The 115,343-nt window shown below is 72.8% G+C and carries 101 protein-coding genes and 1 pseudogene (2 of these 102 cut by a window edge); 62 read left to right on the top strand and 40 right to left on the bottom strand.

Annotated elements, in window-relative coordinates; all coding sequences use genetic code 11:
• From purM to EF879_RS02360, 3 genes are all read right to left on the bottom strand, one after another.
• Positions 1-923, bottom strand: partial view of a phosphoribosylformylglycinamidine cyclo-ligase gene (gene purM / locus EF879_RS02370; protein WP_123554168.1) — the 5' portion only. 223 nt of this gene lie to the left of the window's left edge; the window shows 923 of its 1,146 coding nt (coding positions 1-923); it begins with the start codon at positions 921-923; the stop codon falls past the left edge of the window.
• Positions 924-1,068: 145 nt separating this feature from the next.
• Entirely contained in the window at positions 1,069-2,646 is a 1,578-nt protein-coding gene (gene purF / locus EF879_RS02365) for an amidophosphoribosyltransferase (RefSeq protein WP_233604177.1), read from the bottom strand.
• A 147-nt stretch (positions 2,647-2,793) separates the two neighbouring features.
• Positions 2,794-3,147 carry a sterol carrier family protein gene (locus EF879_RS02360; RefSeq protein ID WP_370375435.1) on the bottom strand — a complete coding sequence of 118 codons (354 nt, stop codon included), beginning with the start codon at positions 3,145-3,147 and terminating at the stop codon, positions 2,794-2,796.
• A 265-nt stretch (positions 3,148-3,412) separates the two neighbouring features.
• Here EF879_RS02360 and EF879_RS02355 point away from each other — a divergent pair, with 265 nt between their 5' ends.
• Positions 3,413-5,233 (top strand): carboxypeptidase-like regulatory domain-containing protein, encoded by a 1,821-nt coding sequence (locus tag EF879_RS02355; RefSeq protein WP_233604176.1) that lies wholly within the window; start codon positions 3,413-3,415, stop codon positions 5,231-5,233.
• Between the two features lie 241 nt (positions 5,234-5,474).
• Here the strand turns inward: EF879_RS02355 and purL are convergent, their stop codons facing one another.
• Genes purL through purS form a run of 3 tightly spaced genes read right to left on the bottom strand, consistent with a single transcriptional unit; the run spans position 5,475 to position 9,015 of the window.
• Positions 5,475-8,084: a phosphoribosylformylglycinamidine synthase subunit PurL gene (gene purL / locus EF879_RS02350; protein WP_123554162.1), complete on the bottom strand. Its 2,610-nt coding sequence runs from the start codon at positions 8,082-8,084 to the stop codon at positions 5,475-5,477.
• On the bottom strand, positions 8,081-8,764 hold the full coding sequence (purQ, locus tag EF879_RS02345; RefSeq protein WP_123554160.1) for a phosphoribosylformylglycinamidine synthase subunit PurQ: 684 nt from the start codon (positions 8,762-8,764) through the stop codon (positions 8,081-8,083). Before purQ ends, purL begins: the two co-directional genes overlap by 4 nt.
• A complete protein-coding gene (purS, locus tag EF879_RS02340) occupies positions 8,761-9,015 on the bottom strand; it encodes a phosphoribosylformylglycinamidine synthase subunit PurS (RefSeq protein ID WP_123554157.1) in 255 nt (84 codons plus the stop codon). Before purS ends, purQ begins: the two co-directional genes overlap by 4 nt.
• Positions 9,016-9,359: 344 nt before the next feature.
• Between purS and EF879_RS02335 the strand changes: the two genes are divergently transcribed.
• On the top strand, positions 9,360-10,034 hold the full coding sequence (locus tag EF879_RS02335) for a trypsin-like serine protease (RefSeq protein ID WP_123554156.1): 675 nt from the start codon (positions 9,360-9,362) through the stop codon (positions 10,032-10,034).
• Positions 10,035-10,393: 359 nt separating this feature from the next.
• Entirely contained in the window at positions 10,394-10,852 is a 459-nt protein-coding gene (locus tag EF879_RS02330; protein ID WP_123554154.1) for a YbjQ family protein, read from the top strand.
• Positions 10,853-10,914: 62 nt separating this feature from the next.
• On the opposite strand, the gene purB is transcribed toward EF879_RS02330, so the two are convergent.
• Positions 10,915-12,339 (bottom strand): adenylosuccinate lyase, encoded by a 1,425-nt coding sequence (gene purB, locus EF879_RS02325; protein WP_123554152.1) that lies wholly within the window; start codon positions 12,337-12,339, stop codon positions 10,915-10,917.
• Between the two features lie 138 nt (positions 12,340-12,477).
• On the opposite strand from purB, the gene EF879_RS28465 reads away from it, so the two are divergent.
• Positions 12,478-12,609, top strand: coding sequence for a hypothetical protein (locus EF879_RS28465; RefSeq protein ID WP_255420888.1), 132 nt, complete (start codon positions 12,478-12,480; stop codon positions 12,607-12,609).
• A gap of 45 nt (positions 12,610-12,654) precedes the next feature.
• A complete protein-coding gene (locus EF879_RS02320) occupies positions 12,655-13,146 on the top strand; it encodes a hypothetical protein (RefSeq protein ID WP_123554150.1) in 492 nt (163 codons plus the stop codon).
• 51 nt (positions 13,147-13,197) lie between these two features.
• Here EF879_RS02320 and EF879_RS02315 read toward each other — a convergent pair whose 3' ends face one another.
• Entirely contained in the window at positions 13,198-14,490 is a 1,293-nt protein-coding gene (locus EF879_RS02315; RefSeq protein ID WP_123554148.1) for an acetyl-CoA C-acetyltransferase, read from the bottom strand.
• Between the two features lie 56 nt (positions 14,491-14,546).
• Between EF879_RS02315 and EF879_RS02310 the strand changes: the two genes are divergently transcribed.
• Together EF879_RS02310 and EF879_RS02305 are read left to right on the top strand one after the other, a co-directional pair.
• Complete coding sequence (locus EF879_RS02310; RefSeq protein ID WP_123554147.1) at positions 14,547-15,914, top strand: 3-oxoacyl-ACP reductase; 1,368 nt, start codon at positions 14,547-14,549, stop codon at positions 15,912-15,914.
• Positions 15,914-16,798: a MaoC/PaaZ C-terminal domain-containing protein gene (locus EF879_RS02305; protein ID WP_123555268.1), complete on the top strand. Its 885-nt coding sequence runs from the start codon at positions 15,914-15,916 to the stop codon at positions 16,796-16,798. Before EF879_RS02310 ends, EF879_RS02305 begins: the two co-directional genes overlap by 1 nt.
• Here the strand turns inward: EF879_RS02305 and EF879_RS02300 are convergent.
• Positions 16,779-18,500, bottom strand: a complete 1,722-nt coding sequence (locus EF879_RS02300) for a glycoside hydrolase family 43 protein (protein ID WP_123554145.1) — start codon at positions 18,498-18,500, stop codon at positions 16,779-16,781. The genes EF879_RS02305 and EF879_RS02300 overlap by 20 nt on opposite strands.
• Before the next feature lie 194 nt (positions 18,501-18,694).
• Between EF879_RS02300 and EF879_RS02295 the strand changes: the two genes are divergently transcribed.
• Positions 18,695-19,330 (top strand): ABATE domain-containing protein, encoded by a 636-nt coding sequence (locus EF879_RS02295; RefSeq protein ID WP_123554143.1) that lies wholly within the window; start codon positions 18,695-18,697, stop codon positions 19,328-19,330.
• Between the two features lie 220 nt (positions 19,331-19,550).
• Positions 19,551-20,531, top strand: a complete 981-nt coding sequence (locus EF879_RS02290; protein ID WP_233604175.1) for a polysaccharide lyase family 1 protein — start codon at positions 19,551-19,553, stop codon at positions 20,529-20,531.
• A gap of 79 nt (positions 20,532-20,610) precedes the next feature.
• Here EF879_RS02290 and EF879_RS02285 read toward each other — a convergent pair whose 3' ends face one another.
• The 3 genes from EF879_RS02285 to EF879_RS02275 are packed head-to-tail and all read right to left on the bottom strand — an operon-like array spanning position 20,611 to position 23,054.
• Positions 20,611-22,335: a serine hydrolase gene (locus EF879_RS02285; RefSeq protein WP_148086339.1), complete on the bottom strand. Its 1,725-nt coding sequence runs from the start codon at positions 22,333-22,335 to the stop codon at positions 20,611-20,613.
• Positions 22,336-22,346: 11 nt separating this feature from the next.
• Positions 22,347-22,703, bottom strand: coding sequence for a hypothetical protein (locus EF879_RS02280; protein ID WP_123554139.1), 357 nt, complete (start codon positions 22,701-22,703; stop codon positions 22,347-22,349).
• 6 nt (positions 22,704-22,709) lie between these two features.
• Positions 22,710-23,054 (bottom strand): winged helix-turn-helix domain-containing protein, encoded by a 345-nt coding sequence (locus tag EF879_RS02275; protein WP_123554136.1) that lies wholly within the window; start codon positions 23,052-23,054, stop codon positions 22,710-22,712.
• Positions 23,055-23,428: 374 nt separating this feature from the next.
• On the opposite strand from EF879_RS02275, the gene EF879_RS02270 reads away from it, so the two are divergent.
• Together EF879_RS02270 and EF879_RS02265 are read left to right on the top strand one after the other, a co-directional pair.
• Positions 23,429-23,881: an SCP2 sterol-binding domain-containing protein gene (locus EF879_RS02270; RefSeq protein WP_123554134.1), complete on the top strand. Its 453-nt coding sequence runs from the start codon at positions 23,429-23,431 to the stop codon at positions 23,879-23,881.
• A gap of 37 nt (positions 23,882-23,918) precedes the next feature.
• Positions 23,919-25,133 carry an acyl-CoA dehydrogenase family protein gene (locus EF879_RS02265; protein WP_123554131.1) on the top strand — a complete coding sequence of 405 codons (1,215 nt, stop codon included), beginning with the start codon at positions 23,919-23,921 and terminating at the stop codon, positions 25,131-25,133.
• Positions 25,134-25,182: 49 nt separating this feature from the next.
• Here EF879_RS02265 and purD read toward each other — a convergent pair whose 3' ends face one another.
• Together purD and EF879_RS02255 are read right to left on the bottom strand one after the other, a co-directional pair.
• Positions 25,183-26,448 (bottom strand): phosphoribosylamine--glycine ligase, encoded by a 1,266-nt coding sequence (gene purD, locus EF879_RS02260; RefSeq protein ID WP_123554129.1) that lies wholly within the window; start codon positions 26,446-26,448, stop codon positions 25,183-25,185.
• Between the two features lie 11 nt (positions 26,449-26,459).
• Positions 26,460-26,915, bottom strand: coding sequence for a MarR family winged helix-turn-helix transcriptional regulator (locus EF879_RS02255; protein WP_123554127.1), 456 nt, complete (start codon positions 26,913-26,915; stop codon positions 26,460-26,462).
• Between the two features lie 127 nt (positions 26,916-27,042).
• On the opposite strand from EF879_RS02255, the gene EF879_RS02250 reads away from it, so the two are divergent.
• Both EF879_RS02250 and EF879_RS02245 read left to right on the top strand, forming a co-directional pair.
• Complete coding sequence (locus EF879_RS02250; RefSeq protein WP_123554125.1) at positions 27,043-27,933, top strand: MBL fold metallo-hydrolase; 891 nt, start codon at positions 27,043-27,045, stop codon at positions 27,931-27,933.
• Between the two features lie 57 nt (positions 27,934-27,990).
• Complete coding sequence (locus tag EF879_RS02245; protein ID WP_158624093.1) at positions 27,991-29,211, top strand: MFS transporter; 1,221 nt, start codon at positions 27,991-27,993, stop codon at positions 29,209-29,211.
• On the opposite strand, the gene EF879_RS02240 is transcribed toward EF879_RS02245, so the two are convergent.
• Positions 29,141-30,436 carry an adenylosuccinate synthase gene (locus tag EF879_RS02240; RefSeq protein WP_123554121.1) on the bottom strand — a complete coding sequence of 432 codons (1,296 nt, stop codon included), beginning with the start codon at positions 30,434-30,436 and terminating at the stop codon, positions 29,141-29,143. The genes EF879_RS02245 and EF879_RS02240 overlap by 71 nt on opposite strands.
• A gap of 129 nt (positions 30,437-30,565) precedes the next feature.
• Here EF879_RS02240 and EF879_RS02235 point away from each other — a divergent pair, with 129 nt between their 5' ends.
• Positions 30,566-31,564, top strand: coding sequence for a hypothetical protein (locus tag EF879_RS02235; RefSeq protein ID WP_123554119.1), 999 nt, complete (start codon positions 30,566-30,568; stop codon positions 31,562-31,564).
• A 964-nt stretch (positions 31,565-32,528) separates the two neighbouring features.
• The gene (locus EF879_RS28700) at positions 32,529-34,364 is read left to right on the top strand and encodes a chromosome partitioning protein (RefSeq protein WP_370375447.1); all 1,836 of its coding nucleotides are present in this window, start codon (positions 32,529-32,531) and stop codon (positions 34,362-34,364) included.
• A gap of 218 nt (positions 34,365-34,582) precedes the next feature.
• Here the strand turns inward: EF879_RS28700 and EF879_RS02225 are convergent, their stop codons facing one another.
• Positions 34,583-35,011 (bottom strand): DUF3151 domain-containing protein, encoded by a 429-nt coding sequence (locus EF879_RS02225; protein ID WP_123554117.1) that lies wholly within the window; start codon positions 35,009-35,011, stop codon positions 34,583-34,585.
• A gap of 238 nt (positions 35,012-35,249) precedes the next feature.
• Between EF879_RS02225 and EF879_RS02220 the strand changes: the two genes are divergently transcribed.
• A complete protein-coding gene (locus EF879_RS02220) occupies positions 35,250-36,473 on the top strand; it encodes an LOG family protein (protein ID WP_158624092.1) in 1,224 nt (407 codons plus the stop codon).
• A gap of 194 nt (positions 36,474-36,667) precedes the next feature.
• On the opposite strand, the gene fbaA is transcribed toward EF879_RS02220, so the two are convergent.
• Positions 36,668-37,696: a class II fructose-bisphosphate aldolase gene (gene fbaA / locus EF879_RS02215; protein WP_123554114.1), complete on the bottom strand. Its 1,029-nt coding sequence runs from the start codon at positions 37,694-37,696 to the stop codon at positions 36,668-36,670.
• Positions 37,697-37,827: 131 nt separating this feature from the next.
• Positions 37,828-38,208: a phage holin family protein gene (locus tag EF879_RS02210; protein WP_123554112.1), complete on the bottom strand. Its 381-nt coding sequence runs from the start codon at positions 38,206-38,208 to the stop codon at positions 37,828-37,830.
• A 176-nt stretch (positions 38,209-38,384) separates the two neighbouring features.
• On the opposite strand from EF879_RS02210, the gene EF879_RS02205 reads away from it, so the two are divergent.
• The 4 genes from EF879_RS02205 (at position 38,385) to EF879_RS02190 (ending at position 44,055) form a co-directional block, all read left to right on the top strand.
• Complete coding sequence (locus tag EF879_RS02205; protein WP_370375434.1) at positions 38,385-38,618, top strand: hypothetical protein; 234 nt, start codon at positions 38,385-38,387, stop codon at positions 38,616-38,618.
• A gap of 365 nt (positions 38,619-38,983) precedes the next feature.
• Positions 38,984-40,564: a 3' terminal RNA ribose 2'-O-methyltransferase Hen1 gene (locus EF879_RS02200; protein WP_123554110.1), complete on the top strand. Its 1,581-nt coding sequence runs from the start codon at positions 38,984-38,986 to the stop codon at positions 40,562-40,564.
• Complete coding sequence (locus EF879_RS02195; protein ID WP_123554108.1) at positions 40,561-43,137, top strand: polynucleotide kinase-phosphatase; 2,577 nt, start codon at positions 40,561-40,563, stop codon at positions 43,135-43,137. Before EF879_RS02200 ends, EF879_RS02195 begins: the two co-directional genes overlap by 4 nt.
• A 204-nt stretch (positions 43,138-43,341) precedes the next feature.
• Positions 43,342-44,055, top strand: a complete 714-nt coding sequence (locus tag EF879_RS02190; protein ID WP_123554106.1) for a DedA family protein — start codon at positions 43,342-43,344, stop codon at positions 44,053-44,055.
• A 455-nt stretch (positions 44,056-44,510) separates the two neighbouring features.
• On the opposite strand, the gene EF879_RS02185 is transcribed toward EF879_RS02190, so the two are convergent.
• From EF879_RS02185 to clpB, 5 genes are all read right to left on the bottom strand, one after another.
• Positions 44,511-44,888: a helix-turn-helix transcriptional regulator gene (locus EF879_RS02185; RefSeq protein ID WP_007073957.1), complete on the bottom strand. Its 378-nt coding sequence runs from the start codon at positions 44,886-44,888 to the stop codon at positions 44,511-44,513.
• A 57-nt stretch (positions 44,889-44,945) separates the two neighbouring features.
• The gene (pyrE, locus tag EF879_RS02180) at positions 44,946-45,485 is read right to left on the bottom strand and encodes an orotate phosphoribosyltransferase (RefSeq protein WP_123554103.1); all 540 of its coding nucleotides are present in this window, start codon (positions 45,483-45,485) and stop codon (positions 44,946-44,948) included.
• 198 nt (positions 45,486-45,683) lie between these two features.
• A complete protein-coding gene (locus EF879_RS02175) occupies positions 45,684-46,460 on the bottom strand; it encodes an SDR family oxidoreductase (protein ID WP_233604232.1) in 777 nt (258 codons plus the stop codon).
• A 148-nt stretch (positions 46,461-46,608) separates the two neighbouring features.
• A complete protein-coding gene (locus EF879_RS02170; protein ID WP_123554098.1) occupies positions 46,609-47,394 on the bottom strand; it encodes a hypothetical protein in 786 nt (261 codons plus the stop codon).
• Between the two features lie 139 nt (positions 47,395-47,533).
• The gene (clpB, locus tag EF879_RS02165) at positions 47,534-50,125 is read right to left on the bottom strand and encodes an ATP-dependent chaperone ClpB (RefSeq protein ID WP_123554096.1); all 2,592 of its coding nucleotides are present in this window, start codon (positions 50,123-50,125) and stop codon (positions 47,534-47,536) included.
• Between the two features lie 298 nt (positions 50,126-50,423).
• Between clpB and EF879_RS02160 the strand changes: the two genes are divergently transcribed.
• The 3 genes from EF879_RS02160 (at position 50,424) to EF879_RS02150 (ending at position 52,862) form a co-directional block, all read left to right on the top strand.
• Positions 50,424-50,924, top strand: a complete 501-nt coding sequence (locus EF879_RS02160) for a cation:proton antiporter regulatory subunit (RefSeq protein ID WP_123554094.1) — start codon at positions 50,424-50,426, stop codon at positions 50,922-50,924.
• A 5-nt stretch (positions 50,925-50,929) separates the two neighbouring features.
• Complete coding sequence (locus EF879_RS02155) at positions 50,930-52,132, top strand: cation:proton antiporter (protein WP_123554092.1); 1,203 nt, start codon at positions 50,930-50,932, stop codon at positions 52,130-52,132.
• A gap of 301 nt (positions 52,133-52,433) precedes the next feature.
• Positions 52,434-52,862 (top strand): hypothetical protein, encoded by a 429-nt coding sequence (locus tag EF879_RS02150; protein ID WP_123554090.1) that lies wholly within the window; start codon positions 52,434-52,436, stop codon positions 52,860-52,862.
• A 285-nt stretch (positions 52,863-53,147) separates the two neighbouring features.
• Here EF879_RS02150 and EF879_RS02140 read toward each other — a convergent pair whose 3' ends face one another.
• From EF879_RS02140 to dnaK, 4 genes are all read right to left on the bottom strand, one after another.
• Positions 53,148-53,594 carry a heat shock protein transcriptional repressor HspR gene (locus EF879_RS02140; protein ID WP_370375433.1) on the bottom strand — a complete coding sequence of 149 codons (447 nt, stop codon included), beginning with the start codon at positions 53,592-53,594 and terminating at the stop codon, positions 53,148-53,150.
• A gap of 29 nt (positions 53,595-53,623) precedes the next feature.
• Positions 53,624-54,796 (bottom strand): molecular chaperone DnaJ, encoded by a 1,173-nt coding sequence (dnaJ, locus tag EF879_RS02135; RefSeq protein ID WP_123554086.1) that lies wholly within the window; start codon positions 54,794-54,796, stop codon positions 53,624-53,626.
• 156 nt (positions 54,797-54,952) lie between these two features.
• The gene (grpE, locus tag EF879_RS02130) at positions 54,953-56,032 is read right to left on the bottom strand and encodes a nucleotide exchange factor GrpE (protein WP_123554084.1); all 1,080 of its coding nucleotides are present in this window, start codon (positions 56,030-56,032) and stop codon (positions 54,953-54,955) included.
• 54 nt (positions 56,033-56,086) lie between these two features.
• Positions 56,087-57,952, bottom strand: coding sequence for a molecular chaperone DnaK (gene dnaK, locus EF879_RS02125; RefSeq protein ID WP_123554082.1), 1,866 nt, complete (start codon positions 57,950-57,952; stop codon positions 56,087-56,089).
• A 301-nt stretch (positions 57,953-58,253) separates the two neighbouring features.
• On the opposite strand from dnaK, the gene EF879_RS02120 reads away from it, so the two are divergent.
• From EF879_RS02120 to EF879_RS02060, 13 genes are all read left to right on the top strand, one after another.
• The gene (locus tag EF879_RS02120) at positions 58,254-60,134 is read left to right on the top strand and encodes a GTPase domain-containing protein (protein WP_233604173.1); all 1,881 of its coding nucleotides are present in this window, start codon (positions 58,254-58,256) and stop codon (positions 60,132-60,134) included.
• 91 nt (positions 60,135-60,225) lie between these two features.
• Positions 60,226-61,923, top strand: a complete 1,698-nt coding sequence (locus tag EF879_RS02115) for a GTPase (protein ID WP_123554079.1) — start codon at positions 60,226-60,228, stop codon at positions 61,921-61,923.
• A 180-nt stretch (positions 61,924-62,103) separates the two neighbouring features.
• Entirely contained in the window at positions 62,104-63,330 is a 1,227-nt protein-coding gene (locus EF879_RS02110; protein WP_123555261.1) for a hypothetical protein, read from the top strand.
• A 590-nt stretch (positions 63,331-63,920) separates the two neighbouring features.
• Complete coding sequence (locus tag EF879_RS02105; RefSeq protein ID WP_233604172.1) at positions 63,921-64,613, top strand: NUDIX domain-containing protein; 693 nt, start codon at positions 63,921-63,923, stop codon at positions 64,611-64,613.
• A gap of 574 nt (positions 64,614-65,187) precedes the next feature.
• Positions 65,188-65,346, top strand: coding sequence for a hypothetical protein (locus tag EF879_RS27130; RefSeq protein WP_158624091.1), 159 nt, complete (start codon positions 65,188-65,190; stop codon positions 65,344-65,346).
• A gap of 640 nt (positions 65,347-65,986) precedes the next feature.
• Positions 65,987-67,171 carry a pyruvate dehydrogenase (acetyl-transferring) E1 component subunit alpha gene (gene pdhA, locus EF879_RS02095; protein WP_123554073.1) on the top strand — a complete coding sequence of 395 codons (1,185 nt, stop codon included), beginning with the start codon at positions 65,987-65,989 and terminating at the stop codon, positions 67,169-67,171.
• Positions 67,171-68,160: an alpha-ketoacid dehydrogenase subunit beta gene (locus tag EF879_RS02090; protein ID WP_123554071.1), complete on the top strand. Its 990-nt coding sequence runs from the start codon at positions 67,171-67,173 to the stop codon at positions 68,158-68,160. Before pdhA ends, EF879_RS02090 begins: the two co-directional genes overlap by 1 nt.
• Positions 68,161-68,165: 5 nt before the next feature.
• Positions 68,166-69,608, top strand: a complete 1,443-nt coding sequence (locus EF879_RS02085) for a dihydrolipoamide acetyltransferase family protein (RefSeq protein WP_123554069.1) — start codon at positions 68,166-68,168, stop codon at positions 69,606-69,608.
• A 249-nt stretch (positions 69,609-69,857) separates the two neighbouring features.
• Positions 69,858-69,995: a hypothetical protein gene (locus EF879_RS27470; protein WP_199736099.1), complete on the top strand. Its 138-nt coding sequence runs from the start codon at positions 69,858-69,860 to the stop codon at positions 69,993-69,995.
• 496 nt (positions 69,996-70,491) lie between these two features.
• Positions 70,492-73,140 (top strand): hypothetical protein, encoded by a 2,649-nt coding sequence (locus EF879_RS26920; protein ID WP_148086338.1) that lies wholly within the window; start codon positions 70,492-70,494, stop codon positions 73,138-73,140.
• 274 nt (positions 73,141-73,414) lie between these two features.
• Positions 73,415-75,253 carry an NHL domain-containing thioredoxin family protein gene (locus EF879_RS02070; protein WP_370375432.1) on the top strand — a complete coding sequence of 613 codons (1,839 nt, stop codon included), beginning with the start codon at positions 73,415-73,417 and terminating at the stop codon, positions 75,251-75,253.
• A 101-nt stretch (positions 75,254-75,354) separates the two neighbouring features.
• A complete protein-coding gene (locus EF879_RS02065; protein ID WP_123554063.1) occupies positions 75,355-76,032 on the top strand; it encodes a hemolysin III family protein in 678 nt (225 codons plus the stop codon).
• Positions 76,033-76,221: 189 nt separating this feature from the next.
• Positions 76,222-76,818 carry a histidine phosphatase family protein gene (locus EF879_RS02060; RefSeq protein WP_123554061.1) on the top strand — a complete coding sequence of 199 codons (597 nt, stop codon included), beginning with the start codon at positions 76,222-76,224 and terminating at the stop codon, positions 76,816-76,818.
• A gap of 15 nt (positions 76,819-76,833) precedes the next feature.
• Here EF879_RS02060 and EF879_RS02055 read toward each other — a convergent pair whose 3' ends face one another.
• From EF879_RS02055 to EF879_RS02040, 4 genes are all read right to left on the bottom strand, one after another.
• The gene (locus EF879_RS02055) at positions 76,834-77,103 is read right to left on the bottom strand and encodes a DUF6458 family protein (protein WP_123554059.1); all 270 of its coding nucleotides are present in this window, start codon (positions 77,101-77,103) and stop codon (positions 76,834-76,836) included.
• A gap of 171 nt (positions 77,104-77,274) precedes the next feature.
• Positions 77,275-79,155, bottom strand: coding sequence for an acyl-CoA dehydrogenase (locus tag EF879_RS02050; protein WP_123554057.1), 1,881 nt, complete (start codon positions 79,153-79,155; stop codon positions 77,275-77,277).
• Between the two features lie 257 nt (positions 79,156-79,412).
• Complete coding sequence (locus EF879_RS02045; protein ID WP_123554055.1) at positions 79,413-80,540, bottom strand: PP2C family protein-serine/threonine phosphatase; 1,128 nt, start codon at positions 80,538-80,540, stop codon at positions 79,413-79,415.
• Between the two features lie 186 nt (positions 80,541-80,726).
• Entirely contained in the window at positions 80,727-81,374 is a 648-nt protein-coding gene (locus EF879_RS02040) for a septal ring lytic transglycosylase RlpA family protein (RefSeq protein WP_123554053.1), read from the bottom strand.
• 166 nt (positions 81,375-81,540) lie between these two features.
• On the opposite strand from EF879_RS02040, the gene EF879_RS02035 reads away from it, so the two are divergent.
• The 6 genes from EF879_RS02035 to EF879_RS02010 all read left to right on the top strand — a co-directional run bounded on the left by EF879_RS02035 (position 81,541) and on the right by EF879_RS02010 (position 86,976).
• Positions 81,541-82,107, top strand: a complete 567-nt coding sequence (locus tag EF879_RS02035) for a phosphoribosyltransferase family protein (RefSeq protein WP_123555257.1) — start codon at positions 81,541-81,543, stop codon at positions 82,105-82,107.
• 260 nt (positions 82,108-82,367) lie between these two features.
• Positions 82,368-83,054, top strand: coding sequence for a response regulator transcription factor (locus tag EF879_RS02030; RefSeq protein ID WP_123554051.1), 687 nt, complete (start codon positions 82,368-82,370; stop codon positions 83,052-83,054).
• A 29-nt stretch (positions 83,055-83,083) separates the two neighbouring features.
• Positions 83,084-84,142 (top strand): HAMP domain-containing sensor histidine kinase, encoded by a 1,059-nt coding sequence (locus EF879_RS02025; RefSeq protein WP_123555255.1) that lies wholly within the window; start codon positions 83,084-83,086, stop codon positions 84,140-84,142.
• Positions 84,143-84,173: 31 nt separating this feature from the next.
• On the top strand, positions 84,174-84,770 hold the full coding sequence (locus EF879_RS02020; protein ID WP_233604171.1) for a DUF4173 domain-containing protein: 597 nt from the start codon (positions 84,174-84,176) through the stop codon (positions 84,768-84,770).
• Between the two features lie 142 nt (positions 84,771-84,912).
• Positions 84,913-85,329 carry a DUF485 domain-containing protein gene (locus EF879_RS02015; RefSeq protein WP_123554047.1) on the top strand — a complete coding sequence of 139 codons (417 nt, stop codon included), beginning with the start codon at positions 84,913-84,915 and terminating at the stop codon, positions 85,327-85,329.
• Positions 85,330-85,332: 3 nt separating this feature from the next.
• Positions 85,333-86,976, top strand: a complete 1,644-nt coding sequence (locus EF879_RS02010) for a cation acetate symporter (RefSeq protein WP_123554045.1) — start codon at positions 85,333-85,335, stop codon at positions 86,974-86,976.
• A 69-nt stretch (positions 86,977-87,045) separates the two neighbouring features.
• On the opposite strand, the gene EF879_RS02005 is transcribed toward EF879_RS02010, so the two are convergent.
• The 3 genes from EF879_RS02005 to EF879_RS01995 are packed head-to-tail and all read right to left on the bottom strand — an operon-like array spanning position 87,046 to position 89,770.
• Positions 87,046-88,548 carry an FtsX-like permease family protein gene (locus EF879_RS02005; RefSeq protein ID WP_123554043.1) on the bottom strand — a complete coding sequence of 501 codons (1,503 nt, stop codon included), beginning with the start codon at positions 88,546-88,548 and terminating at the stop codon, positions 87,046-87,048.
• Positions 88,545-89,234, bottom strand: a complete 690-nt coding sequence (locus tag EF879_RS02000) for an ABC transporter ATP-binding protein (protein WP_123554042.1) — start codon at positions 89,232-89,234, stop codon at positions 88,545-88,547. Before EF879_RS02000 ends, EF879_RS02005 begins: the two co-directional genes overlap by 4 nt.
• Complete coding sequence (locus tag EF879_RS01995; protein WP_123554040.1) at positions 89,231-89,770, bottom strand: helix-turn-helix transcriptional regulator; 540 nt, start codon at positions 89,768-89,770, stop codon at positions 89,231-89,233. The genes EF879_RS02000 and EF879_RS01995 overlap by 4 nt, the downstream gene beginning before the upstream one ends.
• Before the next feature lie 155 nt (positions 89,771-89,925).
• Here EF879_RS01995 and EF879_RS01990 point away from each other — a divergent pair, with 155 nt between their 5' ends.
• The 10 genes and pseudogenes from EF879_RS01990 (at position 89,926) to EF879_RS01945 (ending at position 100,044) form a co-directional block, all read left to right on the top strand.
• Entirely contained in the window at positions 89,926-90,597 is a 672-nt protein-coding gene (locus tag EF879_RS01990; RefSeq protein WP_233604170.1) for a flavin reductase family protein, read from the top strand.
• Positions 90,598-90,794: 197 nt separating this feature from the next.
• Positions 90,795-91,169: a DUF485 domain-containing protein gene (locus tag EF879_RS01985; protein ID WP_123554035.1), complete on the top strand. Its 375-nt coding sequence runs from the start codon at positions 90,795-90,797 to the stop codon at positions 91,167-91,169.
• Positions 91,166-92,842, top strand: a complete 1,677-nt coding sequence (locus EF879_RS01980) for a cation acetate symporter (protein ID WP_123554034.1) — start codon at positions 91,166-91,168, stop codon at positions 92,840-92,842. Before EF879_RS01985 ends, EF879_RS01980 begins: the two co-directional genes overlap by 4 nt.
• 171 nt (positions 92,843-93,013) lie before the next feature.
• Positions 93,014-93,991 carry a UDP-glucuronic acid decarboxylase family protein gene (locus tag EF879_RS01975; protein ID WP_123554031.1) on the top strand — a complete coding sequence of 326 codons (978 nt, stop codon included), beginning with the start codon at positions 93,014-93,016 and terminating at the stop codon, positions 93,989-93,991.
• A gap of 160 nt (positions 93,992-94,151) precedes the next feature.
• Complete coding sequence (locus EF879_RS01970; protein WP_233604169.1) at positions 94,152-95,411, top strand: LCP family protein; 1,260 nt, start codon at positions 94,152-94,154, stop codon at positions 95,409-95,411.
• 358 nt (positions 95,412-95,769) lie between these two features.
• Complete coding sequence (locus EF879_RS01965; RefSeq protein WP_123555252.1) at positions 95,770-96,717, top strand: LCP family protein; 948 nt, start codon at positions 95,770-95,772, stop codon at positions 96,715-96,717.
• Between the two features lie 118 nt (positions 96,718-96,835).
• Positions 96,836-97,171 (top strand): rhodanese-like domain-containing protein, encoded by a 336-nt coding sequence (locus EF879_RS01960; protein ID WP_123554029.1) that lies wholly within the window; start codon positions 96,836-96,838, stop codon positions 97,169-97,171.
• 45 nt (positions 97,172-97,216) lie between these two features.
• A pseudogene (locus EF879_RS27905) lies at positions 97,217-97,324 on the top strand (glycerophosphodiester phosphodiesterase family protein); the annotation flags it as partial.
• Between the two features lie 74 nt (positions 97,325-97,398).
• Positions 97,399-98,859 (top strand): PAS domain-containing sensor histidine kinase, encoded by a 1,461-nt coding sequence (locus tag EF879_RS01955; RefSeq protein WP_123554027.1) that lies wholly within the window; start codon positions 97,399-97,401, stop codon positions 98,857-98,859.
• 267 nt (positions 98,860-99,126) lie between these two features.
• A complete protein-coding gene (locus EF879_RS01945) occupies positions 99,127-100,044 on the top strand; it encodes a DUF5926 family protein (protein WP_123554025.1) in 918 nt (305 codons plus the stop codon).
• Here the strand turns inward: EF879_RS01945 and EF879_RS01940 are convergent.
• A complete protein-coding gene (locus EF879_RS01940) occupies positions 100,031-101,284 on the bottom strand; it encodes an arginine deiminase (protein ID WP_123554023.1) in 1,254 nt (417 codons plus the stop codon). The two genes, EF879_RS01945 and EF879_RS01940, sit on opposite strands and share 14 nt — an antisense overlap.
• Positions 101,285-101,449: 165 nt before the next feature.
• On the opposite strand from EF879_RS01940, the gene EF879_RS01935 reads away from it, so the two are divergent.
• The 4 genes from EF879_RS01935 to pheA all read left to right on the top strand — a co-directional run bounded on the left by EF879_RS01935 (position 101,450) and on the right by pheA (position 104,589).
• Positions 101,450-102,184 carry a hypothetical protein gene (locus EF879_RS01935; protein WP_123555250.1) on the top strand — a complete coding sequence of 245 codons (735 nt, stop codon included), beginning with the start codon at positions 101,450-101,452 and terminating at the stop codon, positions 102,182-102,184.
• Positions 102,185-102,378: 194 nt separating this feature from the next.
• Positions 102,379-102,873, top strand: coding sequence for a hypothetical protein (locus EF879_RS01930; RefSeq protein ID WP_123555248.1), 495 nt, complete (start codon positions 102,379-102,381; stop codon positions 102,871-102,873).
• 180 nt (positions 102,874-103,053) lie between these two features.
• Positions 103,054-103,578: a hypothetical protein gene (locus EF879_RS01925; RefSeq protein WP_233604168.1), complete on the top strand. Its 525-nt coding sequence runs from the start codon at positions 103,054-103,056 to the stop codon at positions 103,576-103,578.
• Positions 103,579-103,632: 54 nt separating this feature from the next.
• Complete coding sequence (pheA, locus tag EF879_RS01920) at positions 103,633-104,589, top strand: prephenate dehydratase (RefSeq protein ID WP_123554021.1); 957 nt, start codon at positions 103,633-103,635, stop codon at positions 104,587-104,589.
• 69 nt (positions 104,590-104,658) lie between these two features.
• On the opposite strand, the gene EF879_RS01915 is transcribed toward pheA, so the two are convergent.
• From EF879_RS01915 to EF879_RS01905, 3 genes are all read right to left on the bottom strand, one after another.
• Positions 104,659-105,387 carry an AIM24 family protein gene (locus EF879_RS01915; RefSeq protein WP_123554019.1) on the bottom strand — a complete coding sequence of 243 codons (729 nt, stop codon included), beginning with the start codon at positions 105,385-105,387 and terminating at the stop codon, positions 104,659-104,661.
• A gap of 96 nt (positions 105,388-105,483) precedes the next feature.
• Entirely contained in the window at positions 105,484-105,825 is a 342-nt protein-coding gene (locus EF879_RS01910) for a metallopeptidase family protein (RefSeq protein WP_123555244.1), read from the bottom strand.
• Between the two features lie 185 nt (positions 105,826-106,010).
• The gene (locus EF879_RS01905) at positions 106,011-106,442 is read right to left on the bottom strand and encodes an OsmC family protein (RefSeq protein ID WP_123555242.1); all 432 of its coding nucleotides are present in this window, start codon (positions 106,440-106,442) and stop codon (positions 106,011-106,013) included.
• A gap of 121 nt (positions 106,443-106,563) precedes the next feature.
• On the opposite strand from EF879_RS01905, the gene EF879_RS01900 reads away from it, so the two are divergent.
• From EF879_RS01900 to EF879_RS01890, 3 genes are all read left to right on the top strand, one after another.
• Complete coding sequence (locus tag EF879_RS01900; protein WP_123554017.1) at positions 106,564-107,385, top strand: hypothetical protein; 822 nt, start codon at positions 106,564-106,566, stop codon at positions 107,383-107,385.
• A 96-nt stretch (positions 107,386-107,481) separates the two neighbouring features.
• Complete coding sequence (gene serS / locus EF879_RS01895; protein ID WP_123554015.1) at positions 107,482-108,738, top strand: serine--tRNA ligase; 1,257 nt, start codon at positions 107,482-107,484, stop codon at positions 108,736-108,738.
• 153 nt (positions 108,739-108,891) lie between these two features.
• Positions 108,892-109,713: an HAD family hydrolase gene (locus tag EF879_RS01890; RefSeq protein ID WP_123554013.1), complete on the top strand. Its 822-nt coding sequence runs from the start codon at positions 108,892-108,894 to the stop codon at positions 109,711-109,713.
• Between the two features lie 98 nt (positions 109,714-109,811).
• Here the strand turns inward: EF879_RS01890 and EF879_RS26915 are convergent, their stop codons facing one another.
• Positions 109,812-110,870, bottom strand: coding sequence for an Lrp/AsnC family transcriptional regulator (locus tag EF879_RS26915; RefSeq protein WP_158624090.1), 1,059 nt, complete (start codon positions 110,868-110,870; stop codon positions 109,812-109,814).
• Between the two features lie 130 nt (positions 110,871-111,000).
• Between EF879_RS26915 and EF879_RS01875 the strand changes: the two genes are divergently transcribed.
• Entirely contained in the window at positions 111,001-112,527 is a 1,527-nt protein-coding gene (locus EF879_RS01875; protein WP_123554009.1) for an MFS transporter, read from the top strand.
• 101 nt (positions 112,528-112,628) lie between these two features.
• Here EF879_RS01875 and EF879_RS01870 read toward each other — a convergent pair whose 3' ends face one another.
• The gene (locus tag EF879_RS01870; RefSeq protein ID WP_123554007.1) at positions 112,629-113,225 is read right to left on the bottom strand and encodes a bacterial proteasome activator family protein; all 597 of its coding nucleotides are present in this window, start codon (positions 113,223-113,225) and stop codon (positions 112,629-112,631) included.
• Between the two features lie 137 nt (positions 113,226-113,362).
• Here EF879_RS01870 and EF879_RS01865 point away from each other — a divergent pair, with 137 nt between their 5' ends.
• Positions 113,363-114,196, top strand: a complete 834-nt coding sequence (locus tag EF879_RS01865) for a S9 family peptidase (RefSeq protein WP_123555240.1) — start codon at positions 113,363-113,365, stop codon at positions 114,194-114,196.
• Between the two features lie 81 nt (positions 114,197-114,277).
• Positions 114,278-115,343: the 5' portion of an ABC transporter substrate-binding protein gene (locus EF879_RS01860; RefSeq protein WP_123554005.1), read on the top strand. The gene runs 137 nt beyond the window's last position; only the first 1,066 of its 1,203 coding nucleotides appear in the window; its start codon is at positions 114,278-114,280; the stop codon falls past the right edge of the window.

The raw sequence follows: 115,343 nt of genomic DNA, 5'->3' as shown, positions 1-115,343 counted from the left end.
GGCCGCCAGGTGGCCCGGTTGACCACCGCGTCGACGTGGTCGGGCAGGACCCGCACCAGGTTGCCGGGAATCCCGCCACCGGTGATGTGCGCCAACGCCCGCACGTCGGCCTCGGCGATCAGCTTGAGGCAGTCCTGTGCGTAGATCTTGGTCGGGGTCAGCAGCTCCTCGCCCAGGGTGCGCTGCCGGCCGAAGTCCTCGATCACCGTGTCCAGCCGCATCCGACCGGCGCCGAGCAGGACGTGCCGGACCAGCGAGTAGCCGTTCGAGTGCAGTCCGGACGAGCCCATCGCGATGAGCACGTCGCCGACCTCGACCCGCTCCGGACGCAGGATCTCGCTCTCCTCGACCACGCCGACCCCGGTGGCCGAGATGTCGTACTCGTCGGGCCGCAGCACGCCCGGGTGCTCCGCGGTCTCGCCGCCGAGCAACGCGCAACCGGCGTACCGGCAGCCGTCGGCGATGCCGGCACCGATCTCGGCGACCTTCTCCGGCACCACCTCCCCGGTGGCGATGTAGTCGAGCAGGAAGAGGGGCTCCGCGCCGCAGGCGACGAGGTCGTCGACGACCATGGCGACCAGGTCGATGCCGACCGTGTCGTGGATGTCCATCTGCTGCGCGATGACCAGCTTGGTTCCGACCCCGTCGGTGGAGGAGGCCAGGATCGGGTTGCGGTACTTCCGGGTGTCGAGCCGGAACAGCCCGGCGAACCCACCGATGTCGCCGATCACCTCGGGGCGCCGGGTGCCCTGCACCTTCGGTCGCAGCAGTTCGACCGCGCGTTCGCCCGCCTCGATCGAGACACCGGCGTCCGCGTACGACAGCGTGCGTTTGCGGCCGGCGCGCCCCATCCCCGCCGTCCAGGGCTGATGGGTGCCAGCCGGCCCGCTTCCTGCACCACTGCGCTCGGTCACGTGCGTCACGGTTCTCCCCTTGTGGTTGTCGCGGCTGGCCGCGTCGGTCGCGGTCGAGGATCGCTCGACTTGGTGTTGCTGCCCGGTCTGGATCTCCTCGGCCGGGCCGGTCTGCGCGCCGGTCGGACCTCGTCAGTCGCGACCGACGTGGTGCTCACGCATGTGACGGCACATCGCCGCCACCCGTACTGTGCACGAACGGATGACCGGTCGCGCCGCGGGCGGCGGACGAGACCGGACGCTCACGCTCCGCCTCCTCCGAACCCACGGCGGAGACCCGACGGTCGACTCCTTCGAGTACGTGCTTGCCGATCAGGTTCCCGGCGGGGAGCTCGATCGGGTACTCACCGTCGAAACAGGCCCGACAGAGCCGGGACTTTGGTTGTTCGGTCGCCGCGACGAGGCCCTCCAGCGAGACGTACCCGAGGGTGTCGGCGCCGATCGAGCGCCGGATGCCCTCGTTGTCCAGCCCGCTGGCCAGCAGCTCGGCACGGGTCGCGAAGTCGATGCCGTAGAAGCACGGCCAGCTCACCGGCGGCGAGGAGATGCGGACGTGTACCTCCAGCGCGCCGGCCTCCCGCAACATCCGGACGATCGCCCGTTGGGTGTTGCCCCGCACGATCGAGTCGTCCACGACGACCAGCCGCTTGCCCCGGACGTTCTCCCGTACCGGGTTGAGCTTGAGTCGGATGCCGAGCTGGCGAAGGGTCTGCGACGGCTGGATGAAGGTACGGCCGACGTAGGGGTTCTTCATCAGGCCGGCGCCGTACGTGATGCCGGACTCCGCGGCGTACCCGATCGCCGCCGGGGTGCCCGACTCGGGGACCGGGATCACGAGGTCGGCGTCGACCGGGTGTTCCCGGGCGAGCTGCCGACCGATGGCGACCCGGGCGGCGTGGATGGTACGGCCGGCGATGGTGGTGTCCGGCCGGGCGATGTAGACGTACTCGAAGAGGCAGCCCTTCGGGTCCGGCGCCGCGAACCGGGCCGAACGGAGCCCGTGCTCGTCGATGGCGATCAGCTCGCCCGGCTCGATCTCCCGGACGACGCCGGCGCCGACGATGTCCAACGCGGCCGTCTCGCTCGCCACCACCCAGCCCCGCTCGAGCCGGCCGAGGACCAGTGGCCGTACGCCGTACGCGTCCCGGGCGGCGTAGAGGGTGGTCTCGTCCATGAAGACGAGGCTGAACGCGCCCCGGAGGGTGGGAAGGACCTCGAGCGCGGCCGCCTCGACCGAGAGGTCCGGCCGGCTGGCCAGGAGCATGGTCACCAGGGCGGTGTCGGAGGTCGACCCGTCCGGGTCCACGCCGCGCTCGGCGACCTGCCGGGCCAGTTCGGCGGTGTTGACGAGGTTGCCGTTGTGGGCCAGGGCGATGGTGGTGCCGGCGCTGGTGGCCCGGATGGTCGGCTGGGCGTTCTCCCAGGTGGAGCCACCGGTGGTGGAGTAGCGGGTGTGCCCGATCGCGAGGTGACCGCGGAGGCTGGCGAGGGTCGGCTCGTCGAAGACCTGGGCGACCAACCCGAGGTCCTTGTAGACCACCACGCCCGAGCCATCGCTGACGGCGATTCCGGCCGCTTCCTGGCCGCGGTGCTGAAGTGCGTAGAGACCGAAATACGTGAGCTTCGCCACCTCCTCCCCCGGTGCCCAGACACCGAAGACACCGCACGCGTCCTGGGGGCCGGGTCGTTGGGGGTCGAGGTCATGGCTCAACCGGCCGTCGCCTCGGGGCACCTGCTGCTCCCTTTGCTGATTTCGCTCGGACTCGCCTGTCGCCCGGGTGATCGGAGTTTCGTCGCCAACAGTGTACGCGACCCGCCTTCAATACAGAGAGCCACGTATCGACTCTCCTCAGTAACGGTTAATACTGAGCGAATAGTGCTAAATCGGCAGAAAACCAGAGATATCCGCACGAATACCGCTGGTCGTCACCCGACCATCCGCCACCGCTGCCGCCCAGCTCAGCCGGCCGGTGGCCAGGAGAATCCAGGTCGTCGGCGCCATCTCGACCACGTTCGGCGGCGTACCCCGGGTGTGTCGCGGACCGGCGCAGCACTGGATCGCACCATAGGGTGGCACGCGTACCTCGACCGCCCGGCCAGGCGCACGTTTCGCCAGGTCGGACAGGAGAAGACGGACGGCGTCCCGTAGGGTGACGCGGTCCGGCGTCCGCCCGGCCTCCAGGTCCGCCAGTACGGTCGAGACGGCCGGGGACATATTGTGTTCGGAGGACACACCGGGACGATACGGCCCGACTTCGCGGCATTTCCCGGCGCCCCTGGGTCGCGCTCGTCCCATTGGACAAGGCATAGTTGCCGACGGTGTAGTCGTATGGGTTAATCCTCAGCCGGCGACGGGTCGGCGACAGGTGAACCGGAAGGCGGTGGACGTGACAGCACACCGACGAGCCTGGATACCGCGAGCCGGTGTGGTCGTGGCGCTGGCAGCCAGCGCAATCTTCGCTACCCCCGCCACACCAGCTTTGGCCGAAGACCCCACGGTGACCATCACCAGCGTCAACGCCAGTCTGAACTCCGGCCAGACCACGACACTGACGTTCTCCGTCAGGAACAACAACGGTCTCTTGTCTGGCACCCCCTCCGCCAACATCCGGGTCAGCTCCTCGTTCGGCGAGCTGCGGTGCACGAACAACTGCGACTTCACCGACACGATCCCGGCGGGCGACACGAAGAGCTACAGCGCCACCCTGAAGGCCGGGAACGTCGCGGCGGGGCAGGAGCGGTCCGGCTCGATCCAGATCACCGTGCAGATCGGCGACGACAGCGGCAGCGCGAGCCGGAGCATCACCGTCAGGGGCCCGGAGATACCGGAGGTCCAGACGGTCGCCGAGGTCTCGGGGAAGGTCGTCAACGGGACGACCGGCGAGGCGGTCAGTGGTGCCTCGGTCCGGCTGCGCGACTCCCAGGGCCACACGTACACCAAGAGCACGAGCAGCAGCGGCACCTTCCGGTTCACCGGTTCGGAGAGCAACCCCATCACACCCGGCTCGCTCGAACTCCGGGCCACCAAGGATGGTGTGACCGAGACCCTGACGGTGAACGGCGCCAACGGCCAGCGGGTCACCGGCCGCAACATCAGCCTCGCGCTCGCCGCCGCCGAACCGAGCGCCTCGGCCACGCCGGCCGAGGAGGCGACCGAGGACCCGGACGCCGAAGAGGAGGAGGCGACCGAGGATGAGCCGACGGAGGCGGCCGCCGACGGCGACCAGAACCCCGCGAGCAACGAGTCTGACGGCGGGGGCACCGGTTCCCTGCTGTTGATCCTCGCCGGCGGTCTGCTGGTCGCCCTCGGCGTCGGTGCCATCGTGCTGCTGCTGATGCGGCGCAAGGAAGAGGGTGACGAGGACGGGCCCGACGGCCCGCGGGCCGGGTCGGCGGCGGCCGGCCGGGGCTACTCCGACGAGCCGACCCGGGTCACCAACCGGGCCGCGGGCGGCGCCTCGGACGCCACCATGGTCACCGGGCCGTCCCTGGCGGACGCCCCGACGATGATGCACAACGCCCCGCTGGTCGATGACGAGTTTCCGGACCCGTACGGCGCGCCGCTGCCGAACCCGCAGTCGGGTCCGCCCGGCTACGGCGGTGGCGGGCCGCAGCGGGGCTGGGACGAGGACGGCGGCTACGGCGGCCGGCCCGGCTCCGGTGCCGGGGCGTACGGGGCGGCTCCCGGATCGGGCGCGGGCGGCTACGGTGCCGCCCCGGCCTCCGGCCCCGGGTACGGCAACGCGCCCGGTTCCGGTGCGGGTGCCGGCTACGGCGCTCCGGTCTCGGGTGGGGGCTACCGGTCGGGCGGGGACGGCTACGACGACCGGTACGACGAGCCGACCGGGCGCTACACCGGCCGCGACGACGACTACGGGCCGCCGGCCGACCCGTACGACTCCGGTGGCTACGGTCCCACCTCGGGCGCGGGTGGCTACGACGCGACCCAGCGCTACGACCAGGGCGGCGGCTACGACGACGGTACGACCCACGGCGGCGGTCGCGGCGGCTACGACGACCAGGGCGGCTACGGCCGGGGCGACGACGGCTACGGTGACGACTACCAGACCCGGGCCGGCGGATACGGCCAGCAGGGTTACGACGACCGCGGCGGGTACGACCAGCCGACCACCGGCGCCGGTTACGACCAGCGGGGCCGGGGCGGCTACGACGACCAGGGCGGTTACGACGACCGCGGCTACGACCAGCAGGGCGGCTACTACGACGACTCGTCCCGGGCCGGCGGGCACAGCCGTTCCGGTGTGCCGCACCAGGGTGGCCGTGGGGAGCGCCGTTCCCTGGACTGGCTGGACGACTGAGCAGCACAGCCGTGTCGACGGCGTGAAAAGGGGCCGGATCCGCGTTGCCGGATCCGGCCCCTTCCGTTCGTTCGCGCCCCGCCCGTCGGCTGGACCTCTGCCGCGTGCTCGTCGGACCCGCCGGTCGGCTGCGTCGGGACGACGAAGCTTTCGCCCGCCGCCTCCGGCGTGCCGGTCCTGTCCCCCGCCGCCGCCGGATCCGGGCCGGTCGGGCCTCCGACCGGCGCCGACCCGGCCGCGGTCACCGTGGGGTGGGATCCGACCCGGGCTCGGTCGCCGCCGGCTCGGCGGTACCCGGCTCAGGCCCGGCCGCCGCGGGCACCGCCTCGACCACCGGCACGGGGGTGCTCACCGGGTCCGCCGCCGGCTCGACCACCGGCACGGCAGCCTCCGCCTCGGCCGTCGGGGCGGCAGCCGCCGGACCGGTCGGCAGCGGCTCGGCGGAGGGTTGCTCCGGCGCCGGCGGCGGGGTCGGCGGGGCAGGGGCGTCGAAGAGGGCCGGCAGGGTGCCGGAATACGCGGCCCGCAGCTCGTCGAGACCGATGGTGAACTGGCCGCGTACCTCCAGTTCGCCGCCGGCGGCGTCGGTCACCCCGATCAGGGTCCACGGCACGCCCCGCTCGGCGCAGAGCGCGGTGAACGCCTTCTCGTGCCCGAGCGGCACCGCGACCATCGCCCGGCCGGCCGACTCGCTGAACAGGAAGACGAACGGCATCGACCCGGTGGTGAAGCCCTCCGGCACCGCGATCCGCGCCCCGACGTTGTACCGCAGCATCGACTCGACGAGCGCCTGGGCCAGCCCGCCGTCGGAGAGGTCGTGCGCCGACCGCAGGTGCCCGACCCGGGCCGCCTCGGCGATGAGTTCGGCGAGGGCACGCTCGGCCGCCAGGTCCACCCGAGGCGGCACCCCACCGAGGTGGCCGTGGGTCACCCAGGCCCACTCGGAGCCGGACAGTTCCAGCCGGGTCTCGCCAAGCAGGAAGATCAGGTCGTGGTCCGTGCCCGTGGTCCGGGCGAAGCCCATCGGCACCCGCTGGCTGACGTCCTCGAGCACGCCGAGCACGCCGACGACCGGGGTGGGATGGATCGCCGCCGCGCCGGTCTGGTTGTAGAAGCTGACGTTGCCGCCGGTGACCGGGATGCCCAGCTCGGCGCAGCCGTCCGCCAGCCCGCGCACGGCCTCGGCGAACTGCCACATCACCGCCGGGTCCTCGGGCGAGCCGAAGTTGAGGCAGTCGGTCACCGCGACCGGCTTCGCGCCGGTCACCGCCACGTTCCGGTACGCCTCGGCGAGCGCCAGCTTGGCACCGTGGTACGGGTCGAGCCGGGTGTACCGGCCGTTGCCGTCGACCGAGATCGCCACGCCGAGTCCGGTCTCCTCGTCGATCCGGATCACCCCGGCGTCCTCGGGCTGCGCCAGCACGGTGTTGCCGAGGACGTAGCGGTCGTACTGCTCGGTGATCCAGGTCTTGTCGCAGAGGTTGGGCGACGCGATCATCCGCAGCACGGTCTCGCGGAGCGCCTCCGGGGTCGACGGGCGGGGCAGGGTCTCGGCCCGGTCCGCCTGGAGCAGGATCAGGTCGGCGGGCTCACGCATCGGACGGGCGTACACCGGGCCGTCGTCCACAAGCGACGCCGGCGGTACGTCGACCACGGTGTGGCCGTACCAGGTGATGACCAGCCGACCCGCCGCGGCGCCCGCCTCGGGGCCGGTGACCTCGCCGATCGCGCTGGCCGGCACGCCCCACTTCTCGGCGATCCGCAGCACCGCGTCGAGGTTGTCCGGGGCGACGATCAGCAGCATCCGCTCCTGCGACTCGCTGGCGAGGATCTCGTGCGGCTCCATCGACGCCTCGCGCAGCGGCACGCGCTCCAGCCAGACCCGCATGCCGGTGCCGGCCGCGGCGGCCGTCTCGGTCAGGGCACAGGTCAGGCCGGCGCCGCCGAGATCCTGGATGCCGACGACGAGCCCGGCGTCGTACAGCTCCAGGCACGCCTCGATGAGAAGCTTCTCCATGAACGGGTCGCCGACCTGCACGGACGGGCGACGCTGCGCGCTGGCGTCGTCGAACGTGGCGCTGGCGAGGACGGAGACGCCGCCGATGCCGTCCCGCCCGGTCTTGGCGCCGAGCAGGACGACGACGTTGCCGGGCCCGGCCGCGGCCTTGTTCTGCAACCGCTCCACCGGCAGGACGCCCACGCAGAGCGCGTTCACCAGCGGGTTGCCCTGGTAGCAGGGGTCGAAGACCACCTCGCCGCCGATGTTCGGCAGGCCGAGGCAATTGCCGTACGTGCCGATCCCGGCGACGACGCCGGGGAGCACCCGGGCGGTGTCGGGGTGGTCGGCGGCGCCGAAGCGCAGCGGATCCATCACCGCGACGGGTCGGGCGCCCATCGCCAGGATGTCCCGGACGATGCCGCCGACCCCGGTCGCCGCGCCCTGGTGCGGCTCGACGAAGCTCGGGTGGTTGTGGGACTCGACCTTGAAGGTCACCGCGAGCCGGTCGGAGACCCGGACCACGCCCGCGTTCTCGCCGATCCCGGCCAGCAGTCGGTCGCTGCGCGGCGCCTTCTCGGCGAACTGTCGCAAATGGACCTTGCTGGACTTGTAGGAGCAGTGCTCGCTCCACATGATCGAGTACATCGCCAGCTCGGACTGGGTCGGTCGCCGGCCCAGGATCTGGCGGATCCGGTCGTACTCGTCGTCGCGGAGGCCCAGCTCGGTGTAGGGCTGGAGGTCTCCGGGGGTCGCCGCGGCCTGGGCGACGGTGTCCGGGACGTTCACCGGCGGCGAGGGGGGTACGGCGAGGGCGGGTCCGGACTGTCCCGGGACCCCACTCCGGTCGATCATGCCGGCGCTCCCAGCAGGTGCTTGAGGATCGAGGTGAAGAAGCCGAGCCCGTCGAGGGAGGGGCCGGTCAACGCCTCCACGGCGTGCTCCGGGTGCGGCATCAGCCCCACCACGTTACCGGCCTCGTTGGTGATGCCGGCGATGTCCCGCTGCGACCCGTTCGGGTTGCCGTACACGTACCGGACGACGACCCGACCGGTCGCCTCCAGTTCGTCGAGGGTGCGCTGGTCGGCGACGTAGCGTCCCTCGCCGTTCTTCACCGGGACGAGGATCTCCTGTCCCGGCTGGAACGCGTTGGTCCAGGCGGTGCCGGCGGACTCGACGCGCAGCCACTGGTCGCGGTTGCGGAAGTGCAGGTGCTGGTTGCGGGTCAACGCCCCGGGCAACAGGTGCGCCTCGCAGAGGATCTGGAACCCGTTGCAGATGCCGAGCACCGGCAGGCCGTCCCGGGCCCCGGCTGCGATCGTCTCCATCACGGGGGCGAACCGGGCGATGGCGCCGCATCGCAGGTAGTCGCCGTAGGAGAAGCCGCCGGGCAGCACGACGGCGTCGACACCGTGCAGGTTCGGGTCGTCGTGCCAGAGCGGCACCGCCTCGGCGCCGGCGATCCGCACCGCGCGCGCGGCGTCCCGGTCGTCGAGGGAGCCGGGGAACGTCACCACACCGATCCGGGCGGTCATGGAGTGCTCTCCTCCGCGTCCGCGAGGCGGACCGTGTAGTCCTCGATCACCGGGTTGGCCAGCAGCTTGTCCGCGATCTCCCGGGCGCGATCCAGGTCCGGCTGCCCGGAGAACTCGATCTCGATCCGCCGGCCGATGCGCACGGAGGACACGTCCGTGACTCCGAGCCTCGGCAGCGCGTTCGCGACGGCCTGGCCCTGAGGATCGAGAATCTCCGGCTTGAGCATGACGTCGACGACGACGCGAGGCACTGGGCACTCCTGACTGTGTACGCAGTTGGGTGCCGGCCCACGATGGGGCGAGCGCAGCCAGCGTACCCGGCAGACCAGGCAGTTGACGCACGGGCCGGCCGGTGGGAGGGCCGAGACGGGCTCGCGTGGCCGTGCGATCCGGGCATCGGGGCGGTGCGGTCCGAAATCGACCCCAGAGGTTCACCCTTGTGAATAGGTGACGAACGGCCTAGCGTGTGGCGTCAAACGTCCGGTCTCCCGAGCCGAACGTTGACGGTCCAGATCCGTACGGCGGACATCCCCCCGCCGGCGGCGGCTCAACCGACCCGGTGAACCCGGGTGTACCCCCCGGAAGGAGCCCAACCATGCGTCTTCGTCGTACTGTGGTGATGCTCGCCACCGCCCTGGTCGGCGTGCTCGTCGCACCGACCGCCGCCTCCGCCGCGCCCGCACCGATCATCGGCGGCGGCACGGTCTCCTCGGCCCCCTGGGCGGCGGCCGTCTTCAGCAACGGCTCGTTCACCTGCTCCGGCACGATCATCGCGCCGCGCTGGGTCCTCACCGCCCGGCACTGTGTCAGCGGCACGATGTCGGTGCGGGTGGGGAGCGTCTACCGATCCTCCGGCGGCGTCACCAGCGGCGTGTCAGCCAGCTACGCCCGGTACGACCTCGCCCTGCTCTACCTCTCCACGTCGATCAACACCACGTACGTCACCCTCTCCAGCAGCTACCCGCCGGTCGGTTCGACCAACTCGATCTACGGCTGGGGCATGACCTGCTACAGCGGCTGCTCGGCGTCCAGCCAGCTCAAGACGGCCACCGTACAGGTGACCAGCACCACCGTCACCGACGCGTACGGCGGGCGGGCGATCCGGAGCACCCGGATCAGCGGCAACGCCTGGCGGGGTGACTCCGGCGGGCCGCAGTTCTACAACGGCGCCCAGGTCGGGGTGGCCTCCACCGCTGACGGCGTGAGCATCCAGAACTACGGCAGCGTCGCCTACAACCGGTCCTGGATCGCCTCGGTGGCCGGGGTCTAGCCAACGGCCTCCTCCGCACCCTCCTCAGGGGTACGGCGCGGACGTTCCCGGCCCTCCGGCCGGGGGCGTCCGCGCCACGCCGTTCGTCGCCCTGCGGTCCGTTCCCGCCCCGGTCGTTCCGGCCGGTCCGGCCGCTCGTCGCCGCGTCTGCGCGCTTTACCCGGGAACCCGTGGGCTACGGCCAGACTGGGCGGGTTACCGGTCGACGGGACCGTTACCGCAGGTCCGTGCCGTTCCAGGCGGCCGGGACACTCCCGGCCGCGACCGGTGCCTTTCGGTGCCGCCGGCCCGTTTCGCAGAGTGCGGCGATGTGAACCAGCTTCGCAAACCGCTCTGGCCCGCTCTGCCAGCATCAGGCTGTGCTGATCGTGACGACGGATCACCTACCGGGGTACGAGATCCGCGCAGTACTCGGCGAAGTCGTTTCGTGTCAGGCCCGCACCCGCAACCCGTACCGCGAGGGAGTGAAGAGCCTCCGGGGTGGCGCCTACGACCCCAAAGCCCCCGAAAACCTGACCCGTTGGCGGACCGACGCCGTACAGCAGTTGGGCGAGGAGGCGACCCGGCTCGGCGCCAACGCCGTGATCGGGATGCGGTTCGACCACCGTGACGTCGGCGAGCTGTGGATGGAACTCTGCGCGTACGGCACCGCGGTGGTCGCCGTCCGACAGCCGGTGGAGAACCCGCCGACCGACCAGCCGAAGGTGGCCGCGGAGACCGCCCACCGGGCCGAGCCGCTCGACTCCGGCGCCATCGCGGAGCCGCCGAGCGCGCCGGACCTCGGCAGCGCCGCCGGCACCCCGACCCCGCGCGACTGAGCCGGCCCGGGCCGACGCCGCCGCCGTGCCCGTCCCGGGGTGTACCGGGTGTCAGAGGAGCGTCAGAGGATCGGTGCCGGGTCGTAGGCGGCCGCCTCGGGGTGCGCCGCCACCACCGCGGCGACCCGGTCGGCGACGGCCCGGACCTGCGCCGCGGCCGCCCCGGTGAAGGCGGCCCGGTCGGCGACCAGTTCGTCGATCTCGACCCGGCTGAGCCCCAGTCGGCCGTCGGCGGCGAGCCGGTCGAAGAGGTCGTTCTCGGCGATCCCCTTCTCCCGCATGGCCAGCGCCACCGCGACCGCGTGCTCCTTGATCACTTCGTGCGCGGTCTCCCGGCCGACCCCGCGGCGCACCGCCGCGACGAGGATCTTGGTGGTGGCCAGGAACGGCAGGTAGCGGTCGAGTTCCCGGGCGATCACCGCCGGGTACGCGCCGAACTCGTCCAGCACGGTGAGGAAGGTCTGGAAGAGCCCGTCGGCGGCGAAGAACGCGTCCGGCAGCGCCACCCGGCGAACCACCGAACAGGAGACGTCCCCCTCGTTCCACTGGTCGCCGGCGAGTTCGCCGACCATCGAGAGGTAACCCCGGATGATCACCGCGAAGCCGTTGATCCGCTCGCTGGAGCGGGTGTTCATCTTGTGCGGCATCGCACTGGAGCCGACCTGTCCGGGACGGAACCCCTCGGTGGCCAGTTCCTGGCCGACCATCAGCCGGATCGTCGTCGCCAGCGAGGACGGCGCCGCCGCGGTCTGGACCAGGGCGGAGAGGACGTCGAAGTCCAGCGAGCGCGGGTAGACCTGTCCAACGCTGTCCCACACCCGGGTGAAGCCGAGGTGCTCGGCGACCCGGCGCTCCAGCTCCGCCACCTTCCCGGCGTCGCCGTCGAAGAGGTCGAGCTGGTCGGCGGCGGTGCCGACCGGCCCCTTGATGCCGCGCAGCGGATACCGCCCGATCAGGTCGTCCAGCCGCTCGTACGCGACCAGCAGCTCCTCGGCCGCCGACGCGAACCGCTTGCCGAGCGTGGTGGCCTGCGCGGCGACGTTGTGCGACCGGCCGGTCAGCACGAGGTCGGAGTGTTCGACCGCGAGCCGGGCCAGCCGGGCCAGGGCGGCGACCACCCGGTCCCGGATCAGCTCCAGCGACCGGCGTATCTGGAGCTGCTCGACGTTCTCGGTGAGGTCGCGGGAGGTCATCCCCTTGTGCACGTGCTCGTGCCCGGCCAGCGCGCAGAACTCCTCGATCCGGGCCTTGACGTCGTGCCGGGTGATCCGCTCGCGGGCTGCGATCGAGGCGAGGTCGACCTGGTCCAGCACCCGCTCGTACGCCTCGACCACGCCGTCCGGCACCGGCACGCCGAGATCCCGCTGCGCCCGGAGTACGGCCAGCCAGAGCCGCCGCTCCATCCGGATCTTCTCCTCCGGAGACCAGAGGGCGACGAGTTCCGCCGAGGCGTACCGGTGGGCGAGGACGTTCGAAATGCTGGTCACCCCGCTATTCTCGACCACCCGCCGGCCGCGTCCCCACCGGACCGCCCGCGGACGGATCGGGCCCGGCGGACGATGCTGTCGGAGTTGGTCTCCGTGTCGTCTTCCCCACCGACCCCGACGGCACGCTACGGTGCCGCGATGAGACTCCGCCAGGGCTGGGTGGGCACCCGTCTCGGGCCCTACCGCCCGTGTGACGGCACCTACTCGACCTACCCCGTCGACAGCCTGCCGCCGCTGCCGACCCACCGGTTCGACGGCACCTTCGGCTGACTCTCCGAGCCGCGCGCGGTCGGCCCGGCCGGCAACGAGGTCGGCATGTCGATGGAGTTCATGCGGCCGATCGACGCGGCCGGCACGCTGGCCCGGCTCGGCCCCGACCTGCCGGCGTCGTTCACCACGTTCCTGAGCCGACCGGAGCTGCTGGCTGCCGTACCCACGTGTACCGCCTGTTGGTGGGACCTGGCGCAGACCGCCGTGCCGAGTCCGCTGGGCGACGGCGCCCGGCTGCTCCGCTTCCTGAACGACCAACAGGGCTGCTGCTACTGGTACCTTCTCCTGCTTGCCGACGGCGGACACCGGGTGGTCTGCGGCGAATACCGGTACGACCGGTACGAGGTCAGCGCCGACGAGGCCGCCGACGACCTGCTCGTCGTCGCGCCCGACTTCGAGTCGTTCGTCTACCGGTTCTGGGTGGAGAATCTCGCCTGGTACGAGGTGGCCCACGCCAAGCGCGCCTGGCACGACCTGTCCGAGCCGGTACGGGAATACCTCGCGGCCTACCGGGCGTCCGGGGCCTTCGCGCCCTGACAGCTGGTGGCCGGCGCCAGGACCCGCCCGGGGCCGGCCGGTCACGCGGATTCAGCGCTCCAGGATCGCCACCACGCCCTGACCGCCGGCCGTACAGATCGAGATCAGGCCGCGCCCCGAACCGCGCTCGGCGAGCAGCTTCGCCAGCGTCGCCACGATCCGGCTGCCGGTCGCCGCGAACGGGTGACCGGCGGCCAGCGACGAGCCGGTGACGTTCAGCTTCGCCGGGTCGATCGAACCGAGCGGGGCGTCCAGGCCGAGCCGGTCCCGACAGAACTCCGGTGACTCCCAGGCCGCCAGGGTGGCCAGCACCTGCGAGGCGAACGCCTCGTGGATCTCGAAGAAGTCGAAGTCGGCGAGGGTGAGGCCGGTCCGGGCCAGCAGCCGGGGCACGGCGTACGCCGGAGCCATCAGCAGCCCCTCGTCGCCGTGCACGAAGTCGACGGCGGCGGTCTCGACGGCACCGAACCAGGCCAGCACCGGCAGGTGGTGCGCCGCCGCCCACTCCTCGGAGGCGAGCAGCACCGTCGCGGCACCGTCGGTCAGCGGCGACGAGTTCCCGGCGGTCATGGTCGCCTGGTCGGCCTCCGGACCCCGGGTGCCGAAGACCGGGGGCAGCATCGCCAGCTTCTCCACGCTGGTGTCCGGGCGGAGGTTCTGGTCGCGGGTCAGTCCGAGGTACGGCGTGATGAGGTCGTCGAAGAACCCCCGCTCGTACGCGGCGGCGAGCCGGTGGTGCGAGCGGACCGCCAGCTCGTCCTGGGCCCGCCGGTCGATCTTCCAGCGTCGGGCGGTGATCGCGGCGTGCTCGCCCATCGAGAGCCCGGTTCGGGGCTCGGCGTTGCGTGGGATCTCCGGCCGGAACGGCTGGGTCGGGCGCAGGCGCGTGGCGGCCCGCAGCCGGCCGCCGAGGGTGCGGGCGGCGTTGATCTCCAGCAGCGTCCGCCGCAGCTCCTCGTTCACCGCCAGCGGCGCGTCGGAGGTGGTGTCCACCCCGCCGGCGATCCCGACCTCGATCTGCCCGAGGGCGATCTTGTTGGCGACCAGGATCGCCGCCTCCAGGCCGGTGCCGCAGGCCTGTTGCAGGTCGTACGCCGGAGTGCGCGGGTCGAGCCGGGAGCCGAGCACCACCTCCCGGGTCAGGTTGAAGTCCCGGGAGTGCTTCAGCACCGCGCCGGCGACCACCTCGCCGAGCCGCTCGCCGGCCAGCCCGAACCGGGCGACCAGCCCGTTCAGGGCGGCGGAGAGCAGATCCTGGTTGGATGCCTTCGCATACGGTCCGTTGGAGCGGGCGAACGGAATGCGATTGCCGCCGAGGATCGCCACACGACGCACAGTGGACACGGCATCGCCTCTCGACAATGGGTTGCCACTACCTTACTCGTGAGTAGGCTACCCGCATGAGCGACAGGTACGCGAGCTTCGCCCACACCGGACCCGGCCGGGCGCTGGTCAGGCGTCTCGGCCTGCCCGACCCGCCCCGGCTGCGTCGCCACCGGCCCGGCGACCCCCTGATCCACGGTCCGGTCCGGCTCGACGCCGCCCGCGGCGGTCGCCTGGCGCAACCGGTCCACGCGCTCCTGGCCGCCGCCGGTGTCGAGGTCTCCGACCCGTCCGTCGCGACGACCGACCCGAACGACGGCGCGCCCGGGCAGGTCGGGACGTACGGGGCGCTCGTCTACGACGCCACCGGCATCACCGACTCGACCGGACTGCGCGCGCTCTTCGACTTCTTCCACCCGCTGGCCCGGGCACTGCGCCCGTCCGGGCGGGTGATCGTCCTCGGCACCGCGCCGGAGTCGTGCGGCGGCCCCCGGGAGGCGACCGCCCAGCGGGCCTTGGAAGGGCTGGTCCGCAGCATCGGCAAGGAGTTCGGCCGGGGCAGCACCGCCCAGCTCGTCTACGTCGCCCCGGGTGCCGAGCACGCCATCGAGTCGACGCTGCGCTTCCTCCTCTCCGGCCGTTCCGCGTACGTCTCCGGGCAGGTCATCCGGATCACCCCGGCCGAGGTGCCGGAGGTCGACTGGGACCGGCCGCTCGCCGGCCGCGTCGCCCTGGTCACCGGCGCCGCACGGGGAATCGGGGCGACGATCGCCGAGGTGCTGGCCGCCGAGGGCGCCCGGGTGGTGGCGCTGGACGTGCCGGCCGCCGGGGACGCGCTCGCCGAGGTGGCGAACGCGGCCGGCGGCACGGCGCTCCAGCTCGACCTGACCGCGCCGGACGCGCCCACCCGGCTCGCCGACCACCTCGCCGAGCGGCACGGCAGGGTCGACGTGGTGGTGCACAACGCCGGTATCACCCGGGACCGCACGATCGGCCGGATGAACCCGGATTGGTGGGACTCGGTGCTGGAGGTCAACCTCTCCAGTCAGGAGCGGATCAACGACGTCCTGCTGGAGCGGGAGCTGGTTCCGGCCGGTGGCCGCCTGATCGGGGTCTCCTCGATCGCCGGGATCGCCGGCAACCGCGGCCAGACCAACTACGCCACCTCCAAGGCGGGGGTGATCGGGCTGGTGCAGGCGCTGGCGCCGCAGCTCGCCCCGCGCGGCATCACCGTGAACGCGGTCGCCCCGGGCTTCGTCGAGACCCGGATGACCGCGCGGATGCCGGTGCTGCTGCGCGAGGCGGGGCGCCGGATGAACAGCATGGCCCAGGGGGGCCTGCCGGTCGACGTGGCGCAGACGGTCGCCTGGTTCGCCTCGCCGGGGTCGGCCGGGATCACCGGCAACGTGATCCGGGTCTGCGGTCAGAGTCTGCTGGGGGCGTGATGACCGAGCCTGTCGAGGCCGTACGGGACGTCGAGCTGCCCGGGGTCCCGCCCACCGGGCCGTCGTACCGGCAGGCGGCGATCGGGCTGGCCCCCGGGATCGGGTCGGCCCGCCGCGCCGGGCGGCTCCCCGACGTCCGGCTGGTGGTCCGGGGGGTCACCGTCGGCCGGGACCACCTGGCGGCGTACGACCGGGTCTGCGGGTTCGGGCTGGCCGACGTCCTGCCGCCGACCTATCCGCACGTGCTGGCCTTCCCGCTCGCACTACGGCTGATGAGCGCGCCGGAGTTCCCGGTGCCGCTGGTCGGGCTGGTGCACGTGGCGAACCGGATCACCGTGCACCGCCCGCTCGACGCGGCCGAACCCCTGGACCTCTCGGTCCACGCCGTCGCGCTGCGACCGCACGACCGGGGGCGCCAGTTCGACGTGGTCTGCACCGCCTCGGTCGGGACCGAGGTGGTCTGGCAGGGCGTCTCGACGTACCTGCGGCGGGAGCGTCCGGCGCCGGAGCGTGCCCGGCGCGAGCCGGCCGACCGCCCCGAGACGCCGGCCCCGACCGCCCGCTGGCGGGTCGGCACCGAGGTCGGCCGCGGCTACGCCCGGGTGTCGGGGGACCACAATCCGATCCACACCTCGCGGCTCGCAGCCCGGCTGTTCGGCTTCCCGCGCCCGATCGCGCACGGCATGTGGAGCAAGGCCCGGTGCCTGGCCGCGCTGGAGAACCGGCTCCCCGAGGCGTACGTCGTAAACGTGGTCTTCCGGCGACCGCTGCCGCTGCCCGCCACGGTGGCGTTCCGCGCCACGCCGGCCTGGAGCTTCGGGCTCCATGATCCGCGGAGTGACCAGCCACACCTCCTCGGCACGGTCACGCCGATCCACGGTTGACCGCCAGCCGCTGGTCGGGCTGACCGGCCCCCGGCTCGGTCACCGTGTACGTCGCCGAGTCGAAGTCGGCGAAGCCGCCGTCGCCGCCCAGGTCCTGCACCCAGAGCCCGACGAAGGCACCGGTGAACCCCCATGCCGTCGGTTCCCCATCCACCGTCTCCGCGGCATGCTCGTCGGAGAGGATCGTCGCATCCAGTTCGAGGGGCAGGTCTCGCCAGTCGTCGGCGGACGGTGTCGGCCGCCCCGTCGGGCAGAACGCGTAGCCGAAGCGCACGATCGGCCCGTCGAACTCCACGCGCAGTCGGATCCGGTCGGCCGCCGTGGCATCGACCCGGCAGGCGGTGTGCTGGACCCGTCGGCCGCGGTCGGACGACATCACCTCGAGCACCCGACGGCCCTCGTCGTCGAGGGTGAGGTACGCGTAGTGCCAGTTGCGGGTGTTGTAGTACGCGGTGACGCCGGCGAGCTGCCGGAACGTTCGCGGGTGGAACTCCATCGTCGCCTCGAGCCGACAGTGCCGGGCCGTCACCCGTCGGGCCACCAGGCTGGGGCGCTGCCGTCCGACCGGCGACTGACCGCCGTAGATGCGCGCATACGACGGTCTGACCGACAGCCGTACCCAGTCGGGCGTGGCGGGGCGGCGCAGCGTCGACCACTCGGGACCGAGCGTGGCGCCGTCGAAGTCGTCGTGGTCGCTCGCGGGCTCGACCGGGCCGGAGCCGGTCGGGGCCTCGGGTGCCGGTACGGTCTCGGCCGGGATCCCACCGTCGATCCGCGGCCAGCCGGCCGAGTCCCAGGTCACCCGCTGGATCGCCGTCTCCCGGCCGAGCACGCACGGCCCGAGTGGGGAGTACGGGCGCGCCACCAGGTGCGCCAGATACCACCGCCCTTCCGGCGTACAGACGAGGCTGCCGTGACCGGCCTTCTGAAGCGCCAGGTCGGGGCGGCCGGCCGAGGTGAGCAGCGGCCCGCCCGGCGCCACCTGGTAGGGGCCGAGCAGCGTCCGTGACCGGGCGACGGTGACCTGGTGCGGCCAGCTCGTGCCGCCCTCGGCGGTGAACAGGTAATACCAGCCGTCCCGGCGGTAGAGACGCGGCCCTTCGGTCATCCCGGCCGGGGTGCCCTCGAAGATCAGTCGCTCCGGGCCGACCAGGGTACGGGTTGCCCGGTCGTACTCCTGGATCAGGATGCCGGCGAACCGGTTCCGTCCGGTCCGCCAGTCGGCGTTCATGGACAGCAGCCAGCTCCTGCCGTCCTCGTCATGGAACAGCGACGGATCGAAGCCGCGGGCGTGCAACGGCACCGGGTCGGACCACGGGCCCGCCAGGTCGCGAGCCGTCACCAGGTAGTTCTGTGAGTCCCAGTAGCCGCTGCCGAAGCTGGCCACGTCGGTGTAGACGAGGTGGAACTCGCCGTCTACATAGGACAGATCGGGGGCCCAGACGCCACCGGAGTCCACGACGCCCCGCAGGTCGAGCAGTCGGCACTCGGTGAGGATGCCGCCGAGCGGATGCCAACGGACCAGGTCCGTGGAGTGGTGCAGGCGTACGCCCGGATACCACTCGAAGGTCGAGGTGGCGATGTAGTAGTCGGTGCCGACGCGCAGGATGCAGGGATCGGGATGGAAGCCCGGTAGCACCGGGTTGTGGATGAACCCGCCCGCGCGCAGCGCCCGTTCCTCCTCACCTGCCGTGAATGCCATGACAACCCTTCCGGTGCTCGACGTCGTCGCCGCGTCGGGCGGACGCCGCGCGGAGACGCGGGTGCGGGCGCGGTGCCAGCGGCCAGGATCGCCCTGGTTCTCCGCCCCCCGATCCCGTGTTACCAGTGAAATACGCTGTGGGGGAAACACTAGCCGGACCGGACGTGCCCGCGCAACGAGTAAAATGCGTTTTGATGGAAACAGCAGGTGACGTCACGCGAATGCGGATCGTCGGCGGCAACCTCGCGCTCGACTTCGTCAACACGCGCAGCGGTCCCCCGGACGGTCCGCCAGACGACGACATCCTGCACCGGTACGACGACGTGATCGCGTGGGCGCGGTGGATCGGCCTGCTCACCGACACCGCCGCGGCCCAGCTGCGCCGACAGGGGCAGGCCGACGCCATCGCCGCACAGGCCGCCTACCGCCGCGCCCTGGACGTCCGGGACCGCCTCGACGAGCTCTTCCGGTCGGTGGCCACCGGCCACACGCCCACCGGCCGGCTCCTGGCAGCCTTCCGCGACGATGCCGCGGAGGCACTGGCCCACGCCGAGATCCGCGCCGACGACGGCGGCTTCCGGTGGCACTGGGCCGACCACCGGGACCTCAGGCAACCGCTCTGGCCGATCGTGCACACCGCCGCGACGCTGTTGACCACCGGCCCGTTGGACCGGCTCAAGGGGTGCGCCGGATGCCGTTTCCTGTTCCTCGACGAGAGCAAGAACCGCAGCCGGCGCTGGTGCAGCATGGAGGACTGCGGAACGGCTGCCAAGATCCACCGGTACGTCGCCCGGCGAGCCTCCGCCCGCGCCCGTACCGCCGCGTCCTGATCGGCCGGAACCGCACCGGGCGAACCTCACCCAGACATCGCTGCTCGTTGACAGCCGACAGTTACATCGATAGTCTTCGACTTCATAGGAAAGCGCTTTCCAACATCAATCCACACCGGCCGGTCCTCCGGCCGTACCCGTCCCGCCACCGCTGGCGGCGTCCGCGTCCCACCCGCGACTCGGCCGCCGGGGTGCACAACTTCCGCTCGGAGGTTCCCCCGTGACCAGCACCGACACCACCACAGGCACCCGTGTCCGCCGGCTGGGCCGGATGCCGCTGTTCGCGGCGACGACCGCCGCCGTCCTCGCCGCGACCTCACTCGCGGGCATGCCCGCCGCCTCGGCCGCCTCGTTCAACCTGGAGGGTTGGGCGACCCAGTGCGGCGGCACCACCGGCGGCGGCAACGCCTCGCCGGTGACCGTCACCGACGCGGCCGGGCTGATCAGCAACATGCAGGCCAGCGGCGCCCGGGTGATCCGCGTCTCCGGCACCATCACGCTCAGCGGCATGCAGAAGGTCGCGTCAAACAAGACCATCATCGGCGTCGGCAGCGGCGCCACCATCACCGGCGGCGGACTCAACGTCGCCAACGCCAGCAACGTCATCATCCGGAACATCAACTTCCGGGACTGGAGCGACGACGCGATCAACGTCCAGTACTCGACCCGGGTCTGGATCGACCACAACAACTTCAGCAACGGCAACGACGGCGCGGTCGACATCAAGCGCAGCTCCGACTGCGCCACGGTTTCGTGGAACCGGGTCTTCAACCACGACAAGTCGTTCCTGCTCGGCCACTCCGACAGCAACGCCAGCGAGGATGTCGGGCGGCTGCGGGTGTCGTACCACCACAACTGGTTCGACGGCTCGAACCAGCGCCACCCCCGGGTCCGGTTCGGCAACCCGGTGCACGTCTACAACAACTACTACCGCAACGTCGACGGCTACGGCGTCGCCTCGACCTGCAACGCGGGTGTCCTGGTGGAGGGGAACTACTTCGAGAACGTCGAGGACCCGTACCACCGGGGCGAGGGCAGCTCGCCCGACGGCAACCTGGTCGCCCGGAACAACCATTTCGTCAACTCGGGCTCCGGTGAGACCGGCGGCAGCGTCGCCAGCATCCCGTACGGCTACACGCTCGACCCCGCCACCAACGTCAAGTCCATCGTGACCAGCGGCGCCGGTACCGGCCGGATCTAGTCCGGCCCCGGGGACCCCTCCGGTGGCGGAGGGGTCCCCGACTGCCGCCCGGCCGGCACGCGGCGCGGCCGGGTACGGCTCACCCCGACACGGCGCCACCCGCCTTCGGACGGGTCGCGACCATGAGGTAGCCGCCGAGGCCGAGCCGGACCAGCCCGAGGAGGGCCGCGCCGAGGACCACGGCGATGGCCGCGTGGCCGAGGTCCGGCGCGAAGAGCAGTACCTGGGCCAGCCCGGCGCCGTCCCAGAGGGCGGGGAGTCCCCATCCCGTACCGAGGGCGAGCGCCGCACAGCCGGCCACCCAGGCCAGCGTGCCGGTGGCGGTACGGCCCCGGGGCGGCGCCGCCCCGGCGCGCCGGCCCCAGACCACCGCGACCAGGCGGACCGCCCGGACCAGCGACCAGGCCACCAGCGCCAGCAGCAGGGCGAGCACGGCGAGCAGCCCGCCGAGAACCCAGGTGAACGTCGGGTCGGCCTCCGCCGCCACCGGGGACCCGCCGCGCAAAATCCGGGCCACGTTGAACCCCGCCGCGACCAGCGGCCCGTCCAGGGCCAGGCTGTAGCTGTTGGCGAGCACCACCACGGCCAGCTCCGAGTCGGGCAGCACCAGCAGGTGGCCGAAGAAGTTGGCGGTCGCCCCGGCGTGCCAGACGACGCGGTCGCCGAGCCCGGAGAGGACGTCGTCCCGCCACCCCAGCGCGTACCGGCCGGTGCCACCGGTGGCGACCTGGCCGGCGTGGAGCTGGGCGACACCCGCCGCCGAGAGGACCTGACGGTCGCCGTACCGGCCGCCGTTGAGCTGGGCGATCAGGTAGTGCGTCAGGTCGGCGGGACTCGCCGCGAGGAAGCCGTCCGAGATCCCGGAGCCGTCGAACGGTGGGTCGAACCGGCGCGGGCGGCCGAGGTAGTAGCGGTGACCGGCGGGGATGCCGCCGATCGCCCTCGCCTCGGCCTCGGTGGCGGCGGACCGGGTCATCCGCAGCGGATCCAGCACGTTCCGGCGCAGGTACTCCGCGTACGTCTGGCCGGTCACCTCCTCGACGAGCACGCCGAGAATCTGGTAGTTGGCGTCGCTGTACTGGTGTGTCGCGCCCGGTTCGGCGGTCGGACGGACCGCCGCGAGGTCCCGGACCGAGCGGGCCAGCGCGCCGGGCGTGTTGTCGTAGCGGTCGGTGAGGCCGAGCGCCGCGACCTGGGGCAGCCCGCTGGTCTGGATCAGCAGCTGACGGACGGTGATGCGGGCGGCGGCCGACTCGTCGGCCAGCCGGAACCAGGGCACGTACCGGCGGACCGGGGCGTCGAGCTCGACCTGGCCCGCCTCGACGAGCTGCATCACCGCGAGCGCGGTGAACGACTTGCTCACCGAGCCGAGCACGAACGGCGTCTCGACGGTGAGCGGCGCCCCGTCACCGTCGACCCCCCAGGCGCCCTGGTCGACGACCCGGTCGCCGTGCACGACCGCGTACGCCAACCCGGGGATCCGCAGCGCGGACATGTGCCGCCGCAGATAGTCCCGGGCCCGGCCGACCCGGTCACCGAGCTGCCCACCGGCGAGATCACCCTCGGCCGGCACGGCCCTGGACGAGGCCGCCGGGCCAGGGCCGGGGATGGCCGGCGTGGCGGAGGGAGGCGCGCCGGTCGACGGCGTGGAGGGTGCGGCCGACGGCGCGGCCAGAGCCGGGCCGGGCAGGGTCGAGACCGCCAGGACGAGGGCGGCGACGGCGGCGGACGCGGCGAGCCCGAGCGGGCCGCGTCGGACCCGTCCAGCCGCTCCCCGCCCCCGCGGCATGTGCCGAACGGGCATGTCCACCGCCCTCACCCGATCTGGCTGAGCAGGCGTTCCAGACCGGCGAGGCGTTCCTTGACCTCCGCGAGCTCCTCTCGGACCGCCTGAACGTCCACGCGCAGGCCCTTGAGCTCGGTCAGGGTCGCCTCGGTACCCTGCGCGATCCGCGCCTCGGTCTCCGTGGTCCGCGCCAGCAGCTCGTGGTACCGCGTCTGGCCGTCGGAGGAGCGTCGGGTCCGATAGAAGCCGAGCGCGACGAACGCCACGACGGCGGTCAGCACGACCACCATCACCGTCCAGGCGATCACCGAGGTCTGCGCGATCTCGGGCTGCGCGATCGGTGTGTGCGGTACGGCCGCGACGGGCGTACCGGATGCTCCGCTCACCTGTCTTCAGTCCTTTCCCGAGCCGTCCGGGCCCGATCCGTCCCACGCCAGCGTCTGGGCCGCCGTCCGGATCACCTCCGGAGTGAGGCCGAGCGCGAACGGCACGACCTCGAAGTACTTCACCGAGCTGCCGTCCTGGGCGGTCTCGAGAGTCCCGACCACGAGGCCGGCCGCCTCCAGACGCTGGAGGTGCATGTAGAGCAGCGGCCGGTTCATCCGCAGTCGCCGCGCCAGTTGGCTGACGTACGCGCGTCCCTCCACGAGGGCCGCGATGATCCGCAGCCGGTGCGGGCTCGCCAGCGCGGTGAGCACCCGCAGCAGCTCGTCGCCCGAGGACGGGCCCTGGTCCATGCGCCACGTTCCCTTCCTGGGTGTCAGCTTTGACTGATACCCCCTGTCAGATGAGACTGACATCCCTCGCCCCGACTCGTCAAGCCGCCGAGTGGTGGGGAGCGGACGAGGGGTCGCGGCGCCGGAGGAAGCGGGAGGGATCGCGGCGCCAGAGGGAGCGGACGAGGGATCGCGGCGCCGGAGGGAGGAACGGCAGAAGCGGAGCCAGGACGAGCGACGGAACCGGCAGCGGGCAACCGCGTCGCGCATGCCGCCCCCGTACGGCCCCAGAGCAGCCGCGTGACGGCACAGGTGGTGGCTCCCTTGCGGGCCTACCTACTCGCGCGTAAGGTTACGCACCGGTAACCAAATGTCCTGTCTGGAAGGCCACCTCCATGACTGACTTCGATCCGGCGACCTTCGCCTCGGTCGAGCCCAAGCAATTCGCCCAGATCGTCAAGTCCACCCCGGACGCCAAGCTCGCCGAGGTGATGCAGGGCGAGCTGCGCGGCAGCGTCCTCGACGCGGTCTTCTCCCGGATGCCGTCGCTGTTCCGCGCCGACCGCGCCGGCTCGACCAACGCGGTCGTCCACTGGACCGTCACCGGGGGGCCGGACGGGGCCAGCGACACCTACGAGGTGGTCATCGAGAACGGGACCTGCCAGGTCTCCGAGACGCCGGGCCGCGATCCGAAGCTCTCGCTCACCATGGGTCCGGTCGAGTTCCTCAGGATCGTCTCCGGCGGGGCCAACCCGGTGATGATGTTCATGACCGGCAAGCTGAAGGCCAAGGGCGACCTGGGGCTGGCGGCCAACATCGCCAACCTTTTCGACATCCCCAAGGCCTGATCCGCTCCCGCACTCCAGGCCCGCCGAGGAGCTGGCGATGGTGGAGTTCTCGCTCGACCTGAACGAGGACCAACGAGAGCTGCGCGACTGGGTGCACGGCTTCGCCGCCGAGGTCGTACGCCCGGCCGCGGCCGAGTGGGACGCCCGGGAGGAGACACCCTGGCCGGTGATCCAGGAGGCGGCGAAGGTCGGCCTGTACGGGTTCGAGCTTCTCGCCACCTGCTGGGCCGACCCGACCGGGCTCTCCCTGCCGATCGCCAACGAAGAGCTCTTCTGGGGCGACGCCGGGATCGGCCTGTCGATCTTCGGCACCTCGCTGGCGGTCGCCGCGATCTACGGCTCCGGTACGCCGGAGCAGCTCCTGGAGTGGGTGCCGCAGTGCTACGGCACCGTCGACGAGCCAGCACTCGGCGCCTTCTGCAGCACCGAGCCGGAGGCGGGCTCCGACGTGGCGGCGATGCGCACCCGGGCCCGGTACGACGAGACGACCGACGAGTGGGTGCTGACCGGGCAGAAGGCGTACGCCACCAACGGCGGAATCGCCGCCGTGCACGTGGTGACCGCCTCGGTGGAGCCCGAACTCGGCGCCCGCGGCCAGGCCGCCTTCGTCGTACCGCCCGGCACCCCGGGCCTGACCGCCACCAGGAAGCTGAGGAAGCTGGGGCTGCGTGCCTCGCACACCGCCGACGTCTTCCTGGACGAGGTACGGGTCCCGGGGCGCTGCCTGCTGGGCGGGCGGGAGGCGCTTCTCGAACGGCTGGACCGGGCCCGCGCGGGGCGGCGCGGCACGAGCCAGGCGGCGATGCGGACCTTCGAACTGTCCCGACCGACGGTGGGGGCCCAGGCGATCGGGGTGGCCCGGGCGGCGTACGAGTACGCCCTGGCGTACGCGCAGGAGCGGGTGCAGTTCGGCCGCCCGATCATCGAGAACCAGGCGGTGGCGTTCGCCCTCGCGGACATGCGGATGGAGATCGACGCCGCCCGCCTGCTGGTCTGGCGGGCTGCCTGGATGGGCCGGAACAACCGCCCGTTCGAGGCCGGCGAGGGCTCGATGGCGAAGCTGAAGGCCGGCGAGGTGGCGGTGGCGGTGACCGAGAAGGCGGTGCAGATCCTCGGCGGTGCGGGCTACCTGCGCGAGCATCCGGTGGAGCGCTGGTACCGGGACGCCAAGATCTACACGATCTTCGAGGGAACCTCGGAGATCCAGCGCCTGGTGATCTCCCGCGCCATCTCCGGCCGGCAGCTCCGCTGACGCGCGGCGGGCGGGACGGGGCCCGGCGCCCGGGACGGCGGTCGGTGGCTCAGCGGGGCAGCGCGATCCGGCCCGCGGCGGCCGCCTCGGCGATGTCCCGCCGATGGTGCGAACCGGCCAGCCCGACGCCGGAGACCAGGGCGTACGCGGCGTCGCGGGCAGCGGCGAGGTCGACGCCGAGCCCGGTACCGGAGAGGACCCGGCCGCCCGCGGAGAGTAGAGCACCGTCGGCCCGGCGTGTGGTGCCGGCGTGGATGATCCCCGGGCGATCCGCCCCCGTGATCACGTCGCCGGTCCGGGCCGTACCCGGGTAGCCGGCGGCGGCAACGACCACGGTGACCGCCGCTCCGGGCCGCCAGCGCAGCGGCGGATGCGCGGCCAGCGTCCCGGTCGCGGCCGCGTGCAGCAGTCCGCCGAGCGGCGTCTCCAGCAGCGCGAGGACGACCTGGGTCTCCGGATCGCCGAACCGCGCGTTGAACTCGATCACCCGGGGACCGTGCCGGGTGATCGCGAGCCCGACGTAGAGCAGCCCGCTGAACGGGGTGCCGCGCCGACGCAGCTCGGCCAGGGTCGGCTCGACCACGCGCGCCATCACCTCGTCGACGGTCCCGTCGGGCAGCCACGGCAGCGGCGCGTACGCCCCCATGCCGCCGGTGTTCGGCCCGGTGTCCCCGTCCCCGACCCGCTTGAAGTCCTGGGCGGGCAGGAGCGGCACCGCGGTCTCGCCGTCGGTGACGACGAAGAGCGAGACCTCGGGACCGTCGAGATACTCCTCGACGACGACCCGACCGCAGGCGGCGGCGTGCGCCAGCGCCGCGTCCCGGTCGTCGGTGACCACCACGCCCTTGCCGGCGGCCAGCCCGTCGTTCTTCACCACGTACGGCGCACCGAACTCGTCGAGCGCCTGGGCGACGAGCGCGGTGCCGATCGGGGTGCCGGTGCCGTCGACCACCCGGGACCGGGCGGTCGGGACCCCGGCCGCCGACATCACGTCCTTGGCGAACGCCTTCGACCCCTCGATCCGCGCCGCGGCGGCGGAGGGTCCGAAACAGGGAATGCCCTTGGCCCGTACCGCGTCGGCGACCCCGGCGACCAGCGGCGCCTCCGGGCCGATCACGACCAGATCGGCCGCGGTCTCCACGGCGAGCGCGGCGACCGCCGCGGAGTCGGTGATCTCCACGGGCCGCAGTTCCGCGACGGCCGCGATGCCGGGGTTACCCGGCGCGGCGACCAGGTGGTCGACGGCGGGGTCGGCGGCCAGCCCGAGCGCGAGTGCGTGCTCCCGCCCGCCGCCACCGATCAGAAGGACGCGCACGACGAGGCATCCTACCCACCGCCGTCCGCGCGGCCTCGGTCCGTCGGGGCGATGGCCTGCTCGAGCAGGTCCTGGAGGAGACGCTGCCGCTGTGGGGTGAGGCCGCCCAGCGGTGAGTCCTGGGCGAGGAGGGCGAGGAGCCGCTCCCGGAGGGCGGTGCCCTGCGGGGTGAGGACGAGATGCCGGGCGCGACGGTCGGTGGGATGGGCCCGCCGTTCGATCAGCCCCTGCTTCTCGAGCCTGTCGACCACGAAGGTGGCGTTGGAGGGCTCGCAGCTCATCCGGTCGGCGAGTTCCCGCATGGTCATCGGCCCGCTCAGCTCCCGCAGGGCGGTCGCCTGTGCCGCGGTGAGGCCGAGGGTCGCGGCGCGTTCACGCAAATGGTCGGAGATCTTCTGGGCCAGCCCGCTCACCAGTCCGCACAGCTGTCGCTCCGCGCTGGCCGGCGGCTCCGGTGACGTCGTCATGCCGCCATCCTAGCGAATCCATCAATCCATAACATTTCAGTCTTTAACAATTAAAGCTTGATGCTTATGCTCGCGACGTCGCCGCCCGTTGGCGGTGGCACCCGACGCACCCAGAAGGCGAGGAGCTATGGCAGACGACGTTGCGGAGCAGAGCGAACGACTGCGGCGGCCGCCGGGCATCCGCGCGATACGGCTCGGCGACACCCGGGTGTCCTTCGTGCCGGACGGGGTGGTTCCCCTCGCACCGCGCGGATGGCTCCCTGACACCACCGAGGAGTTCTGGGCCGCCCACCCGGAGTATCTGGACGAGTCCGGCAACCTCGTGGCGAGCATCGGCGGACTCCTGGTGGAACACGGTGAGCGGGCCCTTCTCATCGACGCGGGGTTCGGCCCGCGCACGCAACCAGCCGAACCGGGCGAGGCGCACGGCGACATCCACGGCGGCGCGTTGCTGAAGAACCTGGCCGATCTCGGTCGGAGCCCCGAGGACATCGAGGCGGTCGCCTTCACCCACCTGCACGTCGACCACATCGGCTGGGCCTGGCACCCGGCTCCCGGCGGCGACCAGCCGGTGTTCCCGCACGCCGACTATCTGGTGGCCGCGCCGGAGTGGGCCCAGCGCGAGCTGCTGGAGTCGGAGGGCACGACCAAGGAGATCGCCGCCGCGCTGGCACCGCGCGTCCGTACCGTCGACGACGGTCAGGAGATCTTCCCCGGCGTACGCGTGCAGACCACCGGCGGCCACACCGCCGGACACGCACAGTACGTGATCACGGCAGGTGGCACCCGCCTGATCGCCTTCGGCGACGCCCTGCACTCGCCGATCCAGGTCGACCACCCCGAATGGTCCGCCGGCAACGACCACGACCGGGCCTGGTCGGCCGAACACCGTCGCCGCCTCGTCGCCGAGCTCGCGAAGCCCGACACCATCGGCTTCGGCATCCACTTCGCCGACGTGGTGTTCGGGCGGGTCCGACCCGGTGGTGACGGCCCCGCCTGGCGTCCCCTGGACGCCTGACCTCGTCGGCGGCCAACCATGCGCGCGACGAGCAGCCACGCTCCCACCCGCCGGCCCGTGCGGTACTGGCCCGGGGTGGTCGCGGTGGCGCTGACCGCGACGGTCACGGTGATGCCCGGCTTCGCCGTGGGCGCCCTCGCTCCGGCCATCGAGGCGGAGCTGGGCATCTCCCGAACCACCGTGGGGTTGATGATCAGTGGCTTCTACGCCGCCACGGCGCTGGGCTCGCCCCTCGCCAAGCGGGTGGCCGTACGGCTGCCCGCCCCCCTGTCGTTCGCCGTCGCGGCGGTGGCCGCCAGCGTCGTGCTGCTCGCCACCTCCCAGGCCGACCGCCCGATCACGATGGCGGCGGCGCTGCTGCCCGGCGGGCTGAGCAACGGGCTCGTCCAGCCCGTGGCGGGCCGGCTGATCGCCGTACGCGTCCCGGAACACCGACGGTCGCTGGCCGCCGGTGTCGTCGGCGCCGCACTGGGCGCGGCCACGTTTCTCCCCGGGCTGCTCGTCTCCCTGGTCCTTCCGGCTCACGGCTGGCGCACGGCCCTACTGGCCGCCGGTGTCATCACCCTCGTTCCGGTCGCCGTCGCCCCGCTGGCCCGGGTCCCGCCCGGTCCGACTCCCACTCGGACCGGGCGGGACCCGGCCACGTACGGCGTCACCGGCGTGCTGGTGCTGTGGGCACTGGCCGCCGCGCTGTCGGCGACCGGCAACAACGCCGTTGCCACGTACTTCGTCCCGCTCGGCACGCACGCCGGCCTGTCGGCCACCGTCACCGGCAACCTGCTGTCGCTCAGCGCCCTGCTCGCCATCGCCGTCCGGCTCGCCGCCGGCGCCCTCACGGACCGCGCCCCGCACCGCAACCCCGCCGTGATCACCGGGATGATGCTCGCCGGAGGACTCGGGCTCGCGCTCGTCGCGATCAGCACGCCGGTGACGTTCGTGCTCGGCGCCGTGCTGGCCTTCACCGCCGGCTGGGGCTGGACGGGACTGCTGCTCGCCACCGCGCTCCGACTGGTCGCGGGACGGGCCGAGAACGCCGGCCACACCGTACAGACCGGCATCTACACCGGCGCCAGCATCGCCCCGTACGCCTTCGCCATGCTCTCCCACACGGTCGGGCTCTCCGGTGCCGCGCTCGTCGCGGCCGCCGCGGCCCTCGGCGCCGCGACGGCGATGGCCGCCGGAGCGCGGGCCGCAGCGAGTCGGACCGTCAGCGGGGCGGCAGCAGCTCGTGCCGGACGATGTTCTCGTCCCGCCCCGGGCCCACACCGACGACGCTGATCCGGGCCCGGCACAGCTCCTCCAGCCGGGCCAGGTAGCGGCGGGCGTTGATCGGCAGCTCCTCCTCGGAACGGGCCTTGGAGATGTCCTCCGACCAGCCGTCGAGCTCCTCGTAGATCGGCGTGGCGTGGTGGATCGCGGTCTGGGTCATCGGCATGGCCTCGTACCGCTTACCGTCGATCTCGTAGCCGACGCAGATCCGTACCTTCTCCAGTCCGGAGAGGACGTCGAGCTTGGTCACCACCAGGTCGGTGATGCCGTTGAGCCGGACGGCGTACCGCACCACGACCGCGTCGAACCAGCCGCACCGGCGCTCCCGGCCGGTCGTGGTGCCGTACTCCGCGCCGACCTTGCGCAGGTGGGCGCCGTCGTCGTCGAAGAGCTCGGTCGGGAACGGGCCGGAGCCCACCCGGGTGGTGTACGCCTTCGTCACGCCGATCACCTGCGTGATCGCGGTCGGCGGGATGCCGGAGCCGACACAGGCCCCGCCGACCGTCGGGTTGGACGAGGTGACGAACGGGTAGGTGCCGTGGTCCAGGTCGAGCATGGTCGCCTGGGCACCCTCCAGCAGGACGGTCTCGCCCCGGTCCAACGCGTCCCAGAGGATCGCCCGGGTCTCCGCGATGTACGGCCGCAGCCGCTCCGCGTAGCGGAGGTACTCCTCGGTCACCGCGTCGACGTCCAGCGCCTTGCGGTTGTAGACCTTGACCAGGATCTGGTTCTTCTCCCGCAGGACGAGTTCCAGCTTCTTGCGCAGGATGCCCGGGTCGAGCAGGTCCTGCACCCGGATGCCGGTCCGGGCCACCTTGTCGCCGTACGTCGGGCCGATGCCGCGTCCCGTGGTGCCGATCCGGGCGGAGCCGAGGTAGCGCTCGACGACCCGGTCCAGCGCCCGGTGGTGCGGCATGATCAGGTGCGCGTCGCCGGAGATGCGCAGCCGGGAGACGTCGACCCCGCGCTCGGCGAGCCCGTCGATCTCGGTCAGCAGCACCTTCGGGTCGACCACGACGCCGTTGCCGATCACGATGACCGCGTTCGGGGAGAGCGCGCCCGACGGCATCAGGTGCAGCGCGTACTTCTGCCCGTCCGGGGTGACCACCGTGTGTCCGGCGTTGTTACCGCCGGAGTACCGGACGACGTAGTCGACCCGGTCACCCAGCAGGTCGGTAACCTTGCCCTTACCCTCGTCGCCCCACTGCGCCCCGATGAGCACGATCGCCGGCATCTCTGTAACCCGCCTCCAGGGGGGCTCGGGCGCCAGGTGGCGACCGCGTGGCGAGCCCGAGGTGTCAGGCTAACAAAAAGTGACGACCCGGCCAGCAGAGGCCAGGGCTGACGGCGGGAGGCGACTCCGGTGTACGACGTGGTACTGCTCACCCTGGCCCCGGGTGAGGACGACGCGGCGGGCTGCGGCGCGGGCGGGGAATGCTGCTCCGTCGGCGGGGCCACCGGCCGGACCGGCTGCGGCGACAGTCCCCGCGTACCGGTGTTGAGCTGTGCCGACGCCCTCACCGCCCGCGGTGCCCGGGTCGAGACGGTGACCGCCCGATCGAACGCGGAGATCGACGAGGTGCTGGCCCGGCTCGACGGCCCGCCCCGCCCGGACGGGCTCGACTGGCCGGACGCCGACGGCAAGACCCGACTCATCGTCGCTACGGCCAGTGACGCTCAGTTACGCGCCGTCATCCGCCGGATGGTCCGCCGGTACGCCCCGCCACCCAGCCGGCGCCCCGCCGATCTGGCCGACAACCGGACCCTGCCGGACCTGCCGCCGGTCGGAATACTCCCGCTGGAGCCGACCCGCCCTGCCCCGGCGCCGGACCGCCCGCGCGACCTGGCCGGACAGCTCGGGTTGCCGCGGGAGCCGGAGGCGGTCGCGGCGGCGGTCCTCGACGGTCGGGTCCGCCGCCTCGACCTGCTCCGCACCGACGGCGGATCGGTGACGCTGGACGGCGCGCTGCTCGGTGCCGCCAACGAGGCCGGCCAGCCGTTGGCCTGGCGCGGCCGGGTGGAGGTTGACGACACCGTTCTCTCCACCGGTGACGAACCCCTGCTCGCCTGTGTCATCGGCAACGCGGGTGGGTACGCCGAGCTGCCCGACCTGCGACTGCTGTCCACGCCGGACCCGACCGACGGCCGGGTCGAGGTCGCCGTCGCGGTACCCGTGGTGGTCCGATCCCGCTGGGGCCGGCGGAAGGCCCGGCTGGAGGTGCGACGGACCCGCGGCCGCGCCGTCGCGGTCAACCCCCGGGACCCCGAGGTCCCGTTCCTGGACGACGGCGTCACCGCGACCCTCACCCGCAAACGATCATGGTGGATCGAGCCGGGGGCATGGGCGGTGTACGACGGCTGATCCCCTGTGGAAGGCTATAGGTGGGGACCTCCGTGTCCAGCCGGTAACGACCGATCGGACATATCCTCGGGCAAACCGACGTGCCCTGAACCAACGTGCCTCCGGGCGGCCGGGACCGCGGCGGCGCACGGAGACAGCCTCGGGCAGGCGGACCCGCCACCGGCAGGCGGAGGGAGGTAGGCAGACAGTGGTGGACAACCACGCGGACGGGGCGTACGCGCCGGGCCAGGTGCCTGTGGCACCTCGGGCCGACGAGCCGCTGTGGCCGCCAGACGAGATCGTCGCCGAGCCGCGCGACGAGGGCAACCCCGTCTCGAGCTGGACGCCTCCGCCACTCACGGACATCGCCCCCGCGCCGGACGGACTGGCCGGGGTGCCGCAGCCCGTCTCCAACCAGCCCTTCCCGTCGCCGGTGGTGCCTCCGACGGCGGCCACCCCGCCGGGGCCCGCCGGTGGACCCGCGGTACCCCCGCCACCGGTGCCCCCGGCGCCGGCGACGTACCCCGCGCCGCCCGGGCCAGCTGCCCCGCCCGGAACGGTTCCGCCGGTCCCCGCCGTCGCACCACCGGTCCCCGCCGTCGCGCCGCCGGGGCCGCACGGTGCCGGGGCGGCGGCACCGGCGCCCCACGGTCCGCTGGCCCCCGCCTCGTCGATTGATCCGCCGACCCACGTCTGGCCGACCGTCCGTCCTGGGCAGGGCCGCGCGACCGTCAACACGGGCGACGGTCGCCAGCCCACGGTGCCCGAGCAGCGCCCGGCGTCGGAGCCGGCCGACCAGTCGCCCGACCGCGGGGCGGCCGCTGTGGCGAGTGCCCCCCGGCCCGCCGAGCCACGGGCTGCCGGCAAGGCCAGCGTCGTCCCCAGCGCCGGCACGTCCGCGGGCACCCCGGCCGCCGGCAAGGCGGCCGTCGCTCCGGCGACCGGCAAGGCCAGCGTCACCAACACCGGCTCGCCCGGTGCCACCGTGACCGCGCCCGGCGCCACCGTCACCGCGCCCGGCACCGACGGGGCCCCGGCCGCGCCGCCCGGCGAGTCGGCCCCGGTCTCCGCAGCACCGACCTCTGCGGCGCCGGTGTCCGCGGCGCCAACCTCCGGCGCGGCGTCGGGCGCGGCCGCACCTACCGGAGTGACGACCGAGCCACCACAGCCCGGTACGGCGGCGCCGGAGGCCGCCGGACGGGCCGCCCCGGTACGCGGGCGCGCCACCCTGCCCGGGTCCACCCGGCCGGGCGGGCCGGAGACCGGTGCGCCGCCCCGGCCGGGTGAGTCGCCGTGGGCACAACCACCGCAGCGACCGACCTCCGCACCGGCCGCCCCGGCCCAGCCGGATCCCTCCCCGCAGGGCGGTCCGGCGCAGCCGGATGGTCCGGCACCACCGCCGGGTGCTCCCGCTCCACCCGCCGCCGGCGCGGCCACTCCGGGCGCCAGAGACGCCGAGCCTCCGACGGCGCCGGTCGGGCCGTACCCGCCGACCATGGGAGGCACCACGTACCCGGCGGCCGCCCGCCCGGTGTCGGGGTACCCGGCACCGGGTGGACCGCCGGTGCCCCCGCCGCCGACGGCACCGGGCACCCCGGCGACCTATCCGGCGCCCGGGACCCCCACGACGTACCCGGCCGCCCCGGGGTACGCCCCGCCGCCCGGCTACCCGACGTATCCGCCGGCTCCGCCGGTGCCCGCGCCCCCGGTGGCGGCCACCCCGTCGGGGTGGCCGCCACCGGGGGCGCCCGGACCGGTCCCCCCTCCGCCGCACCATCCCGGGGTCACCCCGGTGCCGACGCAGCCGTACCCGGAGGCACCCGGCGTGCACCGGGTGCCGCCGCCCCCGGCACCCAGCTACTCCGATCCGCTCTGGACGCCGGACAGCGGGACGCCGACCGCGGAGGAGTTCGCCCAGCGACGGGCCGTCCGCCCGCCCGAACCGGTCGCCCAGATGGGGGTCCGGGCCGCGCTGAACAAGACCACTCTGGGCCTGGTCAAGCTTCCTCCCGGTCGCCACGAACAGGAGCTGAAGCAGGACATCGAGACGATCCGCCGCAACTTCGGCGGGCTGCGGCAGGTGACCGTGGTCAACCCGAAGGGCGGTGCCGGCAAGACGGTGGCCATCCTGCTGCTGGCGATGACGTTCGGGCAGAAGCGCGGCGGCTACGTCCTGGCCTGGGACAACAACGAGACCCAGGGCACCCTTGGCATGCGGGCGCAGCAGGACTTCCACTCCCGTACGGTCCGGGACCTGCTCCGCGACCTCCACCAGTTCAAGGGCGCGCACGGCCGGGTCGGCGACCTCTCCCAGTACGTCCGATCCCAGGGCGAGGGGATGTTCGACGTCCTCGCCTCGGACGAGTCGGCGACCGGTGGCGAGATGCTGACCGCGGCCGCGTTCGCGGAGATTCGTGAGGTGGTGAGCCGGTTCTACAAGTTGATCTTCGTGGACACCGGCAACAACGTCCGGGCACAGAACTGGCAGGCGGCGATCGACGCCACCGACCAGCTCGTGGTCACGATGTCCGCCCGTAACGACTCCGCCGAGACGGCGGCCCGGATGCTGGACCACCTGGAGCAGAGCGGCCGGCAGCGGCTCGTCCGGCAGGCGGTGACGGTGGTCTCCATGCCGCCGTCCCGCAAGGAGATCGACCTGCCCCCGATCCAGCGGCACTTCGCGGCCCGGACCCGGGCGGTGCTGCTGGCCCCGTACGAACGGCTGATCGACACCGGCGAACCCATCCGGTACGCCCAGCTCTCGTCCGCGACCCGGGAGGCCTGGCTGAAGATCGCCGCCGCGGTCGCCGAGGGACTCTAGGCGCGTCCGACGGGTCCCCGAGCGGCCACCGGCCCACCCGAACGGGCAGAGGTCACCGGCCCGGCGGGGACCGCACCGGGCGGCCCGGGGCGCGGACCCGGCCGCGCGTCAGCCACGTGGTGGCGAGCGGGTCGCGCGGCGGGCGGCGCGAGGCCGGGCGGCGGCGCGCCGGCCGCCGCGCGGGACACCACGGGTCCGCCCGCCCACCGAGCGTCCGCTCAGCTGCCGGCGAGGGCGTCCCCGGCCGCCGGGTCGCAGTCCCGGAGGAACTGGGCGCACCGGGCCGCCTCGTCGGCCTCGCCGATCTCGCCGGCCGCCCGCGAAAGCAGGTGCAGGGAGCGCAGGAATCCCCGGTTCGGCAGGTGCGACCAGGGCACGGGGCCGTGTCCCTTCCAGCCGTTGCGGCGGAGCTGGTCCAGCCCCCGGTGGTAACCGGTCCGGGCGTAGGCGTACGCGGCGACCACCTGGCCGGAGTCCAGGGCACGCGCCGCCAGCGCCGCCCAGGCCGCGCTGTACGCCGGGTGCTGTGCGGCGGCCGACGCGTACGCCTCGTCGGTGTCCGCCTGCTGAGCGGCCACGACCGCCGCCTCGGCGTCGTCGTCCCCGGGCAGCAGCGTCGCCGGCGGTTCGGGCAAGAGGTTCTGCATCGGTCTATTCAACCCGGCCAGGGCGGGTGCTGGCGAGGCGACCTCTGTCACGTCGTTGGCTGAACGGCTGAGGGTTTCGTCACGCGTGCGGCCGGTGCGGACGGCAGCGCCCTCGACTACAAATGGAGGTCCGGAGCCTCCCCAGGACCCGGTAACCGAGAGCCCGGTGGCCCACGTCACCGGGCTCTCGCCGTGCCGCACCGCTCGGCCGGTTGTCCGGCGGCGGCAAGATTGCGGTGTGCCCACACCACCCCCCGCCGACATCCTCGAACCACACGACGACACCGCGGACGAGATCGAGTCCCGCGCCGAACTCGACCGTCACCTCCGGCGCGGCAGCCTCGCCGGCCTGACCATCCAGGGGCTCCGGCTCGATCTCGACCCCGTCCCGGACCTGACCACCGTCGACCTGACCGACACCCTCTTCGTCGGCTGCCGCTTCGTCTCCCGGGACGTCGAGGCGGAGGTGGTGCGCCGGGGGGCGCACGTCGTACCCGCGTTCGCCGCGCTGCCGTACCCGATCCACCCGCCCCGGCTCTACACCCCGGACGACCTGGCAGCCGGCTTCGCCGAGCACGGGTTCGCCGGGATGTACGACACCGTGGTCTACGAGCACTTCCGGGCGCACGGCGGCGCCGTGCCCGACCTCCGGGAGGCACTCGCCCAGCGGCTGCACGACCACGCCATCGACAACGCGCTCACCGACGCCACCCGGTCCTGGCTGGCCCGGCACGGGCCGGGCTCGGTGGTCGGGGTGATGGGCGGACACGCGGTGCCGCGCGGCACCTCGGCGTACCGGCTCGCCGCCACGCTCGGCTGGGAACTGGCCCGGGCCGGCCGCCTGGTGGTGACCGGCGGAGGTCCGGGGGTGATGGAGGCGGCGAATCTCGGCGCCCTCCTCGCCGACCGGTCGGCGGAGGAGCTCACCGCGGCGATCGACCTCCTCGCGACCGCCCCGGACTTCACCGACCACGAGCCCTACACGGCGGCCGCGCTCCAGGTCCGGGCGCGGTTCGCACCGGCGGTGCCCCGGGCCCGGACGGCGGCCGCCGACGGCGCCGAGCCCGTTGGCTGGGCTCGACAGGGCGGCCTGGCGATCCCGACCTGGCTCTACGGGCACGAGCCGGCGAACCTCTTCGCGGGCCGGATCGCCAAGTACTTCTCGAACGCGATCCGCGAGGACACGATCCTGCGGCTGGCCCGGGGCGGGATCGTCTTCGCCGCCGGCCGGGCCGGCACCGTTCAGGAGGTGTTCCAGGCGGCGACCAAGACCTTCTACGGCACCGACGGCGCCAGCGGCCCGTACGTCTTTCTGGACCGCGCCTTCTGGACCGAGACCCTGCCGGTGGAGGCGCTGCTGCGCCCGCTGCTGAGCCTCTCCCCGGCCGGCGATCTCGCCAGGCTGATCCACGTCACCGACGACGTGCACGAGGCGGTGCGGCTGCTCACCGGCGCCGCCTGAGCGCCCGCCCGCCGACGGCCCGACCCGCTGGCCGGCTCCCGGATCCGTCCGGGAAGCCGGCCCGTCGAGGGTCGTCCGGGCGCTGGCCGGTGCCGGCGCTGCCGACCGCGCCGGCACCGGCCGGGTGCGTCTCCGGGACGGGTACGCCCGTCACCCACGTGCCGATCGCCGCCCGGCGAGGCGATCGGCGTCGCCTACTTGGCGAGGGTGGTGCCGGTGGAGCGCAGGTGCTCGCACGCCTCGACGACGCGCTGGGCCATCCCGGCCTCGGCCTGCTTGCCCCAGACCCGCGGGTCGTACATCTTCTTGTTGCCGACCTCGCCGTCGACCTTCAGCACCCCGTCGTAGTTGCGGAACATGTGGTCCGCCACCGGCCGGGTGAAGCAGTACTGCGTGTCGGTGTCGATGTTCATCTTCACCACGCCGTAGTCGAGCGCCTCCCGGATCTCCGACAGCAGCGAGCCGGAGCCGCCGTGGAAGACCAGGCTGAGCGGCTTGTCACCCTTGCCGTACTTGGCGCCGACGGCCTGCTGGATCTCGTTGAGGATCTCCGGCCGGAGCTTGACGTTGCCCGGCTTGTAGACGCCGTGCACGTTGCCGAAGGTCAGCGCCGCCATGTAGCGGCCCTTCTCGCCGAGGCCGAGTGCGTCGACCATCGCGATGCCGTCCTCGACCGTGGTGTAGAGCTTCTCGTTGATCGCGTTCTCGACGCCGTCCTCCTCGCCGCCGACGACGCCGACCTCGATCTCCAGGACGACGTGCGCGAGCGCCGCCTCGTCGAGCAGCTGGGCGGCGATCTCCAGGTTCTCCGCCACCGGCACCGCCGAGCCGTCCCACATGTGGGACTGGAACAGCGGCTCCTCGCCCCGGGCCACCCGCTCCTTCGACATCGCCATCAGCGGCCGGACGAACTTGTCGAGCTTTTCCTTCGGGCAGTGGTCGGTGTGCAGCGCGATGTTCACCGGGTAGTTCTTGGCCACCTCGCGGGCGTACGCCGCGAAGGCCACCGCGCCGGTCACCATGTCCTTGATCGTGGGGCCGGAGAGGTACTCGGCGCCACCGGTGGAGATCTGGATGATCCCGTCGCTCTCCGCGTCGGCGAAGCCGCGCAGCGCCGCGTTCAGGGTCTGCGAGGACGTGACGTTGATCGCGGGGTACGCGTAGCGGCCCGCTTTCGCGCGGTCCAGCATCTCCGCATAGACCTCTGGGGAAGCGATGGGCATGTCACACGCTCCTTTGGTAACGCTTTCGGCCTCGATGGCCGCTGTCTGCATGGCTGCGCCGGACCGCGCTGTCCTCCGCCGGAAGTATCCCGCAGGCCGATCGCCGCACCACAACCCACCCTTCCCGCGGCTCAGCGCTCGGACCGGTCCGGTACGACGACGCCGAGCAGCCAGCCCACAACCGCCATCACGATGGCGCCCCAGAACGCCGGCCAGAAGCCGTCGATGGAGAACGGCAGGTCGAAGAGTCCGGCGATCCAGTCGGTGAGGAGGAAGAGCAGCGCGTTGACCACCAGCGCGAAGAGTCCCAGGGTCAGCACGTAGAAGACGCAGCCGACGACGTGGATGATCGGTTTCAGCACCGCGTTGACGACGCCGAAGATGAACGCCACGACCAGCACCGTCACCGCGTTCTCCCAGCCAGACCGGCCGGTCAGCTCGATTCCGGGCACCACCAGACTGGTGACCCACAGCGCGACCGCGCTGATCACCAATCTGAGCAGGAAACCCACGCGCCCATCCTGGCACGGGTCCCTGATTCGGGGGGCGATTACGCGACCCGGACGACACCGGTTTATCCCGGTCCCGGACCGGGCACTCCTCTCGGCTCCGGACGGGCACCGTCTCGGCAGACGGGCGGCGGAAGAGCCCGTACGGTGGGAGAGTAGTGCCAGTGGCAGGAGACGAGATGACCCAGCCCGACGAGATGGCCCAACCCGACGAGGACTTCGCTCCCGGCGCTCGTCTCACCCCGGACGAGCGCGACCTGGAGGCGCCCGACGCCGACGCCGCCGAGCAGGCGACCGTCGCGGACCCGACGGTCGAGGACCAGGTGGAGATCCGGCCCGGCCTGGAGGTCGACGAGTACGACGCGTTCGAACAGTCCCGGATCGTCGGCTACGAGGACGACGACTACCGGTGACCGTGGGCGTCGCCCCGACGCCGGTCATGCCCAGAGAACCCGGCCGGGCGGGCCGGCCCACATGACCCGTCGCCAGGTGAACGGGACCCCACCATCGTCTCCCGGACGAGATCCCGGCCCAGGTGCGATCGCCGCTGCTCGCGCCCGGCGTGGCCGGCTTCGTACTCGCCCGACGTCGTCGGACCCGCTTCGTGGCCCGAGTCGGGCCAGCCGGCCGCCGCGAGGCGCACCGGCTGACGGCACCCCGCCGCTGGCACCGCCGGCGGCGGGGTGCCGTCGTCTGGGGTGCCGCCGGCCAGGGTGCCGCCGTTACCGCCCCGGAAATCGGGGCGGCGATAACGGGGCCCGGCTGTCAGCATGGTCACGTGCTCATCACCGTGACCACCACCCACCGGCCCGCCACCGACCTGGGTTACCTCCTCGTCAAGCATCCGGACCGGGTTCAGTCGTTCCGGGTGCCCACCGGTACGGCGTACGTGCTGTACCCGGAGGCCACCACAGAACGGTGCACCGCGGCGCTGGTGCTCGACATGGATCCACCGGCCGTCGGCGGCAGCCGGGGCGGGGGCGGCACACCCGAGGACTTCACCCTCGGCCAGTACGTCAACGACCGCCCGTACGCGGCCTCCAGCCTGCTCGCCTCGGCGCTCGGTACGGTCTTCCGATCGGCGCTGCGCGGGGTCTCGAAGGACCGGCCGGAACTGGCCGCGACCCCGATCCCGCTGGAGCTGCGGGTGCCGGCGCTGCGCTGCCGCGGCGGGGCGGAGCTGGCCGGTCGCCTCTTCGCGCCTCTGGGCTGGACGGTGCAGGCGGTTCCGGTCCCGCTCGACCCGGCGTTTCCCGACTGGGGCGACAGCCGGTACGTCGACCTGACGCTGACCGGCACGCTCCGACTCGCCGACGCCCTCAACCACCTCTACGTCCTGATGCCCGTGCTCGACGACGCCAAGCACTACTGGGTGGCGCCCGACGAGATCGACAAGCTGCTCCGGGCCGGCGAGGGCTGGCTGGCCCGGCATCCCGAACGGGGCCTGATCACCCGGCGATACCTGGCCCACCGGCGGGCGCTGGCCGAGACCGCGCTCATCCGGCTCGCCGAACTCCGGCTGGCGGACGACCCGGGTGATCCCGACACCATCGTCGAGGTCGCCGAACCCGGTACCGACGAGGAGGCGCAGCTCCCCGCCACGGTCGACCGGAAGCCGCTCGCGGCGCAACGCCGGGCGGCCGTCGTCGCGGCGTTGCGCTCCTCCGGCGCGACCCGGGTGCTGGACCTCGGCTGCGGCGACGGGGCGCTCCTGGCTGAGCTGATCAAGGATCGCCGCTACACCGAGATCGTCGGTACCGACGTCTCGTCCCGGGCGCTGACGCTGGCCGAGCGACGTTTGCGCCTGGACCGGCTGCCGCCCCGGCAGCGCGACCGGATCAAACTCTGGCAGTCGGCGCTGACCTACCGTGACGACCGGCTCCGGGGCTTCGACGCCGCCGTGCTGATGGAGGTGGTCGAGCACCTCGACCCGCCCCGACTGCCCGCGCTGGAGGCCGCGGTGTTCGGGCACGCACAACCGGGGACGGTCGTGGTCACCACCCCGAACGTCGAGTACAACGTGCGCTACGCCGGGCTCGCCGCCGGCGCCCTGCGGCACACCGACCACCGCTTCGAGTGGAGCCGTGCGGAGTTCGCCGACTGGGCGGCCCGGGTCGGCAAGACGTACGGCTACACGGTCTCGATCAGCGGCGTCGGTGACGAGGACCCCGAGGTCGGCGCCCCCACCCAACTCGCCGTCTTCACCCGGACCACCCCGCCGACCGGCTCGGGCGACGCCGAACCGGCGACCGGCACCGGACGGCCGACCGCCGGACCGCCCACCACCGCCCCACCGGCCACCGACGCATCCCCGACCGTCGACCGGGCCACGACCACCGCCCCGAAGGAGGCCCCGTGACCACGCTGGACATCCCCGAGCTGGCCCTGGTGGTCCTGGTCGGCATCTCCGGCTCGGGCAAGTCGACCTTCGCCCGCCGTCACTTCGCGCCGACCCAGATCCTTTCCTCCGACGCGTTCCGGGCGATGGTCGCCGACGACGAGAACGACCAGTCAGCCTCGTCGGACGCCTTCGACGTGCTGCACTACGTCGCCGGGAAGCGGCTGCGGGCGGGTCGGCTGACGGTGGTCGACGCGACGAACCTCCAGCAGCACGCCCGGGCGGGGCTGGTCGCGGTCGCCCGCGAGCACGACGTACTCCCGGTGGCGATCGTCCTCGACGTACCCGAACCGCTCTGCTGGGAGCGGACGCAGGCCCGGCCGGACCGCGCCTTCGGGCGCCAGGTGCTCACCCGGATGCAGCGCGACCTCCGGCGCAGTCTCGGACGGCTGGAGCGCGAGGGGTTCCGCAAGGTGCACGTGCTCCGCGGCGTCGAGGAGATCGAGAACGCCGAGATCCGCTACGAGAAGCTCTTCAACGACCGGAAGGAGCTGACCGGGCCGTTCGACATCATCGGCGACGTCCACGGCTGCCGGGCCGAGTTGGAGACGCTCCTCGAGCGGCTCGGCTGGACCCTGCACCGGGACGCCGACGGCCGCCCGGTGAACGCCACCCACCCGGAGGGCCGGACCGCCATCTTCCTCGGCGACCTGGTGGACCGGGGACCGGACTCGCCCGGCGTGCTCCGGCTGGTGATGGGGATGGTCGCCGCCGGCACCGCGCTCTGCGTCCCCGGCAACCACGAGCAGAAGCTGCTCCGTAAGCTGCGGGGCCGCAACGTCACGGTCTCGCACGGCCTGGCCGAGACGCTGGCGCAGCTCGACGGCGAGGACGAGGTGTTCGTCGCCCAGGTGTCGGCGTTCCTCGACGGCCTGGTCAGCCACTATGTCCTGGATGGGGGCCGACTCGTGGTCGCACACGCCGGGCTGAAGGAGGAGTACCAGGGCCGCGCCTCCGGCCGGGTCCGCGCCTTCGCGCTCTTCGGCGAGACCACCGGCGAGACGGACGAGTACGGCCTTCCGGTCCGCTACCCGTGGGCCCGCGACTACCGGGGCGCGGCGACCGTTGTCTACGGCCACACCCCGACGCCGACACCCGAGTGGATCAACAACACCATCTGCATCGACACCGGCTGTGTCTTCGGCGGGGCGCTGACGGCGCTCCGCTACCCGTCTCGGGAACTGGTCTCGGTCGCCGCGGCGAAGGAGTACTACCCCCCGGTCCGGCCGCTGCACGCCGGAACCGTCGCGCCGGGGACGAGCGGCGGTCCCGAGGAGCGGGCCGCGGACGACCTCGGCCTCGACCTACGCGACGTCACCGGGCGCCGGCACATCGACTACGGCTTCGGCAGCGTCACCGTCTCGGCCGAGAACGCCGCGGCCGCGCTGGAGGTGATGAGCCGCTTCGCGGTCGACCCGCGCTGGTTGCCCTGGCTGCCGCCGACGATGGCGCCCTGCTCGACCTCCCCGCTCGACGGCTTCCTGGAGCACCCCGCGCAGGCGTTCGCCGACTACCGGGCCGCCGGGGTGGACCGGGTCGTCTGCGAGGAGAAGCACATGGGCTCCCGGGCCGTGGTGCTGGTCTGTCGCGAGGACGGCACGCGGACCTCCGGCCCGACCCGCTTCGGCCCCGGGGCCGGGGTGGTCTACACCCGGACCGGACGGCCGTTCTTCGGGGACCCACTCGACCGGGCGCTGCTGGAGCGGGTACGCGCCGCCGTCACCGCCGCCGGGCTCTGGGCCGAGCTGAAAACCGACTGGCTGCTGCTCGACTGCGAACTGCTGCCCTGGTCGGCGAAGGCGGACGGCCTGATCCGGGAGCAGTACGCCGCCGTCGGGGCGGCGGGCCGGGCCGCGCTGCCAGCCGTCCTGGAGACGCTGGACCGGGCGGCCGGCCGCGGCCTGCCGGTCGCCGAACTCCGGGACCGGATGGCCCGACGCGCGGCCGACCTGGCCCGCTACACCGCCGCCTACCGGGCGTACGTCCGGCCGACCGACGGGCTCGCCGGGGTGACCCTCGCACCCTTCGCGGTGCTCGCCAGCGAGGGACGGTCGCACGGCGATCGCGACCACGGGTGGCACCTGGCGCTCGCCGACCGGCTGCACGACGCCGACCCCGAGTTCTTCACCCCGACCCGACGCCGGGTCGTCGACCTCGCCGACGAGGCGGCCGTGGCCGAGGCGACGGACTGGTGGCTGGAGCTGACCGCGGCGGGCGGCGAGGGGATGGTGGTCAAGCCGTACGCCGGGCTGGCCGCCCGGGACCGACGGGGACGTCTGCTACAGCCGGGCATCAAGTGCCGCGGCCGGGACTACCTGCGGATCATCTACGGCCCGGAGTACGCCGAACCGGAGCGCCTCGCCGCGCTACGGCAGCGTTCGCTCGGGCGGAAGCGGAGCCTCGCCCTGCGCGAGCACGGGCTCGGCCTCGCGGCGTTGGAGCTGCTGGCCGAGGGCGCCCCGCTGTGGCGTCGGCACGAGTTGGTCTTCGCCATCCTCGCCAGCGAGTCGGAACCGGTCGACCCCCGCCTGTGACCGGCGTCCCCAGCCCGACCCGTAACCGCACCGACGGCAGGGACCATCGTCCACGACCCATCCGAGGCCCCGATCCCGCGTCGGCCGGCCCCCTGGCATCGCTCGGCGGCGCCATATCGGCTCCGCCTAGACTGCTGGGGGTAGCCGCCGTCACAATCGCGGACCCCTCGTCACGCCCCGCAGACACCTTCCGGAGGTCTCCTCGTGCCGACGCCCACCACCACGCTGGCCCTGGGGCCGGACTTCCTGGATCCGGAATGGCTGATCTCCACGTTCGGACTGCTCGGCATCCTCGCCATCGTCTTCGCCGAGTCGGGCCTACTGATCGGCTTCTTTCTTCCCGGCGACTCGCTGCTCTTCACCGCCGGCCTGCTCACCGCCGACGGGGAGTACATCACCTATCCGCTCTGGCTGGTCTGCCTGCTGGTCACGATCGCGGCGATCGCCGGTGACCAGGTCGGGTACGCGTTCGGTAAGAAGGTCGGCCCGGCACTGTTCCGCCGCCCGAACTCCCGGCTGTTCAAGCAGGAGAACCTGGTCAAGGCGCACGAGTTCTTCGAGAAGTACGGCGCCCGGTCGGTGGTCCTGGCGCGGTTCGTGCCGATCGTTCGTACCTTCACCCCGATCGTCGCCGGGGTCAGCGCCATGCGCTACCGCACCTTCGTGGTCTACAACATCATCGGCGGATTCCTCTGGGGCACCGGGGTCACCGTGCTCGGCTACTTCCTCGGCCAGATCCCCATCGTGAAGGACCACATCGAGCTGATCCTGGTCGGCATCGTCGCGCTCTCGGTGATCCCGATCGTCATCGAGCTGCTTCGGAACCGGAGCGCCGCCAAGCGGGGCACGACGCCGGAGACGGCGACCGCCCTGGAGCACGCCGCCCAGGAGGTCCAGCAGCACCGGCACCACTACTGAACGCCGACACCCCTGATGACCGTCAGGCGCTCACCGGCGAGGTTCGCCCGGACGTCGCCGGTGAGCGCCTGACGATCGCGATGCCGCCCGCGGGTTCGCCCACGACAGGCGCGACAGCCGCCGGTGAGCCGTACGAGGACAGCACGACATGGGGCGGGGTACCCGCCCCGAACCCCGTACCGTCCGGAATCCGCACCCGCCCGACGGGGTACGGGTCGAGCCGGTCCGGCCAGGTGCCGCGGTCACCCGTTCGGCGACGGGACGAGAGCCCGCCTCCCCGCCACGCCACCGGACCGGCCCGGCGACGTCCCGCCCGGCGTAACCGAACCGTGCGCGCGGGTCGCCGCGGGGGCAGGCCGCGACGCCGCCCGCGGCAGGCCCCGCCGCGTCGCCAACGGTCGGGCCGTCTGGCGCCGTCCCGGCAAGGGCGGCCGCCAGACGGACCAGACCCTGGCTCAGCGGGCCTTCTTGGTGGCCCGCTTGCGCGGCGGGGTCAGCAGGTCGGCGATCGTCGCGATCGCGGTCGGCACCAGGCGGTAGTACGCCCACACGCCCCGCTTCTCCCGCTCCAGCAAGCCGGCCTCGGTGAGGATGCGGAGGTGGTGGCTCACCGTCGGCTGGGAGAGGCCGAGCGGCGCGGTGAGGTCACACACGCACGCTTCACCCTCCGGCGCCGACTGGATCAGGCTGAGCAGCCGCAGCCGGGCGGGGTCGGCGAGGGCCTTGAGAACCCCCGCGAGCCGCTCGGCGTCGGCGCGCTCGATCGGCTCGCCGGCTAGCGGCGAGATCTGAGGCATAGTCATTTCGGCCAACGCAGTTCCCACGTATTCCATCCTTCCACCAGCAGCATCGACCCGCCTGCATATCAGCAGATCCGAATCGGCAAACTTTTAGGCCACAAGGCCGAGGTCAGCCAACGTATAGGCTGCCCGGTATGGCAATCCGGCGGCTCGTACGGCGTCGCCCGCACCTCGATCAACAATAACCGCAACGCCCACGACCACTGCCCCGGCCTCCTGCAATGCCTCCACCGCAGTCAGCACGCTACTGCCCGTGGTAGAGGTGTCCTCCACAGCCACCACCCGACGACCCCTGACGTCCGGCCCCTCGATCCGGCGCTGCAGACCATGCGTCTTCTCGGCCTTGCGCACCACGAACGCGTCCAGCCGACGCTGCCGCGCCGCGGCGGCGTACAGCATCGAGAGGGCGACCGGGTCCGCGCCCAACGTCAGGCCGCCGACCGCGTCGAAGTCCCAGTCCGCGGTGAGGTCGAGCATGATCCGACCGACCAACGGTGCCGCCGCGTGATGGAGCGTCACGCGCCGCAAGTCGACGTACCAGTCCGCCTCGCGACCCGAGGACAGCACCACGCGTCCATGGACGACGGCGAGGTCAGTGATGAATTTACGCAGGTCGTCGTGGTCCCCCATGGCCGGTAAGGGTACTGCGCCCAGGTGGGAGCCGAACGGCCGACCCAGCGCGGGGGCCGGTCGTACGGCGAGAACAGGTGGTCGGAGAGGCCGAGAATCCGCTACTCTCCGCACTGAATCTTGCCCGCTTCCGGGTCGCTGTCGGTCAGCCCGCCCGACATCACCGTGCCCGCGTCGCCGGCTCAGCCCGTCGCCGGCTCAGCCCTCCGTGCGGCCGATCCGCCCCCGGCTGTCCCGGGCCAGCGCGCGCCACAGCCGGGACGGGGCGTGCCGCAGCACGAGGACGGCCACCTTGTAGCGCCAGTCCGGCACGCTCACCATTCGGCCCCGCCGCAGGTCACGGAGGGCGTCCCGAACCACGTCGTCGGCCCGCAGCCAGACCCAGGACGGCGTCCTCGACATGTCGATGCCGGCCCGCTCGTGAAACTCCGTCCGGGTGTAGCCGGGGCAGAGCGCCATCACCCGTACGCCGTACCGGCGCACCGACTGCGCCACCGACTGGCTGAAGTTCGTCACCCAGGCCTTGCTCGCCGAGTACGTCGAGCCCGGCATCACCGGTCCGAAGCCGGCGACGGAAGAGACATTTATCACTGCGCCGTGGCCGCGTTCGGTCATCCCGGGCAGCGCGGCGAGGGTCAGCCGTAGGACCGCGTGCACGTTCAGCCGGAGCAGCCGGGTCTCGTCGGCGACCGTCGAGCGGAGGAACGACCGGTTGAGGCTGATCCCGGCGTTGTTGACGAGCAGGTCGACCGGCTCGACCGGATCTCGGAGCCGTTCCTCGACGGTGCCGCAACCCTCGTCGGTGCTCAGGTCCGCGACCAGCACCTCGACCCGGCCGCCGTGGCGGCCGGTCAGCTCGGCCGCGAGGTCGGCGAGCCGCTGCCCGTCCCGCGCGACCAGCACCAGGTCGTGGCCCTCGGCGGCGAGCCGTCGCGCGAAGGCGGCCCCGATCCCGGCGGTGGCGCCGGTGACCAGCGCCCGGGGCGGCCGGCCCCGATCCGGGCCCGCCGGCGGTCGGCCGGCGGAGGGACGTCCACGAGGGGAGGAGGCTGCGACCACGGACGATTCCTCGATCGGCGGCGGTACGGGTGCCGCGGCCCGCCCGGGGCCCCGGGCGGAGCGCTCAGCTCGACGGCGGCTGGTACGGCGGCTGACCGGGCTGACCAGGACCGGGCTGACCGGGCTGCGGCGGCTGGCCGGGCTGACCCTGACCCGGCTGCCACGGCTGGCCGGGCTGACCGGCCTGCGGCGTGCTCGGATACGGCGGGTACGCCGGCTCACCGCCCGGGTACGGCTGCCCCGGGTACGGCGTGCCGGGCACCGGCGGCTCCCAGGCCGCCTGCCGAGGCCGGAAGTACGCGTTGGAGGCGGGGAGGACGAGCAGCACGACCACGGCCAGCAGCGCCAGCAGCGCCACGATCGCACTCACCAGGTTGACCGGCTCGGTCCACGACGGCACGGCGGCCTCGACCCTCCGCTGGACCTCCTGCGGGTCCGGGATGTTGGCGCCGCCGGACGGGGCGCCGGCGCCCATGCCGCTGAAGGCGCTGCCACCGAGGCCGAGGCCGGCACAGCAGACGCCGAGACCGCCGACCACCCAGGTGATGATCCGCGAGACGTTGTTGCCGCGGTTGTTGAGCAGGCCCAGCACCACCAGACCAGCGGCGATCAGGAGGTACACCACCGCAGTCGCCACCAGGACGGCAACGGCGACCGTCTCGGCTCCCTCGACGTCGGTGCCGGCGTACACGTCCTTGAGCGCGTCGGAGACGGCTCCGATGGTGGCCAGCCCGGCAACCGCCTGGACGACGAACATCAATGCCGCGAGAAACAGCAGGTAGCCGGCGACCGTGACGATGGCCGGGCGGGGCCGGGCGGCTGGCGCCGCCGGTTGCGCGGGTACCGACACGACTCTCCTTCCCCGGATCGGGCTCCGCTGATCGGACGGTCCAGATCAGAACCCCACCGTATCGGTCAGCTGAACGATGCGCTACCGGTCACCGGCGGGCCCCGCGAGCCCTCGGCTCGGGGTGCCCGCCGGACCGTGCTCAGGCTCGGGTGACCGTCAGGCTCTCCGTGCCGTCGGCCACGTCGACCCGGACCGTGTCGCCGTCGCGGACCTCGCCGGCCAGCAGCGCCTTCGCCAGCCGGTCGCCGATCGCCGACTGGACCAGACGGCGCAGCGGCCGGGCGCCGTAGATCGGGTCGTATCCGTGCTCGGCCAGCCAGCCCCGGGCCTCCTCGGTGACCACGAGGTCCAGCCGCCGCTCCGCCAGCCGGCGCCGCAGCCGGTCGAGCTGGATGTCGACGATCCCGCGCAGGTCCTGACCGGTGAGCCCGGCGAAGATCACGATGTCGTCCAGCCGGTTGAGGAACTCCGGCTTGAAGTGCGACCGGACCACCGCCAGCACCGCCTCCCGGCGCTCCTCCGCACCGCGGGTCAGGTCGGAGACGACCGCCGAGCCCAGGTTCGAGGTGAGGATCAGGATCGCGTTGCGGAAGTCGACCGTACGCCCCTGGCCGTCGGTGAGCCGGCCGTCGTCGAGCACCTGGAGCAGGATGTCGAAGACGTCGGGGTGCGCCTTCTCCACCTCGTCCAGCAGGATCACCGAGTACGGCCGGCGGCGCACCGCCTCGGTGAGCTGCCCGCCCTCCTCGTAACCGACGTAGCCGGGCGGGGCACCCACCAGGCGGGCGACGGAGTGCTTCTCGCCGTACTCGCTCATGTCGATCCGGACCATGGCCCGCTCGTCGTCGAAGAGGAACTCGGCGAGCGCCTTGGCGAGCTCGGTCTTGCCGACACCCGTCGGGCCCAGGAAGAGGAAGCTGCCGGTGGGGCGGTCGGGGTCCGCGACGCCGGCACGGGCCCGGCGGACCGCGTCGGAGACCGCCGTGACGGCCTCGCTCTGGCCGACCACCCGGGCGGCGAGCGACTCCTCCATCCGCAGCAGCTTGGTCGTCTCGCCCTCCAGCAGCCGGCCGGCCGGGATGCCGGTCCAGGAGGCGACCACCGCGGCGATGTCGTCGGCGCCGACCTCTTCCTTGAGCATCGCGCCGTCGGCCTGGAGCTTGGCGAGTTCCGCCTCGGCCCTCGCCAGTTCGGCCTTGAGCGCCGGGATCCGGCCGTAGCGCAGCTCGGCGGCGCGCTCCAGCTCGCCGTCCCGCTCGGCCCGCTCGGCCTCGCCGCCGAGCCGTTCCAGCTCCTCCTTGGCGGTGGAGATCCGGGTGATGTGCTCCTTCTCGAGCTTCCACCGGTCGCTGAGCGCGGTGAGCTGCTCGCGCTTGTCCGCCAACTCCCTACGGAGCCGTTCGAGGCGCTCGGCGGAGGCCGGGTCGGGCTCCTTGGCCAGCGCCATCTCCTCGATCTCCAGCCGGCGTACCGCCCGCTCGATCTCGTCGACCTCGACCGGCCGAGAGTCGATCTCCATCCGGAGCCGGGAGGCGGACTCGTCGACCAGGTCGATCGCCTTGTCCGGCAGGAACCGATCGGTGATGTAGCGGTCGGAGAGCGTCGCGGCGGCGACGAGCGCGGCGTCGGTGATCCGTACGCCGTGGTGCACCTCGTAGCGCTCCTTGAGGCCGCGCAGGATGCCGATGGTGTCCTCGACGGTCGGCTCACCGACCAGCACCGGCTGGAACCGCCGCTCCAGCGCCGGGTCCTTCTCGATGTGCTCGCGGTACTCGTCGAGGGTTGTCGCGCCGACCATCCGCAGCTCGCCCCGGGCCAGCATGGGCTTGAGCATGTTGCCGGCGTCCATCGAGCCCTCGCCCTTGCCGGCACCGACCACGGTGTGCAGCTCGTCGAGGAAGGTGATGACCTGGCCGTCGGAGTTCTTGATCTCCTCCAGCACCGACTTCAGCCGTTCCTCGAACTGGCCACGGTACTGCGCGCCGGCGACCATCGCGCCGAGGTCGAGCGAGACGAGCTTCTTGTCCCGCAGCGACTCGGGGACGTCCCCGGCGACGATCCGCTGCGCCAGCCCCTCGACGATCGCGGTCTTGCCGACGCCGGGCTCGCCGATCAGCACCGGGTTGTTCTTGGTACGCCGGGACAACACCTGGACGACCCGGCGGATCTCGGCGTCCCGGCCGATCACCGGGTCGATCTTGCCCTCGCGGGCGCGCTCGGTCAGGTCGACGCCGTACTTCTGGAGCGCCTGGTACGTCTGCTCCGGATCGGCGGTGGTGACCCGCCGGTTTCCACCGCGCACCGCCGGGAAGGCGGCGACCAGGTTCTCCTCGGTGGCACCGGCGTCCTTCAGCAGCCGGGACACCGCACCGCCGACCCGGGCCAGCCCGGCCAGCAGGTGCTCGGTGGAGGTGTACTCGTCGCCGAGCGGGCGGGCGATCTGCTCGGCCGCGCCGATCGCGTTGACGAACTCGCGGGACAGGCTCGGCTCGGCGACGCTGGACCCCCGGGCCGCCGGTTGGGTCTCCACGGCCCGGACGGCGGCCCGCCGGATGTCGGCCGGGTTGGCCCCGACCGCGCGCAACAGCCCGGCCGCGGTTGACCCGCCGGTGTCCAGCAGGGACAGCAGCAGGTGCCACGGTTCGACGGTGGCGTGGCCGCGCTGGTTCGCCGTCGCGACCGCGCCGGTGATGACTTCACGGCTCTTCGTGGTGAGACGTTCGGCGTTCATGAGCTCCCAATCACGGACCCGCCGGCCGTGGGCACGGGCCGGCACGACAGCGTGGCCGTACGCCGCCGGAGCGGGCGGGGGACGACCGTCACTACTGACGACACAACCAGAGTTGAGTGTATTCCGCTCAACTCTGGTCTGGTGATGTCGATCACCGGGCTGTTGCCCCTCGGGTCCACCGGCCGCGGGGTGTCGCATCCCCGGCGGCGCCGACGTCCGCGCCCTGGCCTGTGGCTTCCCATCTCTCGCGCCGGTACGGGCCCCAGCCGCCGAAGGCCGGCGCGGTACCGTTGCCCGCGTGCGAGTACGTGTGGAACAGACGGCGCTACCCGGGATTGGCGTACGCCACGACGTGGTGACCGCCTCCGGACGCCGGCTCGGCGTGGTCACACACCGCAACGGCCGGCGCGACCTGGTGCTCTACGATCCGGACGATCCGGATTCGTGTACGGCCGACATCCCCCTGACGGACGACGAGGCGGAGGCGCTCGCCGACATCCTCGGCGCCTCGCTGATGCTGGGCCAGCTCTCCGGGCTGCGCCAGCAGGCCGCCGGGCTGCTCACCGAGCAGATCGCGATCCCGGCCGGTTCACGGTACGTCGGCCGCCGCCTCGGCGACACGCAGGCCCGCACCCGTACCGGGGCGTCCATCGTCGCGGTACTCCGGGAGCGCGAGGTCATCGCCTCCCCGGGCCCGAGCTTCCGGTTCGAGGCCGGCGACGTGGTGGTCGTGGTCGGTACCCGTGAAGGGCTCGATGGCGTCACCGCGATCCTCGCCGAAGCCGATCCGGACGGCTGACGCGTATGCACGACACCACGGTCCTGCTCATCGAAGTCGGCGCGCTGCTCCTCGTTCTCGGGTTACTCGGCCGGCTCAGCCGGCGGATCGGGCTCTCCCCGATCCCCCTCTACCTCCTCGCCGGGCTCGCCTTCGGGCACGGCGGGGTGCTGCCACTCTCCGCCAGTGAGGAGTTCTTCCAGGTCGGTGCCGAGATCGGCGTGATCCTGCTGCTGGTCATGCTCGGCCTGGAGTACTCGGCCAACGAACTGGTCGGGAACCTCCGGGCCGCCGCCCCGGCCGGTCTGGTCGACGGCCTGCTCAACGCCCTGCCGGGGCTCGCCTTCGGCTTCCTGCTCGGCTGGGGCTGGGTCGGCGCCGTCGTCCTGGCCGGCGTCACCTGGGTCTCCTCCTCCGGGGTCATCGCCAAGGTCCTGGCCGACCTGGGCCGGCTCGGTAACCGGGAAACCCCGGTCGTGCTCTCGGTTCTCGTGATCGAGGACCTTGCCATGGCGCTCTACCTGCCACTGGTGACGGCCATTCTCAGCGGACAGGGCCTGCTCGGCGCCGCCATCGCGCTCGCCATCGCGGTCGCCACCGTCGTCGTGGTCCTGGTGGTGGCGATCCGGTTCGGCAACGTCATCTCCCGGATCGTCTCCGCCCAGGATCCGGAGGCGCTGCTGCTCGGCGTCCTCGGGCTCACCCTGCTGGTCGCCGGCGTCGCCGCCAGGCTACAGGTCTCGGCCGCGGTAGGGGCGTTCCTGGTCGGGATCGCGCTCTCCGGGCCGGTGGCGCACCACGCCACCGAACTGCTCTCCCCGCTCCGGGATCTGTTCGCCGCCGTCTTCTTCGTCTTCTTCGGACTCCACACCGACCCGCGGGACATCCCGCCGGTGCTGCTGCCGGCGATCGGGCTCGCCGTGGTCACGATGGCGACGAAGGTGCTCACCGGGTACATCGCGGCGAAGCGGGTGGGGATCGCCCTGCCGGGTCGATGGCGGGCCGGGCTCGCCCTGGTGCCCCGGGGCGAGTTCTCGATCGTCATCGCCGGACTGGCCGTCGGCGCCGCCGTGGTCAACCCGGAGATCGGGCCGCTCGCCACGGCGTACGTGCTGGTCACCGTCGTGACCGGACCGATGCTGGCCCGGCTGCCCGACTTCGGCTGGTTCAAACGGTGGCTACGGCGGGAGGCGGCCAGCGGACGGCCGGCGGTACCGGCAACGGAGTAGTCCGCCACCTCCACGGCGTCGCGGCGGCGCCAGGACCGGGGTCCGGCCGGCCCTGCCGGCCGTGCCCCGTCCCGAGGGACCGGCGCCGCCAAGACCCGGCCGTCCGCGGGCCATTACGCCGAGGCCGTCCGACAGCGGATCGCGGTTCGGTACGGGATCCGGACAGGTAACGGGTTGGTGAAATCGCACGTGACCGGCCTTACGGAGCGCCGCGACAGCGCGTTACCGTGTCGCCGCGGTAGCTGCTCGGCGTGCTGACGCCGGTCAGCGGCCGGCGGTTGCGCGAACGAAAGGCGACCCGTTGAGCGTGCAGGACCCGACGTTCCGAGGCTTCGCCAATCCGGTGGACCCGTCGCCCGCCGAGTTGCGGGCCTGGGCGTACGAGCCGGACTCCGTGCCGCTGGAGACCATGCCCCCGGACTGGGACCTGCTCGTCTCCGGAGATCACCTGATCACGACCCTCTTCGACCTGGCGATGGACCCGTCCTGCCCGGCCCGCCGGTTCGCGCTGCACTGCCTCTACATCTACGCCGCGGACGGCATCCGGACGAAGTTCCGGGCCCACTCGAGGCGGCGGCTGCGCAAGCTGGTCGAGCAGGCCGAACGGAACGGCGACGAGCCGATGCTGATCTGGGCGCACAACACCCGTGTGCTCCAGTCGCGTCCGGAACTGTTCGACTACCACGACTGGTGCGAAGGCGGCCTGGTCCGGCAGAGCCGGCGTCTCTAGACGGGCGCCTTCGCGGCTGACCCCGGGTCAGCGAGCGCGCCGAGCGCGCGGCCGGTCATCCGGTGCCGCGACGCGGCGTGGGCCGGGACCCCCCGTGAGTCCCGGCCCATCAGCGACGTGTCGACGTCGAGGCCCGTGACGATCTGCGGCGAGACGTGCCGCGGAAGACCGACGTGCAGCGCCGGCACCATCGGTCAGGTTACTCACCGGGCACGGGAGCCGCAGGCGAATAAGCCGGTACCGATCTCGCGCGGCGGCGGCCGACAGCCGGGGAGGTGAGACCGGTCAGGCCTCGGAACCGGCGGACCGCCGCGGACGCCAGACGACCAGGGCGGTCGAGATCTGGCTGGTCGGGACCAGGTCACGCCGGGCCAACCCGCCGAGTGACTCCAGCTCCGCCACCCGCCGGTACGCGGCCTCGAGTTCCGCCTCCAGCTGCGCCATCCGCTGCTGGAGCTCCTCGACCAGCTGCTCCAGGGCGATGATCCGCTTGATGCCGGCGAGGTTGACGCCGTCCTCCTGGCTGAGCCGCTGCACCTCGCGCAGCAGCGCCACGTCGCGCACGCTGTACCGGCGTCCACCACCGGGCGCCCGGCCGGGCTGGACCAGACCGAGCCGGTCGTACTGGCGGAGGGTCTGGGGGTGCATGCCGGCCATCCGGGCCGCCACCGAGATCATCAACACCTTGGCGTCGGACGCCTGCTCGATGGGGGCCACGAACTCCTCAGCCACCGTCGTTCACCTCCGCGCTGCGAAACCGGTCAGTTGGATCGACGCAACCGAGCGTCGAGATGTTCCCGTGCCGCCGGCGGGGTCTGGGCGGCGAACTCCTTCAACGCCTTTCGGGCCTCGGCGGAGAGCTTCTCCGGCACCGTGATCTCCAGGGTGACCAGCAGGTCGCCGGCCTGGCCGTCGCGACGGACCACGCCACGGCCCCGGGCCCGTAGCTTACGGCCGCTCGGCGTCCCGGGCGGCACCCGCAGGGTCACCGCGCCATCCAGGGTCGGCACCCGCAGGTCCGTACCGAGGACCGCCTCCGCGATGGTGATCGGCACGGTCAGGGTCAGGTCGTCGCCGTCGCGCCCGAAGAGCTCATCGGGGCGGACCCTGACCAGAACGTACAGGTCACCCGCCGAACCGCCCCGCTCGCCCGGCTCGCCGCGACCGGACAGCCGGATCCGCTGCCCGTCGGCGACCCCGGGCGGGAAGCGGACGTTGATGGTCCGGGACTTGGTCACCCCGCCGGTCCCCCGGCACTCCGGGCACCGCTCGTCGACGACCGTGCCGACCCCCTGGCACTCCCGGCACGGCTCCGAGAAGCTAAACGCCCCCTGGTTGCGGGTCACCATGCCGGTCCCGCGGCACCGCGGGCAGGTCCGGGGCAGGGTGCCCGGCTTCGCGCCGCTGCCCCGACAGGTGTCGCAGACTCCGGGCGAGCGGACCGTCAGCGGCATGGTGACGCCCCGGACCGCCTCCTCGAAGTCCAGCACCACCTCGGCCTCGACGTCCCGGCCCCGGGCCGGTCCGCGCGGGCGGGTCGGCCCACCGGAGAAGATCGAGCTGAACAGGTCGGAGAAGCCCGGACCGCCGAACCGGCGGTCGCCCGGCTGGCCCATCCCGCCGAACAGGTCCGAGATGTCGAACGGGTACCCGCCGCCCGGCCCGCCGGCCCGCGCACTCCGGCGGAACGCGCCCGAGCCGAAGAGTGAGCGCATCTCGTCGTACTCCTGGCGCTTGCGCGGGTCGGAGAGGACGTCGTACGCCTCGGAGACCGCCTTGAACCGCTCCTCGGCCTGCCCGTCGCCGGGATTCCGGTCAGGGTGCAGCTCCCGGGCCAGCCTGCGGTAGGACTTCTTGATCTCGTCCACGGAGGCGGACTTGTCCACCCCCAGTACGGCGTAGAAGTCCTTCTCCAGCCAGTCCTTGGAACTCATCGGTCGTCCACCCCCGTCCTCCGCCGCGTGGTCGAGGTCCCACCCAGGCGCCTCCGTTCGGGAGGCGTCCGGGCGGCACCCCGACCACGACGCGCCGGACTACTCAACGTCTGACCCTGGCCGTTTACTTCCGGGTCCGCGGCAGCGCCCCTCGGACTACTCCGGGTCGGCCACCGCCACCAGGGCGGCCCGGAGCACCTTGTCGCCGAACTGGTAGCCGCGACGCATCACGTCCACGCAGGTCGGCTTGGTGACCTCGGCCGAGGTCTGGTGGGCGACCGCCTCGTGCCGGTTCGGGTCGAACGGGTCCCCCTTCTCGCCGAACGGGGTGAGCCCCAGCTTCGTGAGCGTGGTGATCAGCTGCTCCGCCACCGCGCCGAAGGGCCCGACCAGGTCGCCGTGCTCCCGGGCCCGGTCCAGGTCGTCCAGGACCGGCAGCAGCGCGGTCAGCACCGCGCCGGTGGTCTCCTTCGCCACCCGGCCCCGGTCCCGCTCGACCCGCTTGCGGTAGTTGGCGTACTCCGCCGTCACCCGCTGTAGGTCCCGGGTCCGCTCGTCCAGCTCGGCCCGGAGCGCCTCCAGCTCGGCACCGAGCGCCGTTGGCTGCTCCTCCGCCAGGGTGGCGCCGGGGCTGACCGGCTCGGCCGGGGCGTCCACCACCGGCCCCTCGGTCCCGGAGGGCTCCAGGGCCTCGGCGACCTCGGCGTCGTCGATCGCCGACGTGGCCGGCTCGCTCGTCGCCTCGGTCGGCTCGGTGGTCGCCCCGTCCGCCGGCTCGGTGGTCGCCCCGTCCGCCGGCTCGCTCGTCGCCTCGGTCGGCTCGGTGACCGCCTCCGCATCGGTCGCCGGCTCGGCGCCGCCGTCGGTGGTCACCGAGTCGGCCACCTCCGGACCGCTGTCAGCCGACTTCGCGTCGTCGACCGCCGCGGCCGCCGCCGTCGACTCGGTGTCGTCGACCTCGCCGGTGGCGACGACCGGCTCCGCGTCGACCGCCGACGGCTCCGGGTCCGGGTTCGGGTCCTTGACGACCGGCTTTCCGCCATTGGCGGCGTCGGTCCCGGTCTCGGTCGCACCCGTCACGTCACCCGCTCCGGCCTCGCCGGCCGGGTTCCCGGCAAGATTGATCTTCCGATTGTCCCGGATGACGATGCGCTCGCCGGCCGCACCGGCGGGCGCGGAGCCACCCGGCGCCGCCCCGGTGGTATCCGGGTCGGCGGCTCGTGGCTGGTCCGTCATGCGACTACCTCGATCCGTCGTGCGTAGGGCCAACGCGCGTGCGGTGGTGCCGCGTCACTTCTTGTCGTCCTCGACGATCTCCGCGTCCACCACGTCGTCGGCACCGCCCTTCGCCCCGCCGGTCGCTCCAGCAGCGCCCGCGCCCGCCTGCTGCCCCTGCTCGGCCTGCTGCGCGTAGAGCAGCGAGCCGGCCTGCTGAGAGACCTGGGCCAGCTTCTCGTGCGCCGACCTGACCTTCTCCAGGTCGGTCCCGCCGAGCGCGGCGCGCAGCTCGCCCAGGGCCTCGTTGAGCTTGTCCCGGGACTCGCTCGGCAGCTTGTCACCGCTCTCGGCGAGGAACTTCTCAGTCTGCCACTGGAGTTGCTCGGCCTGGTTGCGGGTCTCCGCCTCCTCGCGCCGCCGCTTGTCCTCCTCGGCGTGCTCCTGGGCGTCCCGCATCATCCGCTCGATGTCCTCCTTCGGCAGCGCCGAGCCGCCGGTGATGGTCATCGACTGTTCCTTGCCGGTGCCGAGGTCCTTCGCGCTGACGTGCACGATGCCGTTCGCGTCGATGTCGAAGGTGACCTCGATCTGCGGCACGCCGCGCGGCGCCGGCGGCAGGCCGGTCAGCTCGAAGGTGCCGAGCTTCTTGTTGTACGCGGCGATGTCGCGCTCGCCCTGGAAGACCTGGATCAGCACCGAGGGCTGGTTGTCGTCGGCGGTGGTGAAGACCTCCGACCGCTTGGTCGGGATGGTGGTGTTCCGCTCGATCAGCTTGGTGAAGATGCCGCCCTTGGTCTCGATGCCCAGGCTGAGCGGGGTCACGTCGAGCAGCAGGACGTCCTTGACCTCGCCCTTGAGCACACCGGCCTGGAGCGCGGCGCCGACCGCGACGACCTCGTCCGGGTTGACGCCCTTGTTCGGCTCCTTGCCGGTGAGCTGCTTGACCAGCTCCGAGACGGCCGGCATCCGGGTCGAGCCGCCGACCAGGATCACGTGGTCGACGTCCGAGACCTTGATCCCGGCGTCCTTGATCGCCTGCTCGAACGGGCCCTTGCAGCGGTCCAGCAGGTCCTGCGTCATCCGCTGGAACTCGGCCCGGGTCAGCGTCACGTCGAGGTGCAGCGGCGCGGACGGGGTGCCGTCCGGGCCCGCCGGCCCGGCCGTGATGTACGGCAGGTTGATGTTGGTGGTGGTGGCGGCGGAGAGCTCGACCTTGGCCTTCTCGGCCGCCTCGCGGAGCCGCTGCATCGCCATCTTGTCCTGGGACAGGTCGACGCCGTGCTGGCCGCGGAAGGTCTTGATCAGGTGGTCGATGATCCGCTGGTCCCAGTCGTCGCCACCGAGGTGGTTGTCACCGCTGGTGGCCTTCACCTCGATGACGCCCTCGCCGATCTCCAGCAGGGACACGTCGAAGGTGCCACCACCCAGGTCGAAGACCAGGACGGTCTGCTCCTTGGAGCCCTTGTCCAGCCCGTACGCCAGTGCCGCCGCGGTCGGCTCGTTCACGATCCGCAGCACGTTGAAGCCGGCGATCTCCCCGGCCTCCTTGGTGGCCTGCCGCTGGGCGTCGTTGAAGTACGCCGGAACGGTGATCACGGCGTCGGTGATCCGCTCGCCCAGGTACGCCTCGGCGTCCCGCTTGAGCTTCATCAGGGTGCGAGCGGAGATCTCCTGGGGCGTGTACTTCTTACCGTCGATGTCGATCGTCCAGTTGGTGCCGATCTCCCGCTTGACCGACCGGATGGTCCGGTCCGGGTTGGTCACCGCCTGACGCTTGGCGACCTCACCGACGAGCACCTCGCCGTTGCGGGCAAACGCGACGATCGACGGAGTCGTCCGCGAGCCCTCGGCGTTCGCGATGACGGTGGGCTCACCACCCTCGAGAACGCTGACGCAGGAGTTCGTCGTGCCGAGGTCGATTCCGACCGCACGTGCCATCTTCGCTTCCTCGCTTCGTTACACGGCAGGTGACGGGCACCGCCCGCAACGCACCCACCACAAGTTGAGTGGACCGGACTCAATAGTGCCACGCCCACGGACACCGTCAAAGTCAGACTTGAGTCACATCGACGCAACCGCATCCGGGATCCGTACCCGGGTGACGAAGCGGGCGAGACCCGGCATCGACCACGGTCAGGGCAGGCCGGCGGAGCCGATCCTGACCGCCCGGGATGTGGCGCTGATCCGCCGGCAAAGCGCGCCGGTTGTCTGTGTTGCAGCGATCGGGCAGTCTTTACGCGTGACGACCCATGGCGATTCGGCCACCGGCCTCAACATGCCCATGGTCGGCACAGCGGGGTACGGACGTGACGCCGGCCCCGGACCGGACGGGTACGCGCCGCCGGACCTCACGGGTCACGGAACGGACGCCCCCGGGGGCCTGTCCGACCTGCACCGGGCCCTGGTCCACCTGCGGGCCGCCATCGCCGCCACGACGTATCCGCTGGCCCTGCCCGGCGTGGACGAGGCCCGCCAGGTCGGTGCCGCGCTCGTCAGCCAGCTCGACGACTACCTGTTGCCCCGGCTCGCCCGGCTCGACGCGCCGTTGCTGGTGGTCGTCGGCGGCTCCACCGGCGCCGGGAAGTCGACGCTGGTCAACAGCCTCGTCCAGGCCCGGGTCAGCAGCGTCGGGGTGCTCCGGCCCACCACCAGGGCCCCGGTCCTGGTCTGCAGCCCGCTCGACTCGGCGTGGTTCCGGCAGGGCGAGCTGCTGCCCGGGCTGACCCGGACCACCGGGCCGACCGACCGCCCCGACACCCTGCAGCTGGTCTCCGCCCCCGCGCTGCCGGCCGGGGTGGCCTTCCTGGACGCACCGGACATCGACTCCGTGGTCGATGCCAACCGCGCCCTCGCCGCCCAACTGCTCGCCGCGGCCGACCTCTGGCTCTTCGTCACCACCGCCGCCCGGTACGCCGACGCCGTCCCCTGGGAGCTGCTGCACACGGCGCGGCTGCGTGGGACCGTGATCGCGCTGGTCCTCGATCGGGTCCCGCCGGCGGCCGCCGCCGAGGTGTCCGCGCACCTGATGGAGATGCTGGCCAGCCACGGGCTCGCCGACGCGCCGCTGTTCGTGGTCCCGGAGACGGTCGTCGACGGGCAGGGGCTGCTGCCGGACCGGCTCACCGAGCCGCTGCGGACCTGGTTCAACCGGCTCGCCGCGGACGCGGGCGCCCGGTCCGCGGTGATCCGGCAGACCCTCGACGGCGCGGTCGCCGCGCTCGTCCCCGCGGTGGAGGGCCTGGCCGCCGCCGCCGACCAGCAGGTCACCGCCGCACAGGCCCTCGACGAGCATGTCCGGGCGGCGTATCGGAGCGCCCGGCGCTCGATCGAGCAGAGCCTCCATGACGGTCGGCTGCTCCGCGGCGAGGTACTGGCCCGCTGGCAGGAGTTCGTCGGCACCGGCGAGTTGTTCCGCAGCCTCGAGGCGCGGGTCGGCCGGATCCGGGACCGGCTCGTCGCGGCGGCGACCGGACGTCCGGTCTCGAACGCCCAGCTCCGGACCGCGATCGAGTCCCAGCTCGTCACGCTGCTACGGGAGGCGGCCGCCACCGCGGCCGAGCAGAGCCACGCGGCCTGGCAGACGCACCCGGCGGGGAAGGCGCTGCTCAGCTCCGACCTCGCCCAGCCCGGAGCCGACCTGACCGAGCGGGCGGAACGCCTGGTCCGCGACTGGCAGCGGGAGGTGGTCGAGCTGGTCCGGAGCCAGGGCGGAGGCAAGCGGTTCGTGGCGCGCGGTGCGGCGTACGCGGTCAACGCCACCGGGCTCGCCGTCATGATCGCGGTCTTCGCCTCCACCGCGTTCATCCCGACCGGGCTGGAGGTGGCGACGGCCGGCGGCACCACGGTGGCGGCGCAGAAGGTGCTCGAAGCGATCTTCGGCGACCAGGCGATCCGTACCCTGGCGACCCGGGCCCGGACCCGGCTGCTGGCCATGGTCGACAATCTCCTCGCCGAGGAGGCCGCGCGCTACCTGGCCCGGACGGCGGCGGTCGGCATCGAGACCGGCCCTGGCGAGCGGCTCCGGACGGCGGCCCGGATCGTCGGTGCCGCCCGCGCCCGGACCGGACTGACGACCGCCGCCGGGCCGACGAGTCCGCCCGGCGTGAGGACAGGCCCATGACCCCGTCACCACCGCAGACCGAGCCGATGACCCCGTACGACGGCCAGGCCGAACAGATGCCGATCAACCCGTACGCTCCGGAGGCCGGCCGATGACGGAGATGCTCGGCAAAGTTCACGACGACCTCCGCTCCGACCGGCGGGCCGACGTCGACCGGCTGGTCGAGCGGCTGTCGGCGGTGCAGCGCTTCCTCGCCGCCGTCGACGGTCACCTGCCCGACGACCAGCTCGTCGCGGCGCACACCCTGGTCGAACGGGCCGGCGCCCGGCTCTCCCTCTCCCGGTACCACACCGTGGTCGCGCTGGCCGGCGCCACCGGAAGCGGCAAGTCCAGCCTCTTCAACTCGCTGGCCCGGTTCGAGATGTCGCCGGTTGGGGTCCGGCGGCCGACGACCGGGGTGACCCACGCCTGTGTCTGGGGGCCGCTGGACGGCGCCATGCAGCTCCTCGACTGGGTCGGCGTGCTGCCCCGGCACCGGTTCGTCCGGGAGAGCCCGCTCGACGGCGCCGACGAGGCCGCCCTGCACGGGCTGGTCCTGCTCGACCTCCCCGACTTCGACTCGGTGGAACGGTCCCACCGGCTGGAGGTGGACCGGCTGCTCGGCCTGGTCGACCTCGTGGTCTGGGTGGTCGACCCGCAGAAGTACGCCGACCGCGTGCTGCATCGCAGCTACCTGCGGGAGTTCCACCGGCACCGGGACGTCACGGTGGTGGCCCTCAACCAGGCGGACAGGCTGTCGTCCGCCGAGGTGTCCCGGGTCGTGGATGACCTACGCCGGCTCCTCGACGCCGACGACCTCGCCGGGGTTCCGGTCCTCGCCACCTCGGCGCTCACCGACGCGGGCACCGCGCCGCTGCGGGAGATCCTGGAACGGACCGTGGGCGAACGCCAGGCGGCGCTGCACCGGCTCGCCGGCGACCTGGACGCGGTCGTCGAGGGGCTCACCGGACTGGTCGGGTCCGATCCGGTCAGTGATGACGTCGACCGGCCCACGATGCGGCGGCTGATCGACGCGCTCGCCGCCGCGGCCGGCGTACCGGCGGTGGCCGAGGCGACCGAGCAGGCGTACCGGCACCGGGCCGTCGCGGCGACCAGCTGGCCGCTGGCCCGCGCCTGGCGACGGCTGCGACCGGATCCGCTGCGCCGGTTGCACCTGGCCGGGTCGGACGGCGACGCGGGCCGGAGACACGAGGACGAGGACGGGCGGCCGCCGGTCCCGGCGACCTCGGCGCCGGAGCCGACCGCGGCGCACCTCGCCGCCGTCGGCCTGGCCGTCCGGGCGGTCGCCGAACGGGCCGGTTCCGCCCTCCCCGCCACCTGGTCGGCGGCGGTGAGCGCGGCGGCGCGGTCCCGGCTCGCCGACCTGCCCGACGCCCTGGATCGGGCCGTCGCCGTCACCGACACCGGTCCGACCCGCCGGCCCACCTGGTGGCGGGCGGTCAACGCGGTGCAGTGGCTGGTCACGGTCGCCGCGCTGGTGGGGCTGGGCTGGCTGCTCTTCGGGTCCGTGGTACGCGCACTCGGCTTCCCGCCCCTGGAGTACCCGAGCCTCGGCATCGCGTCGCTCCCCACCGTGCTGCTCCTCGGCGGGCTGCTGCTCGGGGTGCTCGTCGGGCTGCTGGTGAAGCCCGTCATCGGCTGGGCGGCACGCCGGGCACGGTGGCGAGCCGAGGGGCGGATGCACGACGCGGTGGCCGAGGCCGCCCAGGGGTACGTCATCGTGCCGGTCCGCGCGGTGCTGCGGGCGTACGCCGAGGCGCGGTCCGCCCTCGCCGCCGCCTCCCGGTGACGCCCCGACGGCGATCGACCCGGGCCGCCGCGGCGCCCGCCTCGGGAGCGCCCACGTCGCCTGCGTCGGGAGGTCGATCGGCGTCGACCTCTGGCCGGCGGGACGGCGTCTCCGTCCGATGTGCTGCTCGCGGCGTGCTGCTGGTGCTGGACCAGCGGCTCCGGGCGTAGGGTCGGCCTCATGGCCCCGCCACAGAACCCCTTCGATGCCGTTCTGCACGCCGCCCGTGACGTCGCCAAGCTCGACTGCGCGCTGGACGCGGAGATGCTCGGCACCGCGCTGCTGGGCAGTGTCTACGCGATCGCCGACGAGGACCGGCGGAACGCGGTCCGCGCCTTCGTCGGCGACTTTCTCTCGGCGACCGCCCGCCGGCGTACCGCCGCCGCGACCACGATCCGGTCCGTCTTCGCCACCCTGGTGCCGGACGCCGCCGGCGCCGACGCGGTCCGACCCGGGGCCCAGGCGCCGTCCTGGTCGAACCAGCTCGGGAAGGTACGCCTCACCGGCAGCTACGCCTACGGCGACGTGTACGGCGACCAGACCTCGTATCTCGCCACCTTCGCCTATGAGGACAGTGTCGCGGGCGGCCCGGAACACGCGGTGGTCGCGCTCGTCGACCACAACATCGGCATCACCAAGGACGTCTTCGTCGGCGGCCCGGCGCACCGGATCCTGGAGCAGGTCCGGCAGATGTGCGCCGACGACGCGCTGACCTGGTTCCGGGAGGAGGACCCGTCCCGGCTGCGCCACGAGGTCGTCCGGCACCTGGACGTCACCGACGAGCTCGGCGCGCTGCCCCAGGAGGGTTCGCTCGCCACCGACCGGACGCTGGTCGGGGCCCGGTTGGCGCTGCTGCCCGCGCCCGCCCACGCCGTCGACACCCCCGCGCCCGCGCCGCCCTCCACCGCCGAACGGAACCGGTTGGTCCGCGCCTTCCTCGGCTCTCCGGAGGCGGCCCGGCTCGGTCTGGACCGGCTGCCGGAGTCGGATCTCGCCTCGCTGTACTTCTGCCTGAGCCTGGTACTGGACCACTCCGCGTCCCTTCCGGACGCCGACCCGCTGCGCTGGAGCCCGGCGGTGGCCGGCCTCTTCCTGCTCGACTGGGTGCACCGGCGGGCGGTGCTGGACATGGACGACGCGGCGCTGCTGCCCCGGGTGGTCCGGGGCTGGGCCGGGTACGCCGCCCGGCTGCGGGGCCTGCCGACGGAGGCCGCGGTCCAGACGGACGAGGCGATCGAGGAGATGGTGCCGGAGTTCGTCCGGCTCTACACCACGGGGGAGCGGCGTAGCCCGGCCACCGCCGCGGTGGCGCAGCTCATCGCCGACGGGATCGACCCGGACGACCCGGTGGCACTGGACGCCTGGATCGAGGCGAACCGCCAGCACCTCGACGACGATCCGGCGTAGCCCCGAGACGGTGGACCGGGGTCGGCACCCGGACCGGATTCGACCGCCTCCGGACGCGTACGCGAACGGGAGGCGGCTCCACCGACCCTCGCCCGCCCACACCGCCTCCCGTCGGATCCCGGGCTTGCCGGGCGCCGTCGAGGGAGGTCAGGATAGCCAGACGTCACTGCCGAACGGTCCGCCCCGCCGAGCGGGCCTCCTGGACGGTGGGGGGTGCCCACCCCGCCGGGGCCGCGGTGGCCGTTCCTGGTGCGGGTCGGCGATCCCGGGTCCGTCGTGCGCCGCCTCGCCGGGCCGCCCGAGGTGGGGCGGATGCCATGCCCCGCCGGATGCCGCGCCCCGGCGGGTGGCGGAGCCGGCGGCCGCGGCCCGGGGGAGCGGGCCGGGCGCGCCGGAGCCGCGACGAACCGGACTGGCCCCCCGCCAGCCGATCCGGGTGGCGGCGCCGGCCCTTGCGGACCGACGCCGCCGAGAAGGCCGCCGTTGCCGGTCGACGGCCCACTCCGAGTGCCGGGGTCGGCACACCCCGTTTCTCGTCTTATTGACGATAACCGCTGTGATAGCTTCTCGTCAAGATGGTGATAAATCCGATGGCCGAGTACCCGCCGTTCGCCGTGACCGTGGACCTGGTGGTCCTCACCGTGCGTGCGGACGAACTCTGCGCCCTGCTGGTCCGGCGCGGCGTGCCGCCGTACCAGGACCGCTGGGCGTTGCCGGGCGGGTTCGTCGGCATCCACGAGGATCTGTCGGACGCCGCCGCCCGGGAACTGACCGAGGAGACCGGGATTCCCGAGCCGGTGGGGCACCTGGAACAGCTCGGCACGTACGGCGACCCGGAGCGCGACCCGCGCGGGCGGGTGGTGACCGTCGCGTACCTGGCCCTGCTGCCGGACCTGCCGGCCCCGGTGGCCGGCACCGACGCGGCTGCCGCGGACTGGATCCCGGTCTCCCGGGTCGCCGACGCACACCTCGCGTTCGACCACGACGTGATCCTGGCGGACGGGCTGGAGCGGGCCCGCGCCAAGCTCGAGTACACCCCGCTGGCCACCGCGTTCTGCCCACCGGAATTCACCATCGCCCGACTCCGGACGGTCTACGAGACGGTGTGGGGGACCCGACTCGATCCCCGCAACTTCCACCGCAAGGTCACCACCACGCCCGGCTTCGTCGAGCCGGTCGGCCGGGTCACCGCGGGGGACCGGGGCCGGCCCGCCCGGCTCTACCGCCGCGGCTCGGCCGAGCTGCTGCATCCGCCGATGCTCCGCCCGTCGGCCGGCGCCTGACCTCCAGCCGTACCGCTACCGGGTCGGCGACGACGACCCTCTCGGCTCCGGCTCAGGAGCCGGCTCAGGCTCGGGCGACGGTGAGGGTGAGGGTGAGGGTGAGGGTGAGGGTTCCCCGGTCGCCCCGGGCGAGGTGGAGGGCTCCCCGGTCGGCGAGGGCGAGGGGGGCGGCTCCGGCGCGGGTGAGGGTGAGGGTGAGAGCGAGGCGGACGGCGACGGGTCCGGTGTCGCCGACGGCGATCCCGGGTCGGTCGGCTCGGGCGTCGGTTCGGGCGTCGGTTCGGGTGTCGGGCCGGTGGGACCGGTCGTCGGATCGGTCGGCTCCGGCCCGGGGTCGCTCGGTCCGGGGGTCGGCTCGGTGGGCGACGGTCCCGGTGTCGACGGTCCCGGTGCGGGCGGGGTGGCCGGCTCCTGCGACGCCGGCCGGGTTGGCGCCGGATGCGGCGCCTCCGGAAGTGTCGGGCGGTACGGCGGTGTCGCGTTCTCCGGATCGGGTCCATCCGACCGCGCTCCCGGGTCAAGGAGTCGGCGCCAACCGGCCGGACCGGTGGAGGTCGGGCCGTCCTGCGGCGGCGTGGGCAGCGGTACGACCAGCCCGCCGGTCGCCGGCGGGACGAACGGCGCGCTGCCCGCGGGCGGCGTCCCGTCGTTGACCGTCGCCGACCCGCTGCCGATGGCGGCGAGGATCGGCAGCGACGACGTGCCGGCGAGCATCGCGACGGTGAAGAGGTAACGCCGGGTGGGGCCGGCGAGGCCCTCGGCCCGGTGTACCCCGGTCACCCGGCGGTACCGCACGTGGGCGCCTCCGGACCGGCGATGGCGGGCCAGCAGTCGGGGCGCGGGGTCGTCGTGGCCGTTCTTCGGCACGGGAACACTCCTCGTCGTCGGCGGCGGTCGGCCAGCGGCGGCCGGGCGCCAAAACGCCGCTACGCTGTGAAAACTCGCGGCGCTCCCGGCGGTGTCGCCGTTCCTCACCATGGCGTAGTAACGCAGAGTTGGCCATCCTTACGGAGCGTGTCTAACGCTGTCTTTTGGACAGATTCGAGCGACGTACACGAACAAATCGCCACATGTGTGGCGAAGCCGGCGGCCATCCAAGATCCGCGCGAGGCTGATCTGTAACTCTGCGGGTCTGCTCTGCAAATATGGACCCGACGGCAACGCGGCCTCGACCTTCGTGCACCCCGCGACCGGCAGGACGCGGCGCCGACGCTCGGTGGATCAGGCTCGGCCAGAATCTGGTCCACGCCGCGCGGCAACCCCCACCGGGGCAAGGCGCGGCAGCCATCACCGGTCCGGCACCGCCAGACCGGCGTACGAGTTGCGCGGTCGGGACACCCCCGCTGCCGACGCACAAACGACAGGAGATAGGGATGGCGAAGGGCGATACCGCGGGCAAGGCCCGCGGCAAGCGGGCCACACCCCGGTCTGGGAAGCCTGCCGGGAAGACCCCGAACACGGGGGACCTCGTACAACTGCTCACCCCGGACGGCGACCGGATCGACAAGGTCACCTGGATCGACGGTACGGAGTACCGCGTCGACTTCACCGACGAGGAGTATCGCGGCCTCTACCGGGACCTCGTCCTGGTACGGCGGTTGGACGCCGAGGCGACCGCACTGCAACGGCAGGGCGAGCTCGGCATCTGGGCCAGCCTGCTCGGTCAGGAGGCGGCGCAGGTCGGTTCCGGTCGGGCGCTGCGACCGCAGGACATGGCCTTCCCGACATACCGGGAGCACGGCGTGCTCTACTGCCGGGGCATCGACCCGATCATGCCGTTCGGGCTCTTCCGCGGCGTGGATCTCGGCGGCTGGGACCCGAACGAGTTCAAGTTCAACATGTACACGATCGTCATCGGGGCCCAGACACTGCACGCCACCGGCTACGCCATGGGCGTCGCCATGGACGGCCGGACCGGCGGCGACGACGGCGAGGCGGTGATCGCGTACTTCGGCGACGGCGCCTCCGCCCAGGGCGACGTGAACGAGGCGTTCATCTGGTCGGCCGTCTTCAACGCCCCGATCGTCTTCTTCTGCCAGAACAACCAGTACGCCATCTCCGAACCCCTGGAGCGGCAGACCCGCATCCCGCTCTACCAGCGGGCCGCCGGCTTCGGCTTCCCGGGCGTACGGGTGGACGGCAACGACGTGCTGGCCACCTACGCGGTGACCCGGGCGGCCCTCGACAACGCCCGCCACGGTCAGGGCCCCACCCTGGTCGAGGCGTTCACGTACCGGATGGGCGCGCACACCACCACCGACGACCCGACCCGCTACCGCATCGCCAGCGAGGTCGAGGCGTGGCAGGCCAAGGACCCGATCGCCCGGGTCAAGGCGTTCCTCACCAAGCAGCGGATCGCCGACGACGCCTTCTTCGCCGAGGTGGACGAGCAGGCGAAGCAGGAGGCGCTGCGACTGCGCGAGCGGGTCCTGGAGATGCCGGACCCGAAGCCGTTGAGCCTCTTCGACCACGTGTATCCGCACGGCTCCCCCGAGATCGACGCCCAGCGCGACTTCATGGCCCGGTACCTGGACTCGTTCGAGGGGAGCGTGCACTGATGGCCACCGAGACCCTCACCCTGGGCAAGGCAATCAACCGTGGCCTGCGCCGCGCCCTGGAGCACGACCCCAAGGTCGTCATCATGGGCGAGGACGTCGGCAAGCTCGGCGGCGTCTTCCGGATCACCGACGGCCTGCAGAAGGACTTCGGCGAGAACCGGGTGATCGACACCCCGCTCGCCGAGTCCGGCATCATCGGGACCGCGGTCGGCCTCGCGATCCGCGGCTACCGACCGATCTGCGAGATCCAGTTCGACGGCTTCGTCTACCCGGCCTACGACCAGATCGTGTCGCAGGTGGCGAAGATGCACTTCCGCTCGCAGGGCAAGGTCACCGTCCCGATCGTCATCCGGATCCCCTTCGGCGGCGGCATCGGCGCGGTCGAGCACCACTCGGAGTCTCCGGAGGCGTACTTCGCGCACACCGCCGGGCTCAAGGTGGTCTCCTGCTCGAACCCGCAGGACGCGTACACCATGATCCAGCAGGCGGTCATCTCGGACGACCCGGTGATCTTCTTCGAGCCGAAGCGGCGGTACCACGAGAAGGGCACCGTGGAGGTGGACGCACCGCTGGACGAGGCGTACCCGCTGCACGCCTCCCGGGTGGTCCGACCCGGCCGGGACGCCACCCTGCTGGCGTACGGACCGATGGTGCGGACCGCGCTCGACGCGGCGACCGCGGCCGAGGAGGACGGGCGCGACCTCGAGGTGATCGACCTGCGCACCCTCTCCCCGCTGGACCTCGCCCCGGTGTACGAGTCGGTGCGGCGGACCGGCCGGTGCGTGGTGGTGCACGAGGCACCGGGCAACGTCGGGCTCGGCGCCGAGATCGCCGCGCGGATCACCGAGAACTGCTTCTACTCCCTGGAGTCCCCGGTCCTGCGGGTCACCGGCTTTGACACGCCGTACCCGGCGGCGCGGCTGGAGGAGGATTACCTGCCCAACCTCGACCGGGTGCTCGAGGCCGTCGACCGTACCTTCGGGTGGTGAGGCCGATGTCGCGCGTCCGGGAATTCCCCCTGCCCGACCTCGGTGAGGGACTGACCGAGGGCGAGATTCTCAGGTGGTTGGTGCAGGTCGGCGACGTCGTCGAGCTGAACCAGCCGGTCGTCGAGGTCGAGACCGCCAAGGCGGCGGTCGAGATCCCGGCGAAGTGGGCCGGTCGCATCACCGCGATCTTCCATCCGGAGGGCACGGTGGTCGACGTCGGTACCCCGATCTTCGCGGTCGACACCGACCCCGACGCCGGTGACCTGCCGGAGCCCTCGGCGGCCTCGCTCGCCGCGGTCGAGCGGGCACCCGAGGAGGGCGCCGTCGAGCCCGGGCTGATCGGCGGGCCCGCGCCGGGTGGCCGGACGGCCGTCCTGGTCGGGTACGGCCCGAAGACCGGCGCCGCGAAGCGACGGCCGCGGAAGGCCACGTCGGTGCCGCCCGCCCCGGCGGCCCCGCCCTCCGCGCCGGTACGTCCCGCGGCCCCCGCCGCGTCGCCGGCCCCCGCCCCGGTCACGTCCGCCACGCCGGCGGTCGCCGCGCCGACCGCGCCGGCCGGCGGTCGCAACGCGCTCGTCCTGGCGAAGCCGCCGGTTCGCAAGCTCGCCAAGGATCTCGGGGTGGACCTGAGCACCGTCACCGGGACCGGGCCGCTCGGATCGATCACCCGGGACGACGTACAGCGGGCGGCGACGGCGGCCCATCCGGCGCCCGCGGCGGCGACCAGCGCCGGGCCGGTCTTCGGACCGGACCGGGAGCAGCGCATCCCGGTCAAGGGCGTCCGGAAGCTGACCGCGCAGAACATGGTGGCCTCGGCGTTCACCGCGCCGCACGTCACCGAGTTCCTGACGGTCGACATGACCCGCTCGATGAAGGCGCTCGACCGGTTGCGCCAACGGCGGGAGTGGCAGGACGTCCGGCTCTCGCCGCTGCTGCTGGTGGCGAAGGCGGTGCTCCTGGCGATCCGTCGGCACCCGATGATCAACTCGACCTGGGCCGGCGACGAGATCGTGGTCAAGGAGTACGTCAACCTCGGCATCGCCGCCGCCACCGAGCGGGGCCTCATCGTGCCGAACATTCCCGACGCCGGTCGGCTCACCCTGCGCGAGCTGGCCGACGCGCTGGCCGAGCTGGTCCAGACCGCGAAGGCGGGCCGGACGACCCCGGCGCAGATGTCCGGGGGGACGTTCACCATCACCAACGTCGGCGTCTTCGGCGTCGACACCGGTACGCCGATCCTGCCGCCGGGCGAGTCGGCGATCCTGGCCTTCGGTGCGGTCCGGAAGATGCCCTGGGTGCACAAGGGCAAGGTCCGGCCCCGGCAGGTGACCACCCTCGGTCTCTCCTTCGACCACCGGATCATCGACGGCGAGCTGGGCTCGAAGTTCCTGCGCGACGTCGGTGACTTCCTCACCGATCCGGAGGCGGCGCTGCTCGACTGGACCTGACGCGCCGTCCCCGCCGGACGGTACGCCGTCCGGCCCGCTCACCGGACAGCCGGTGTGCTCCGGGCAACCCGGACGCACACCGGCTGTTTCCATTCGACCACGAAGAAACATCGCCGTGACCGGGCTTACACCTTTGATTCTTCGGCCAGTGTCCAAGCTCACCGAATAATCATTGGCAGCCGCCCCTGTGACGCGGTTGAATGGACTCGTCAGACGCGAGGACAACCGAATAGCAGGGGGCACATCACCATGAGCATGATCAAGCGACTCCGCGAGCGCCGGAACAACGCGCGCCGGGCGCGGGCGATCGAGCGTGCGCTGCGGGCCACCGACTCGCCCGCCGTGCGCGACGAGATCCTGATCGCCGCGCAGCGGTTCTACAGCTGATCGCGCCAGACTCCTCTCATCTCCTCACCAGGTCGACGGCCCGTCCGGCTCCATCCCGGGCGGGCCATCGGTGTTCAACGGCCGGCGACACCCTGGCCACCACCCGCCCCGACCAGTGGTCGATGGTGTCACCCGCCGACCGCCGGCCGGTCCATTTCCGAGCCAACTCCCCGGGTTTTCTAACCCAGAGTCAGCGAATGACGACCATGAGTGGCACTCGACGGGCGACCGGGATTCCGTCCCCGACACGCCGCCCGGTACGGTGGGGCCTGGTCGTCGCCCGACCGGCCGCCCGGGGCGCTCGGGCGGACCGTGACAGCTTGATGCGCTCGTTCGACCGGCGCCGGCGGCCGGCGCTGCTCGATCGGCACCGGTCTCGACCGGCTACGGTGCGAGAAGCTTGCCCAGCCGGTTCGCGCCGGTCCTCTCCGGCCACGGGCCGGAGAGACGGCGCGCGAGACCGGTGCGGCCGACATGTGATTGAGGAGGCGCGCGCATGACGTCCGAGGATCCGCAGCACCCCGGCCGCTGGCCGGACGAGGCTGCGCCGGGCGCCGCAGGCCCAGCCCCGTACGACAGCAACGCACCACATGACGACCGGTTCCCGCCCCAGGGCGCCGGCTCCCCGTCGCCCGACTTCGGTTGGGCACCCCCACCACCCTCGGCCGGCACCGCCGGCGGTCCGGCCCCCTGGGACAATCCCGCCGCTGGTCAGCCCGGCACGCCCGGGTGGGGCGCCCCCGGCGCCGCACCCAGTGACCCCCAACCCGAGAACGCCGTGGGAACGGGTCCCGGTGCCCCGACCCGCCCCGACGGCGACGCGGGGTTCCCGCCCGAGTGGGGCACCCCGGCTCCCGGCGGTTCCCCCGGCCCGACCGGGTGGGCGGGATCGGCCGCGCCGCAGGCCGGCCCGGCCGGTCCCACACCCGGCTCTCCGTCGTACCCGCCACCGGCCGGCACCGCCGGTGACCCTTCGAACCAGCCGCTGCCGCAGCGGTCCGCCACGAGCCCGGAGCCGTGGCCGGCGAGCGAGGTGTGGGGCCCGGCCGCGTCCTCGCCCGAGCCGGCCGACCCGCCGGCGTCGTCCACGCCCCGGACCGCCGAGGCGGACCCGTCGGTCGGAGGCTTCCCGCCGCCCTCCGCCTGGGCGCCGCAGCCGCCGGCCTGGTCACCACCGCCCCCGGCCGCGGGCGGTGCCCCGGCCGGCGGTCTCGGACCATCCGCCTTCGAGCCGTCCCGCCCCGAGTCCGACCGGAACACGCCGGGGGACCAGGGCGGCTCGCCCGGCGGATACCAGCCCGGACCGGCACCGGGGATCAACCCGGCGAACGTCGTACCGCTTCCGCCGCAGGAGACCCGGATTCCGGGGGCGAGTCTGGCCGCCGACCCCCCGGCCGACTTCGCACCGCCGGCCGACCCCGCCGGGCCTCGTGGGCCGGGCGGGTGGGCGCCGGGCGGCTTCCCGCCGGGCGCGGCCGAGGCAGCTCCTCCGGCACCCGCACCGCACGTACCCCAGCCCCGCCCGCCGGCCGAGTCGGTCGCCGCCCGGGTCGCCGTACCCGGGTTGGAGCGTCCGGAGCCGGAGCCGGCCCGCACCGCCTCCGGCAGCGCGGCCGCACCCCCCGGCAGCCGCATCGCACCGCCGGCCGACCCCGCCGCCGCGGCGATGGTGCCGGCTCCGCAGTCCCGGGTGTACGGCCGCCCCATCAACCCGGACGAGGCTGAGCAAGCCGACGAGGCCGAGCGGGGCTGGGAACCGGGGCGTCCCGCGGGAGCGGAACCTGGGCTCCCGCCCGGCGGCGGCATCTACGGCACGCCGCCCGCGCAGCCTGGCCCGGAAGCCGCGCCCGCCCCCTTCCCCGGCCCGGCCACCGGATCGGCCCGGGCGGCGGTGCCGGGCGCCGGGGCCCCGGCGCCGGACGTGCCGCATCAGCGTCCCGGTGACGGCGGGCCGAGCGCCTTCGCCGGCCCTGGTGACGCCTTTGGCGGCGGCCCCGGGGTGCGGCCTCCCGCGCAGGACGACCCCTACGGTCTGGGACCGGGCAACCGGCCCGGCACCGAGGGCGGCTTCGGGGCGGACGGCGGGTTCGGCCCGAGCCACGGGGCGGACCCGGGTTTCGGTGATCGTCCCCGGCCCGGTGGTCCCTTCGACGCCGGCGACCCCGCCGGAGCCGGTGGCCCCTTCGGGCCGGGCAACCCGCCGGGACCGGGCAGCCCACCCGGATCAGGCAGCCCCTTCGGCGGACCCGGTAACAACCCTCCCGGACCGGGCAGTCCCTTCGGCGGACCGGGCAACCCTCCCGGATCGGACAGCCCCTTCGGCGGACCGGGCAACCCGCCGGGAGCAGGTGACCCCTTCGGGGGACCGGGCGACCCCTTCGGCCCCGACCGTGGCCGTGGATTCGGTCCCGACGGCGGGTCCGGCCCCGACGGTGGCTTCGGCTCCGGCGGCCGAGACCCCTTCGCGGTGGGCAGCGATCCTCGAGGTGGACCGTCCGGGCCGGGCGGACCCTCCTTCGGAGACCTGGCCCATCCCGGCGGGCCGGCTGGCCCGTCCCCGAACGGCGCCGCCGGGCCGCACGGCGGGGTGGACATCACCGACCGATTCGGCCCGCCACCGCCCTTCGGGTCGGCTCCCGGGGCACCGACGCCGGCGTTCGCGCCTCCTCCGGCGCCGGGCGGGGCGTACGGACCGGGGGCCCCGGCCGGCGCGGGCTGGGGCGCCCCGGACGACGCCGAGCAGGCCAGGTTCGACTCCTTCAAGGCAGCGGAGCCGACGTCGGAACCCACGTCGGAGTCGACGCCCGAGCCGCCGACACCGCAGGTACGCAACGGCAGGGTACTGCTCATGGTGCTGACCGCCGCGGTGTTGCTGCTCGCCATCCCGCTCGGCACGCTCTGGGCACTGGGCAAGATGGGCGGCTCGGACCCGTCGTCCGGGTTCACCCCCGCGGTCGGCGCCTGCGTGAAGAACTCGGACAACAAGCCGATCCCCGCCGACTGCGGCGAGGAGGAGGCCTTCAAGGTCGTCTCCAAGGTCGACAACGCGCAGAAGTGCGAGGATCCGACCCAGCCGACGATCACGCTGCCCGACAAGAAGGAGGTGCTCTGCCTCAAGCCGGCCAAGTCGGACGCCGCCGGCTGACCGGAGTATCTACCCGGCGCGCCCCCGCCGCCCGGCCTCGGTCGGGTGGCGGGGGCGCCGTCATGTCGACCGGGGGCGGGCGCCGTCATGTCGACCGGGAGCGGGGACCGGAACGGGCCTCTGGCCGGAGGACCCGTCCGCGGCTCGCTCCGAGCCCCGGCTCCGGCCCGAGCCCAGCTCCCGGCGTCCGTGCCACCACCGGGCCGGATCCGCAGGCCACCCCCGGCGCCGCGCCCGGCCCGCGGGCTGGGTCAACCGGCAGGTCAGGCAGGATATGGGCATGACTGCACGGGTACGGGCACCGGAGTTCCGCGGCCGGGGCTGGCTCAACACGGGCGGCCGGACACTGACCCTCGCCGACGTACGCGGCAAGATCGTCATCCTGGACTTCTGGACGTTCTGCTGCATCAACTGCCTGCACGTGTTGGACGAGCTGCGCCCGCTCGAGGAGAAGTACGGCGACGTCCTGGTGGTGATCGGGGTCCACTCGCCGAAGTTCGAACACGAGCGCGACCCGGACGCGTTGGCCGCCGCCGTCGAACGCTACGGTGTGCACCACCCGGTGCTCGACGACCCCGAGCTGATCACCTGGCAGCAGTACGCCGCGAAGGCGTGGCCGACGCTGAGCGTCATCGATCCTGAGGGGTACGTCGTCGCCTCGATGGCCGGGGAGGGGCACGCCGAGGGGCTCTCCCGGCTCATCGACGAGCTGATCGCCACCCACGAGGCGAAGGGCACCCTGCGCCGGGGTGACGGCCCGTACGTCCCACCCGCCGAACCCACCACCGCACTGCGCTTTCCCGGCAAGGCCCTGCCGCTGGGGGGTGGCACGGTGCTCGTCTCCGACTCGGCGCGGCACTCCCTGGTCGAGCTGGCCGCCGACGGCGAGACGGTGGTGCGCCGGATCGGCAGCGGCGAGCGGGGCCGGGCCGACGGTTCGGCCGCGACGGCCCGGTTCTCCGAGCCGCAGGGGCTCTGCCGCCTCCCGACGCACGTCGCGGAGATCGCCGGGTACGACGTCGTGGTCGCCGACACCGTCAACCACCTGCTTCGGGGCGTACGGCTGGCGACCGGCGAGGTGACGACCGTGGCCGGCTCCGGTCGGCAGTGGCGCTCGACGGTCGACGACCGTCCACACGACGCCCTCGCCGTCGACCTCTCCTCCCCCTGGGACCTGGCCTGGTACGACGACCGGGTGATCGTCGCGATGGCCGGCATCCACCAGCTCTGGTGGTTCGACCCGGTGAAGCGGACCGCCGGGGTCTACGCCGGCACCACGGTCGAGGCGCTGCGAGACGGGCCGCTGCCGGACGTCTGGCTGGCCCAGCCCTCCGGCCTGTCGGTCTCGACCGACGGCCGCCGGCTCTGGGTCGCGGACAGCGAGACCAGCGCCCTGCGGTACGTCGAGGACCACGTGCTGCACACCGCCGTCGGGCAGGGGCTCTTTGACTTCGGCCACGTGGACGGGCCGGCCGACCAGGCGCTCTTCCAGCATCCGCTGGGGGTGTGCGCGCTGCCGGACGGCTCGGTGCTGGTCGCCGACACGTACAACGGTGCGGTCCGGCGGTACGACCCGGCAACGGCGCTGGTCTCCACGGTGGTCGACGGGCTGGCGGAGCCGAGCGACGTGGTCCGCACCGACGACGGCGGGGTGCTGGTGGTCGAGTCGGCGGCGCACCGGGTGACCCGGCTGGCTCCGGGGGCGCTGTCGGCGGCCGGGGCGAGCACCGTCAACGGAACCCGGCACCGGACCGAACGGCCACCAACCGACCTCGCCGCCGGCGAGCTGACCCTCGATGTGATCTTCGAGCCGCCGCCCGGGCAGAAGCTCGACTCCTCGTTCGGCCCGCCCACCCGGCTGGAGGTCTCGGCGTCCCCGCCGGAGCTGCTCCTCGACGGGGCGGGCGTCGGCCCGGAGCTCTCCCGACGACTGGTGCTGAGCGACCAGGTGACCACGGGGGTGCTCCAGGTCGTCGCGCAGGCGGCCACCTGCGACGCGGAGGCCGAACACCCCGCCTGCCACCTGACCCGGCAGGACTGGGGGGTGCCGGTCCGGATCACCCCGAACGGGGTACGCCGGCTGCCGCTGGTGCTACGCGGCCTGGACCGCTGAGCCCGACCCGGACCGCTGGCCGCGTGACCGCTCGCGTCCGAATCGCGGGGTGACCGACAGCACTACTGTCAAGTAACCTACGGTGCCGTAGCATATCGGGTGTGACTACCTCCACCCAGGTCCGGCTGCGCCCCACCGATCTCGGCAAGCCGCGGATGCGCGGCTGGCTGCACGCGTACGCGTTCCTCGTCGCGCTCGTCGCCGGGGCGGTCCTCTGCGCGGTCGCCACCACCCGTCCCGGGTGGACACCGCTGCTCAGCTGTGCCCTCTACAGCGTCACGGTCTGCGGCCTCTTCGGCACCAGCGCCCTGTACCACCGCCGGGTCTGGTCCGAGCGGGGCTACCGGCTGATGCGGCGGTTGGACCACTCGATGATCTTCGTCTTCATCGCCGGCACCTACACGCCGTTCTGCCTGCTGGTGCTCACGGCGCCGAAGGCGACGACCCTGCTGCTGACCGTGTGGGCCGGTGCGGTGGCCGGGGTGGCGGTCACGCTGGTCTGGCCGGGTGCGCCCCGCTGGGTCTCCGCGCCGCTCTACCTCGCGCTGGGCTGGGTCGCGGTGGCGGTCCTACCGGACCTCCTCCACCGCGGCGGCCTCACGGTGCTGGTACTGCTGATCGCGGGCGGCGTGGCGTACAGCGTCGGCGCGGTCTGCTACGCCCTACGCCGGCCCAACCCGTGGCCCACCGTCTTCGGCCACCACGAGTTCTTCCATGCCTGCACCCTGGTCGCGGCGATCTGTCATCACGTGGCGGTGTACGTCGCGCTCTTCGGCTGAAGACCCCTCGCCCGAACCCCACACGCCCGTACCGGACGGGTCGGAGCGAGACGGCCGGAACACGACGTACCCCAGCGACCCGCCGCCACATCAGGCAAGCTGGGGACAGCCGGGCGAGCCGGCCGGGACGTCGCCCCGCGCCGTTGGGCCGCCGCCGGCGCCGCCCGTACGACCGAAAGGTGTGAGCCCGTGACAGACGACCAACCGTCCGAGGCGCGGGTCAGCGGCGGTGCGGGGGCGGTACCGGTACGCCACCTCGTGCTGCTCCGGCACGCGAAGGCCGAGCCGGCGGCCGGCACGGCAGACGCCGACCGACCGCTGACCACCCGGGGTCACGCCGACGCGGCGGCGGCCGGGGCCTGGCTGCGGTACGAGGGTTACGTGCCGACGACGGTCATCTGCTCACCCGCGAAGCGCACCCGGCAGACCTGGCACGATGCCGCGCTCGGCATGGCGGCACCGCCCACGACGCCGTTGCCGGCCGAACCGGGCGGCCGGACGTCCGGGATGAACGCCCCGACCATCCGGTACGAGCCCCGGGTCTACCGCGGTCGCGCCGAGGACCTGCTCGACCTCGTCCGCGCCACCGACCCGACCGCACAGACGGTGCTGCTGGTCGGACACAACCCCAGCATCTCGGATCTGTCCACTCTGCTCGATCCCGTACACGCCGAACCGGACGGGCTCCGTACCTGCGGCATCGTGATTCACCGGATCGACGGCGGATGGCCGGACGTACGGGAGCGGTCCGCCCCAATCGTCAAGTGGCACACCGCGCGGGGCTGAGTCCGGCGCCGACCGTCAGGTCGGTGGCGCACTCGGCGGCGGTGGATCGGGCGGCGGCGGCATCATCGCGGTCGGGTGCGACAGCCGGTTCTCCTCGACGATCAGCGTGCGGGCCCTCTTTCTCCGGTCCTGCCAGTACCAGAGGGTGGTGAACAGGACGGCGACGCCGGCCGTGATGAGGACCCAACCGACGGCACGCAGGTCCAGCCACCAGATGTTCGCCCGTACCGCGAACGTCAGGATGGCGCCCAGTGCGATGAGGAAAATTCCCGTACCGATGCCCATGTCCGCTGCACTCCCCCGTGCGATGGGTCGTGGGCTTTCATAACGAATCCGGCTTTTGTGACAAGTCCGGGCAAAGTTCTCTGGCTCCGCCTCCACCATAGCGCGGCGGCCGGCGAGCAGTCCGCTCGCCGGCCGCCGGGGTGTACCGCTGTGCAGTAGGTGCCCAGCCGGTCAGAAGGCCTCCTCGGGGAGGTCCATCAGCTCGAGGTCGGCGGCCTGCACGATCCGCCGGTCGGCGCCGATCCGGGGCAGCACCTCGCGGGCGAAGAACCGCGCCGCGGCCACCTTTCCGGTGTAGAACGCCTTGTCCGAGTCGGAGACCTCGCCGCTGAGCGCCCGCAGCGCGACCTCCGCCTGCCGCTGCAACAGCCAGCCGACCACCAGGTCGCCCGCCGCGAGCAGGAACCGCCGGGTGCTCAGCCCGACCTTGTAGAGCGCCCGCGGGTCCCCGCCCTGCGCCTCGCCGAGCCACCCGGTCATCGCGCCCACCATGGCCTGGACCTCGCTCAGCGCCCGACCCAGCGCCTGACGCTCCTCCTTCAACCGGCCGTCGCCCTTGTCGGCGGAAGCCGCCGAGTCCGCTCCGGACTCCACAAACGCCTGAATCTCCCCGGCCACCGCCAACAGGCTCTGACCGTTGTCCCGAACGATCTTCCGGAAGAAGAAGTCGAGACTCTGGATCGCGGTGGTTCCCTCGTAGAGGGTGTCGATCTTCGCGTCCCGGACGTACTGCTCCAGCGGGTAGTCCTGGAGGAAACCGGAGCCACCGAGCGTCTGCAGCGACTCGTGCCCGAGCAGCTCGTACGCCCGCTCCGAGCCGACCCCCTTGACCAGCGGCAGCAACAGGTCGTTGATGCCCTTGGCGCGCTTCGCCGCCGACTCGTCGCCGGCCGCCTCGGCGAGGATGATCCGGTCCTGCCAGGTGGCCGTGTAGCAGACCAGGGCGCGCAGCCCCTCGGCGTACGCCTTCTGCAGCATCAGCGAACGGCGGACGTCCGGGTGGCGGGTGATCGTCACCCGCGGCGCGGTCTTGTCGGTCATCTGGAGCAGATCGGCGCCCTGCACCCGGTTCTTCGCGTACTCGAGGGCGTTGAGGTAGCCGGTGGAGAGGGTCGCGATCGCCTTGGTGCCGACCATCATCCGGGCGTACTCGATGATCAGGAACATCTGCCGGATGCCGTCGTGGATGTCGCCGAGCAGCCATCCCTTGGCCGGTATGCCATGCTCGCCGAAGGTCAGCTCGCAGGTGTTCGAGACCTTCAACCCCATCTTGTGCTCGACGTTCGTGGCGAAGACGCCGTTGCGCTCGCGCAGCTCGCCGGTCTCCTCGTCGAAGTGGAACTTCGGCACGATGAAGAGCGACAGCCCCTTGGTGCCCGGGCCGCCGGCGCCCTCGACACCCACCGGCCGGGCCAGGACGTAGTGGATGATGTTGTCGGTCAGGTCGTGCTCACCGCTGGTGATGAAGCGCTTGACGCCCTCGATGTGCCAGGAACCGTCGGGCTGCGGGATGGCCCGGGTCCGACCGGCGCCCACGTCGGAACCGGCGTCCGGCTCGGTGAGCACCATGGTGGCACCCCACCGCTTCTCGACGAAGAGCTTGGCCCACTTCTTCTGCCGTTCGGTCCCCTCGCGGTAGAGGGTGTGCGCGAACGAGGGGCCGCCCGCGTACATCCACAGTGGTGCGTTGGCGCCGAGGATCAGCTCGGCCGCCGACCACCAGAGGGCGCGGGGAGCCGGGGTGCCGTCCAGCTCGGCGGGAAGATCCATCCGCCAGAACTCCGACTCCATCAACGCCCGATACGACCTCTTGAACTCCTCCGGCAGCGGGGCGGTGTGCGTCGCCGGATCGAAGACCGGTGGGTTGCGGTCGCTGGAGGCGTAGCTCGCCGCCAGCTCCTCCCGAGCCAACCGGTCCACCTCGGCGAGGACCGTGCGGGCGGTGTCGGCGTCCAGTTCGGAGTACGGGCCCTGGCCGAACGCCTGATCCGGACCGAAGACCTCGAAGAGGTTGAATTCAAGATCGCGCAGGTTGCTCTTGTAGTGGGTCATGACGCTTGGCCCCCCGGCTTCCGAACACGTGTTACCCGACAGTAACCGGAGTTATATTACTCGCGGGTAAAGATTCTCGGTTCGCCCGTTCGGGTGACGGCCGCCACACCACCGGCTGCCCGCGGCGGAATCGCCCCCGCGGCCGGCACGGCTCGCCGCCCCCGGCCGCTCGGCACCTCGGCAGCCGGCCCGCGACGCTCGGCACCTCGGCAGCCGGCCCGCGGCGCTCGGCGCCTCGGCGGCCGGCCCGGGGACGGTCAGCCGTCCGCGGCGCCGACCTCCCAGCTTGGGACGGCGACGGTGGTCGCCGGGCGGGGTCCCGGATACTCCAGCAGCACCAACGCGATGTCGTCGTCGAGCCGGCCCCGCACCCACTCGATCAACGCGCTCTCGAGCGACACCAACCCGTCGGCGACCGTCCCATGGCCGAGCAGCTGCCAGGCCCGGTCGACGGTGGGAAAGAACTCCCCGTCCCGCCGCGCCTCGCCCAGTCCGTCGGTGAAGAGCAACAGCCGGTCGCCCGGCTCGAGGCGCTCGACCCGAGGTCGGACCACCGGCATGAAGCCCAGCGGCGGCGCCGGAGCCGGCGGATCCATCGGGATGACCTGGCCGCGGCGCAGCAGCAACGGCGGCGGATGGCCGCAGTTCACGATCGTCAACGTGCCACCCCGCTCCTCGACCAACGCGGCGGTCACGAAGTCCTCGTCCCCGACGTTACGGGCCACCGCACGGTCGAGGTCCGTGACGATGGCCCGCAGGTCCGCCCGCTCGTAGGCGACATGCCGATAGGAACCGAGGACGATGCTGGCCAGCCGTACCGCGTCCAGCCCCTTGCCTCGGACGTCGCCGATGAGAATGCGGACGCCGTACGGGGTGTCGACCGCCTCGTACAGGTCGCCGCCGATGTCCGCCGCCGCGGTGGCCGAGATGTAGTGGCCGGCGACCGCCAGACTGCCGACCCGCGGGCCGATCGGACGGAGCACGGCCTGCTGGGCCACGGAGGCGAGCTTGGACAGCTCCGCGATCCGGTCGGCCTGTCGTTGCCGGATCACCGAGAACAGCACGGCGGTCGCGGTCGCCACGACGACGCCAACGGTGTCGACCGCGGTCCCGAGCGGCGGGACCACCCCGCAGACGGCCAACGAGACCGCGAGTGCGACCGCGGCCACCCCGACCGCGAGTACGATCTGCCAGGACGCGAACACGGCGGCGAGGAAGGGCGCCGCCACCCCCAGCCCGACATAGCTGATCGTGGATTCGTCCGAGAGCTCGACGACGGCGATGAGCACAAGCAGCACGAGGGCCGCGCCGAGACCGGCGCGGGAACCAGGGCTCAGGGGGCACGCGCCCGAGGGCATCAGTCGCATGGGTACGCGGAACAGCATGCCTGATCGACGCGGGCGATTGTATGGACTTGGCTCCTCGTCCGATCGGGTTCTGACCACTGGCGCATCCAACCGTCGCGGTTTCGCCGGACTTTGTCGGGCGGTCAGCCAACGGGTGCGATTCACCGGAACATTCCGTTCCGCGGCGACCGGAGCGGGTCGCCCACCCGCACCGGGAGGGAGGCCTCAGCCGAGGATCTCGTACCGCACGGTGAGCGCGCCGACGCTCAGCGGAGCGATCGCCTCGAACGCCGCTCGGGAGAGGTCGAGGCACCGGCCCTCGACGAAGGGCCCACGATCGTTGATCCGTACCACCACGGACCGGTTGTTCTCGGGGTTGGTGACCCGGACCCTGGTGTTGAACGGCAGGGTCTTGTGCGCCGCGGTGAGGGCGTTCGGGTCGAACGCCTCACCGTTCGCGGTGACCTGCCCCTGGTCGTAGTAGGAGGCACCGCAGGAGCCGGACCCGACGACCTGCTCACCCTTCGGGCTCGCCGTCGGCTTCGTCGTCGCCCTCTTCGCCGCGCTCGAGCGGGCCCCGGCGAGAGAGTGGGACGGGGTCGGCCGCGGGCTCGACCGCGAGGCCCGCTCCGGCGACCGGGACGGTGTGGCGGTGGCCGGGGCCGGGGTGGCCGTGGTTGCGGTCGGGGTCGGGAGGCTCGACGCGGCCGGGGTGGCCGCATCGACCATGGGCGGGACGGCCGGAGGATCCTCTCCGACGCCGAACTGCACCGCGCCGGCCGCACCCGCCCCCAGCAGGGCCAGCGCGACCGCGCCGGATGCCACCAGGCCGGTCCGTGACCTGAACCGAACTCGCGCGTGCCTTCCCGCCACCGGCTCGTCCTCTCGTACGACGGCAGAGATCGGGTCGGACCGTAACGAGAGGGGTACGTCGGAAGTCAATGTGATCACGGTGCTATGCCCGGTAATGAGGTGAAACGTGTGGCCGATCATCCGACCCCGACTGGGCCGGACGGGTCGGGGCGGGACAATGGCCGGGATGGGGACCGAACTCAGGAGACGCCTGATCGAGACGTTCCGCTGGACCGATCCGGGACCGGAGAGCGATCTCCTGGTCAGCGACGTCTCCGGCTGGTGGCGGGACCCGGCGGTCCTCGGTGCCCTCGGCCCGGCGCTGGCCCAGCCGTACCGGGCGGCCCGGCCCACCGTCGTGATCGCTCCCGAGGTCACCGGTTACCTGCTCGGCCCGCTGGTGGCCGGCGCGCTCGGCGTCGGGTTCGTACCGGCCCACAAGCACAGCGGCGACCGGCGCATCGCCGAGCCCACCACGTGGGCCTGGACCGGGATCGACTCCCGGGGGCGGCGGCTGGCGCTCGGCGTACGCGACCGGCACCTCGGACCGGGCGACCGGGTGCTGGTGGTCGACGACTGGGTGGCCAGCGGCGCCCAGCTCCGCGCCCTCTACGAGGTCGTCGCGGCGCGCGGCGGCACCGTGCTCGGGGCGAGCGCCATCGTCGCGGACTGTCCGCCGGAGACGGCCCGCGAGCTTCGGCTCGTCAGCCTGCTCACCGCCGACGACCTCGGCGACCAGCCCTCGCCGGCCTGACCCGCCGGCTCGCTACGCCGGTCGCCGACCCCGACGGGGCGCAACGCCGCGGTGACCACGGTGACCGGCGGCGTTGGCCCCGGTGGCCCGCGCCGCCGCGCCGACCCCGCCGACAAGGGGAAGCCGACCCCGCCGACAAAGGGAACCGGCGCACCGGCCGGCCCTCGCCACCGCGGCCGTGTACGTGAGCGTCCACGTTCTCCACAGATTGTTCACAACGCCAGCCACGATTACTCACGCCCGCTTCCTACAGTCGGGGCATGCAGCAACGCCGGATCCTGGTCGTGGAGGACGAACGCACCATCGCTGAGTCGGTCGCGGCTCGGCTCCGCGCCGAGGGCTTCCTGGTGGAGATCGCCCGAGACGGGCCGAGCGCGGTCGAGACGGTCCGGAGCTACCGGCCCGAGCTGGTCGTCCTCGACGTGATGCTGCCCGGCTTCGACGGGCTGGAGGTGTGCCGTCGGATCCAGGCCGACCGGCCGATTCCGGTCCTGATGCTGACCGCCCGGGACGACGAGACCGACCTGCTGATCGGGCTCGCGGTCGGCGCGGACGACTACCTGACCAAGCCGTTCTCGCTCCGGGAGCTGGCCGCCCGGGTGCACGCGCTGCTGCGCCGCGTCGACCGGGCGGCCGACGCCGTCCGGCATGGGCGGGAGGTTCTCCGGGTCGGCGACCTGGAGATCAACCAGGCGGAGCGCCGGGTCCGGCGGGACGGGGTCAAGGCGCACCTGACCCCGACCGAGTTCGACCTGTTGGTCCACTTCGCCAGCCGGCCCCGCACCGTACTGCCCCGGGAACGGCTCCTGGCCGAGGTCTGGGGCTGGGCGGACGGTTCCGGCACCCGGACCGTCGACAGCCACGTCAAGGCACTGCGCCGCAAGCTCGGCGCGGACCTGATCCGCACCGTGCACGGCGTCGGGTACGCCCTGGAGGTGCCGGCGTGAAGGCGCTGCTGGCCGGCTTCAACCGGGCGATGGACGTCCTGCCCCGGCCGTTGGACCCGATCCGGTCGATCAAACTGAAGCTCGGCATCCTGCTGGTCGGTTCGGGCGCCGCCGGGCTCTGCGTGTTTCGGATCGGCATCGGCTGGCTGCCGAAGTGGACGACGATCACGGCGATCGGCGTCGCCCTGTTGACCTCGCAGATCCTGGCCCACGGGGTGACCTCTCCCCTGCGGGAGATGACGGCGGCGGCCCGTGCGATGGCCCGCGGTGACTACACCCGACGGGTCCGCGCCACGTCGCGGGACGAGGTCGGCGAGTTGGCCGCGGCGTTCAACCAGATGGCCAGCGACCTGGCCGAGGCCGACCGGCGCCGCCGGGAGCTCATCGCGAACGTGTCGCACGAGCTGCGTACCCCGATCACCGCCCTCCAGGGCGTCCTGGAGAACATCGTCGACGGGGTCGCGACGCCGGACCAGGCCACGCTGCGGGGCGCACTCGCCCAGACCGAGCGCCTCGGCCTGCTCGTCGCCGACCTGCTCGACCTGTCCCGGCTCGACGCCGGGGTGCTGCCGCTGCAGCGGGAAGAGATCGACGTCGCGGAGTTCCTGGCCGACGTCGTCCAGCAGGCGTCGATGACCGCGGTCGGCTCGGGCCGCGACGTCCGGATCGAGGTACGCCTGCAGTCGTCCCCGCTGCGCATCGAGGCCGATCCCCGTCGTCTGCACCAGGTCTTCGCCAACCTGCTCGACAACGCGGCCCGGCACAGCCCGCCCGGCGGGACCGTGCTGGTGAGCGCCGAGCGGGTGGGCGACCAGTTGTGCTTCGAGGTCGTCGACGAGGGGGAGGGGATTCCGGAGCAGCTTCGCTCGGCGGTCTTCGAGCGTTTCACCCGGGGCGAGCGCCCGAGCGGCGGCGGAACCGGCCTGGGCCTGGCCATCGCGCGCTGGGTCGTGGAGCTGCACGGCGGCAGCATCGGCGTCGTCGACCCGCCCGCCGCGCCGGACCGCCCGACCGGCTGCCGGATCCGGGTGAGTCTCCCCCTCGTCGCCAGCCCCGACCTCCCCCAGCCAACCCTGGAGCCACGATGAGCAGCACAGACCCGACCAGCTGACTCTGCTGGTGGTCGGTGCCGCCAGCTGGTGGGCGCCCCGGGACGCGCGGGCCGACCGGGTGCTGATCCGGGTACTGCTCGGCACGCTGACGCTGCTCAGCGTGGTGATCGTCGCCTCCGCGCTGTACCGGATGGACGTCTACGCCGACGCGTACGGCGCCACCCGGCTGCGCCTGTTGGTCGCGGTCTGCGAGCTCTGGATCGGGCTGCTCTTCGTACTCGTCGCGGTCGCCGGGATACGACTCTCCGGCGCCTGGCTGCCCCGGGTCGCCCTCGGTACGGCGGTGCTCGCCCTGCTCGGCCTCGCCGTCGCCAACCCGGACCGGCTGATCGCGGAGCACAACGTCGCCCGGTACGACCGGACCGGCCGGATCGACGTGTGGTACCTGTCCCGGCTCTCCGCCGACGCGGTGCCGGCGCTGGACCGGCTACCCGACCCGCTGCGCCGCTGCGCGCTGGCCTGGATCGCCTACGAGCTGCCCGCGACGGACGACTGGCGGGAGACCAACCTCGGCCGGATCGCCGCCCGGCGCATCCTCGCCGAGCGTCCGGTGTCGGCGTCGACACCGCCCTTCGACGAGCACGCCTCGGCGAGCTGCGACTGACCGCGGCACGGGTCACCCCGGGGCGCCCCGGGGTGACCGGTCGGGCCGCCCGGCCCGGGCGAATCCGCTCGACCTACCGGACGAACGTCCGGCCCTGGCCGCGCACCCTTGACATTCGTGGCGAGCGGGCGAAACTGCCGGAATGGCCACCCCCGTCGACCCACCACGGGATCCCGGTCCGTCGGAGGCGCCGCCCCGCCGGACCCGGGTGGTGCTGGCCGAGGTGGCACGACGGCGGACCGGGGCGGAGCGGACCCGGGCGGAGCTGGCCCAACAGACCCAGGTGGGCGAGGCACTGGTCCGCGGGCTGGTCCGGGCACAGCTCGCCCTCGCGCTGCGGCTGTCGCTGGTGGTGGGGATCGGGCTCGGCGGGCTGCCGCTGCTCTTCGCCATCGCCCCCGAGGTGGGCACGGCGAAGCTCTTCGGGATCAACCTGCCCTGGCTGCTGCTCGGGGTTGCCGCCTTCCCGTTCCTGGTCGCGGTCGGCTGGGCGTACGTGCACCTGGCCGAACGCAACGAGCAGGACTTCACGGACGTGGTCCAGCGACCGGAGCGCTGAGCCGTGGACAACCCGTACACCGTTCCGGCGATGATCGCGGTCACCCTGGCCACGGTGGTGATCGGCTTCTACGGGCTGACCCTGGCCCGGACCACCTCCGACTTCCTGGTCGCCTCCCGGATGGTCAGCCCGACCTGGAACGCGGCGGCGATCGGCGGGGAGTACCTCTCCGCCGCCTCCTTCCTCGGCGTCGCCGGCCTGATCCTCAAGTACGGCGTCGACGTGCTCTGGTACCCGGTCGGCTTCGCCGCCGGCTACCTGGCGCTGCTGCTCTTCGTGGCCGCGCCGCTGCGCCGCTCCGGCGCGTTCACCCTGCCCGACTTCTGCGAGCTGCGGCTCGGTTCCCGCCGGCTGCGCACGCTCGCCACCGTCTTCGTCGCCTTCATCGGGTGGCTCTACCTCGTCCCGCAGTTGCAGGGGGCCGGACTCACCCTGAGCACGGTCACCGGCAGCCCGTACCCGCTCGGCGCGCTGCTGGTCGGGGCGGTGGTGACCGGGAACGTGGCGCTGGGCGGGATGCGGGCGGTCACCTTCGTGCAGGCGTTCCAGTACTGGCTGAAGCTGACCGCGCTCGCCGTACCGGCGATCTTTCTCGTGTTGCAGTGGCAGTCGGACGGGCGGCCGGCGGTGACCCCGGAGGCCGGAGCCGTCTTCCCGGCCGCGACCACCGTCGTGGTCGAGCAGGCGGCGACGCTCACCCTGGCCGACGGCACGACCCGGGAGGTACGCCCCGGCGAGGAGCTCAGCTTCGCCGCCGGTGAACCCGTACCGGAGATCTCCAGCACCGACACGGTCAACGGAGCCGACTGGCTGTTGCCGAGTACGGCCGGCGACGACGACCGGGGGCTCTTCGCCACGTACTCGCTGATCCTGGCGACGTTCCTCGGCACCATGGGACTGCCCCACGTCCTCGTCCGCTTCTACACCAACCCCGACGGCGCCGCCGCCCGCCGGACCACGCTGGTCGTGCTGGCCCTGGTCGGCACCTTCTACCTCTTTCCCACCCTGTACGGCGTCCTCGGCCGGATCTACACCCCGCAGCTGCTCCTGACCGGACGGAGCGACGCGGTGGTGGTGCTGCTCCCCAGCGCGGCCCTCGGCAACGGCCTGACCGGGCAACTCCTGGCCGCGCTGGTCGCCGCCGGGGCGTTCGCCGCCTTCCTCTCCACCTCCTCCGGCCTGCTCACCAGCGTGGCCGGGGTGCTCTCCACCGACCTGCTCGGCCACGGCTCGGTACGCGACTTCCGGTTCGCCACGGTCGTCGCCGGGCTGGTCCCGACGGTGCTCGCGCTGTACGTCTCCGGACTGGACGTCTCCCAGGTCGTCGGGCTGGCGTTCGCGGTCGCCGCCTCCAGCTTCTGCCCCCTGCTGGTGCTCGGCATCTGGTGGCGGGGCCTCACCGACGCCGGGGCGGCGGCCGGGATCCTGGTCGGCGGCGGGGCGGCGGTCGGGGCGGTGCTCTTCACCGTCGTCGGGCCGGAGCTGACCGGGTGGCCGGCCGTCCTGATCGCCCAGCCGGCGGCCTGGACCGTCCCGCTCGCCTTCACCGTCATGGTCGCCGCGTCCTGGGTCACCCGACGCCGGACGCCGCCCGACGTCGCCGCGACGATGCTCCGGCTGCACGCCCCCGACGCCCTCCGGCTGTAAGGAAGGGCCCCTTCCTATCGTTTTTTGTATAAGAAGGGGCCCTTCCTCACACCTCTCAAGCGGGGTGGATCAGGCTGTCCGGAGTTCCTCCACCGCGGTGCTGGTCCGCAGCAGGAGCAGGCTGACCAGCAGCAGGGTGAGTACGACCGCCAGGGCGACGCCGACGAACCCGGCAAGATCGCCGAGGGGCAGTGGCGCGGTGCGTACTATGGGCGGCAGTACGACGCAGTCGGTCGTCGAAGCCCCACACACGGTGCCCCAGTTGCTGCGGACCTCCCCACCGTAGAGGCTGCGTTGCAGGGTGATGCCGGTGACAGCCGCCAGCACGATGCCGGCCACCGCCGGGGTCAGGGTCTGCCAGGCCAGCGCCCGGCCCAGGACGGCGCGGGGCACGCCGGTGGCGACCAGTGCGGCCAGCTCCCGGCGCCGGCTCACGATCGACTCGGCCAACGCGACCAGCAGACCACCGGCGGCGATCACCAGGGCGACGGTGAGCGCGAGGTAGACCAGGTCGTGCGCTCCCTCGTAGAACGTGGTGTCCTGGGGTATGTACGGCTCACCCGTCCGTTCGGCGTCCCGCCGCCAGTACTCGGCATCCGCCGCGAACTCGGTGCTCATCCTGATCCGTACCCCGGAGGCGATCGCAGCGAAGAGTACGGCCGCCAGCAGCGCGGCGAGGGTACGGCTGCCGGTCCACGGATCGGCCATCAGCCGGCGCGCGGCGAGCAGCCCGGCGGGCCGGCGGGCGAACCGGTGCAGCAGTCGCCCGGTGACGTGGGCGATCCAGCCGGTGCCGGTGATAGTTCCGACGGTGACCGCCAGCGCCGCGACGAGGACGGCAAGTCCGAACAGGTCGTACGGCAGGCTGCGCCCGCTGCGGAGCAGGTACCTGGTCAGCGGTGCGAGCAGTGCGGCCGTCCCGAGCCCGCCGAGGATCAGCAGACCCGCCCAGGGACGTGGCGGCCGGGTCCGTACCCGGCGCACCACCCCGTACGGGGTCAGCACGACCCGGCGCAGCAGCAGCATCGCGATCAGCCCGGCCAGTACCGGAATGCCGGCCACCACGACGGCGAGTTGCCAGACAGGTGGCAGTACGTCGGTTGGCAGCGCGAGTTTGCCGTCCGGTCCCGGTGAGCCGAGGACCTGGCGACCGACCAGGTAGATCCCGAGCCCGGCGAGCGCGCCGAGGCCGCTGGCCAGGGCCGCCTCGGTGGCGGCGATCACGACCGCCTGCCGGGGCCCGGCGCCGGCCATCCGGAACGCCGCGAGTCGGCGGTCCCGGGCCGGTGCCCCGAATCGGGCGCACTGGCCGGCCAGGACCAGGACCGGAATGGTCAGCAGGACCAGCGTGGCCGCCACCCCGACCCGCAGTCCGGCCTCGGCGATCAGCGGGTTGCGGTACTGCGGCGAGACGTTTCTGCCGCCGTCGAGGACGGTCGGGATCGCGAGCACGGTCAGCGCGGCGAGGACCGCCAGGGTGGCGAGCGCGGCGCTCAGCCCGGTCAGCACCACCCGGATGGTGTCGGTTCGGCTACCGGCCAGGGCGAACCGGAGCAGCACGCCTGGCCTCACCGCCGTACCGCCGCGATGCCCAGGCCGGTCGGATCGACGACGCCGTCGCGCAGCGTCACCTCGCGGTCGGCGTACCCGGCGACCCGCGCGTCGTGGGTGACCAGTACGACGGTGGTCCGCTGCTCGCGGGCGAGCCGGACCAGCTGGCCAAGGACCTGCTCTCCGGCGAGGGTGTCGAGCGCACCGGTCGGTTCGTCGGCGAAGAGCACCCGGGGTTCGGTGACCAGGGCCCGGGCCAGCGCGCAGCGCTGCTGCTGGCCGCCGGACATCGTGCCGGGCCGCTGGTCGGCGAGGTCGGCGACGCCGAGCCGGTCCAACCAGGCCAGCGCCGCGGTCCGGGCGTCTCGGCGCCGGGCACCGGCGAGCAGCAGCGGCAGTGCCACGTTCTCGGCGGCGGTCAGCTCGGCGACGAGTTGACCGAACTGGAACAGCACCCCGAATTCGGTACGCCGCAGTCGGGCGCGTTCCTCCTCGGAGGTGGTGTCGATCCGCCGGCCCCGGTAGAACACCTCGCCGGCGTCGACCGGCATGATTCCGGCCAGGCAGTGCAGCAGGGTGGACTTGCCGCAACCGGACGGGCCGGTCACGGCGAGGATCTCGCCCTCGGCGACGTCGACGGTGACGCCGCGCAGGGCCGGGGTCGGGCCGTACGACTTCACCGCCGCCCGGGTGCCCAGGAAACTCATCGGGCCGTCACCTCCCGGTGCAGGTCGACGACCCGGTCCAGGGTGGTACGCAGCCACCGCAGGTCGGCGTCGAGATGGTTGATGCCGTAGTCGGCGGCGATCACGTCGGCGACCGACGCGGTCGGGTCGGTCTTGACGGCGGTGAGTTCCCGCAGTCGGGCGGCGTGCGCCTGCCGCTGTCGACTCAGGTAGTCGCGGGCCCGGCTGAGGTCAGCGACCAGCAGCGTGATGATCACCTTGGCCAGCAGCACGCTGTTCAGGTGTGGGAGTGGGGGTTCGACCGCACTGAGCCAGGTGTCCAGGGCGGCCTGTCCGGACGGGGTGATCGCGTACGACGTCCGGTCGGGTCCGGCCTCGCGGTCCTGGCCGGCCCGGACCACCAGGCCGTCCCGTTCCAGTCGGCCGAGGGTGGCGTAGACCTGCCCGTACGGCAGCGGTTTGGCCTTGGGCAGCCGCAGGTCGTAGTCGCGTTTGAGGTCGTAGCCGTGTTTCGGCCCGATCGCGAGCAGCCCGAGCAGTACGTGCGGAGTGGACATGCGGGCCACTATTCACTCAGTGAATAGTGGCCGTCAAGACCGGCCGGTGCCGGATGACGCGGTCGCGCGCCGTACCGGACCGGTGGGCGGCGCGGCGTGCCGGATTGGTGGGCCGCGCGGCCCGTCGGGCCGGGCCGGGCGGCACAATGGACAGCGTGCACCGAGCCGAGCCGCCGGGTGGGCAGATCCACCACACCGATCCGTTCGCCACTCCGGAGGGGCAACGGTCACCGATCCGGCGGTTCCGGGGCAGGCTGGCCGCACCGGTGACCCTGTGGACGGCGTACGCCCGACCGGCGGCCGGGGAGACCGCCCCGCCGGCGGCTACGCAGACCGCCCGAGCGGCCGGGCAGACCGCCCTGTTGACGGCTGGGCAGGCCGCCTCAGCGGCCGGGGAGACCGCCTCGCCGGCGGCCGGGGAACCGGCGGACCCGGCCGGGCTGACCGTCTCGTCGACGCTGGTCGCCGACGGGGATCCGCCCCGGCTGCTCGGCCTCGTCGACGAGGAGTCGGACCTGTGGGCGGCCGCCTCGGCCAGCGGCCGTTTCGCCGTCGCCCTGCTCGGGCCGGCGCACCGGCGGCTCGCGGACCGCTTCGCCGGGCTCTTCCCGGCCCCCGGTGGCCTCTTCGCCACCGGCGAGTGGACCCGGACACCGTACGGCCCGGTGCCGGCCGACGCCGGGGGCTGGGCCGGCTGCCGACTCGACGGGTTCCGGGCGTACGGCTGGGCGCTGCTGGTCGAGGCGACGATCGAGACGGTCGAGCTGACCGGGGATGCGGTCCCCCTGCTGCACCACCGGGGGCGCTACCGCGAACTCGCCGGCTGACGCCGCCGGAGGGCACCGCACCATCCGCGGTACGGCGACACCGGCGTCGCCCAGCGGCGTGACCGGCGTCACTGGGCGCAGCGACAGGTCCATTCGGCGCAGCCGCCGACCGGCCTGGCCGATCACCGTTCTCCGATGTCCGGAGCGCTTCATACCGTGCGCGAAACTCCGGACCCCTGTGAAGGTGGTGAGCCAGGATGTCCACGGACACGCCCGCGCCGGCGAGCGCCCCGCCCGACCGGTACGTCGCCATACAGCGATCGGACGAGTTCTCCGACCTGCGTAGGGCACTGCGCCGGTTCGTCTTTCCGATGACCGCGGCGTTCTTCCTCTGGTACGCCCTCTACGTGATCCTCTCCGCGTACGCGCGGGACTTCATGGGCACCAAGATCGTCGGTGCCATCAACGTCGCCCTCGTCTTCGGCCTGCTCCAGTTCGTCTCCACCTTCCTCATCGCGTGGCTGTACTCCCGCTACGCGGACCGGAAGCTGGATCCGCTCGCCAACCGGATCCGCGAGGACCTGGACGGCCCGGCGCAGCGGGACGGCGCGGAGAGCGAGGTGACCCGATGAGCGACCTGTTCCTGGCGGCGGAGGCGAGCGACACCACCGCCCGTACCCTGACCATCACGCTCTTCCTGGTCTTCGTCGCGGTGACCCTGGGGATCACCATCTGGGCCAGCCGGCAGACCAGGACGGCCACCGACTTCTACGCCGGCGGCCGGTCGTTCTCCGGTTTCCAGAACGGCATGGCGATCGGCGGCGACTACATGTCGGCGGCCTCCTTCCTCGGCATCGCCGGCCTCATCGCGCTCTACGGGTACGACGGCTTCCTCTACTCGATCGGCTTCCTGGTCGCCTGGCTGGTGGCGCTGCTCCTCGTCGCCGAGCTGCTGCGCAACTCGGGCCGGTACACGATGGCGGACGTCCTCGCGTTCCGGATGCGGCAGAAGCCGGTCCGGACGGCGGCGGCCGTCTCCACGATCACCGTCTCGATCTTCTACCTGCTCGCCCAGATGGTCGGGGCGGGCGCGCTGGTCGCGCTGCTGCTCGGTATCCGGCCCGGCACGACGTTCCTCGGCATGGACGCGGACGCGGCAAAGATCGCGACCATCATCCTGGTCGGCGCCCTGATGATCATCTACGTCACCGTGGGCGGGATGAAGGGCACCACCTACGTACAGATCGTCAAGGCGTTCCTGCTGATGAGCGGTGCGCTGGTCATGACGATCCTGGTGCTGGCGCACTACAGGTTCAACCTCTCCACCCTGCTCGGGGACGCCGCGGACGCCTCGGGCAAGGGCAGCGCCTTCCTCGAGCCGGGGCTACGGTACGGCGTGGAGGTCGCCGGTGACTCGGCGAAGACCTTCTACAACAAGATGGACCTGCTCTCGCTCGGCATCGCGCTCGTCCTCGGCACGGCCGGGCTGCCGCACATCCTGATCCGCTTCTACACCGTGCCGTCCGCCAGGGCCGCCCGGAAGAGCGTGCTCTGGGCGATCGGGATCATCGGCACCTTCTACCTGTTCACCCTGGCGCTGGGCTTCGGCGCGGCGGCCCTGGTCGGGCAGGAGGCGATCCGGGCCCAGGACACGACCGGCAACACGGCCGCACCGCAGCTCGCCCAGGCGCTCGGCGTCGACTTCCTCGGCGGCGACGTCGGTGGGGCGGCGCTGCTCGCGATCATCGCCGCGGTCGCCTTCGCCACCATCCTCGCGGTGGTCGCCGGGCTCACCCTCGCCTCGTCGTCCAGCCTCGCGCACGACTTCTACGCGAACGTGGTCAAGGACGGGCAGGCGTCCGAGCGGCAGGAGGTCAACGTCGCCCGGATCGCGGCGCTGGTGATCGGTGCGATCTCGATCGCGCTGTCGATCTTCGCGCAGGACCTGAACGTGGCCTTCCTGGTCGCCCTCGCCTTCGCGGTGGCGGCCTCCGGGAACCTGCCGGCAATCCTCTACACCCTCTTCTGGCGGCGGTTCAACACCTCTGGCGCGGTGTGGGCGATCTACGGCGGTCTGGTCAGCGCGGTCGGGTTGGTCTTCTTCTCCCCGGTGGTCTCCGGGGCGCCGAGCGCGATGTTCCCGAACCACGACTGGCAGTGGTTCCCGCTGTCGAACCCGGGCATCATCTCGATCCCGGTCGGCTTCCTCTGCGGCTGGCTCGGCACCCTCCTCTCGAAGGAATCGGACACCGAGAAGTACGCCGAACTCGAGGTCCGGGCCCTCACCGGCTCGGGATCGCACTGACCGTACGTCATTGTCTGGTAACGGGTGGTGTCGGGTGCGGCGATCACCCGGCACCACCCGCCACGCCCGGTCGCGCCGGCGTTTCCACGCCCGTCGAACCGGATCGCCGGGCTCCGCCGGAGGCGCTCCCTCGCCCCTGTCAGAGATCAGCATGGTGGGTAGGCTGGCGCCATGGTGGTAGCCCAGCGCTTCGGAGCAGAACACCGGATCCTCGTCACCGGCGGCGCCGGATTCGTTCCATCGCACCTGGTCGACGCCCTGATCGCGCGTGGCTGCACGGTGGTGGCGGTGGACAACTTCGTCACCGGGTCGAAGGAGAACGTCGCCCACCTGGTCGACCACCCACGCTTCACCCTCATCGAGGCCGATGTCTCGGACGGGCTGCCCGGCCATCATCCGGCGATCGCCGAGCGGTTCGACGCGATCATGCACCTCGCCTCGCCGGCGAGTCCCACCGACTTCACCACGCTGCCGATCGAGATCCTCCGGGTCGGCTCACTCGCCACCCTGCACCTGCTCGACCGGGCCGTCGCCGACCGGGCCCGGTTCATCCTCGCCTCCACCTCCGAGGCGTACGGCGACCCGCAGGTGCACCCGCAGCCCGAGACGTACTGGGGCAACGTCAACCCGGTCGGCATCCGCAGCGTGTACGACGAGGCCAAGCGCTTCGCCGAGGCCGCCACCATGGCGTACCACCGCTACCACGGGCTCGACGTCGGCATCGTCCGGATCTTCAACACGTACGGCCCCCGGATGCGCCCCGACGACGGCCGGGCGATCCCCACCTTCATCACCCAGGCGCTGCGCGGCGAGCCGCTGACCGTGCACGGCACCGGGGCCCAGACCCGCTCGATCTGCTACGTCGACGATCTGGTCCGGGGCATCCTGCTGCTCCTCGACTCGACCGAGACCGGTCCGATCAACTGCGGCACCGAGCACGAGGTGTCGATGCGGGAGCTGGCCGAGACGATCGTGGCCCTCACCGGAAGTGAGTCGAGGATCACGTACGTCGCCCGGACCGCGGACGACCCGGAGATGCGCCGGCCGGATCTGACCCTGGCCCGGACCCGGCTCGGCTACGAGCCCACGGTCTCGCCGCGGGAAGGGCTGCGTCGCACCATCGCGCATTTCGCCCAACGGCTGAGCTGACGGACAGCACGGTCACCGGCCGAACCGACCAGACCGCGACATCCGCGGGGTCGATCCGCACCGCGGGCGACTGGAAAGGGGCGCGGGATCGTACCAGATTCGCGCCATCCCCGGACGTGGCGCCCAGGGAATTCTTGGTTTCGCTCCGTACCCTGGGCTCATGTTCGCGAGCCATCCCCCGAACGGGTCCGCCTCCGGCTACCGGATGACGGCCGCCGGATCCGCCGGCCGGGCGTCGGTGCCCGGCTCCGGCACGGCCAACCCGAGCCGGATCTCGGGCCGTGCCCCGGTCGGGATACCGGACCAGGCCCGTCCCGGGTACGACAGCCCCGGCGGCCCGATCGGTCCCGGCGGTCCCGGCGGTCCCGGTGGCCCCGGCGGCCCGGGAATGCCCGGCGGTCCCGCCCGGCGTGGCCCCCGGCCCCACTGGAAGCGGATCGCCCTCGTCGCCGGCATCGCGGTGCTGGTGCTGGGCCTGCTCGCCGGTGGCGGCCTCTGGGCGTACGTCAGGGGCCTCGACAACGACCTGAAGCGGACCGACCCCTTCGCCGAGCTGGCCGGCGGCCGCCCCAAGTCGGTCAGCGGCGCGCTGAACATCCTGTTGGTCGGAAGCGACTCGCGGGACCCGGACGCCCCGGTCGACCGGGCCAGCAAGTGGCGGGCCGACACGATCATCGTGATGCACATCCCCGCCAGCCACGACAAGGCGTACCTGGTCTCGATCCCGCGTGACCTCTACGTACCCATCCCGGAGAGCGCCGGGGCCGACTGCGGCAGCGGCGAGCGCCACAAGATCAACGCCGCCTTCGCGTTCGGTGGTCTTCCGCTGGCGGTCCGCACCGTGGAGTGCTTCACCGACGTCCGGATCGACCACGTCGTGGCGATCGACTTCGCCGGCTTCAAGGAGGTGACCGACGCGCTCGGCGGGGTCGAGCTGACCGTCGAACGCGACATCACCTCGATCCACAAGCCGTACCGGAAGTTCAAGAAGGGCGTCAACCACATGAACGGGGCCGAGGCGCTGGACTGGATCCGGCAGCGCAAGCAGTTCCCGGACGGTGACTTCGCCCGGATGCGGCACCAGCAGGAGTTCCTGCGTGCCCTGATGGACAAGGCGGTCAGCACGGGCACGCTGACCAACCCGGCCAAGCTGAACGCGTTCCTGAGGTCGGTGACGAACGCGGTGACCGTGGACGAGGACTTCTCCCTGGTTGACATGGCGATCCAGTTCCGGGGCCTGCGCAGCGAGAACCTGCACTTCCTCACCAGCCCGCACCTCGGCAGCCAGATGGTCAACGGCGAGTCGGTGGTGGTCTCCGACCGGGAGAAGGCGCTCGCCATGTACCAGGCGATGGCGAACGACACCATGGACGCGTGGGTCCAGGCGAACCCGACCAAGGGCCCGGCCAACGGCGGGTAGCGCGCGCCGGACGAAACGGGACGCTCGGTCCGGCGGCGCCCGAATTTGGCGCGGCGGTGTCGGCGGGTCCGCCGGCCGGTCGTCTCCGGCGGGTGCCGCCGACCGCACACCACCGTCGAAAACCGCAAAAGCCACGAGACAACCAAACCGGGCCTTTAGCCTGAGGTGAGAAAGCTTCACCGAGCCGGTCCGGGGAGGGGTCACGTTCAGGTTCAGACGGTCGACTCCGGGTGAGCCCGAGTGGCCACGACGCGATGCCACCGCCGGCTCCGGCCCCCGGGAGGAGGACGCCGAGCCGGCCCGACCGCGCCGTACACCGGCCTGGGCCAAGCTGGCGCTCGGATGCGGAGTGGTCCTGGTGCTGATCTCCGGCATCGGCGGCGTGGGCCTGCGGGTGCTGGCCAGCCGCTACGACAACGCGGTGATCAAGGAGTTGCTCCTCGATCCGACCGCCCGGCAGGAACGCGGAGACATCTCCGGGCCGCTCAACTACCTGCTGGTCGGCTCGGACGAGCGGGTGAACGCCGCGCCGGGGACGGACCAACGCTCCGACACGATCATGATCGCCCACCTGCCGGCCGGGCTGGACCGGGCGTACCTGATCTCCGTACCCCGGGATCTGCTGGTCGACATCCCACCGGCACCGGCCGGCGGCTGGCCCGGCGGCGCAGACAAGATCAACGCGGCGTTCCAGTACGGCGGCGGCGGGCAGGGCGGCACGCGGCTGCTCTCGGCAACCCTGAGCCGGCTCACCGGGATCCGGTTCGACGGCGCCGCCCTGGTCAACTTCGCCGGCTTCCAGCGCGCGATCGACCTCCTCGGCGGGGTCCGGATCTGCGTCGACACCGAGGTCCGCTCGATCCACACCCGGGCTGTCTTCACCCCCGGCTGCCACGAGATGACCGGCGCCCAGGCACTCGACTTCGCGCGTCAGCGCTACGACCTGCCCAACGGCGACTTCGACCGGCAGCGACACCAGCAGCAGGTACTCCGGGCGATGATGGAGAAGGCGACCACGACCGACATGCTGCGCAATCCGCTCCGCCTGGATCAGGTGATCCGGGCGATCGGCTCCTCCTTCACCGTCGACACCAACGGCATGGCGCTGGATGATCTGGTCTTCGGGATGCGCCGGATGCGCGCCGATCAGCTGCGCGGAATCCAGTTGCCGTCACACGCCGACACGATCGACGAGGTCTCGTACGTGCTGATGGACGAGTCGGCGAACAGTCTCTTCGCCTCGGTCCGCAACGCCGACCTGGACGACTGGGCCCGCGCCAACCCGAGGTGGGTCAATCGGCTCTAGACCGGCAACCGGCTCCAGACCCCGGCGGCCGGCGCGGCGAGCGTCGTCGACACCCCACCGTCGGACGCGACAGCCGGCGGCGGTGGGTGCCAACCACGGGCGTCTACGCTTGGTAACCGTGTTCGCAGCCAACATTCCCGCGGTGGCTCCGGCCGAGGTGCCCGCCGACGCCTACCTGCTCGACGTCCGGGAGCCGGACGAGTGGGCGGCCGGGCATGCCCCCGGTGCCCATCACCTGCCGATGATGGAGATTCCCGCACGGCTGTCCGAGATCCCCACCGAGGGCGAGGTCGTGGTGGTCTGCCGCTCCGGCGGCCGCTCCGCCCAGGTGGTGGGCTACCTGATGAGCAACGGATGGGACAACGTCCGCAATCTCGACGGTGGAATGCGCGGGTGGGCCGCGGCCGGCCACCCGTTGCAGAGCGAGGACGGCCGGCCCGCGCGGGTCATCTGAGCGCGGCACCCCGGCGAGCGCGAGGAGCACGCCGGGCCCGCGTCGGCGCTGAACGCGGCGGGTAACCGGGTCTACGTGTGGACCGTCAACGACGAGACGGCGGTCGACCCCGCGGTGGCCCGCGGGGTCGACGGGATCATCACCGGCCGGCCATGGTCCTCGGCCGGCTGGGGCGCCGACGCACCCGGTACTGCCCAACGTTCGACGGACCGGGCAGACTTCGGGGCATGCCGGAACACCCCGACTACCCCGCCCTCGTCGCCGGCTGCACCGCCGTCCTGGAGGCGATCAACTCTGGCGAGCAGGGCCTCTCCATCCTCGACCGCCTGCTCCGGTCCGCGGCACAGACGCTCGACACTCCGGGTCTCGCCTTCGTCGAGTACGGCCCCAGTGGTGGACGGGTCGTCGCCGCCATCGGCGCCGCCGGCTGGGCGATCGGTCATCCCCTACCACCCGCCGACCAGGTCGCCGCCCCGCTGCTCACCGGGCCGCCGGTGCAGGCGCTGGAGGTCGAGGTGCTTCCCGCGGAGCTGGCCCACCAGTTGGACGGGGCCGGCCTGCGGCACGTTCTCGCCGCCCGGGTGGAGATCTCCGGCCTGACCATCGGCGCGCTCTACGCGTTCTACCCGGACGCGACGCGGCTGGACTGCGCCGAGCACCGGGCCGTACTGGGCTTCCTGGCCGCCGGCGCCGCGCACCTCTACCGCGACCAGGCCGGGCTGCCGGTGCACGGCGACGGCAGCGTGGTGGCCGCGCTCGCCGACGGCCTGGCGATCGTCAACCGGGACGGCATCGTCCAGCTCTGGAATCCGGCGGCGGAGCGGGTGACCGGGCTGCGCGCCGCCGAGGTGCTCGACCAGCCGCTGCCGATCCCGGTGCCGCCGCCCGGCCAGGTCCTCGACCATCGGCTCCCCGACGGACGCTGGTTGACAATCACGGCGGGCGACCTGCCCGGCGCGACCGGCGCCCGGGTCGTCACCTTCTCCGACAGCAGCGACCAGCAGCTCCGCGACCACGACCGGGACCTCTTCGTCGCGGTGACCAGCCACGAACTCCGTACCCCGGTCACCGTGATCAAGGGGTACGCCGACACCCTGACCACCCACTGGGACTCGCTGTCGGAGTCGGACCGCCGCCAGGCGGCCGGGGTGATCGGCCAGCGTGCCGGCGAGCTGGCCCGACTGGTGGACCGGCTCCTGGCCAGCACCAACGACGCCGGCAGGGTCGGCGGATCACCGCCGATGCCCTTCGACCTGGTGGAGGCGCTGCGCGCGGCCGCCGACAACCTCCCGACGGAGCTGCGTCACCGGCTGGTCGTCCGCCTCCCGGAACAGTTGCCGAAGGCGCTCGGCGACCGGGCCAGCCTCGACACGGTGCTGACCGAGCTGGTCACCAACGCCGGCAAGTACTCGCCGGAGGGCACGCCGGTGGAGTTGACCGCCGAGGCGGACCGACGGACCGTGGCGTTCCGGGTGAGCGACCGGGGCATCGGGGTCCGTCCAGACCACGTGGAGCGGGCGTTCGAACGGTTCTGGCAGGCCGACTCGGGGGACCGGCGCCGCTACCCGGGCGCCGGGCTCGGGCTCTACCTCGTCCGCCGGATCGTCGAACGGCAGAACGGATGGGTTTCGCTGCGGCCCCGCGACGGGGGCGGTACCGTCGCGGAGGTGCGGCTGCCCCGAGGGTGACCCGCGTCGCCTGACCCGCGCCACGGAGGAGGGTCCGCCGGGTCGTCGATCCGGTCCGGTGGCGCGGTCCCCGACCGTCTCGCCGCGTTCCGACCGACCGTCCGGACCCGGACACCGCCGCACCACGCCCGGCGGCGGACCGCCCGACACCGGTTCCACGCCGCGCTCCGGTCGCCCCGGGGATCCGGGGCGACCCATGGGCAGGTCGGGCGCGGGATGCGCCGCCGGGTACGCGAGCCCGTCCGGATACGCCTAGGCTGTCTCGCCGTGGGCAAGCGTCGAAAGAGTCACCGGTCCGCCGCCGCGGACGCCACGGCCACCGGAAACCAGGCGAGCAGGTCCGAGAAGCGGCAGAAGATCCGGGATGTCTTCGTACCCCGACCCTTCGAGGGGCTGACCGACGAGGTGGAGTGGATCGCCCTCCGGGAGCTGGTCCCGGCCGCCTCCGCTCCGCTCACCCTCCGCCCGGAGCTGGTCGAGGAGTACGGCGACCGCCCGGTCACCCTCGCCACCGTCCTGCCGATGGCGATGCCGGCGATCGCCAAGCCGGACGGGCGGATCTTCCTCGGGTTGCAGCGGCACGTGCAGTCCGGCGACGTCTCCCGGGACCTGGCCGAGGCGCTGCTCTGCGCACTGCGTACCGAGCCCGGCGGGACGGTCTCGGTGCCGGCGCTCCCCGGTGAGGGGCCCCGGCTGCAGGACGTCCTGGTCGACGGGCCGCTCGACATCACCATGCACGACGGCTTCGAGTTCTGGCTCGATCCGGGTGCCGACGAGGACCCGAACGTGAAGGCGTCGCTGGAGCGGGCGAACGCCTCGATCTACCCGACCGCCCGGCTCACCGCCGCACCCGCCGCCTACTGGTGTCAGGTCAGCGACAAGAGCCACGTCCGCTGGGTGCTGCCGGACGACGAGGACGCGGCGCTCGCCGCGCTGTCCCGGCTCTCCGCCGCCGGCGAGCTGACGCTGGGCGACCAGACGAGGTTCGCCGGGATGTTCCGGGCACACGGCCGGCTCGTACCGGTCTGGGATCTTCCCCGCGATCCGGGCCCGGAGCGGTGGGAGGAACCGGTGGCGGAGTTCGCCAAACGGTACGCGGCCGCGCTCGCCGACCCGTCCGAACTCGACGCCGCCGCGCGCCGGGCACGGCAGGGACTGCTCGGACGGCAGCTCACACTCCGGTGAGCTGACCGACCCGGTCGACCCGGCTGAACGTCACCGGACGCAGCGGATCCCGGACCAGCGGGCAGGACATGCAGCGTGGTCCGCCCCGTCCCGACCCGAGCTCGGAGCCGGCGATCCGGATCACCTCGATGCCGGCCCGCTCCAGTTGCGCGTTGGTCTCGACGTTCCGCTCGTACGCCACGCAGAGCCGGGGTGCGATCGCCAGGGTGTTGTTGCCGTCGTCCCACTGCTCCCGTTCCGCGGTGACCGGATCCAGCCCGGTGTCGATCACCCGCAGGGTGTCCAGATCCATCGCGTCCGCCGCGGCGCGCAGGAACGGCGCCGGTCCGTCGAGCTGGAGTTCGCCGTCGGCGCCGGCGATCACCGTGTACGCCGACAGCGTCTCCGCCACCTGTGGATACATCAGCACGGCGTCGACGTCGACCATCGTGCAGACGGTGTCCAGGTGCATGGTGGCGCGCTCCTGCGCGATCGGCACGACCAGGACGGTGTGCGCCAGGCCGGCGGCGAAGACCCGCCGGGCGAGGCGCTCGGCCCCGGCGGGGGTGGTCCGCTCGCCGACTCCGACCGCCACCACCCCGGGCGCCAGCAGCAGGACGTCGCCGCCCTCCAGCGGCTCCAGCTCCGGCTCGTAGACGAGGGAGGTCCCGGCGAAGCGCGGATGGTACCGGTAGATCGCGTCGGTCAGGCTGGTCTCACGGCGGCGGGCCGGCATGGCGAGGCTGGTCACCGCGGCGTGGTCGCCGATCCAGGTGGACGAGTCCCGGGTGAAGAGGAGGTTCGGTAGCGGGTCGATGACGAAGTCCTGGCGGTGCATCAGCCGGTACACCAGCCCACCGCCGCGGTCCCAGCCGAGCCGCAGCTCCTCGTGGGCCAGCCCGGCGATCAGCACCCCGGCCAACGCCACGGGGTCGAGGTACGACAGGTGCTCGGCGACGCGGCGACGCAGCGTGTCGCCGAGCCGTGGATCGGCGAGGACGCGCTCGGTGAGTTCGGCCCGGGCCTCCGGCACGGCCAGCGTCTCGGCGAGCAGGGTGTCGAGGTAGAGCACCTCGACCCCGCGCCGGCCCAGCGCGGCGGCGAACGCGTCGTGCTCCTCCTGTGCCCGCCCGACCCACGGGATGGCGTCGAAGAGGAGTGAGTCGGTGTTCCGGGGCGTGAGTCGGGCGAGTTCCGGTCCGGGGCGGTGCAGCAGGACCGTACGCAGCCGGCCCACCTCGCTGTCCACGAAATGGGTCATCCTCGCAGCGTAGGGCAGGAGTTGGCACTATCCGGGAAAAAGGGCTTCGGATGAATAGGGCATTCATCCACACTCACTCCGGCGCTGCGACTTGCCGACCCCCAGGTGTCGCCACGTACCGTAGTGAGAAGATAACTTCGAGGGGACCTTTTGCCGGAGGTCACGATGACTGTCTTCTCTGCACGCTCGGTGCCCTCCCCCCGGGCGCTACCTGCCAGTCCCGCCAGCCCGCTCCCACCGTTGGAGGCCGTCCGGCCGACCCCGTTGGAGTGGGCCCGTCGGCGCCGGGCCGAGCGGGCAGAGCGACGCATCGAGGCGGCGGGGGCCCGAGCGCTCAGCAGGTTGGAGCATCTCGGTCCATCGTGGCACGTCGTCGACTGGCCGCGGACCGAGCTGACCGAGAGCAGTCTCCTCGACCTGGACTACCGGCCCCGGGACGACCGGGCCGGGTTCCTCGCGATCGGCCCCAGTGGCCTCTTCGCGGTCACCGTGGCGGACCACGGACGGGCCCGGGTGTTGATCGCGGGAGACGTCGTACAGATCAACGGAAAGCGGCCGGCCTACGTCAGCGAGGCGCGCCGGGACGCGAAGCGCGCCAGCAAGGCCCTCTCCAACGCCGTCGGCCTCACCATCCCCGTGACGCCGGTGTTGACCTTCGTCGGCTCCGGCGTGATCAGCGTGTACGGGTTGCCGAAGGACTGTCTGGTCGCGACCCATCGGGAGCTGGACCGGCTGCTCGTGGCGGGCGGCAACCGGATCAGCGCGGCGACCGCCGAGAAGCTCTCCCGGATCGCCCAGAGCCCCTCCACCTGGCTGAACGCTCCCTATCGGTCGGCCGCGGACTACCGGTGGTACGGGGAGGGCCAAACGGCGGCTGACAAGCGGGCCGCCCGGAGGTAGCGTCACCAGCCAAGGCCCGCCACCGAACGGCGGCCCGAGGCTGGCGCGTACGTCAGCGCAGGTCGGCGAAGGGTCACCGTTCGACGGCGGGGCACGGCGGCGGACCAGGTCGCCTGGCTCCGCGCCGGGATGTCGCCGCTCCCGGCGCGGACCGGCTAGCGTGGGGTATGCGGTTGGTGGAACAGGAGGCGCGGGTGGCCCACGTCGAACTCTCGATCTCGGAGGCGTTCACGCCGTCACCGACCCCGACGCGCGGGCAGCATCGCGCCGGGTTCCTCGGAGCGGAGGGTGGGGCCGAGGTCGACGGCTTCGACCGCTGGGCGGACACCGTCGCGACCGCCGCCGAACCCTGCCTGCTCATCACCCGGGACTCGACCATCGCGGCCGTCTCGCCCGCCGGCTGCCAGCTCCTCGGCTTCGGCACCCCGATCGCCGTCTTCGGGCAGCCCCTGTTGGACACCCTGCGGCTGCTCGACTTCACCGCGGCCAGGGGCGAGTTGACCGAGCAGGACGTCGAGAAGATCCCTCCGCTGCTCGCCGTCAGCTCGCAGCGGCTCGCCCGCGGCCTGCTCCGGGTGGAGGGCTCCGGCCCGAACGGGGCCGACACCACCGTCGACGCCATCGCCACCCCGATCCTCGGGCCGGACGGGGCCGTGGTCGGCTCCCTGACCTTCTTCTCCCCGGTCTGATCGGGCCTTGGGTCTCGTCTCACCGGTCTGAGCGGGCCCGGGTTCTCGGGCCCCGCTCTCCGATCCTCGCGCGTCGGATCCTGCCCCGGCCGCCGGCACCCGCGGCGGTCACGTCCTACCATGGGCCGGAAGATCTCGCCGACAGCACCACGGCGCCCGCCTACGCCCGAGGATCCGGCCGTGCCCAGTTCCCCGTCCCGCGCCGCGGCCCGTCGTACGAGCGTCCGCGTACGGCTCGCCGCCGGCCTCGCTCTGGTCGGCTGCCTGGCGACGGCGGCCTGCGGGGTACCGCCCGACCTGGAGACGCCCCGCGCGGCCACCCCACCCCGGCCCAGCCCGACCCCGACGACCGGCGCTGTGCCGACCTCCAGCCCCACCCCGATGGCCACGGTGACCGCCACGCCGAGCGGGGACGGCTCGACCGCGACGGACTGCGCGGGGCGGCCCAGCCGGGAGCAGATCATCGCCCTGCTCCGCCGTACGAACGTCCTGCCGCGCAGCGCCCGGACCACCTTCCGGACCGGGCCGCTCTGCGCCGCCGGATGGCAGTTCAGCGTGATCGAGGTGCCGGACCGGGATCTCCTCCAGGTGGTGTCGACCGGTTCCCCCGCCTCGCTCCGGCTGGTCACGGCCGGCAACGACGTCTGCACCATCCGGGTCCGCGTCGAGGCGCCGGCCGGGATCCGTACCCTCGCCTGCGACTGACCGCCGCCGCGACTCCCGCCCGGCCGGCACCGGCCGTTACGTAGGCTGGACGCCATGCCCGGAACACCACCGACCCGCTTCGTCTACCTCGGTCCGGAGGGGACCTTCGCCGAGCAGGCGCTGCGGACCATCCCCGCCGCCGAACGGGGGACCCGGATCCCGGCGCGCAGCGTCCCCGAGGCCCTGGACGCGGTCCGGGCCGGGGAGGCCGACGCCGCCCTGGTGCCCCTGGAGAACTCGATCGGCGGAGCCGTCGCGGTCACACTGGACGAGATGGTGGAGGGCGCGCCGCTGATGATCACCCGTGAGGTGGTCCTGCCGGTCGAGTTCGTCCTCGCCGCCCGGCCGGGCCGGAGCCTGGCCGAGATCCGCACGGTGGCGGCCCACCCGCAGGCGTCGACCCAGTGCCGGCGCTGGCTCCGGGAGCATCTGCCGGACGCGGTCGTGGTGGACGTCCTCTCCAACGCCGCCGCGGCCGCCGCGGTGGTCGATGGCGCGCAGGATGCGGCGATCTGCGCGCCGTTCGGCGCGGAACGGCACCGGCTGGCCGTACTGGCCGACAAGATCGCCGACCACGACGACGCGGTGACGCGGTTCGTCCTGCTCACCCGGCCCGGGCCGCCCCCGCCCCGAACCGGGGACGACCTGACCTCGCTCGTCGTCTACATCGCGCACGACCGGGTGGGCGCGCTGCTCGCCGTCCTGATGGAACTGGCGGTACGGGGGGTCAACCTCACCCGGATCGAGTCGCGACCGACCGGCGAGGCGCTCGGCCGGTACGCGTTCTTCCTCGACTGCACCGGGCACGTGGCCGACGACCGGGTCGGTGAGGCGTTGCAGGGGCTCTACCGGATCTGCGCCCGGGTGCGGTTCCTCGGGTCGTACCCCCGGCACCGGCGGGTGGCCGGGGTGGCGGACCGGCCGGTTCCCGCCCCCGCCGGCCTCTCCGACGACGACTACGCCAACGCCGCGGCCTGGCTGGCCCGGCTCCGTGCCGGTGACCTCACCTGAGTCGGCGGGGCCTGCCGCGGCTCGGCGCGCAGGGCCGGGGTCCGACGCCACCGCCCGGACGGAAGGGGCTCAGTCGTCCAGCAGACCGCTGAGGAATCCGCCCCCGCCGCCGCGGTGATCGTCGCCGCCCAGGATCGGCTGCTCCTCCGAGGGCTGCACGATCACGAAGCCCTGGCCGGCCAGGCTCATCGTGAAGGCCTCGCCGGTACGCCGGCCGAACAGCGTACCGATACCCAGCTGCTCGGCCCGGTGGTAGCCGGTCTGGAGGCTCGCCGACCAGCAGACCGCCGCCTGCGGGTCGACGTACGTCGGGGCGTCGACGGTGAGCACCACCGGGGTCCCCTCGGTGGTGATGGCGATCCGGCCGTATCCGGTGAAGACACAGTTGAAGAGGCCGGCCGAGGACAACATCCCGGCCCCGCCGACCAGCCGGATGTCGTACTGGAGGGTGGGCTCGAAGGCGAGGACGTTCGATCCGTTGATCGACAGCGCGTCCCCGGGCTCCAGGTCGATGATGTGGACGTCCTTCGCGGCGTCGGCGAGGAAGACGTCGCCCTGGCCGGTCAGCCTCATCAGCGGGACGCCCTCGCCGGTGAGCTTCTGCTTGATGAACCTGCCGAGCCCGCCGGAGCCGAGCGCCTGGAACTGCACGTGTCCCTGGTACGCCACCATCGAGCCAACCCGGGCCATCGCCTCGCCGTTGAGTTCGATCTTCAACATCTTCGAGTTCTGCAGCCGCATGCCGGGCTGGTGGGACTCCTTCTCCAGGTTCTCCGACGAGAACAGCGCGCTCCGCATCACGTTCCTCCTGAGGGTGGCTGAGGCGAGGGTAGGTAACCGACGCAAGCGGGCGGCGCCGGCCGACCCCGGGAGGCGCGCCCGCGCTCCGGCCGCTCAGGCCCAGCCGAGTTCGTGCAGCCGGTCGTCGTCGATGCCGAAGTGGTGGGCGATCTCGTGTACGACGGTGATCGCCACCTCGTCGACGACGTCGTCCTCGGTGTCGCAGATCCGCAGGATCGGGTTGCGGAAGATCAGGATCCGGTCTGGCAGCACCCCGGCGTAGTCCCAGCCCCGGGTGGTCAGCGCGTGTCCCTCGTAGAGGCCGAGCAGCTCCGGCTCGCCCTCCGGCGACTCGTCCTCGACCAGGATGACCACGTTGTTCATCAGGCGGAGCAGTTCCTCGGGCACCTCGTCGAGAGCCTCGGCGACCAGCTCCTCGAAGCGCTCGCGGCTCATCTCGACGGGCACGGGCCCATTCTGCCGTACCGACGGTCACGGGAGCAGCGGCGAGCCGGGGACGAGCCCGGGGCCACGGAGCACGAGCGGCACGTCCACGCGCGTCGGCGGTCGCGGTGACCGGTGATCCGGCAGCGCTCGCCGAAGAGCTGCCGGTCACCGCGACCGGACACCAGACGTGTCGGTCAGGCGGAGAGGCGGGCGGTGAGGGAGATCTCGGCACCCGGCGAGAGCAGCCGGGAGATCGGGCAGTTGGCCTTTGCGGTCTCGGCGAGCTTGGTGAACTCGGCCTCGTCGATGCCGGGCACCTCGCCCACGGTGTCGAGGTCGATCCGGGTCACGGTCATCCCGGCGTCGGTCTTGTCCAGGTGCACCTTGGCGGTGGTCTCCACCGAGGTCGGGGTGAACCCGGCGTCGGCGAGGGCCTTGGACAGCGCCATCGAGAAACAGCCGGCGTGGGCCGCCCCGATCAGCTCCTCGGGGTTGGTCCCCTCGCCCTCCTCAAAGCGCGACTTGAACGAGTAGGCCCCCTCGAGCCCGCCCTTGCCGGTGCGGATCGTGCCGGAGCCCTCGGTGAGATTGCCCTGCCAGCGGGCGGATGCGGTGCGGATAGGCATGGTCACGACGCTAACCCAAAGTGCGGGGTGACGCGACGGTGTCGGTCACAGCGGTGGCCGGTGTCGACCGGGACGCTGTGCCATCATCGACGGCAGGAGCGCGCCGTGTGAGGGGTCAGGCATGTCCCAGGACTTCCCCATTCCCCGGCAGGACGGATTTCCCCGGCCAGACGGGCCGAGCGACCCTGCGGCACCGGCGGCGGACGCCGGTCCGGTTTCGGCGGCCACACCGGACGGTACGGTCGGCGTCGTCTCCCTGGGCGGACGGGCCGGCGGCGGGTGGACCGGGCGTGCCCTCAGCCGGCTCCACCGCGACGGCCGGCCGGTGCCGGTGGCCGCGGCGCTCGGTGCACTCGCGATCTTCGGCTCGCTCGTCGAGGACTGGACGGTCATCCACCTCCCCACCGAGAGCGGCACCGACCCCGACGCGCGGGGCGAGGTCGCCAGCGGCGTCGCGGAGCTGCTCACCTTCGGTCCGGCGTACCTGCTTGGGATCCTCGTGGTGACCGCCTGTCTCGCCCTGGTCCTCTTCGGCTCGCCCGGGATCCGGCACAACGCCCGGGTGGCCGGCCTGGCGGCCGCCGGCGTGGTGCTCGGCTTCCTGATCGCCACCGCCGCCTTCCTCAGCGACACCGCCAGCCGCCGCTGGGAGGGCTACGGCCAGCTCGAAGGGCTGACCACGGAGCACGGCCGCGGTCTGGTCCTGGCGTTCGTCGGCACCGGCCTCTTCGGTCTCGCCCTGCTGCTCGCCGGACCCTTCGTCCGGGCGGCCGGGGCCGCCACCCCGCCACCGACCGCCGGGGCGGGTACGACCGACGCGGCGCCGGCGCCGGACTGGCCGTGGTACCGGCCCCCGCGGAGCCGGCGCGCGGAGCCGGACGACGACGATCGGGAGGCGCCGATCGACCTCACGGTCACCCCGACCAAGCCCTTCGTGCGCTAGCCGCCCTGGGGCGTCCTGGCCCGGACGAGGCCCCCGCTCCGGGCGCGGCCATATGTCGATGCACCTCCGCCCCCGCCCCCGGTAGGCTCGGTTCCCGTGATTGACCTGCGCCTGCTCCGCGACGACCCGGACACCGTACGTGCCAGCCAGCGTGCCCGTGGAGAGTCCGAATCCGCGGTCGACGACCTGCTCCGCGCCGACGAGGAGCGACGGGCGGCGGTCCAGCGCTTCGAGGCGCTCCGCGCCGAGCAGAAGCAGCTCGGCAAGCGAATGCCGAAGGCCGACCCGGCGGAGAAGGCCGAACTGCTGGCCCGGACGAAGGCCCTCGCCGCCGAGGTGAAGGCGGCCGAGGCCGCGGTCGACGAGGCCGAGGCGGCGCTGCGCCGGGCGCAGTACGCGATCCCGAACATCGTCGAGGAGGGGACGCCTCCCGGCGGCGAGGACGACTACGTGGTGCTGCGTGAGGTCGGCACCCGGCCCGAGATCGCGAACCCCCGCGACCACCTGGAGCTGGGGGAGAGGCTGGGGGCCATCGACGTCGAACGCGGGGCGAAGACGTCGGGCAGCCGCTTCTACTTCCTGACCGGGGTCGGTGCGCTGCTCCAGCTCGGTCTGCTCCAGCTCGCCATGAACCAGGCGGTGGAGTACGGCTTCATTCCCAGCATCACTCCGACGCTGGTCAAGCCGGAGTCGATGGAGGGGACCGGCTTCCTCGGCGCGCACGCCAGCGAGGTGTACCGGCTGGAGGCCGACGACCTCTACCTGGTCGGCACGAGCGAGGTGTCGCTCGCCGCGTACCACGGGGGGGAGATCCTCGACCTGACCGAGCCGATCCGGTACGCCGGCTGGTCGTCGTGCTTCCGGCGCGAGGCCGGGTCGTACGGCCGGGACACCCGGGGCATCATGCGGGTGCATCAGTTCGACAAGGTCGAGATGTTCTCCTACTGCCGACCGGAGCAGGCACACGACGAGCACCTGCGACTGCTGGCGTGGGAGGAGGAGATGCTGGCCAAGGTCGAGATCCCGTACCGGGTGATCGACGTGGCCGCCGGCGACCTCGGCACCAGCGCCGCCCGCAAGTACGACTGCGAGGCCTGGGTGCCGTCGCAGGGCCGCTACCGGGAGGTCACCTCCACCTCGAACTGCACCACGTTCCAGGCACGGCGGCTGAACGTGCGGTACCGGGACGAACAGGGCCGCCCGCAGGTCGCCGCTACCCTCAACGGGACCCTCGCCACCACCCGCTGGCTGGTGCCGATCCTGGAAAACCACCAGCAGCCGGACGGCTCGGTCCGGGTCCCGAAGGCGCTCCAGCCGTACGTCGGGGGACGGGACGTGCTCGAACCGAAGTGACCCGGGGAGGTCGGCGACGCTTCACGCAAAAGTCATGGTTGGGCTGCGGAAGGTGAGATACGGTTGCTGCCCCGCCATCGCCGGCTGACCCGGTGAGACCGCGTCTCCGCTCGTCACGGGCGGCCGGTGGGTGGCAGGGCGGAAGGAGGAGCCATGCCGCGACCCGGGCTGCCGAAGCTGATCGCCACCGACCTCGACGGGACCCTGGTCCGCAGCGACGACACCGTCTCGGCGTACACCCACGAGGTGCTGGACCGGGTGCGGGCCGCCGGCATCCCGGTGGTCGGCGCCACCGGACGCGGCCCGCGGCTGGCCGAACTGACCCGCAACGACATCCGGGCCGCCGACTTCCTGGTGATGGCGGGCGGCGGCCGGGTGATCGACCAGAGCGACCCGCGCGGGCCGATCGTCCTCCGGGACGAGCGGCTGCCCGGTCCGGCCCTGGCCGACCTGCTGCACGCGATCGAGGCCGAGGTCGGCCCGCTCACCGTGATGGTCGAGGCGCTGGATGAACCGAACGCCCCGCTCTGGGGTGATTTCGACGTGACCTGGCCGTACCAGGACCGCTTCGAGCCCCGACCCCGGCTCGACTGCCTGACCGGTGACGTGATCAAGGCGTTCGCCCGGGCACCCGGGCACGACGTGGACGAGCTGCTCACCATCGCCCAGCGGATCGTGCCGCCGGAGCAGGCGGCGATCACCCAGGCCGGACTCGGCTTCATCGAGATCTGCCCGCCCGGCGTGGACAAGGCGACCGGTCTCGCGGTGGTCGCCGAAGCCCTCGGTGTCGACCCCGCCGAGGTCCTGGTCTTCGGCGACATGCCCAACGACCTGCCGATGTTCGAGTGGGCGGGCTGGGCGCGGGTGGCGGTCTCCAACGCCCACCCGCTGGTCCGCCGGGCCGCCGACGAGGTGACCCTGCGCAACGACGACGACGGGGTAGCGATCTATCTTGATCGACTACTGTCCCGCTGACGAGCGCACTGCCCCGGCTGGTGGTCACCTGGAGCGCCTGTTCCGGTTCGGCGGCCTCGAGGCCGGCGACCGGCCGCCAGAGCCCCGGCGACCGGCCGTTAGCCCCGGCGCAGCGCGGCGTCGACCGGTGGGATGCCGGTGCCGACCGGCCGCGTACCGGTGCCCGCGCCGACGGGTGACGGTCTGGGCCACAGCGGCGGACCGCCCTGCCGCTTGTAGGTGCGGGTGAAGATCGTGGTGCTGGCCCCGGTGACCGCGGAGAGCGCCCCGACCGTGTCGATCAGGTGGGTGTAGACGGCCGACGGGTCGGGCAGCAGCAGGCTCGCCGCGAGCGGGACCGGGCCGCTGGTCGCGGCGGCGAACGAGACGTCGGGGTGCCCGGCGAGGGCGTCACCGACCTCGGCGAGCGCGGAGGGTGGGACGGTCAGCCAGAGCATCGCCTCGGTCCGCAGGCCGACGGCGCGTGGATCGAAGTCGACCTCGAACCGGACGACGCCGGTCTCCCGGAGTGCCCGCAGACGGCGGCGAGCCGCCGACTCGGAGACGCCCGCCCGGGCGGCGAGGTCGCTGACCGGGGTGCGGCCGTCGACCCCCAACTCCGCCAGGAGGCGACGGTCGACGGCGCTCACCTCCGGGCGGCGCCCGCCTGCCCGCTCCGGACGGCGTGACGTCGGCTCGTCGGGTGCGAGCAGGGCGACCCGGTCCGGGCCGAGCGGGGAGGGCCAGCCGCGCCACGGCGCCCGGCCGGCCCCGAAGCGGTGCAGAACGCAGTAGGCGGCGACGCTGACCACCCGGGGCGTCCGGTCCAGGCTAACCAGCAGCTGTTCCTCCTCCCCCGGGGTCGCCGCGCGCAGGCCACAGACGATCTCGCCGCCCCCGGAGGTCCGTACCCAGGTGGTGGCGGACCGCGCGGCGAGCGCCCGCGCGATGCGGTCGGCCCGGTCCGGGGCGCACCGGATCCGCAGCAGCCACGGCGTGGCGCCGAGCGCCCAGTACGGACTCCACCCCACCACCCGCACCGTCCCCTCGGCGCGCAACCGCTGGTACCGGCGGGCCACCATCTGCGCGGGCAGTCCGACGGCCCGGCCGATCCGCTCGAACGACGCCCGGCCGTCGACCTGGAGGGCCTGGATGATCCACTGATCGCGCTCGTCCATGACGCTTTCCACCTGTTTAGTCTTGCCGGATCCTGATTTCCACCGAATCAGCCGGCGGGACGAGCCGTTCCCGCCGGAGCGGCCGCAGAGTGGGAGACCGGCGGGTATCGGATCGGCACGGAGCGTTCCCATGCGAAGGTGGTGGCCACTGGTCGCGGTCGGGCTGGGCGCGTTCATGCTGTTGGTCGACGTCACCATCGTCAACGTCGCGCTGCCGGCGATGGCGGACGAGCTCGGTACGTCCTTCGCCGGTCTCCAGTGGGTCGTGGACGGTTACGCCCTGGCCCTGGCCGCGCTGCTGCTCGGCACCGGCACGCTGGCGGACCGGCTCGGCCACCGGCGGGTCTACGTCGGCGGGCTCGGGCTCTTCGGTCTCGCCTCGCTGGGCTGCGCCCTGGCCCCGTCGACCGGGATGCTGATCACGGGTCGGCTGCTCCAGGGAGCCGGGGCGGCGGCGATGTTCGCCACCACGCTGGCGCTGCTCGGCACGACGTACCACGGACGGGACCGGGCGGTCGCGTTCGGGGTCTGGGGCGCGGTCAACGGGGGCGCCGCCGCGGCCGGCCCGGTCGTCGGCGGACTGCTCACCGAGCACCTGAGTTGGCGGTGGATCTTCGCGGTGAACGTGCCGGTGGCGGCGCTGGCCGTCGCGATCACGCTGTGGACCGTCGCCGGTGGCACCGGGGCGGGTCGGCGCCGGCTCGACCCGCTCGGGATCGTCACGTTCACGATCGCCGCGGCGGCGACGACGTACGGGCTGATCCGCGGAGGCGAGCAGGGCTGGACCGGGCCCGACTCCTGGGCACCCCTGCTGGTGGCGGCGGTGGCGCTGGTGGGCTTCGTCGCTGTCGCGCGTCGGGTGGCCGAGCCGATGCTGGATCTCGGGTTGTTCCGGCACCGGGCCTTCGTCGGGCTGCTCGGTGCCGGCGCGCTGCTGTCGCTGTCGGCGTGGGCGATGCTTCCGTACGCCTCGCTCTGGATGCAGCATCGGCTCGGCCTCGGTCCGGTCGCCGCCGGCCTGGTCATCCTGCCGATGAGCCTCGTCTCGTTCGTGGTGCCCCTGGTGATGGGGCGGTTCGGGCACGGTGTCCCGGCCCGGTGGTCGGTGGCGGGCGGGCTGCTGTTGGTCGGCGTGGGAGATGTCCTACAGGCGCGAATCCAGGCCGGCTCGGGCGCGGGGGTGCTCGTTCCGGGAATGGTCTGCGTCGGCCTCGGCGCGGGGCTGGCGCTGCCCCCGCTGTCGTCGGCGCTGCTCGGCACGGTGCCCCGGGAACGGGCCGGGATGGCCGGAGGTGCGCTGAACGCGGCCCGCCAGCTCGGGCTGGCGCTCGGGGTGGCGGTACTGGGTGGGATCGTCTCGGCGGTGGCGCCCGGCGGGCCGGCCGGGCCGGCCGCCGAGGTCGCCGAGGTCGCCGAGGTCGCCGCCGCGCTCACCACGAGCTACCTGGTGGCGGGCGGGGCGGGGCTGGTGGGCGCCGTCCTGACCGTCGTGCTCGTGGGTGCCACGGCACCGAGCCGGGCTGACGCACCGACCCGGACCGGCGCCGCGGCGGCGGGCGGTCGGACGCCGCGCCCTGGTGAGGCCGGGGCGGAGGAGGTCGCCGCCGGCGGGGCGGAGGCCCGACGGCCGGCCGGCACACCGCTCGGCCGTTCCTGAGCCGTCCGGGCCGGGTGGGAGGCTGCGGCCGGGACCAGCCCAGCCGGGACGGTACACGGTGGCCGGTCGGGAGTCAGGCGCACGGTGGCCGGTCGGGAGTGTCAGAGGTACTGGCCGGTGCCGTGGCCCTCGCTCCGTTCACCGGGGCCTCCGGGCACTCCCGGCGCGGTGCCACCCGGCCCCATCGGCAGCGCCGGCCGACCGGAGCGCATCTGCTCCAGCTGCATCCGGGCCGCCATCTGCTGCGCGACCAGGGCCGCCTGGATGCCGTGGAAGAGCCCCTCCAACCAGCCGACGAGCTGGGCCTGGGCGATTCGCAGTTCGGCCTCGCTCGGCGTGGCGTCCTCACCGAACGGCAGCGAAAGCCGCTCCAGCTCCTCCCGCAGCTCCGGGGCGAGCCCGTCCTCCAGTTCGACGATCGACCGCTGGTGGATCTCGCGGAGTCGGTTGCGGCTGGCATCATCCAGCGGCGCGGCCTTGACCTCCTCCAGCAGCTGCTTGATCATGCTGCCGATCCGCATCACCTTCGCCGGCTGCTCGATCAACCGGCCCGGGTCCTCGCCCGACGTCTCGCCATCAGTCGGCATGGTGCCAACCGGACGCCCGTCCGGGCCGACCACCAGCACCGCCCCACCGGGTCGGTCACCCGGCTTGCTCGACTCGTCCTTGCCTTCCGGGGAACGTGGCACGTCGGTCATGCTCCCATCTTTGCGCAACCCGCCGCCCCGCCGCGCATCGGCGCCACGTGGTCGGAACCACGGCCGTGGGCGGGAGCGACCCGCCGGAGCGGGTCTGGTCACACCGCCCCGATGGTCGCGGCCGGTACCGTCCGGCCATGGTCGACAGCCCAGCCGCCGCCGCGGGAGATGCCGGGGTCCCGTCCGACGACCCACGCTCGGTCCTCGACCGACCGGCGCCGCCGCCCGACGCCCAGGTCCGGTACGGCGACCATCCCGACCAGGTCGCCGACCTGCGTACGCCGGCTCCCGGTCCGCCCCGGCCGCTGGTGGTGGTGATCCACGGTGGCTTCTGGCGGGCCGAGTACGACCGCCGGCACACCGGTCCGCTCGCCGCTGACCTGGCCGCCCGGGGCTACCCGGTCGCCCAGCTGGAATACCGGCGGACCGGTCAACCGGGCGGCGGCTGGCCGGGCACCCTCGACGACGTCGCGCACGGGGTGACCGCCGTGCCCGCCCTGGCCCGGGCGGCGCTTCCCGCCGACCGGGTCGCTCCGGGTCCGCCGATCCTGCTCGGGCACTCCGCGGGCGGGCACCTCGCGCTCTGGTACGCCACCCGGGCGGGGGCCGACCTCCGCGGGGTGCTCGCCCTGGCCCCGGTGGCCGACCTGACCGAGGCGTACCGGCGGGACCTGGACGGCGGCGCGGTGGCGGCGCTGCTCGGCGGCGGCCCCGACGACGTGCCGGAGCGGTACGCGGCGGCGGACCCGGCCCGCCGTCCCCCGCCCGCCGTGCCGGTACGGATCGTGCACGGGCGACGGGACCAACAGGTGCCGGTGGAGCTGAGCGTCGGGTACGCGTCCCTGGCCCGACGTGCCGGTGCCGACCTGCGGCTGGTCGAACTGCCCGACTGCGAGCACTTCGGCCTGATTGATCCCCTGTCCGCCGCCTGGACTGCGGTGATAGCCGGGTTACATTCGCTCACCGAGTAACCACACACCATTGACGCAGCGTCGCGTACCCGGTAGAACGCCGGAGGGGCTGCGATCCAGGCGCACCTCCGGGAGGGTTTCGTGTCGCAGATGGACCGCAGACAGGCGCTCAGGGTGCTGGGTGCCCTGGGTGCTACCGGCCTGACCGCGGCCTGCAGCCGGTGGGTCGGTGACGACGCCGGGGAGCCGAGCAGCGACGAGCCGGTCCGGATCGGCATGGTCGCCGCCCAGTCCGGCGCCTTCAAGCCGATCGGCGACGAACTCATCCGGGGTTTCCAGCTCTATCTCGACCTGAACGACCAGCGGTTGGGCGGGCACCCGGTGGAGCTCGTCGTCGCCGACGAGGGCGAGACGCCCGACTCCGGCAAGGCCGCGGTGGAGGGGCTGATCAAGCAGGGGGTCGTGGCGCTCACCGGGGTGGTCAGCTCGGCGGTGATGTCCGCGATCCGGGACACCGTGGAGCAGTCGAAGGTCCCCCTGATCAGCTCCAACGCCTCGCCGGCGACGTTGCAGAGCGTCGTCTACATCTGGCGCACCTCGTACGTGAACGACGAGGCGGGGCGGGCCCTCGCCCCGTACGTGGCCCAGCGGGTCCCGGCCGGCGGTCGGGTCGCGATCGTCGCCCCCGACTACGACGCCGGGTTCGACGCGGTCCAGGGGTTCCGCCAGAGCTTCGGGGAGTCCGACGACCGGATCGCCGACCCGGTGATCTGGACGAGGTACGTCAAGGGCAAGCCCGGCCGCAACACGTACGCCGCGGCGATCAACGAGATCATGTCCCGGAAGCCGGACGCCCTCTACTGCTTCTTCTCCGGCGAGGCCGCCGTCGTGTTCCTGAAGCGGCTGCACGAGGCCGGCTTCCGCAAGCAGATCTACGCGCCGGGCTTCCTCACCGAGGGGACCGTGCTCGAACAGCTCAAGGTCTCCGAGGCCGAGGGGATCCTGACCTCGCTGAACTACTCGGCGGACCTCAACAACGCGGCCAACCGCCGGTTCGCCTCCGCCTTCCGCAAGGCGCACGGCTCGACGCCGACCACCTACGCGGTGGCGTCGTACGACGCGGCGCAGGTGCTGGACAAGGGAATCCGGCTCGCCGGTCGCGACCTCAGCCCGCTCAACCTGAACCTGGCGCTCGGCCGGGTCGGTC

It is taken from the genome of Micromonospora sp. HM5-17, from assembly GCF_003762835.1.
Classification (GTDB): domain Bacteria; phylum Actinomycetota; class Actinomycetes; order Mycobacteriales; family Micromonosporaceae; genus Plantactinospora.
The sequence above is the reverse complement of the archived record's forward strand: the minus strand, read 5'-3'. Positions and strand labels throughout refer to the sequence as shown.

Coding starts and splice junctions, on each gene's coding strand:
- EF879_RS02250 (WP_123554125.1), top strand. CDS start 27,043: ATGGCAGACGACGTTGCGGAGCAGAGCGAACGACTGCGGCGGCCGCCG.
- EF879_RS02085 (WP_123554069.1), top strand. CDS start 68,166: ATGTCGCGCGTCCGGGAATTCCCCCTGCCCGACCTCGGTGAGGGACTG.
- EF879_RS02225 (WP_123554117.1), bottom strand. CDS start 35,011: ATGCAGAACCTCTTGCCCGAACCGCCGGCGACGCTGCTGCCCGGGGAC.
- EF879_RS02105 (WP_233604172.1), top strand. CDS start 63,921: ATGGCCGAGTACCCGCCGTTCGCCGTGACCGTGGACCTGGTGGTCCTC.
- EF879_RS01935 (WP_123555250.1), top strand. CDS start 101,450: ATGACTGTCTTCTCTGCACGCTCGGTGCCCTCCCCCCGGGCGCTACCT.
- grpE (WP_123554084.1), bottom strand. CDS start 56,032: ATGACGGACCAGCCACGAGCCGCCGACCCGGATACCACCGGGGCGGCG.
- EF879_RS01890 (WP_123554013.1), top strand. CDS start 108,892: ATGCCGCGACCCGGGCTGCCGAAGCTGATCGCCACCGACCTCGACGGG.
- EF879_RS26915 (WP_158624090.1), bottom strand. CDS start 110,870: ATGGACGAGCGCGATCAGTGGATCATCCAGGCCCTCCAGGTCGACGGC.
- EF879_RS02275 (WP_123554136.1), bottom strand. CDS start 23,054: ATGGACCAGGGCCCGTCCTCGGGCGACGAGCTGCTGCGGGTGCTCACC.
- EF879_RS01975 (WP_123554031.1), top strand. CDS start 93,014: ATGGTGGTAGCCCAGCGCTTCGGAGCAGAACACCGGATCCTCGTCACC.
- clpB (WP_123554096.1), bottom strand. CDS start 50,125: ATGAACGCCGAACGTCTCACCACGAAGAGCCGTGAAGTCATCACCGGC.
- EF879_RS01940 (WP_123554023.1), bottom strand. CDS start 101,284: ATGACCCATTTCGTGGACAGCGAGGTGGGCCGGCTGCGTACGGTCCTG.
- EF879_RS01980 (WP_123554034.1), top strand. CDS start 91,166: ATGAGCGACCTGTTCCTGGCGGCGGAGGCGAGCGACACCACCGCCCGT.
- EF879_RS01875 (WP_123554009.1), top strand. CDS start 111,001: ATGCGAAGGTGGTGGCCACTGGTCGCGGTCGGGCTGGGCGCGTTCATG.
- EF879_RS02305 (WP_123555268.1), top strand. CDS start 15,914: ATGACCGAGCCTGTCGAGGCCGTACGGGACGTCGAGCTGCCCGGGGTC.
- EF879_RS02265 (WP_123554131.1), top strand. CDS start 23,919: ATGGTGGAGTTCTCGCTCGACCTGAACGAGGACCAACGAGAGCTGCGC.
- fbaA (WP_123554114.1), bottom strand. CDS start 37,696: ATGCCCATCGCTTCCCCAGAGGTCTATGCGGAGATGCTGGACCGCGCG.
- pdhA (WP_123554073.1), top strand. CDS start 65,987: ATGGCGAAGGGCGATACCGCGGGCAAGGCCCGCGGCAAGCGGGCCACA.
- EF879_RS01915 (WP_123554019.1), bottom strand. CDS start 105,387: ATGCGGAGCGCGCTGTTCTCGTCGGAGAACCTGGAGAAGGAGTCCCAC.
- EF879_RS02115 (WP_123554079.1), top strand. CDS start 60,226: ATGACGGAGATGCTCGGCAAAGTTCACGACGACCTCCGCTCCGACCGG.
- EF879_RS01870 (WP_123554007.1), bottom strand. CDS start 113,225: ATGACCGACGTGCCACGTTCCCCGGAAGGCAAGGACGAGTCGAGCAAG.
- pheA (WP_123554021.1), top strand. CDS start 103,633: ATGCCCGGAACACCACCGACCCGCTTCGTCTACCTCGGTCCGGAGGGG.
- purQ (WP_123554160.1), bottom strand. CDS start 8,764: ATGACCGCCCGGATCGGTGTGGTGACGTTCCCCGGCTCCCTCGACGAC.
- EF879_RS01865 (WP_123555240.1), top strand. CDS start 113,363: ATGGTCGACAGCCCAGCCGCCGCCGCGGGAGATGCCGGGGTCCCGTCC.
- EF879_RS02015 (WP_123554047.1), top strand. CDS start 84,913: ATGGCCACCCCCGTCGACCCACCACGGGATCCCGGTCCGTCGGAGGCG.
- EF879_RS02090 (WP_123554071.1), top strand. CDS start 67,171: ATGGCCACCGAGACCCTCACCCTGGGCAAGGCAATCAACCGTGGCCTG.
- EF879_RS02240 (WP_123554121.1), bottom strand. CDS start 30,436: ATGCCGGCGATCGTGCTCATCGGGGCGCAGTGGGGCGACGAGGGTAAG.
- EF879_RS01955 (WP_123554027.1), top strand. CDS start 97,399: ATGCCGGAACACCCCGACTACCCCGCCCTCGTCGCCGGCTGCACCGCC.
- pyrE (WP_123554103.1), bottom strand. CDS start 45,485: ATGGGGGACCACGACGACCTGCGTAAATTCATCACTGACCTCGCCGTC.
- dnaK (WP_123554082.1), bottom strand. CDS start 57,952: ATGGCACGTGCGGTCGGAATCGACCTCGGCACGACGAACTCCTGCGTC.
- purL (WP_123554162.1), bottom strand. CDS start 8,084: ATGATCGACCGGAGTGGGGTCCCGGGACAGTCCGGACCCGCCCTCGCC.
- EF879_RS01985 (WP_123554035.1), top strand. CDS start 90,795: ATGTCCACGGACACGCCCGCGCCGGCGAGCGCCCCGCCCGACCGGTAC.
- EF879_RS02185 (WP_007073957.1), bottom strand. CDS start 44,888: ATGGAATACGTGGGAACTGCGTTGGCCGAAATGACTATGCCTCAGATC.
- dnaJ (WP_123554086.1), bottom strand. CDS start 54,796: ATGAGTTCCAAGGACTGGCTGGAGAAGGACTTCTACGCCGTACTGGGG.
- EF879_RS01995 (WP_123554040.1), bottom strand. CDS start 89,770: ATGTCCACTCCGCACGTACTGCTCGGGCTGCTCGCGATCGGGCCGAAA.
- EF879_RS02110 (WP_123555261.1), top strand. CDS start 62,104: ATGGCCCCGCCACAGAACCCCTTCGATGCCGTTCTGCACGCCGCCCGT.
- EF879_RS02025 (WP_123555255.1), top strand. CDS start 83,084: ATGGACGTCCTGCCCCGGCCGTTGGACCCGATCCGGTCGATCAAACTG.
- EF879_RS02055 (WP_123554059.1), bottom strand. CDS start 77,103: ATGGGCATCGGTACGGGAATTTTCCTCATCGCACTGGGCGCCATCCTG.
- EF879_RS01905 (WP_123555242.1), bottom strand. CDS start 106,442: ATGCCTATCCGCACCGCATCCGCCCGCTGGCAGGGCAATCTCACCGAG.
- EF879_RS02310 (WP_123554147.1), top strand. CDS start 14,547: ATGAGCGACAGGTACGCGAGCTTCGCCCACACCGGACCCGGCCGGGCG.
- EF879_RS26920 (WP_148086338.1), top strand. CDS start 70,492: ATGACGTCCGAGGATCCGCAGCACCCCGGCCGCTGGCCGGACGAGGCT.
- EF879_RS02255 (WP_123554127.1), bottom strand. CDS start 26,915: ATGACGACGTCACCGGAGCCGCCGGCCAGCGCGGAGCGACAGCTGTGC.
- EF879_RS02030 (WP_123554051.1), top strand. CDS start 82,368: ATGCAGCAACGCCGGATCCTGGTCGTGGAGGACGAACGCACCATCGCT.
- EF879_RS02155 (WP_123554092.1), top strand. CDS start 50,930: ATGCACGACACCACGGTCCTGCTCATCGAAGTCGGCGCGCTGCTCCTC.
- EF879_RS02035 (WP_123555257.1), top strand. CDS start 81,541: ATGGGGACCGAACTCAGGAGACGCCTGATCGAGACGTTCCGCTGGACC.
- EF879_RS27470 (WP_199736099.1), top strand. CDS start 69,858: ATGAGCATGATCAAGCGACTCCGCGAGCGCCGGAACAACGCGCGCCGG.
- EF879_RS02285 (WP_148086339.1), bottom strand. CDS start 22,335: ATGCCCGTTCGGCACATGCCGCGGGGGCGGGGAGCGGCTGGACGGGTC.
- EF879_RS02000 (WP_123554042.1), bottom strand. CDS start 89,234: ATGAGTTTCCTGGGCACCCGGGCGGCGGTGAAGTCGTACGGCCCGACC.
- EF879_RS02070 (WP_370375432.1), top strand. CDS start 73,415: ATGGGCATGACTGCACGGGTACGGGCACCGGAGTTCCGCGGCCGGGGC.
- EF879_RS02300 (WP_123554145.1), bottom strand. CDS start 18,500: ATGGCATTCACGGCAGGTGAGGAGGAACGGGCGCTGCGCGCGGGCGGG.
- EF879_RS02045 (WP_123554055.1), bottom strand. CDS start 80,540: ATGCTGTTCCGCGTACCCATGCGACTGATGCCCTCGGGCGCGTGCCCC.
- EF879_RS02320 (WP_123554150.1), top strand. CDS start 12,655: ATGTCGATGGAGTTCATGCGGCCGATCGACGCGGCCGGCACGCTGGCC.
- EF879_RS02270 (WP_123554134.1), top strand. CDS start 23,429: ATGACTGACTTCGATCCGGCGACCTTCGCCTCGGTCGAGCCCAAGCAA.
- EF879_RS02295 (WP_123554143.1), top strand. CDS start 18,695: ATGGAAACAGCAGGTGACGTCACGCGAATGCGGATCGTCGGCGGCAAC.
- EF879_RS28465 (WP_255420888.1), top strand. CDS start 12,478: ATGAGACTCCGCCAGGGCTGGGTGGGCACCCGTCTCGGGCCCTACCGC.
- EF879_RS02205 (WP_370375434.1), top strand. CDS start 38,385: ATGACCCAGCCCGACGAGATGGCCCAACCCGACGAGGACTTCGCTCCC.
- EF879_RS01970 (WP_233604169.1), top strand. CDS start 94,152: ATGTTCGCGAGCCATCCCCCGAACGGGTCCGCCTCCGGCTACCGGATG.
- EF879_RS01910 (WP_123555244.1), bottom strand. CDS start 105,825: ATGAGCCGCGAGCGCTTCGAGGAGCTGGTCGCCGAGGCTCTCGACGAG.
- EF879_RS02335 (WP_123554156.1), top strand. CDS start 9,360: ATGCGTCTTCGTCGTACTGTGGTGATGCTCGCCACCGCCCTGGTCGGC.
- EF879_RS01900 (WP_123554017.1), top strand. CDS start 106,564: ATGTCCCAGGACTTCCCCATTCCCCGGCAGGACGGATTTCCCCGGCCA.
- EF879_RS02050 (WP_123554057.1), bottom strand. CDS start 79,155: ATGACCCACTACAAGAGCAACCTGCGCGATCTTGAATTCAACCTCTTC.